We start from the raw sequence: 115,343 nt of genomic DNA, 5'->3' as shown, positions 1-115,343 counted from the left end.
GCCGATACCGGCAACGGATCGCGCCTGACCTATCTGCAGGCACAGGACGTCAGCCTCGATATCCAAGTGTCGCTGACACGACTGAGCGGGCAATACGACGCCGCCGAGCAGCAACTCGATCAGACGCGCGCCGAGCGGCAGAACTATATCGCGGACTATCGCCGCGTGCTGTTCGAAGCCCTGGTTGACCTGCAGGACAAGCAGGCCGGCGCGGGCGAGGAACTGCGCAAGGTCAGCCTGCGAGAAGCGATGTCCCACATCACCGCGCCAGCCGATGCGGCGGTGTTGGAAGTGGCGCAGCGCTCGGTGGCTTCTGTCGTGCAGCCCGCCGAACCGCTGATTACCCTGGTGCCGCTGAATGTGCCGCTCGAGGCAGAGGTCACCGTGGCGAGCAACGATATCGGCCATCTGAGCACCGGCGATCTTGCCCGCATCAAATTCGATGCCTTCCCGTTCCAGGAGCACGGCACCATCGAGGGCAAGGTCATCTCGATCAGCGAGAATTCCTTCGCCAAGCAGGCCGGCGACAACCCGCAAGGCGGCGCGGCATTCTACAAGGTGCACATTGCCTTAGGGCAGGACGCGTTACGGCAGGTGCCGGCCTCGTTCCGGATGCTGCCGGGGATGACGGTCTCGGCCGAAATCCATGCCGGCGATCGCACCGTGATTTCCTATTTCCTCTATCCGCTGATCCGTGGGCTCGACGAAAGCCTGCGTGAACCCTAGGTCAAGGTTTGGGGCCCGGCGATTACTCCGGGCCCCAATCTCAATCCCCAAATCTCAGTATCGGGGCGTCTGGTGGCGAAGCGCCTGCACCACGCCACGCGATCGCCAGGCATAGAGCATCCAGCCGAACTCATAGGGCCGGCATTCGCGATCGACCTTAACCGGCGGAAACACGGTATCGAGGCCCGGCAAGTGCCAGCCGGCGCTGACCGCCGTGGTCACGGCAGCGACCGAGCGAACCAGCTTGGGCGGCTCGTTGCGACCAATTTTGCGCCAGATCACGCCATCTTCGGCAGAGATCATCGGCTCGTCGGTTTCGGGGCGTCGGTCGAGCCAGCCCAGGCCCTTGGCCAAGGCCGCGCGATGGTCGGTGCCGCCGGCCTCGTGCAGATCGAGCAGCGCCATCGGCGCCATGGCATGCTGATGCACACTATAGACCGGATAGCCTTCCACCACGCTGCCGTCGCGGGTGTCGTAATGCCACCACCACTGGCCGGCCTCGCCCTGCAGCGCCACGATCCGCGCCGCACAGGCTTCCGCAGCGCGCAACGCCACCCGGTCGCCATCCATGTAGCCCAGCCGCGCCAGCGCCTGGATCGGGTAGACCTGATCGGCAAAACAACCCACATGGCCGCGCGCAAAGCCAGCCGCATTCGCTGGCGTGAAATGGCGGAACAGGCCGCTATCCGACTGGGCATGAAGCAGGAGCAGTCGGCTGGCCAGCCGCTGCACCTCGGCCGTCGGGCCGAGATGGCGAGCGGCAAGGGCTGCGGTCAGCGCCCATGCGCAGGAGACCGTTTGAATTGACTTGTCATGGCTCAGGCTGGTTTCGAGTAACGCGAACAGCTCGCCGGCAAATACCCCGGCCGTCTCCGCCGCGGCCCAGGCTGCCAGCGCTATAGCGCCAGGCTCGCCCGACTTTGCCGCCCGCTCGATGCAGGCAAGCGCCAGATCGATGGCTGTCTTGCCATCCAGCACGGAGCGCTGCTGGGCCTCTGTGGTCCAGGCCAGCCCTTGCGCCACGTTGATGGTGTAGCGCAGGTTATCGCCTTCGGGGATCACGCCCGAGCCGTTCCGGCTGCCGACGCCCCGCATGGTATGGGGGAAGTGCAGATCAGGCAGCGCCATGCGCCGCAACCCATTGACGGCCAAGTCGCACAGTTCGGGCAACCGCTCGCGGGCCGAGGCAAGCTTGGGGTCCAAAGCTTCGATCCGGTCGACCCCCTCGCCGGCGGAGTCGTCATACTTGGAGCGCCCAATCAGATCCTGCAGCATTCTGCTTCCTCGCCTTGATGCCAAACTTGCAGATCGCCTGCCCACCAACAGTTGCATGAGCCCGCATGAGGCACACTTCGCCCATGCGATGGAGGTTGGGCAGATCGGAGGAGTGCCGAACCGCGTGATCTAGCTCGATCGATGCAGCGGCCGCGGTTCAGCGGTTTTCCCGGTTCCACATGTCCACCATGCCGGCGGCGTTGTCGCGCCAGACCAGCCCCACCATCCGGCGCGCACGGTAGAGCCGGACGCGGGTAACGCAGCGCAGCGCCAGCCAGCGCTCGCGCCAGTTGGTGACGCGGTCCGACTTGCAGATGCGCAGCAGTTCAAGCGGGGGCGACGCCGCCATGACGGCGCTCTTGGCCAGCCAGCGCAGCTTTCCCCACTTCGCGCCGCCGATTTCGCGGAATTCATGGGCGACGTGACGATCCCAGCGCCGCGCTAGCTCGGGAAATGAACTGCATGAGGGCGTATAGACGCGAGCATCCGGCAGGTAGGTGATGAGGTAGCCCATGGATGTGGCGCGCTGGCCCCATTCGGTATCTTCCATAGTGCCGATGCCGCCAAACGGGCCCACGGAACGGAAGACGTCGGTGCGGACCGCCATGTTGCCGGTGGCGGCGAAGCCGTGCTGCTCCACATAAAGTCGCGTGCGATAGCTGTAGATGTTCTCATAGGCCTCGACCGCGGTCAGGCGGTCAACTGCCGCGGGCCGGATGCGAATATCGCCGCCGGCGAAGTCCACCTCAGGACGCTCGTCGAAGCCGCGCACGATTGCCCCCAGCCAGCCCTTGGCCGCGACGCAATCCGCATCGATGAAGGCCAGGATTGGTGCCGCGGCCATCGCCGCGCCCAGATTGCGCGCCGGGCCCGGTCCGGGGGTGGTTTCGCGCAGCAGCCGCACGCCAGGAATGAAGGTCGCCGCAAAGTCGGGCATGACGCGCGAACCGTTGTCGACCACGATGATCTCGAAGGGCAGGTCAGGCGTCCGCTGCGCATCGAGCGATTGCAGGCATTTCCGCAAATCGTCGGGCTCGTTCAGGTGCGGGATGATGACGCTAACTCTGGGCGGCCGAACCATAGGTCCAATTCTCCCGCAATCGGCGCTCGGACAAGGTCACGCGCCGTTGCATTGGTGCTGTTTTCGCCTGTCAGAGTGTGGCGGTGGGCCGTGGGCGGCAATAACCCCATCATGGCTGGGCGATAGCTCGAATTGATGCTGCCACCGTCCCATAATGTGCAGAACACCTCGCCGTGATGTCGGCCTAGGGTCTGCGGGTAGCGTGGCACGGGGGACCTGATGGCCATTCTTGATTTGTCGTTAGCTGGCCCTGACCTGAAGGAAACGGCTTCGTTTTGCGTGGTTGGGGCGGGCATAGCGGGATTGCTGCTGGCCACCAGGTTAGCCCGGCGCAAGCGCAAGGTCGTCGTGCTCGAGAGCGGCAGCCTGCGGTTCGATCCGCAAATTCATGCCCTCAATGAAATTGACGACCCAGCCCGGCGCTACTCGCGGGCATTGACCGGACGCTATCGCGGGTTGGGCGGCTCGTCCTCGCGCTGGGGCGGCCGGATGATCCCGATCAGCCCGGCCGATAGCGGTGATCGCCACCATATCGCCCAGCACGAATGGCCCATCAACCCAGACGTGCTTGATGGCTATGAGCCGGAACTGGAGACGCTCTTTTCAGTGGGGCACGACTCCTTCGACGAGATCGATTCCGTCACCCCAGGCCTGTCGGGACTGCTGCGGGCCGACGAGGAAGACTTCAAGGCTCGCTGGGCCAAGTGCCCGACCTTCAAGCGCTGCAATATCGTCACCATGCTGGGGGATGAACTCAGGTCAAGCCCGTATGTTACGGTTTGGCTCAATGCGACGGTTGGAGGTTTCGGTCTCGACCGGGACGCCGGGCGGCTGCTGGCGCTCAAGGCGCAGAGCCTGGCGGAGCGCCGGATCGAGGTGACGGCGGATCAGTTTGTCATCGCGGCAGGCACCATAGAATCCACGCGCCTGCTGCTCTTGCTCGATGAAGCCAGCGACCGGCATGCCTTTGCGTGCACGGATGCGCTGGGGCGCTACTTCCAGGACCACCTCAAGGCCGAAGTGGCGCAGGTCGATCGTCACCGCTCCGCGCTCACCAATCATTTACTGAGCTATCGGTTCGTCAAGGGGACGCGGCGGGACCTGCATCTGGAGCTGTCGCACGACGCCCAGGAAACCGAGGCCGTTTCCAGTGCGTTCGTCTACGTTTCGATGGACCTGGCCAATAGTGGCCTCGCGGCAATCAAAAGCATTGCCCATGGGCTGCAACAGCGAAAGGTGGAGATGAGGCAGGTCGGCTTGGCCATGAGGGACTTCAAGCTGGTCGCCAAAGGCGCTTTCTGGCGGTTGTGGCACAAGCAGCTCTATGTGCCCCCAGGCATAGCTTTTCGGCTGATGACGTCGATCGAGCAACTTCCCCATGCGCAAAACCGCATCACCCTGTCGGACAAAAAGGATCGCCTTGGCATGCCCAAGGCCCGGTTTGACTGGAAGCCCCGCGCCGCCGACGAGCGGACCTTTCGCGCCACCGCGCAGCACTTGAAGCACTATTGGCAGCGCTCCGGCTTCGATAACCTGTGTCCGTTGGTGTGGGATCCGTCGGTCACCGATCCCTACGGCCATATCACCGACAAGGCGGAGGCCTGCGCCCATCCTTCGGGTTCGGCCCGCATGGGGACCAATCCTGCAACGTCGGTCGTCGGCCCCGACCTGCGCTGCCATGCCCTGCCCAATGTCGCCGTTGCCAGCGCAGCGGTGTTTCCCACCGCTGGCAGCGCCAACCCCACCTTCACCATCATGAAGCTGGCGCTATGGCTGGCGGACTCCTACCAGCAATTGCCCTTGCAGCTATTGTAAGGGCAATTGCCTGCGGAGCCGGTTTTCACGTCACTGAGGTCATCGTCCTCGGATCTATCCTTCTCGCCCAATGAGTGGCGCGGGGCCCGAGGCGGCGCTTTGCCATGGGGTGTCATAGTTGGGGGCGTTGGCGAAGCGGCACATGCCAAGCTCCAGTTGCGCTGTTGCGCCGGGGGCAAGGGTGACGAGGAGCCAGCGGCCGGCGGCATCGAAGCGCTCGCCATCAAGCGAGCCGCCATCGAACACATGCTCGCCGAAGACGCCGGCTTGGATCACGACGCGCCTGGCCGCGAGGGCATCGGTGTTGACCAGGGTAAGGGCGGCGCTCGCATCGGCCAATCGGTCCACCAGTGCGGCCACGCCCGGCGGCAGGCCGGGACGTTGCGCATCGGCGTCGAAATAGCGGAAACGCGCCAGCTGCAATCCGCCGTGATAGACGTGCATGGGTCCGCCTAGCGTGAGCTGCGCCAGGCCTTCGAGCACCATGGGCGTCAACTGCTGCCACATGTGGATGGTCATGGACTCGCGGAAATGATCCATGGTTTCGGGATCGTTCTCGGGCGCCCGGAAGTTGGCGATCTGGTTTGAAATGGTCGTCAGGTTGGCTTCGAGCAGAGCCTCGGGATAGTTCGGGTAGCCCCCGCGAATGAACTTGAACCACTGCGCCGTGTTGCCGTTGAAGCCCATATGGCCGCCATTGGAAGCGCCATAGCCGTGATAGGCCGGATTGACTTCGTCGAAGAGATGACCGGTCCAGCCCCGTTCGGCCCGCTCGGCATCTTCTTCGGCCATCGAGACGTTCCACAGATAGGTGCCGTACATCGGATGCATCGGGCGGAAGTCGCGCCAGCCGGCGTCGTAGTGCCGGTTCGGCACCACTTGGATGCCGTTTTCCTCGCGCCGCAGGTCCCACAGCATGTCGAGTTGCGAACGGGGCAGGTCGAGGTGAGCCATGTCGCCGGTGAGCAGCGCCGCGTTGACGCCGGCAATGCAGAGCGGCTCCAGCAATGAGAACGAGCCGTGCGGCCAGCGCCAGCCGTAATAGCCGCCCCACCATTTGCCATCATTGTATTCGCCGATGTCGCCAGACAGCCCGATATTGTCCGGCGTAATACCGCCATTGCGCGCCGTACGCTCGGTCCAAGCGCCGAGATAGTCGATGACCCATGCTCGGTATTTTTCGTCGCCCGTATAGGCGAAGGCATGGGTCATGAGCGATGTGGCGCCGAGATTGAGCGGCACGTCCCCGCGCGATTGCCGGCTATTGATGCGCTCCAGAATGTCCGCATAGGTGGCGTCGTTCGACCACGGGGTCGCCGTGGCGTAGCGATCGATGCCGGGGATATCCTCGAAGGGCGGCAGGTAATTGTCGAGGATTTCGCGATGGGTCGACCAGTCCTCGCCCGTCTGCTCGAAGCGCGGCCCCCTGCTGCCGCTGATCGGCGAGCGGATGAGATGCTTGTCCGCATCGTAGTTGAGCGCCTCCTTGTCCTCGCCATTGTAGAAGCCCGCAAAGCGGCGCGCGCGTTGCCGGTCCTTGGGCACGCCGGGGTCGGCCAAGCCGAAAAAGTAGAAGAACAGGTTGCTCTCGCCGTGGTGCATCCAGTCGTAATAGGCGTCGTATTCGCGGTGAACCTGGCCATATTCCGTCCACTGCCAGGTGATGCCATCCCAGATGGTGCGCGAGCGCAGGTAAACTTCTTCGCTGCCGCCCAGCGCGTAGAACAGGGGCATGTTCATGAATCCCTCATAGGGATCGTCCGAACCGTCCATGCCCGGCCAGCGATCGCGCCAGATCAGCGTTCCATCGGCGCGCGTATAGCGATCGGCGAACTCGATCGCGGCTCGGTCGAGGACGCTGAAAATCTGCCGTTGCAACAGCGCCCATTTGGGAATGGTGGCGATGCGCGTGGCGATGATTTGGGGCAGTTTGGAAAGATCAGTCATGATGCCTACTTGCGGGATGGCGGTGCCGGCGGTCAGATCCGGTTGCCGGTATCGGGATCGAAAAGATTGATGGCGGCGCTATCCACCGCAAGGGTCAGCGGTTGGCCTGACACGGGGCGAGCCTTTGGGCCCAGCCGGGCGGTGATCAATTGCCCACCCACGTTGACGATCACCATGGTGTCGGGTCCGGTCGGCTCGATGATGTCGACAGCGCCGGTCAGCGTCGCGGCGCCGGGTCCTGCATGCAGGGTCTCCGGCCGGATGCCGGCCACCACCGAGCGACCCACGAAACCCGCAACGTCCTGCGTCAGGTCCGGCAGCGCCAGCGTGCCGCCGTCGTAGCGCAGCTGGAGGCCGCCTGAAGCCGATTCCAGCGTGCCCTTGAGGAAGTTCATCGTCGGCGAGCCGATGAAACTGGCGACGAACATATTGGCGGGCCGCTCGTAGATGGTCTCGGGATCGGCGAGCTGCTGGATCACGCCATCCTTCATCACCGCGACCTTGGTGCCGAGCGTCAGCGCCTCGACCTGATCGTGGGTGACATAGACCGTGGTGGTGCCCAGCCGTTCGTGCAGCCGCTTGATTTCGGTACGCATCTCGACGCGCAGCTTGGCATCGAGATTGCTGAGCGGCTCGTCGAACAGGAAGAGGTCCGGATTGCGCACGATGGCCCGGCCCATGGCAACGCGCTGGCGCTGCCCACCGGACAATTGGCCCGGCTTACGGTCCAGCAGGTGCTCGATCTGCAGTAGCTCGGCAGCGCGGTTCACCGCGGCATCGCGGTCCTTGGCATCGACCTTGCGCATCTCCAGCCCAAAGCCGATGTTCCGGCGCACCGGCATGGTCGGATAGAGCGCGTAGGACTGGAACACCATGGCGATGTTACGGTCCTTGGGATGCACGTCGTTGACATTGCGGTCGCCGATCAGGATGTCGCCGCCCGAGCTGGTTTCGAGGCCGGCGATGATCGCCAGCAGCGTGGACTTGCCGCATCCCGAGGGCCCGAGCAGCACGAGGAAGCCGCCGTCCTCGACGTCGATATCGATATTGCTGAGCACCTCGACGGCGCCGAAGCTTTTGCGGACAGAGTTGATGGACAGAGTTGCCATGGGTCTAGCCTTTGACTGCGCCGGCGGTGAGGCCGGCCACCATCGCCCGCTGCACCAGGGCGAACAGGACGATAACGGGAAGAATGGAAATCATGCCGCCGGCGGCCAGCATGCCCCAGGGAAGCTGGAACTCGCCGACCATCAATTGCAGCCCGACCGGCCAGGTGCGCGAGCCGGTGCTGGTGGTCAGCATCAACGCGAACAGATATTCGTTCCACGCTGCGATGGCGACGAAGACGCAGGTGGCCAGCAGGCCATTGCGGGCGATCGGGATCACCACCATGAACATAGCGCCCAGCCGGGTGGTGCCATCGATGCGCGCCGCGCTTTCGAGCTCCTTGGGCGCCGCGTCGAAGAAGCCTTTCAGCATCCACACGAAGAGCGGCAACAGAAAGCTGGTATAGGCCACGGCCAGCCCGAAGGTGGAGTCGAGCAGGCCCACCTGTCGCATCACGATGAACAGGGGTATGATCATCAGCACCGCCGGAAACATGCGCACCACCAGATACCCCAGCATCAACTGGGTGCGCCCCTTGAACTGGAAGCGCGAGAACGCATAGGCGGCGATGGTGCCGGTGAGCAGGCAGATCAGTACGGTCGTCGACGTGACGATCAGGCTATTGATCACCAGCGTCGGATAGCTCGACTGGTTCCACAGCTTGACGTAGTTCTCGAACGTGATGCTCGGGGGAATGTAGTGCATCGTCCGGGTGACGATATCGCTCTCTACCTTCAGCGACGTCAGGAAAGTCCAGACGATCGGCGCGATGCAGATGAAGGCCAGGCCAATCAGCACGATATAGCTGATGATATCCCAGACCAGTTTGGAGCGCGAGCGGGTGGCGGCCATGGCGTCAGTCCTCATTCACTTTGGAGAGCCGCACATAGGCCCAGGCAAACACCATCAGCAGCACGAACATCACCACCGACAGCGCGCCCGCATAACCGAAGTTGAAATCCTTGTAGGCGGTCTGGAACGCATAGAGCGACAGCACCTGGGTCGAGCGGCCCGGCCCGCCGCTGGTCAGGATCAGCAGCAGGTCCGGTGAGTTCACGAGGCCGATGACGCGCAGGATGACCGCGGCGGCGATGATGGTTTTCAGCATGGGCAAAGTAATCAGCCGGAGCTGGGCGAATGCGCCCGCGCCATCGATATCGGCGGCTTTGTAGACATCGGTCGGGATGCCCTTGAGCCCGGCCAAGAGCAGCAGCGTGAAAAACGGAAAGCTGTGCCAGGCCTCGACCACGATGGCAGCCGCCATGGCGGTGGTAGGGTCGGCGAACCAGGCCTTGTAGCCCTGCAACAGGCCGATCTTGACCAGCAGGTCGTTGATCACGCCCAGGCGCGGATCGAGCATCAGCGCCCACATATGCCCCGCCACCACATTGGGCAGGAAATAGGGGAGCAGGATCAACACCGCCAGCACCTTGCTGCCGGGCAGGTTGCGGTTCAGCGCCAGCGCGGCGATAAGCCCGACCAGGAATTCCAGCGCGATCGCCGAGGTCACCCAGACCGCCGTATTGCGCAGCGATACCCAGAAGATCGGGTCGCTCACCATGCGCTGATAATGCTTCAGCCCGACCCAGCCATTGCCGAGGCCGGGGCGATTGAGCCGCATCTCGTGGAAACTCATTTGCATGCCGTAAAGCGTGGGGTAGATCACCACGGCACAGATCAGCAGCGCACTCGGCAGCAGCAGCAGGTACATCCAGTACCGCGTTTCGCTGAGTTCGCCGATCCAGCGCAATGGATTGTAGCGATCAAATGCCGACCGCTGGCGCGGTGAATAGGCAGGGCCTGTATTCGAGATCATCTGGCCTCGCTTTTGTTCGGAAAGGGGAGGCGGCCGGGTGTCCGGCCGCCAGATGCGAGTTAGCCAATGGCCTGGGCAAGGCCGTCGATCATCTCGTCGACCGCCTGTTCGGGGGTCGCTTCCTTGATCAGCACGCGTTGGAAGGCGGGCAGCACGACGCCCTCGGCCCAGCCGGCAGAACCCGGAAAGCTCGGCGCCGGAATGCCGAAGCCCAGCGTATCGGCCGCCGGCTTGTAGAGCGGGTTGCCCGAAATGCGCTCGTCCTTGGCCGCCGCGGTGGAGGCGGGGAAGTAGCCGGTCTTTTCGAGGAAGGCGATTGCGGCATCAGGCTCGCCCCAGAACTTGAGCCACTCCCAGCCGGCATCGATCGTGTCCGGGTTGGTCACGGTGTTATAGGCATAGCCCAGCCGCGATATCTTGTTCACCGGACCTGCTGGGATCACTGCAGTGGCGAACTCAACGCCCGGCTTGAGCAGCTTGGCATTGTCCTGGAACGAGCCGGTGTGATGCCACACCATCGCCGTCTGGCCGGTCTGGAACGCTTCCATGATCTGGCGGAAGCCATCATTGGGCGCGCTGGGCGGCACCGCGCCATCCCGGGTCAACAGGCCCGCCCACCAGTCCACGGCTTCGATGGCCTTGTCCCGGTCGAGCCCGATCGTGCCATCGTCCTGCACCAGCTTGGCGCCGAACCCTTCCATGACGTTGATCACATAGGCCTGCCCGCCGGCACCGGCGCGCATGCCGAAGCCGAAGCGGCCCTTGGCCGGGTCGGTCAGCTTGATGGCCGCGTCGCGGAATTCCGCAAAAGTGGTGGGCGGCGCCAGGCCCGCCTCGTCGAACCAGTCCTTGCGGTAATACATCCAGTCCACAAAGGTAAAGGCGGGAACGCCATAGACCTTGCCGTCCACGGTGATCGATTTGAAGCGAGCGTCGTCGAAATCTGACCGGCGGTCCCAACTTGCGATCCGGTCGGTCAGGTCGGTGAGGCCGTTCATGGCGACCAGGTCGGCCACTCGTTCAGACGCCACCATGGTCGTATCCGGACGGCTCCCCGAGACCACCGCCGCGGTGACCTTAGCCATGAATTCGGGATTGGGGATATTCTCCTGCGTGACGGTGATATCCGGATGCGCTGCGGCGAACAGCTTCATCACCTCGTCTAGGCCGGCAAACTCGGACTGGCTGGTGAAGGTGTGCCAGTAGTTGATCGCCGTCGATTGGCCGAACGCATACGCCGGTAGCAAGGCCGAAGCGGCCAGCGCCCCTCCGCCCATCTTCAGGACTGAACGTCTATCGAAACCCGTCATGATAACTCCTCCATTTTGTTGGTTTCAGTGATGCATTGCTTGCTTTTTTGCTCTTGGGGTCAAGCCAGCCTCTCGGTGACCTCGATCTTGGTCAGGGCCGCCTTGTCGAGCGCGTCCCAGTCATAGTGATAGCCAAGACCCGGCTCGTCGGTGACGGTGAGATTGCCGCCCACGATCGAGAGCGGACCGAGCTTGTCGAGGCCCTTGATCTGCTCCTCGTTCATGATCAACTGCTCGTAATAGTCGTTGTTGGAAATGGCCGCGCAAAGCTGTGCATTTTCCAGCCCCATGCCGTGCACCTGCGCCCGCATGCCAAAGCTTTCCGACATATGCGCGATCTTCATCGCGCCGGTGAAACCGCCCTTATAGAAGGTCGAGACGCGGGTCATGTCGAGCGCCTTGCCCTCGATCCAGCTCGCCATGTTCCAATGCACGCCATCCGAGGTTTCGGCCGCGAGCACGGGAATATCGAGCTTGTCGCAGAGCTTGGCATAGGCGCCGAGATAGAACTCGCGCATCGGCTCCTCGTACCAGAGGAAGCCGAGATCCTGGATCGCCTTGCCGAACTCCAGCGCCTGCACATAATCCCAGCCCGCCGAACCATCGAACATCAGGTCGGCGTCGGGGCCAACCCATTTGCGCAGGTTGGTGGAGAGCGCGATATCGCGCTTCACGTCGCCCCAGGCATGCAGCTTGAACGCGGTGAAACCCAGGTCGCGGCTCATCTTGATGTAGCGCTCGTACTCGTCCATCGTCGGCCAGGTAACCGTCGACGCATAGGCCGGCACCACGCGGTCATGGCCGCCCAGCAACTGGTAGATCGGCATTTTCGCCTGCTGCGATTTGACGTCCCAGCACAGCATGTCGAGCATGCCGAGCGAGCGCATATGGACCTCTTCGATGCGGTCGATTTCCCACATCAGGTTCCATATCCGCTCGGTCAGCAGCGGATTTTCGCCGATGAACCAGTTGTAACGGCGACGCACCAGGTCGATCACGGCGTCGCCGCGGCCCATTTCGATGGCACCGACCAGCCCACTATCGGTCTCCATGCGGATCACCGCCTTGCGCGGCTTGGTGCCCCGCGGAATATCGCCATGCGAGCCGGGCAGGCCATCGCGCCAGATGAATTTCGGCCCCGGCTCGGTTTCAACCAGCCAACCCGTGAACCCCGTGATCTTCATTACATCCTCCGTCAGTATGATAATTGCGGCCCTGGGCCGCTAACCCTTTTCCGCGCCCGACAGCATGCCGGAGCGCACGAAGCGTTGCGCCGCCATGAAGATCAACAGCACCGGCAGCACCACCAGAATGGCGGCCAGCACCACTTCGGGCTTCTTGATCGGAACGTCATTGGACGGCAGGTTGCTGAGTGCCCCCGAACCGCTCACCAGCGCCGTCAGCCCAACCGGCAGGTTGTAGAGCTTGTCGTCGCTGAGCAGCACGAAGGCCAAAAAGTAGTTCGACCAGATGGCGAGGAAGCTGAAGAACGCCACGAGCGCAATGATCGGCCGCGCCAAGGGCAGGGCGATGCGGGTGAACAACTGGAAGCGATTGCAGCCATCGACCCGGGCGGAATCCATAACGCCCTTGGGCAGCGAGCTCGAGAAATACACGTAGGTCAGGTAGACGCCGAAGGGGAAAAACCCCGACGCCAGGATCATGCCCGCATAGGTGTTGCTGAGCCCCAGCAGGTTCATCTCGAGGAAGATGGGCAGCACCACTGCCGTGCTCGGCGTGATCATGGCGATCAGCGTCAGCAGCAGGATCAGCTTGCGACCGCGAAATTCCGACAGCGCCAGCGCGTAGCCGCCGGGGATGCAGGCCACCAGCGACAGCAAGACCCCGCCGACCGAATAGATCAGCGAATTGGTTGCCCAGCTGACGATCTGAAAATTGTTATAGCTGGTGAGGTTACTCCAGGTGCGGCTGAACGCCTCCCAGGTGCCCAGCGCAAACGGCGGATCGCTGAGCAGGGACGACTCCGAACGGGTGCCAGCGATGAAGAGCCACAGCAGCGGAATGCCGTAAAAGCACACGGCGAAGGCCAGCGTCGCATAGACGACGAGGCGGCCAAGGTTGAGGCGGATGGGGGCGGTTCTGGTGCTCATACTGCCCTCAATCGATCTTGTAGAACTTGGTGGCGAAAACGATCACCAGGGCGATGGCAATCGAGGCGCCGACCAGCAGCGTGCTCAGCGCCGCCGAGGCGCCGAAATCGCCCATGCGAAAGGCATATTGGAACGCCATCTGATTGAGCGACCAGTCGTTCTGGGCGAATTGTGGACCGGCCAGTCCCATCAATTGTGGTTCCACGAAGAGCTGCAATCCACCGGCCAGCGACAGGATCGCCATCAGCACCAGCGAGCGCCAGATCAGGGGCAGCTTGATGCGCAGCGCCAGTTGGAACCGGTTGGCCCCATCGATCCGTGCGGCCTCCATCACTTCGACCGGCAGGCTCGACAGCGCCCCGCCGAAGACGACGATCCAGCCGCCGGAACTCGAGAAATACGCCATGATGGCGAAAATCCCGGCCAGACCGACGCCGGAAATGACCTGGGCCCGCGTGCCCCAGCCGAGCCCGTGCAGCACCGGCTGGAACGGGCTGACCGATGGGTCGAGCACGAACAGCCACAGCACGACAATGGCCGATGAGGTCACCGCGCCGGGCAGGAAATACACCGTCCGCAAGGCATTGGCGGTCCGCCTTCCGACGCTGTCGAGCATCAGCGACAACGTCGCGACCCCGATCACCGTCATGGCGACCCAGATGCCGACGAAGCCGAGCACGTTGATCACGCTGGCCGGCACGCGGAAATCATTGAAGACGAACTGGTAGTTGGTCACTCCCCAGAACACCATTTCGATGGTGTCGAAGAAGCTCAGGCCGAACGCATAGGCGATCGGGAAAATCCCGAACATCACGAGCAGCAGCAGATAGGGCGCCAGCAGCAGATAGGACATACGGGCGTCGCGCCGCGCCTTCTGCTTTTCCTTGTGGGCGCGCTCGCTCGCCGCAAGCCGTCCGTCCGATGTCATTGCCGTTGCGCTCATGAATACCTACTGCCGTCGCGACCGGACACGCCATAAGCGCGTCCGGCCCCGTGGTTGGCTTATTCGACGGTGTAGCCGTTGAGCTTGGCGAGGTTGATCAGCTCGGCCTGCAGCGCGGGCAGGGAGCCCTCCACCGTGCCGCCGCTGCTCATGCCCTGCACCACCACCTTGGCGATGGCGTCGGCGACGACGAAACGCAGGCTGGTGTAACCGGGATGGCTGAACGCTGCGGCCGCCACCTCGACGTCGAACACGTCGGCGCTGGCATAGTAGGAGTCGGCCTTGAGCCGGGCGCCCCAAGCCTCGGCCGATGGACGATGGGCCGGCAGTGTCACCGCCGCGGTCTGGTTGGCGACGTCGGTGGCCATCCAGGTGATGAGATCGACGACCTCGGCGGGATGGGCAGTGTCCTTCCAGCCGCCATAAGTGCCGCCGCCCCAGCTCCAGGTCAGGGGCTGGCTCTGGTCGTCCCATTTGAGCGGGAGCGCAGCCACAAGCTTGCCGGCAGGCAGCTCATAGGTCGGCTTGATGACATATTCGCCGAACCAGGTCGGCCCGACCAATAGCGGCACCTTGCCGGTCTTGGCGAGGTTGACGAAATCGGGCTCGAATGTGCCCACCTTGGACAGGCTGCCATTGGTAATCATGGCGTCGACCATGCGCGCCGGCTTCAGGCATTTGTCGGTCGTCAGATCGATCTTGAGCGTATCCGGCTTGCCCTCGACCGGCATCACCAGGTCGCATCCGTCAGACACGAGGTAGCTTTGCAGAACCGCCGACTCGACGCCGCTGCCCAGCACATAGCCCTGCGGACCAAGCTCGGCGCCCAGCGTCTGGAACTCCTCCCATGTAGTGGGAATGGGCTTGCCCAGCGCCTCCATGGCGCCCTTGTCGTACCAGACGATCATGTGGGCGAGGTCGTTGCGCAGGCAGAGCAGCTTGCCATTGACGTGGCAGGGTGAATTGCCATTGGGGTAGAACTCGTCCTGCAGCGCCTGCGGCACCTTGTCGGTCAGGTCGAGCAGGTAGTTGGACCGGCGGGTGGAGAGCTGGGCCGTGTAGCCGATATCGGACATGAAGATCACGTCGGGAATTTCGCTCTTGGCCTGCAGCGCCAGCTGGATTTTGGCGATCAGGTCGGCCGGCGCCACCGTGGTGACGTTGAGCGTGACGGCGTCGTGCGTCTTGTCATAGAGATCGAACATCGTCAGGCGCGGCGTGTCCGACCAGACATTGAGCGTCACCGCATCCTGCGCGGTCGCAACGCCCACCGTCGCCCCCAGCATCATCCCGCCCATAAGTGCGGCGGCCCTAAAACCATGCATCAGTCTCTCCTCCTCATGTCCGGACTTTGCCGGTTATCGCTGTGTTGCCGACACCATGACGGCGCCGGTGGCGTTAAAAACGTGGACGTCCTGCGGCCAGATCCCGACGCGAACCGGGTGTCCGGGCTGGAGATCGGAGTGCCCCATCACCTGGATGGTCAGCAGCTCGGACGTTCCTGCATCGAGATAGGCAAAGGTGATATTGCCGAGCCGTTCGATGGACTCGACCTTGGCCGGCAGCGCGGTCATTCCGTCCGGAACGGCGGCGTCCGCGGCAATGATCGCCAGCACTTCGGGCCGCACGCCCAGCGTGAGGGCATCACCCATGGCCGCGTCGGCCAAGGCGAGTTCGAGCCGGGGTGCAGCATTGGCGGCCAACTCCACCACCGCCTTGCCGGCGGTTGTCTGTAAAACCTTTCCACCCATCAGGTTCATCTTGGGCGAGCCGATGAAGCCGGCGACGAACAGATTGTTGGGCCGTGCATAGAGTTCGAGCGGTGGCCCGACCTGCTGAATGCGGCCGCTGTCGAGTGCCACGATCCGGTCGGCCAGCGTCATGGCTTCGACCTGGTCGTGGGTCACGTAAATCATGGTCGTGCCCAGCTCGCGGTGCAGCCGCTCGATTTCAAGCCGCATCTGCACTCGCAGCGCCGCATCAAGGTTGGACAGCGGCTCGTCGAACAGGAACACCTTTGGATTGCGCACAATGGCGCGGCCGATAGCGACGCGCTGGCGCTGACCGCCGGACAATTGCGCAGGCGACCGGCTCAGCAGCGGCTCGAGCCGCAGGATGCGCGCTGCCTCCTTGACCCGTTTGTCGATCTCCTCGCGGCCAACCCGCGCCAGCTTCAGGTTGAAGGCGATGTTGTCGTAGACATTCATGTGCGGGTAGAGCGCGTAGGACTGGAACACCATGGCGATGCCACGATCCGCCGGCTCATCGAACGTCACGTCCTTGCCGTCGATCCTGATGTCGCCGCCGCTGACCGTTTCGAGTCCCGCGATCATGCGCAACAGCGTCGACTTGCCGGAACCCGAGGCGCCGACAAACACGACGAACTCGCCCTTTTCGATGGTCAGATCGACACCCTCGATGACGCTGACCGGGCCGAACGACTTGCTGACATTGTTGAGTTCGACTTCGGCCATCTAGAGGCCCCGAACGGCGCAGCGCGCTATCGATCGCATAGGCTTTCCTCCATTGAGATATCATTGCGGTCTAATAATATCTCACGTCAAGCGGGTCTGTGGATAATTGCCCGGACGGGATGGCGGATTGCGCTTCTCGCGCTGTCGCCGAGTTTCAAAATTCCTTTGTATGCTAGGATTTTCGTGAGATTTCTAAATTGCCATCAGATATACCAAAGGCTGAGACCGCAACATTGACTGCAGGTAAAATGTCCGACGCCCGCCAAGACAATGATGGATACCGCCGCTTCCGCAAGGCGATGCAGGCCGGCACCCTGCAGGCCGGCATGGTGGTAACGCAGAACGAACTGTGCGACCTGCTCGGCCTGTCGCTATCGCCGCTGCGCGAAACGCTGGTCCTGCTCGAGGAATTCGGGCTGGTTGAGATCAAGCCGCGCACAGGTATTCGGATCGTCTATCCGGAGGTGGCGTTCATTCGTGAAAACTACCAGTTCCGCATTATGATCGAGGTATTCGCACTGCGCAGCTTCGGCGACACCGTCACCGAAGAGTGGCTCGCCAATATGCGCGAAAGCCACGAGGAAGCCCGCCTCAACCTCACCGAGGGTGGCCCGTTCGAGGAATCGCTGCTCCGCTTCACCCGGCTGGACATGCGCATGCATCGCGAGATCGTCGAAGCCTTGGGCAACCGCGCCATTCTTGATACCCACGACCGGGTACAGGAGAATATTCGCATGGCCCAGCAGGTGCATCGCCGCCCGGGCTTTCGCAGCGCCCTACTCAAGACCATCGACGAGCATCTTGAAGTGATCAAGTGTCTTGAGACCCGTGACGTTGAGGGCGCCGTCGCGGCGATCGAAGCCCATTTCCGCGCCTCCACCCATCGCACTTTTGCCGCCTGAGCGCATTCGGCTAGCCGTGTCAGCGGCGGCGGTGCCTCTTTCGAGCTATCCGTATAGCCCAATTGTTGCAAATTTACCCTTTGGTGGATAGAAGCGTGTCATGCTGACGGCTCTACTTGTATGCTGCGTGGGTTGTCAGTAAAAAGCGGCGCTGGTTATTGTTGGGGGGAGCATAGACGGCAGGATCGATTCTGAACGAGTCCGAGGCGCTGGGGGACAGTGACCGACATGTTCAGGGTGCGTATTTCCGGCAGTCTTTTTGTCCTTAAGATTATAAACTAGACTGGTTTTGCATGCGGGATGCCGTGCAAAATTTGGGGCGACGTCGCTGAAGCTAAGGTGGCATTGGGTGCAGAATGCGCTCCTTCGCCGCCGTTGTTTCGGCAACGAGCGAGACGTGCCTGTCCGCAGTATTTTGCGGGTACTCTTCGTGTAGATTTTGGATAGGCTTGGGGGCCATATGTTTTCGAATTTCTTGCGCCTGTTGGCGTTGGGGACTGCTCTGTCCACCGCGTTTATTGTGCCGGTGTCAGCCATGTCGCTGCGAGACGCGACGCAGCTTGCTCTCGAATCCAATCCTGAAATCGGGCAGGCAATTCAGAACCGGGAGGCAACCGAATTCGAGTTGCGCCAGGCCCTCGGTTTGTACGCGCCGCGCGTTGATCTTGAAGCCTCGACCGGCGCTCAATTGCTGAGCAGCCCGTCGCGTCGCGCCGCAGGGATCGATGACAGCGCGCTGTATCCCTCCCAGGTCGCGCTTGTGGCGACTTTTGATCTTTTGGACGGTGGGTTCCGCGACGCCGAAGTGTCGCGCCAAGCGGCCCGTATTGATGGGGCATCGTTCCGCGTGCTCGAGCGCAGCGAATTCATCGCATTGCAGATCGCCCGCGTTTATTATCAGGTCCTGCTGCAGCAGCGCATTGTCGCGCTCAATCAGCAGAATGTGGGCTTCCACGAATCCATGCTGCAGGACGTTTCCAGCAGCATCGAAAGCGGCCAGTTGACTGAGGCCGATCGGTTCCAGGTTATCGAGCGCATGGCTGCGGCCCGCGCCCGCTTGACTGAAGCGGCCGTCGAGCTTGAAGCTGCCCGCATCGAGTTTGATCTGTTTGTCGGCACGCGTCCGGACACCGTTGCGATGCCGCCACGCGTTGGTGGCTCGCTGCCAAAAACGCTTGTGGCCGCGATCGAAAGCGCGCGCGTCAACAATCCGATGGTTCGTATCGCCAATGCCGATATCGACGCGTCGGCGGCCTTGGTCTCCCAGGCGGAAGGCGCCTTCGGTCCCAAGCTGCAGTTTGAGGCGCGCGCCTCGACCGGATTTGACATCGGTGGCACCGAAGAAGTCACCCAGGACCTGAGTGGGCGTTTGTCGCTGCGCTGGAATATCTTTGATGGTGGCGTTAAGGACGCCCAGGTGCAGGAGCAGGTGCGCCGCCAGTCTGAAGCGATCTATGCTCAGGATCAGGCTTTCCGCGAAGTCGAAGAGGCCGTGCGGACGTCCTGGCTGCGTTTGCAGACCCAGGGAACGCTCTATGCGACCTATCGCGATCAGCTCGATGCCTCGGCCAAGCTGATTTCTGCATATCGCGAGCAGTTCGGTGTCGGTGACCGTTCGCTCCTCGATGTGCTGGATGCGCAGAACACCCGCGTGAACGTTCAGATTTTGCAGGAAACGTCGGCCTTCGGCGTCAATTTTGCCGAATACCGGCTGATGGCCGCGACGGGCCATCTGCTCAGCTTTATGGGTCTGGAAGCGCCCAAGCAGGCCGGTGCCTATGCGCGCGATGCGCTCAAGGTTGAAACCTGGGATGGCACCGAGCCCGAGCGCAAGCCGCTCGATCTGACGTCTTTCGTCAATTGAGCGGAAGCTACGGCCCGAAGCCGTAGCGCCGTTCGATATTGCGATGCGATGATGGGCCGCAAGCTGCGAATGACCGTCGCGAATTGGCTCGGCACTGGTGCCGGGCTCAATTGTTGATTGGCGCTCCAGTAGTTTACCGTAACGCAATATTATCCGCGATTGGCTTGCTGCCAGGTGCTAATGCCGTAGCGCGTCAACATCCTAAATCCCGCGTTGTTTGCCCAGCGGCGTGGGGCGTGGGGCGGCCCGGGGGCTCGTGTTTTTGAGATGAAGTTTGACGACAGTTTGGAGGGCGACGCAGGATTGCCGCAAGCCCAATTGGGCATGCCGGGCGCCGAGGCGCCGGAAGCCTCACCCCAGGGCAGCGATCAAATCCTCGCGGCGATACAGTATCTTGCCCGCCTCTGGCGCAAGCCGGACTCGCGTTCATTCCTGACGGCCGGCCTACCCCTCGACAATGACCGGATGACGCCGGAACTGATCGCCCCCGCCATGGCGCGGATTGGCGTGGTCACCGCGAGTGTGACCCGCTCGCTGCATGGACTGGCCGATTATGAGATGCCCGCCATCATGCAGGGCGCCGATGGCCGTTTCCTGATCTGCCTGGGGCGCGAAGGGCGCAAGGCCTACCGCTGCTATGACGCCTCGCGCGGCGAGGAGCGGATTGTCGACGCCAAGACCCTTCGCAGCAAGGAGCCGAGGGCCCTGCTGGTCCTGACGCCCAATTACGAAATGGTGCAGGAAAATTCCGGCATGCGCTTTGCCCGTTCCGGGCATTGGCTGTGGTCCGCGTTCAAGGGCCATGGGCGCAGCATTGCCTATGTGCTGGCCGCCGCGACATTCATCAATATCTTCGCCATCGCGTTCCCGATCTTCACGCTCAACGTCTATGATCGCGTGTTGCCGAACGCGGCGATCTCCACCCTCTGGGTACTGGCGCTGGGCCTGCTGCTGGTGCTGATCTTTGATATCGCGCTGAAATTGGCGCGCGGGGCGATCATCGACCATGTCGGCCGCAGCATCGATTTCCGGCTGTCCTCGCTATTGTTCGATCGCGTGCTCAACACCACGATGGACGCTCGCCCGGCCTCGACCGGCGCCTTCGTCAATCGCATCGCCCAATATGAAATCCTGCGCGATTTTCTAGCCTCGAGCACGCTGGTCATGTTCGTCGACCTGCTGTTTCTGGGAATTTTCGCCTATGTGATTACCTTGCTGGTGGGATGGCTGGTGTTGTTCCCCCTGATTGCCGGCGTTATTTCCATCGCGTTTACGCTGGCTATCGGCTGGCTGTCCGGCCGTGCCGTATCGTCGGCGCTCAAGGAGTCTTCGGCCCGCAATTCAATTCTGGTCGAGGCACTAACGGGGTCGCAATCGGTCAAGGCCTCGCGCGCCGAAGGTCAAATGCTGCGCCGCTGGGAGGCGACGGTGCTGGCCTCGTCCGACACCCAAAACACCATCAAATGGCTGCAGTCGATCTCGACCAACGTCACCTCCACGCTCACTCAACTATCGATGACCGGCATCATCATCGGCGGCACCTTCATGGCCGCCGCCGGCAATATCACTATGGGCGCCATCGTGGCCGCGATGATGTTGTCGAACCGGTTGATCGCGCCCATTTCCATGATTTCCTCGATGCTGCTGCGCACGCGCAGCACCATGGAAGCCTATCGCACCATCGACGCCATCATGAAGATGCCCGACGAGCGCAGCGCCAGGGACGGGTTCTCCGCCCGCAGCGTCAACCAGGGCCGCATTGTCCTCAACAAGGTGCGCTTCGCCTATCCCGGCACCAAAAGCTATGTGCTGGACGGCATCAGCTTTACCGCCGCCGCCGGCGAGAAAATTGGCATTATCGGCCGTATCGGCTCGGGCAAGACGACTTTGGGACGCCTGCTTGTCGGCTTCCACACCCCCAGCGAAGGCGAAATCCTGATCGACGGCGCCGATATCGCCCAATACCACCCTGCCGACCTGCGGCGCGGCGTCGGGCTGGTGCTGCAGGATCCAGAACTGTTCAACGGCAGTGTGCGCGAGAACATCCTGATGGCCGACCCCAGCGCCAGCGAGCAGCGCATGCTGCAGGCGGCGCAGCGGGCGGGCGTCGAAGACTTCGTCTCGCGCCATCCGCAGGGCTATGACATGCAGGTCGGCGAACGGGGCATCCTGCTCTCCGGCGGCCAGCGGCAAGCGGTCGCCCTGGCCCGCACTATGTTGGTCGAACCCAAGATCCTGTTCCTCGATGAGCCATCCAGTTCCATGGACCTGGCGACGGAACGCCAACTCATCGCCAATCTCGAGGCCAGCCTGACGCCGGACCAGACCGTGCTGGTGGCAACCCATCGCTATAGCGTGCTGTCGCTCGTCAGCCGCCTGATCGTGCTCGATAACGGTCGTATCGTCGCGGATGGTCCGCGCGATGAGGTGCTGAACCATCTCAAGGCGCGTGGGGGCACGGCATGAACGCTCCATTTTCCACCACTGCGCGGCATCAGGGCCACAATCTGCTCAGCACCCAGCCGCCCCCCAAGGGTTGGCTTTATGTCGTCGTCATCATCGGCGTGTTCTTCATCGTTGCACTGACCTGGGCCTCCTGGGCCGAAATCGACGAGATCAGCCGGGCCGAGGGCCGCGTCATTCCGTCGGGCAAGTCGCAGATCATCCAGAGCGCGGAGGCCGGCGTCGTCACCGATATTCTGGTGCGCTCGGGCGAGCGGGTGAGCAAGGGTCAGCAACTGATCCAGCTCGACGACACCAATACCGCATCGAGCGCGGGCGAAGTGCAAGCCCGAGTCTTGGCCCTGCTCGCGCAAACCACCCGCCTGGCGGTGGAAAGCCAGGCCCAGGATGTTGGCGCGTTTATCTGCCCGGCGGAAATCGTCTCGTCGGCGCCGCAAATTTGCGACAGCGAAATCCAGTTGCTGACCACCCGCGCCGCCAGCCTGGCGCAGGGCAAGGACGTGCTGATCCAGCGCGTCGAGCAACGCAGCCGCGAACTTGGCGAGGTCAACGCCAATCAGAACCGGCTCAGCGGAAACCTCGCTTTGGCGCAGCAGCGCCTCGACCTGATGGGGCCGCTTGCCCAGAAGGGTCTCGTTGCGCAAACCACCTATCTGAGCATGCAGAGCGAAGTCAGCGATCTGTCCGGCCAGATCGCCGGAGCCAACGAATCCAAGGCACGGCTTGATGCCGCGCTGAAGGAAGCTCAACTCCAGGTCGACCAGGTGACGCTGCAGTTCCGTCAGGATGCCCTGGCGGAATTGACCGTGCGCCGCGCCGAACTCGCCAGTGCCCAGCAGCAGTTGCGCGGTGCCGAGGACCGGGTAATGCGCACCGATATTCGCTCTCCGGTGGATGGCGTGGTCAACAGTATCGAGGTCAACACCATTGGTGGCGTCGTGGCCGCGGGCACCCGCCTGCTCGATATCGTGCCGATATCCGACACCTTGCTGGTCGAAGCACATCTCAAGCCATCCGACGTCGCCTTCATCCTTCCGGGGCAGCAGGCGCGCATCAAGCTGACGGCCTACGACTTTTCCATCTTTGGCGGACTGACCGGCGAAGTCACCAATGTGTCGGCCGACAGCATCGTCGATCCCAACACCCGCGAAACCTATTACCTCGTCCAAATCCGTGCCGATAAGGCCGTGCTGCAATATCGGGGCCGCGAACTTCCGGTGCTGCCCGGCATGGTCACCAGCGTCGATATCCTGACTGGCAAGCGGACGATTTTGCAGTACCTGCTCAAGCCCATCAACAAGACCCGGCAGGAGGCACTGAGTGAGCGATAGCGCGCGCTTGGTCGCCGAGGATGAAGACACTGCCCAGAGCAGCAGCAGGCTTGCTCAACTGACCCGCCCCGAATTTCGCACCCTCACCACGCCCGGCGGCCGCAAGGGCGTTCGGCTGGAGCAGGTATTCTGGAATGCCCTGAGCATGCTGAGTGCCGGGGCCGGCCAAAAGCGTTCGCGCTTCGTCGCCAAAATCCTCGAAGAAGCCAACGAGCAGGACATCAACGCCACCGGCGCCATCCGCAGCGCCACCGTGGACCTGTTGATGGAAGAGCTGCAGCGTCTGCTGCCTTTGGCCAATGCCGGCACCATGATCAGCCTGTTGCAGGCTGGCCCTGCGCCTTCCTTTGCGCTCGACCGGCGCAAGCGGCTGGTTCAGGCCAATGCCGAATTTCTGCGGTATCTGCGCTCGGTCGGAGGCGCCGTCAGCGGCGCAACGCCAGTCGATGCGGCGCAACTGTCATTGGAGCGTCCGCTCGAAACGCTATTTGACGAACTGGTTTCAGGGGGGACGACCGAGTGCGGCATTTCCATTCGCTTCGGCAATCGCGATCGGCGCACGACGGCACGATTACTGCTGATTCCGCCAGCGCCGGCCAGCGTCATCCTCGGCTATATCCTGGCGTGAAGTCCGCCTCGCTGCTGCGCCCCCTCGCGATTTTGGTTCAGATCGTGAGCGTGGCGGCGCTGCTTACCGCCTGCTCCACCATGCAGCAGGTCGGGCTGGCGCCGGCGCCGACCGTTCAGCCGCCGATGGTTGCCGAAACCGTCGGCACGGGCCAACTGGTCATCGGCGTACTGAGTTTTGCCGAGCCGCTAAACCGGTCCGGCGGCGCTGCAGATGCGACCGCGCTGGCCGCCAAGCTTGCGGCCCAGTCCGTTACCAAACATCCCGTCAGCGTGGTCATTCGTCCGCAGTCGGACGGGGGGAGCAAGGATGCCACCGCGTTCGAGGCGGCCAATGCTCGCCTGATTGTCGGCGGCAACGACGCTCGTGCGCTGGCGGGCCTGGCCAAGGCAATGGCGCCCCGCAAGGTTCCTACGATCGCCCTCGCTTCCCTCAGCGACACAGCCAGCCTGCTCTATGGCGCGGGCCTTGCGCCACGCGAAGAGGCTGCCGCCCTCGTCGCCGAAGCCAAAAGACTCGGCTATGCCAAGCTCGGTATTGTGGCTGGCGCCGAGTGGGACAGCGCCAGTTTCGCCACAGCCGTCGCCGACATTGCCTCCACGCAAACTATTGCGGTTGTCCGCATCGACGCAGCCAGGCCCGGAGCATTCCAGGCAGAGCTTGCGGCCGCCCTTGCCGCGGGCAAGGTCGATGCGCTGGTTTTCGCCGTTGACCCACAACGGGCTGCGGAACTGATCGCCCTCGCCGATCCCCCCACGATGGCGAGCATCGCCATCGTCGGCAATGCCGGCTGGACCCTGGCCGAACCTCTCCCTTCTGCTGTGCGCACGTCCTGGTATCCCTCGCTGCCGCGCGCCGGCATCACCGCCTTCGTCACGCGTTTCCGGGCCGCGTATAACGCGACGCCGACCCTGGCCAGTGCCGTGGTCTATGATCTGGTCGTGATGGCGGCAGTGCTGGACCAGATGGCGGGCGCTGAAGCGTTCAGCACCAAGACACTGCAAAGCGATCTCGGATTTACCGGCTTTACTGGTCCCTTTACTTTTGGCCCCCTGGGACTCGTGCAGTCACGCAGCTACGAGATCCTTGCTGGCCGCTGACCTCCGTGATGCGTACCGCATATGCCGTTATGCTTCTGAATTAAGGTTAAGTGAAGCTTACCCCTAAATGCCATATAGGGTTATGCTTTGGTTGTATTTGGAATTTGCTGCCGGTTTGGCGTCCCCGTATAAGTCTCGGTTAATTAAGCTTTAATCAGATTGCCGGGGGCCTCCATGATCGAACGTTCCGACTCAAACTCCGATTTCGTCGTCGATACTGCATTGGATAGCAATTCGCTGCCGATCGCCGAAATCCTGGTGGCTCAGGCGGATACGGGCGCGACCAACGCGACCGACGCAACGCCCCCGGACGCCGCGCCGGCGCAAAACCAGGCAAGCCTGGTGGTCGAAGTTGGCGAAGGCTCGGTACTGACTTTGCCCGAGGGCACAAGTATTGATGCGCCCCGGATGAATGGCGCCAATCTTGAATTCGTGCAGCCCGATGGATCGGTTGTGGTGGTGCCGAACGGCGCTATCGAAGGCTTGACCATCGTGCTGGGCAGCGTGGAAATCCCGCCGCTCACCGTGGCAGCATTGTTCGCCGCAAGTGACATCCAGACCGCGGCCGGCCCCGCCGGGAATGGTCCGCCAAGCTCCGGCGGTAATTTCGAAGTGCAGCCGGCTGGCGATATCGGCTCGGCCTTCACCTATGGCGGCCTGCTTGATGGTACTGACCTGCCGACGACCGAGACCACCGACGAGGAAGCTTACGACAACAATCTGGCGCCGCGGTTTGCCTTTTCGATCACCGAAGCGCGCCTCTCCGAGGAAGGGCTGGCCGGTGGCAATGCCGACTCCGACGGCAACGCCGATACCACCAATAACTTTGTTTATTCGGGCAACCTGAACGCCTCCGATCCCAATGGCGATCCGCTGACATTCCGCTTCGGCCAGCCCACTTCGCCCGTCACCTCGCAGGGCGTCACCGTGACCTGGACCGGCGTCGGCACGACGACACTGTCCGGCTGGGCCGGCGACACCCTGGTGATCCAGGCCGTTGTCACCGATGGTTCAGGCGCATTCACCGTTACCCTTTCGGGCCCCGTCGATCACCCTGCTGGCGGTGGAGAAAACGAACTCCGCTTTGATCTGCCCATCACCGCCAGCGACGGCCGCGGTGGCAGCGCTTCGACGGCCATCAGCATTATCGTGGAAGATGACAGCCCGACCGTTGGCGTGTCCGCCAACACCGGCGAGGGCGCTCCCGCCCTGGTGATTTCCCTGGACGAGACTGTCGGTAACGACGTGCGCGATGGCACTGGCGAGTCTGGCAATACCGGCAACGGCAATACCGACGATGTCGAGGGTGCCTTGGGTCAGGTCAGGACGTCGTTCGAAGGCGGCCTGGCTGCGCTTTTCAACGTGTCCGGCGGCTATGGTGCTGATGGCGCCGGTTCGAGCACGGCCGTCTTCAGCTTCACCGGCATTCCTGCAGGCGGTTTGGCCACAACGCTGTCCGCCACTCATGGTGGCCTGATCACGCTCTTCCTGGAAGATGGCGTGATCGTGGGTCGCGATGCAGCCAACGATGCCGTCTTCAAGATCGAGATCGTCGGCGGCCCCGGTGCCGAACAGTTGCAGACCACGCTGTTCGAAGCCATCTCGCATAACGGCGAAGGCAATCTCTTCGACGAGAAGGCACTTCTGCAGCTTCTCGGCGACGGTGCCGCCCAGCTCAAGTTCGACGTTACCCGTACGGACTTCGATGGCGACACCACCACCAATTCGGCAACCATCGATCTGGTCACGCGAGACTCAACGGTCATCTCCTTCGAAGATGACGGCCCGCGACTGGCTGCCGTGGCAACCCAAACGGTAGCAGAGCAGACCGCGAACGGCGCGTCTAACGCGTTCACTTCCACTACGCTCTCCAATGTGTCGCTCAACGTGACTTGGGGTTCGGATGGCCCAAACGCCCAGAATCTTGCCTTTACCACTGCAGCCGGCGATAGCGGCCTGACCTCGAACGGCCAGGCCGTCAATTACTCGATCACTGGCACATTGCTGACGGCAGCGACGGCTGACGGCCGCGAAATCTTCACGGTAAAGTTGAACAGCGATGGCTCGTACACCTTTACCCTGAAGGACAATATCGACCACACGCTGGGCAGCGACACTAAGGAGCTCACATTTGGCTTCAAGGCGACCGATGGCGACGGTGATTCCGTCAACGGGAGTTTCCAGGTCAATGTGACCGACTCGGTCCCAACGATCGGCACTACCGAAACCGAAACCGTTTCCGAGCAGAACCTGCCCTTCTTCCTTGACGACTTCTTCCCGGACGGGAGCAACTCGCTGGTGCAGCCGGGCAAGCTCAACATCGACTGGAATGCTGATGACAACAACAGCGGCACTGCCAATCGCAGCGTCGGCTTCGCCAACCTTGTTGCCCCAACCGATCTGACGTCGGACGGCAAGGCCGTCGTCTATAGCTATAATTCCGACCATTCCGTGCTGACTGCAACGGCTGGCGGCCAGACCGTCTTCACCGTATCGCTGAGCGATACCGGCACCGGCACTTATACGTTCCGCCTCTACGGCAATATCGACCACGCCGTTGGCACCGACACCAAGGCGCTGGACTTCGGCTTCGTCGCTACCGACGCCGATGGCGATACCGCTACGTCCAGTTTCACCGTCAATGTGCTCGACGATCACCTGAGCCTGGGCTCGGTAGGCGTGCGCTATGTCGAGGAAGAGGCATTGCCGCATGGCAATAATGATGCGAGCCCGCTTGGCGTAGAAGTGGATGGCGTGCTCGCCAATCTCGCCAGCGGTGTTATCGGCATCAGCAGCCAGATCGGCGCCTCGCTCAATATTGCCTGGGGCAATGACAACGGCAACAGTGCCGTCAACGGTGGATACAATGGCACCCAGGTCATGGGCGACCGCTCGGTCGTCTTCGGTTCTGGCAGCGGCGCCGCACGCGTTCTGACTGCGCCTGAAGTTGCTGGCCTTGTCAGCGCAACCGGCGGCAATGGTTCGGCCACGCTCACCTCGCACGGCCAGCCGCTGGTTTACACCCTGTCGGCCAACGGCGCCGTGATCACTGCTTCGGCTGGTGGTCACGACGTGTTCAGCGTCACGCTCTCCGATCAGTCGAACGGCTCCTACACCTTCAAGTTGCTGGGTACGCTCGATCATCCCGTTGCCGCAAGCGGTGCGAATAATGAAGACGTGCTGTCGCTGAAATTCAACTTCACCGCTCGTGATGGCGATGGCGATCAGGGCGTCGGCAATTTTGTCGTCCGCGTTATCGATGACAGCCCGGTGATTGGCCCGGTCGCCCAACTGAGCGTCAGCGAACTAACTTCGGATAGCGTCCAGAACGCATTTCTCACGCAAATGCCCGCCAACGTGTCGCTGAACATCCAATGGGGTGCCGACGGCGCCAAGACCGATGGTCTGGTGTTCACCAACACAAGCGGTGCGGTCAACGGGCTGACGTCCAACGGCACGCAGATCGCCTATACGGTTGCTGGGAATGTGCTGACCGCTTCGGCCGGTGCGCGTGAAGTCTTTACCGTCACCCTCAATAGCGACGGCACATATTCCTTCGTCCTCAAGGACAATATCGACCACGCACTGGGCAGCAATACCAAGGAACTCTCGTTCGGCTTCACGGCGACCGATGGCGACGGCGATACTGCTACCGGAACCTTCAAGGTCAATGTGATCGATTCGGTGCCGACGATTGGCGCCACCGAAACCGAAACCGTTTCCGAGCAGAACCTGCCCTTTTTCTTTGACGGATTGTTCCCGGACGGCAGCGATTCGCTGGTGCAGCCGGGCAAGCTCAACATCGACTGGAACGCCGATGACAACAATAGCGGCACTGCCAATCGCAGCGTCGTATTTGCCGATCTTGTGGCGCCGGCCGATCTGACATCGGACGGCAAGGCCATCGTTTACACCTACAACACCGCCCACACCATGCTTACGGCTGCGGCCGGTGGCGAGACCGTGTTCACCGTGTCGCTGAGCGATACCGGTACCGGCACCTACACCTTCAGCCTCTATGGCAATATCGACCACGCCGTCGGCACCGACACCAAGGCGCTCGACTTCGGCTTCGTCGCCAAGGATGCCGATGGCGATACCGCTTCGTCCTCCTTTACCGTCAACGTGCTCGACGATCACTTGAGCCTGGGCTCGGTAGGCGTTCGCTATGTCGAGGAAGAAGCATTGCCGCATGGCAATAATGATGCCAGCCCGCTTGATGTAGAAGTGGACGGCGTCATCGCCAATCTCGGCCCGATCGGTAGCGAGATCGGCGCCTCGCTCAATATTGCCTGGGGCAATGACAACGGCAACAGCGCCGTGAACGGCGGCTACAACGGCACCCAAGTTATGGGCGACCGCTCGGTCGTCTTCGCTTCGGGCAACGGTGCTGCACGCGTTTTGACTGCGCCTGAAGTTGCTGGCCTTGTCAGCGCATCGAACACCAACGGTGCGATCACGCTCACCTCGCATGGCCAGCCTCTGGTTTATACTCTGTCAGCCAATGGCACCGTGATCACCGCTTCGGCTGGCGGCCAGCCCGTCTTCAGCGTCACCCTATCGGATCAGTCCAGCCTGTTCTCCAGCGGCTCCTACACCTTCAAGCTGCTGGGCACGCTCGATCATCCCATCGCGGCCAGCGGCGCGAATAACGAAGACGTCCTGTCGCTGAAATTCAACTTCACGGCCCGCGATGGCGATGGCGATCAGGGCGCCGGCAACTTCACCGTCCGCGTCATCGATGACAGCCCGGTAATCGGGTCGGTTGCCCAACTGAATGTCAGCGAAGTTACTTCGGACGCCTTCGCGAACACCTTCATCACGCAGACGCCAGCCAACGCATCGCTGAACATCCATTGGGGTGCCGACGGCGCCAAGACCGACGGCTTGGTGTTCACGACCCAGAGCGGCACCGTAGACGGCCTGACGTCCAACGGCATGCAAATCGCCTACACCGTCGCCGGCAATGTGCTGACCGCTTCGGCCGGCGCCCGCGAGGTTTTCTCCGTCACCCTCAATAGCGACGGTACCTACTCCTTCGTCCTCAAGGACAATATCGATCATGCCTCCGGCCGCAACGACAAGCTGCTGAGCTTCGGCTTCCAGGCCACCGACGCGGACAATGACACCGCTACCGGTACCTTCTCGGTCAATATCAAGGACAGCGTTCCGCTATTGCTGGCCGGCGCAGCCGATGCTGGCACGATTACCGAAAGCGTACTGCCCCAGGTCAGCTACACGTCGGGTAGCCTCAACGTCGATATCAATGCTGACGACAAGAACACCCACGTCGAAATTGCCAAGGACGCCCAGGGCCACTACATCTTGCCGCCGGGACTGACCTCAGATGGCATCGCGCTCGACTATATTGTGCGCACCACCAACGGCGTCGATCAGGAAATCGTCGCCTTCAAGCAAGGTGAAGGCGACGACCGGCCGGTGTTCATCGTTGCCGTTCTCCACCCCGGCAGCTTCGCGGCGACGCTGTTCCAGAACCTGGATCATGCACAGGGCAGCGACACGCTGGCGATCAACTTGACGGCGCGCGTCTATGACGGCGACGGTGACTATGTGGACCGCGCGTTCACCGTCAACGTGGCTGATGACGCACCGAAGCTGACCGACCCCAAAGTGCACGTCAACCTGCTGACCAACGGCGATTTCGCCCATGGTACCTGGACTGATGGGAACTGGGGCGGTGGCTTTGCGACCGAAGCGGTCGGTTGGAAGATCACCGGCACCGAGCCCGCTCAGGGCAATGTGCAACTGGAATTTGTCCAGAATGGCTATCTCGGCATGCACGCTCCTGCTGGCGGCCGCATGGTCGATCTGGGCTCTTCCCCAGGCAATACCGCCATCTCGCAGGCCCTGTCGGGCCTGACGGTTGGGCAGCCCTATACCCTGACATTCGCTATGGGCTCGCCAGACCCGGCATCGTCCAAGCTTGAAGTGTATTGGAACGGCCAGCTTGTTCAGACCTCTTCCGTGGCGGTGACCGGCACGATGAGCGCCGTCACGATTGGCGGCCTGCTGCCTGACGCGCATGGCAACGGCGTGCTGACCTTCAAGGAAGTAGGTACCGCCGATGCCACCGGCACCTACCTCGCAGATATCGGCCTTGCGCCGACCGGCGCTGTTGATCTGCCCTTCATCGGCGGTTCGATCGACGAAAACGGCACGGCGACCATCAACCTGGGCGATCACTTCAGCTTTGGCGCAGACGGTCCCGGCAGCGTGAGCGTCAACCCTGCCAAGGTTGTCATCACCACGCCGACCGGCACCATTCTCGGGCAGCCCACCATCACGGTCGACCCCGTGACCGGTCAGCTCCACGTCAACCCGGGTTGGGGCTTCGACGGCCTCAGCCAGGGCGAAATCGCCACCATCACCATTCCCTATACGGTCACCGACCAGGACGGCGACAGCAAGACGGGCCTCTATCAGTTGACCATCAATGGTCAGAACGATCAGGTCCGCACGTCCCCGGGTTTCCCCGATAGCGGCACGATCACCGAATATGCCGAAGGCCTGCCGCATGCCGGCTCTTCGGATGTGCGCACCGAGTTCGACGCGCCTGCCGGCTATGCTGGCCACAATGGCGGCGGCTTCTGGATTTATGACGACCAGGGCGACACCCACAGCGTGACCGTCACTCCGGGCGCCAATGCGGGCTATCTGGGGAGCCTCGTGGCCAATGTCAGCGAGGAAACCGCCGGAGACGGCAATGGCTTCGTCACCTGGCTCTATAGCGTCACCGACGCGGCCCTGAACCCGCTCCAGGCGGGTGAGACCAAGGTCGAGACCTTTAACGTTCGCGTCAGCGACGGGCATGGCACCTTTGCCGATCGGGTCATCACCGTGACGCTGGTTGGCACCAATGACACACCGGTCGTCAGCGTCGACGCTGGCGACGTGGACCATGTCGTTCTCAACGAGACCAATGCCGGCCTCGAGGCCCATGGCACGCTCAGCGTGATCGACGTCGACGTCAAGGACGTGGTGACCGCAACCGTGACCGGCGCGACCGCGACCGGGCTCGGCACCAACTTCACCGACGCTCAGTTGAAGGCCTTCTTCAGCATCGGTGCCGGTCCCGTCATCGATGGCACCCACACGTCTGGCGATATCGCCTGGAACTTCAACTCCGCCAGCGAAGCATTCAATTTCCTCTCCGCCGGCGCCCAGGCGGTGATCAAGTACACCATCCAGGTCTCCGACGGGCATGGTGGCAATGTCAGCCACGATGTCGAAATCAAGCTGATCGGCACCAACGACCTGCCGGTCGTGGACCTGAACGGCGCTGGTGCCGGCAATGATGCCAGCGCAACCTCTGTGGAACAGTTGCCGCAATATATCCTGACTGCCGCGACGCTTTCGGATGTCGACTCGTCGCAAATGGCCTCGATGACCGTCAGGTTCGTTGGCCGTCCTGATGGGACATTCGAGGTGCTTTCGCTAAACCCGGCTCAGGCCGTCGCTGCCGGCCTCACGGTGGCCTACAATCCCGCTCTGGGTTCTTTGACGATCACTGGCGCTGCATCCGCCAGCACCTACCAGACGATCCTGCAAGGCGTGAGCTATATCAACAACAGCAACAATCCAGCCGCGACCGGCCACAGCGTTGAAGTCATCGTCAATGATGGCCTCGATAACAGTGTCGCGCACACCGTCGACATCAATGTCATTCCCTTGAACGACGCGCCCGTGCTCGGCGGCTCGCTGCATGGCACCGTCGTCGAAGGTGGCATTGTTACTCTGACGGCAGCCGAGCTGGGCTACACCGAGCCGGACAATACGCCGTCTGGGGTCGTGTTCCGCATCACGGCACTCAATGGCGGCGAAATCCGCAACAATGGTGCGCTAGCTAACTCGTTCACGGCAGCCGAACTGGCCAGTGGCATCATCACCTTCGTGCACAACGGTTCTGAAGCCAGCAAGGCCGGCTTCACGGTGGCGGTGGAAGACGGCAACCAGGATGGCTCGACGCCCGTCCCGCAGCCCTTCGTCATCGACGTGACCCCGGTGAATGATGCCCCAGTCGTTGACCTGAACGGAGCGGGCGCTGGCAACAATGGCAGCGCTACGGCGGTGGAGCAGACCCCGCAATATATCCTAAATGCTACCGCGCTTACTGCCGCCACTATTTCGGATGTCGACTCTTCCGCATTGAAGTCGATGATGATCAGCTTGGTCGGTCGCCCCGATGGTGCGTTCGAGGTGCTTTCGCTGAACTCCTCTGCTCAAGCGGCGGCGGACGGACTCTCGGTGACTTACAATGCCGACTTCAGTGTGTTGACGATCACGGGCTCCGCCTCCGTGGCCACCTATCAGACGATCCTGCAGGGCTTGAGCTACATCAATAACAGCGATATTCCGACCGCGACCGGCCATAGCGTCGAAGTCATAGTCAATGATGGGACTGACAGCAGCACCGCGCAAATCGTTGACATCAAGGTCATTCCGCTCAACGACGCGCCCACTCTGGCTGGCTCGCTCAGCAGCACGGTTGTTGAAGGTGGTGTGATCACTCTGACGACTGCCGCCTTGGGCTTCACCGATCCGGACAATACTGCGGCGGACATCGTGTTCCGGGTCTCGGCACTCAATGGTGGCGAAATCCGCAACAACGGTGCGCTGGCGACCTCCTTCACCGCAACCGAATTGGCCAGTGGCTTCATCACCTTCGTGCACAACGGCTCCGAGGGCAACGCCGGCTTCTCCGTAGCGGTGGAAGATGGCAACCAGGATGGCTCGGTGCCCATCCCGCAGCCATTCATTGTCAATGTGACCCCGGTCAACGATGCGCCAATCGCCTTTGCCGACAGTTACACTGTCAACGAAGATCAGGTGTTGACGGTGAACGCCGCCGGCGGCGTTTTAGCCAACGACACGGACGTGGACAGTACTCTGTCGGCGATCCTCGTCTCTGGTCCTGCGCATGGCTCCTTGACGCTCAACGCGAACGGCACGTTCACCTACACGCCATCAGCGAACTACAATGGCCCCGATAGCTTCACCTACCAGGCGAACGACGGGGCGATTTCGACCGCTGTAACGACCGTCAATCTGACCGTCACGCCAGTTAACGACGCGCCAACTGCGCCCGTCGATACCAATAACGCCCTCAATGAAGTGGCTGAAAACGCTACCGCAGAGACAGTTGTTGGCCTGACGGCCCATGCGACCGACGTTGACGGCGAGACAGTAACCTACAGCCTCACCAATGATGCCAACGGCCGGTTCACGATCGACCAGAACACCGGTGTCGTCACCGTCAAGGCTGGTGCCGTTCTCGACTATGAGACGGTGAGCCAGCACACGATCACTGTCCAGGCCTCGGATGGTCACGGTGGCCTCAACGCTTCCAATTTCACCATCGCGGTGAAGGATATCCAGGAAGGCCCCGTCGGTGTGGCGAATTCGAGTGCATTCTATGCATTCTCGAACAACGCCACGGCGCCGGCTGGAAAGCCGACCTCCATCACCCTCGACATGACGTCGCTGTTCGTTGGTACTGCTGCGGGCACGACCTACTCGTTCGAGACCGTGCGTGCAGGTGACGGAAATTCCGAAGATTCTACCATCAGTAACAATTTGAATGCTTCGAAGTGGAGCTGGCTGACCAGAACTGGGGATGTGCTGCAGGGCGTCAATCCGGAGCCTGTCAATGCCGGGGTTTACATTCTCAAAATTATCGCCACGGCGCCAAATGGCGGCGGCAGCGCATTCACCTACGTCGCATTGACGGTGCTTGATGGGTCTGCGACCTCTGAAAGCGCCAACAATGTTGTTACCCACTGGGTCGGCAATGAGATCATACTTCCTGCCGGACAAGCCGATGGCAACGATGTCCATGGCAAAACTGGCTCAGACGTCCTGATCGGCAATGGCGGCAATAACAACCTGTTTGGCGATGACATGAGCGATGCGCTCTATGGCGGTGCAGGTGTTGACTATCTTGATGGCGGTTCGCAAAGCGATTTCATTGCTGGCGGAGCCGGCAATGACGTAATTTACGGTCGAGATGGCGCCGATACGATCTTGGGTGAAGACGGCGACGATGCGATCGATTCGGGAGCGGGAAATGACATCGTTGTTGGCGGAGCCGGCAATGACATCATCTTCGGATCAGACGGCAATGACATCCTCTATGGCAACGATGGCGATGATCGACTCTATGCCAATTCGGGCGATGATAAGATGTATGGCGGTGCCGGCGACGATTTGCTCACCGATGACAGTGGCAACGACACTTATTATTTCGGCCTGAAGGACGGTCAGGACGTCATTGATGAAGGCAGCGGTGACAGTGACAGGATCGTCATTACCGCGGCCGGCGCAAAACTCGACGCGCTTAACGCCTATGACACTGTCGAGGGCAAGAACCTGGGTAACCTGGTCATCGAGTTCAATGGCCAGTCCATCAGGGTCGAGAACCACTTCGTTGGCGTCAACGACCGCGTCGAGCTCATCAACTTCGACGGGGCGACCTACAAGGGATACCATCTCGGGTCCGGTGACTATGCTGTGGGCCGCGACTCTGACAGCTCCAATATTCGCCTTCCGCTCAGCACCAACGGCAATGATTTCCTTGTCGGTGAGGCGGGCGCCACCAACGCCTTCTCCGGCGATGGCGGCAATGACTTGATGTTTGGCGGCAATCTCGCCGACAACCTGTCGGGCGGCCAGGGCAATGACTTGCTCATTGGCGGTGGCGGCAACGACATACTGACTGGCAACGAGGGAGACGACATCCTGTGGGGTGGTCTTGGTCACGACACGCTGACCGGCGGTACTGGTAACGACACCTTCGTCTTCAGCGAAGCTGGTGTCGACAACTCCGACACCATCAGCGACTATGTCGTTGGAGATGTGGTCGATTTGTCTGACTTGCTGAGCGGCATCGCCAACGACCAGAAGGCCAGCCATGTTCAGGTCGATGCCGCTGCCAACACGATCTCGGTCGATAAGGGCAACGGTTGGGAGCTAGTCGCAACAATCCAGCCGAGCTATGTCGGCAGTGTCGACATCAAGATTGCGGACGATCTGGCCCATATCCAGCCGATCATCTAACGCCGACCACCCATAAGGCGGCCCGCTCACGAGCGGGCCGTTTTGCTTTCACAGGGCCATGCCGGGCGCAACCACAGACAGGTCCTTGGGCATGGCTGCCATTGCGGTATTGGTGCCGCTGAAGCCGTGGATGTAGTTGTGGCTACCCGAAAAGCTCATGATGGGCTGGTATTGGGCATAGGCCGTGTCGAGGTTCAGCCGGCTCGTGACATTGTCGAGTACATAACTGCCCGCGCCGATATGGGCGACCAGAACCGCGTGGAACAACTGCCGGCGCGTGTCCTGCAGAACGACGAGTTGCAACTGCTCCGCCGGCACACCCAGGCTGCGCAGCAGCCAGAATTTGGCAATGGCGAAGTCCTCGCAATCACCCGCACCCTTGCGGGCGATCTCGGAGGGCGTGGCCCAATAGTCGCCGACGCCCCAAAGCGCGGTGTCCTCACGGTATTTCATCGCCCCATTGACCGAGCGGTTGACCAGACCAAGCATCGCCAGGTCAGACAGTCCATCGGCCTGACCGGCGACGCCCCGTAGGGTGTTGGCAAATCGGGTGTTGCAACCCGCAAGACCGCTGCTCGCACAGTCAGGCCCGAACATCGCCCGGAAGTCTACCTGGGTTACCTGCCGCCATTTTTCTGCTGCCGGAAGGCGGGCGGCAGAGATGGCAACCGAGCCGAATACGCCCAGATCTATTGCGGGTGCGGAAACCGGCGAAGTCGTCGCAAAGCCGGTCGCGGGCTGGAAGGCGCTGGCAACGGACATGCCGCTGCTGATGACCGTACGCGAAATTTTGATCAGCTGAGGGCGGCCCATATCGGGATTGTGGGCGAAGCTCGAGGTAACGGGCGCAATAGAGAAAAGCCCCATGGCGGTCGTCAAAACAAATACTGCTCTTCTGAGCATCGTTGCCTCCTGATTACTTACAGGAAGCTATCCGAAATGCCATAAAACTTCATAAAATGACGTAGTATATTATGGATATACAAATTCGATAAAATTTTACGAGATTTTATGTCGCTATGCCGCATCCTGTTTTCGACGTGATCGATAAAATTGCACACAGCCTCATCAACGAAGATTGAGACCTGCATGGCATCCTGGCGGCATAACAATTAGGGGCACATGATGGGCACATTGAAAGATTGGCTGGCGGGATTGACAGGTGGGCCGAACGATCGCGCTGACCGGCGCCAGAATGAGCGCCCCGCGCCCATCGCCATTCAGCCTGGCGATCTTGATCCGCTCACCGGCGCCCTGCGCGGCGAACGTTTCATGGCCATGATGGCGGCCGAGCAGGCGTTGCAACCCGGCGCCCTGTTGTTGATAGACATGACGGACCGCGCCGATGGTCTCACCTCTGGCAATCCCGACACATCCGATGAGGCATTGATGCTCCTGGCTCAGGCGATCCGCCAGGCCGTGCGGTACGACGATCTGGTGGGGCATGTCGAAGGCTACCGCTTTGCGGTCCTGTTGCGCGGGGCTCCACAGCCCTTGGCGGACGCGATCGCCCAGCGCATTTGCGATTCCGTGGATGATACGGTGTTCTTGACGCATGAAGGCATAACTCAGCTTGAGGTCGCCGTGGGCGGGGCCGTGTTTAAGCAGGGAAACGGGCGGGATTTGTACACAGATGCCCAGAAGGCCCTGGACGCGGCGCGCCACGCCGATGGCCAGCGCTTTTGGATAGTCGAACGGAAATAGGCACTGCCCCACGGATGGCGCGAAGGACCCCGGCCGTGTGCATGGGCCACGGTCGTCGCTCAATACAAGTTGGAGGTCGCAGGGGCAAACCTGCATCGTCTTAACGAATTGGAAGGAAAGCGGTTCCACAACCGAAAGGATCGCATTTGCCGCTAACTGTTCCGATACGGTCCGGTCGCCGCCTAGTGCAGCGAGTCGCGCTGTGTAAACACCACGAGGCGCTGGCCGGGATCGACCAGCAGCAGCACGCCGCGCCCGAAGCTGTAATAGGCGCCCGGCTCTGTGCCGATGTGGGCGCTCCTGGCCTGCCACTCCGCACTCAGCCCACAGGCGAGGCCACCCCAGACATAGCCGTCAACGCTCCAGTCTGCCTGCGCATCCGAATCCACCGGCGTCTGCTGCCATGGCGCATAGCGCCATTCGCCGCTCTCGATCGGCCCGCTCATGGTGGTAAAAGCGCTGAGCCCGTCCTTTTCGATCGCGAGGGCGGTGGCCTCGTCAAGGGCAAAGACCTGGGACGTGCAGTCCTTGAAGATATCCCAGCCCCAGCCCAGGCTGTCGCCGACCTTGAGGCCTGCGGGCAGTTTCTCTTGTCCGTTCGATGCCTGCGCCCATAAGGGCAGGCTCAACACTAGCAACGATAACGTGATCAGGCCCGCTCTGCGCATTTCGGCTCCTTCGTTGGGAGCCGCACTAGCATTGCGCCGATGAACGCAGACCGACAGTTCCAAGGCACCGCCAGTACCAAAAATGATCGGCACCCCTCGTCCGATCGACCCCGCACCGACCGCCGTCGTCAACCCGGTACAATTAGCATGTAATACGACACCTTTACCGCTCGCTGTCGGACCCATATGGTGCGCGCAGGAGCCGGGGGGCTTTGCTAGGGGTTGGATATGCAGCGTCTATTCGCGTTCGCCGTGTGGCTTTGTGCGGCCTTTTTCTTCGCCTTGGCCCTGACGGCCCCCGCTGCTGCTCAAAAAATATCGCTGATGAAGGGCACTGATCTGCCCGGCTTCGACTATTCCATCCTCAAGGACGTCGACCTCGATGCCTGCCAGAGCGCGTGCAAGGATGATCGCATCTGCCGCGCCTTCACCTTCAACGAACAAACCAATTGGTGCTTCCTCAAGGGCGACGTCGGTCCCGAGACGGCGTTTGCCAAGGCCACGTCCGGCCGGGTCGACCGATCGCCGATCCCCGCTGTTACCGCCGCGGCGCGCCAGTCCGAATTGCCGTTTCCCGCGCAGAGCGTGATCGACAGCGCGCGCAGCTTCGCCCAGGCGCTGCCGCAGTCCGACCCGGCGCCCCCCAAGACCACCTACGCCGATCTGCTGGCCGCCGGTGATCAGGCAGCCGAGCAGGCCAACACCGCCGCGGCCCTGCTGGCCTATCGCCAGGCGCTCGGCCTCAACGACAACGACCCGGCAGTGTGGCTGAAGCTGGCCACTGTCGCCCTCAACCAGGCCGATGCCGTTGCCGGCCAGCCCGAAGGCGACAACAGCGCCGATCTCGGCCAGCTTGGCCTGTCGGCGGCGCTCAACGCGTTCCTGCAGTCCCAGACCCTCGAGGAGCGCACGCCCGCTCTCGCCGCCGTCGCGCATGGCCTCGAATATGCGCAGATGTGGCGCGAAGCCATCGCCACCTATCGCGCGCGCCTGGCCCTGGCCCCAGATGCTGAACTCGACGCTCATCTCGATAAGGTCGTGGCCGAACACGGCTTCCGAATCACCTCCAACGAGGTCGATGCCGAAGCCACCACGCCGCGCGTCTGCGTTGTGTTCTCCGATCCGCTGCCCACCAGCAACACGGACCTGTCGAGCTATATCACCGTCGAGAACGCTCCCAAGATCGCGGTGGAAACCGAAGAAAGCCAGATCTGTATCCAGGGCCTGGAACATGGCGGTCGCTATAATATCAAGGTCCGTGCCGGCCTGCCTTCGGCCGATAATGAGAGCCTGCGTAAGGACGTGGTGCTCAATGTCTACATCCCCGACCGCTCGCCCTTCGTGGCCTTCGCCAACAATGCCTATGTGATGCCTGCCGGTCTCGGCGGCGGCCTGCCGATCACCTCGGTCAATGCCGCAAGCGCTGATATCACCATCTACCGCATCGGCGATCGCTCGATCGCCACTGCCGTGCGCAACGGCATTTTCGCCGGCACGCTCAGCGGCTATTCGGCCAGCGACGTTGCCAACCAATATGGCGAGCAAATCTGGACCGGCCAGGTCGACCTTGCTCAGGGCAAGCCCAACGAGTTGACCACCACCGCCATCCCCGTCAGCGAAGCTCTGACCGATATCGCCCCGGGCGCCTATGTGGTGACCGGCAAGGTCACCAAGGCCGCTACCCCCAATGATGACGGCGATTATGATGATCTCGCCACCCAGTGGTTCATCGTCACCGATATGGGCCTGACCACCATTTCGGGCGATGACGGCGTGCATGCCTTCGTGCGCTCGCTGAGCACGGCCGAGCCGATCGTTGGCTCCAAGGTCCGCCTCGTGGCGGTCAATAACGAAATCCTGGGCGAAGCCACCACCGATGCCGATGGCCAGGCTGTGTTCGCGCCCGGCCTCGCCCGTGGCACCGGCGGTCGCGCCCCGCAATTGCTGGTCGCCGAAACCACCGAGGGCGATTACGCCTTCCTCGACATGTCGAAAACCGCGTTCGACCTGACCGATCGCGGCGTCGAGGGTCGCCCGTCGCCAGGTCCGCTCGATGCCTTCGCCAGCACCGAACGCGGCGTCTATCGTCCCGGCGAAACCGTGTTCCTCACTGCGCTGCTGCGTGATGTGCACGCCAAGGCCGTGCTCGATCTGCCGCTGACGCTGCAAGTCGAACGTCCCGATGGCGTCCTCGCCTCCACCGAGCTGCTCAAGGACAGCGGTGCCGGCGGCTACTTCGCCGCCCTGCCCATGGTGGCCGATGCCATGCGCGGCGCCTGGACCCTGCGCCTTTACGCCGATCCAAAAGCCGAGGCGCTGACCAGTACCACCTTCCTCGTCGAAGACTTCGAGCCCGAACGCCTGGCCTTCGAAATCTCCGCGCCCGACGCGCCGATGCAGATCGGCGAGCCGAACCCGATCAATGTCGCCGCTAAATATCTCTACGGCGCCACCGCTCCCAACCTGTCCGTCGAAGCCGATGCCGTGCTGCGTCCGGTCACTACGCTCAAGGACTATCCCGGCTATACCTTCGGCCGCCTCGACGACACTATCGAAACCAGCCGCGAGCCCCTGGGCGAAGTTGGCGTCACCGATGAAAGCGGCAACGTCGTCGCCAACGTCACCTTGCCTGATCCCGGCGTCACCACGCGTCCGCTGGAAGCCCAGGTCATCATGCGCCTGGTCGACACCAACGGCCGCACGGTCGAGCGCACACTGTCTCGTCCCGTCCTCGCCACCGTCAACCGCATTGGCGTCAAGCCGCAGTTCTCCGATGGCAACGGCATTGCCGATGGCAGCCAGGCCAGCTTCGACGTCATCTCCGTGGGTCCGGGCGGCGAAACCATCGACAACACCGACCTCAACTGGACCCTGTCGCGCGTCGACAGCAACTACCAGTGGTATCGCGACGGCAGCACCTGGAAGTGGGAATCCATCACCACCACGCGTGAAGTGGCCAACGGCTCGGTCGATACTTCGGCCACCGGTCCCGTCACTGTCGGCGCCGCCGTCAATTACGGCCTCTATCGCCTTGAAATCACGAGCACGGGCGAAAACCCGACCTCGACCAGCTACGAATTCTATGCCGGCTACTATTATCCCGAGGCCGGTTCGGACACGCCAGACACCCTCAAGGTCGCGCTCGACAAGCCGAGCTACAAGGCCGGCGACACCGCCGTGCTGCGCCTCGATCCGCAATTCGCCGGCACCGCTCTGGTCATGGTGGTCGATGACCGCATCATCGACATGAAGGCCGTCCCGGTTCCCGCCGAAGGCGCCTCCATCGACCTCCCCGTCACCGCTGACTGGGGTCCGGGTGCTTACGTGACCGCCATTCTCTATCGCCCCGCCAGCGTCGCCGAGAAGCGCATGCCGGCTCGTGCGCTGGGTCTGGCCTATGCGGACGTCGATCCCGGCGATGCCAAGCTGACCGTCAATCTCGACGTTCCAAAAGTGTCGCTGCCGCGTCAGCCCTTTACCGTCAAGGTTGCGCTCCCCAATGCCACTGCCGGCCAGAAGGCCTATGTGGCCGTGGCCGCCGTCGACCTGGGTATTCTCAACCTGACCAATTTCCAGACTCCCGATCCGGATGGCTGGTATTTCGGCCAGCGCCAGCTCGGCATGGATGTCCGCGACCTCTACGGCTCGCTGATCGATCCGACCCAGGGCCTGCCAGGCGCCTTGCGCTCCGGCGGTGACGGCGCTGCCGCTCGCCTCGGCACGCCCCCGCCAACTTCGGTCCTCGTCGCCCTCCATTCGGGCATCGTGGAAGTCGGCGCCGATGGCACCGCCACCGTGACCTTCGACATGCCGGACTTCTCGGGCACCGTGCGGGTCATGGCCATGGCCTGGTCCGCCGATGCGGTGGGCCACAGCTCCGCCGACGTCATCGTGCGCGATCCGGTCGTGATCAACATGAGCCCGCCGCGCTTCCTGCGGCTGGACGATACCTCGCGCTTGCTGGTCGAGATCAACAATATCTCGGGCCCCGCCGGCGCCTATAAGGTCGCTCTCACCACCGGTGAAGGCCTCTCCACCGACGCCGCGCAAACCAGTGTCGATCTCGCCGCTGGCGCCCGCACGTCCCTTAATCTGGGATTGACCGGCACCGCCATCGGCGACCAGAAGCTGACGCTGACCGTCACCGATCCAACCGGCAAGGCCACCGTCAAGGCCCTGACCCTGGGTGTGCGTGCCGCCAGCGGCCCGCAGACCACCAGCAAGCTACTGACCATCGAGCCGGGCGCCACCGTCACCATCGACGGCAGCTATTTCGCCGGCCTCGTCGATCATTCGGCATCCATGACCCTCGGGATCGGGCCGGTCGCCCGCCTCGATATCCCCGAACTGCTGCTGGCACTCGATCGCTACCCCTATGGCTGCTCCGAGCAGATCACCAGCCGCGCCATGCCGCTGCTCTACCTCAACGAGGTGGCGCAGATGATCCAGATGGGCACCGATGCCGAGCTGGATCAGCGCCTCAAGGATGCCATCACCTCGCTCCTGTCCAACCAGACTTCGACCGGCGGCTTCGGCCTCTGGGGTCCGCTGAGCACCTCCGATCTGTGGCTTGACTCCTATGTCACCGACTTCCTGCTGCGCGCCAAGGCGGCGGGCTATGTGGTGCCGGACCTCGCCATGAACATGGCGCTGGATAATCTGGGCAATCAGGTTTCCTACGCCGCCGACTTCGATAATGGCGGCCAGGACGTGGCCTACGCGCTCTACGACATGGCCCGTGCCGGTCGTGCCGCCATTGGCGATCTGCGCTACTATCTTGAAGCGCGCCTCGATGCCTTCGGCTCACCCTTGGCCAAGGCCCAGCTCGGCGCTGCCTTGGCTCTCTATGGCGACGGCACCCGCGCGGCGACCGCCTTCCAGGCCGCCGTCGAGGCCCTGAAAGAACCCGAAGCCAAGAACGTCTACCGCACCGACTACGGCAGCCGCATGCGCGACACTGCCGCCGTTCTGGCACTGGCGTCGGAGTTCAAGCCGGAGGGCGTCGATATCGCCACCCTGACGGCGAGCCTCGCCAAGGCGCGAGACTTGGCCCGTTACACCTCGACCCAGGAAGACGCCTGGACCCTGGTTGCCGCCGCGGCCGTCGCCCAGAATACTGCCGATAGCGCCATCACCGTCGATGGCAAGGACCTGACCGGCTCTGTCTATCAGCGCTTTGATCAGGAGCACTTTGACGGCGGCACCGCCGTGACCATCGTCAACAACGGCGCCGCGGCCACGCAGGCTAAGGTCTCCGTAACCGGCATCCCGGCGGTTCCGCCGGAAGCCAGCAGCGAGGGCTTCACCATCAGCCGCGAATTCTTCCAGCCTGATGGCACCGCCTTCGATATGGGGACCAGCCCGGTCAGCCAGAACGATCGCTTCGTTGTGCTGCTGACCATGCGGGCCTCGACCACCGGCTCCGGCCAATATGTGGTCGCCGATCCGCTGCCGGCCGGTTTCGAAATCGAAAACCCCGACCTGTCTGCGGCCGGCGTTGCCGATCTGTCTTGGCTCCCGGCGCTGGATCAACCCAGCCACGTGGAATCGCGGACCGATCAATATGTCGCCGCCTTCCAGTACGGCACCGATCAGGCGCCCTTCAAGGTGGCCTACATGGTGCGGGCCACCGCGCCGGGAACCTTCGTGCTCCCTGGCGCCACCGTCGAGGACATGTACCGTCCTGAACTGCGCGCCAATACCGCGGCGGGCAGCATCGAGATCTCCGCGACCGGCCCATGACCGACGCGGCGACCGCCTCCGAACCAACGCCGGAGCTCATCCCTGAGCCCCGGCGTAAACTGCCGATCTGGCGCCTCCTCGCCGCCGGCCTGGTCGTATTACTGTGCCTGGGGGCCGGTGGCGCCTGGTACGGCTTCGGCGTCATTCGCGACATCCGTGCCACCCTGCCGGCTACGCCCGATATCGCCACCATCCCCGTCTCGACCGCCGTGGTGGATCGCCAGGGCGATCTGCTGCGGCCCTTCACCACCGCTGATGGACGCTGGCGCCTGCCGGTCACGGTGGGGCAGGTGGACCGGCATTTCGTCGACATGCTGATCGCCTATGAGGACCAGAATTTCGAGACCAATAATGGCATCGAATGGTCCGCCATGCTGCGCGCGGTCGGCCAGTTCGTCGGCGCCGGCGGCCATGTGGTGTCCGGCGGCTCCACCCTCACCATGCAGGTGGCGCGGCTGATCGAGGGCGAACCCACGCGCAATCTCTGGGGCAAGGTGCGCCAACTGGTGCACGCCGACGCGCTGGCCCATCGCCTGACCAAGGAACAGATCCTCACGCTCTACCTGACGCTGGCCCCCTATGGCGGCAATATCGAGGGCATCCGCGCCGCCAGCCTCACCTATTTCGGCAAGGAGCCGACGCGGCTGACCACCGCTGAATCCGCCCTCTTGGTGGCGCTGCCGCAATCTCCCGAAGCGCGCCGTCCCGATCGCGATCCCAAGGCCGCCGAAGCCGGCCGCAACAGCGTGCTCGATCGCCTGGTCAGTCAAGGCGCCATCGCCCAGGAAGAAGCCGACGCCGCCAAGCGCGAGCCTATCCCAACCGCGCGCAAACCCTTCCCCATGCTCGCCGCCCACATGGCGCAACAGGCGGTCAAGGCCCAGCCCACCGCGCGGCGCATCGAACTCACCGTCGACCGCCGCCTGCAATCCGCGCTGGAGCGGCTGGGGACGGGCAGGGCCACCCAGCTTGGCCCAAAAGTCTCCGTAGCCATCGTCGTTGCCGATCAGGCCAGTGGCAATATCCTGGCCTCGGTCGGCTCCGCCGGTCTCTTCGCCGAACAAAGCCAGGGCTATGTCGATATGACCTCGGCGGTGCGCTCGCCTGGCTCGACACTAAAACCCCTGATCTACGGCCTCGCCTTCGAGCTGGGCCTCGCCCACCCCGAAAGCCTGATCGAGGATCGCCCCACCGCCTTCGGTGGCTACGTCCCGGTCAATTTCGACGGCTTCAGCCGCGGCACCGTCACCATCCGCCAAGCACTGAGCGAGTCCCTCAATATCCCCGCCATCGTCGTGCTCGACGCCGTCGGCACCGCCCGGCTGGTGTCGCGCATCAAGCGCGCCAATGCCAATCCGCTATTGCCCGACAATACCGCACCCGGCCTCGCCATCGGCCTCGGCGGCGTCGGCGTCACCCTCCGCGACCTAGTCTCCATCTATGCTGCCATCGCCCGTGGCGGCTCCCCGGTCATGCTCAATGACGGCGTCAAGCCGCGCGCTACCGAGCCCGCCAATGCGGCGCTGGTGCTCGATCCGGCAGCGGCCTGGTATGTCTCCGATATCCTCGCCGACGTGCCGCCGCCCCTTAATGGCTCACCCGGCCGCATCGCCTACAAGACCGGCACCTCCTACGGCTACCGCGACGCCTGGGCGATCGGTTATGACGGCAAGACCGTCATCGGCGTCTGGGTCGGTCGGCCGGATGGTGAGCCGGTGCCCGGCATTTCCGGCATCACCGCCGCCGCCCCGGTGCTGTTCGAAGCCTTCGATCGCCTCGGCACCCCGGCAGTGCCACTACGCGCCGCCCCGCCCGGCGTGCTGGTCGCTTCCAATTCGCAATTGCCCGCCCCGCTCAAGCGCTTCCGCCACCCCGATGACAATATGGTCAATCGCGACGCCGCCCCCGAAATCGCCTTCCCCACTGACGGCGTCGATGTCGATCTGGGCATCGCCTCGGGCGCCGACCTCCCCCTGATCGTCAAGGTGCGCAACGGCGTGCCGCCCTTCACCTTCTTCGCCAATGGCGCCCCGTTCGGCCGCTCCGCATTCGCCCGCCAGAATGCCTGGAAGCCCGACGGGCCGGGCTATGTGACCCTGTCGGTGGTCGATTCCGAAGGCCGTTCCGACGACGTCACGGTCTTCCTCGACTGACCGCCTGCGGCCGTTTCACCGTTTCGGCATTGTCATCGTTCTGTCATCCCGACGTCATCCCCCGGTTTTCTTGGGTCCGTATTCGGGGCCGGTTCATACCGACCCTGGGGGCCTTACCATGCACATTAAAAACCTGTCCGTCGTCCTGACGGCTGCATTGCTCACCTCGACCGCCATCCCGGCCATTGCCGCGCCGGTGTTCAATCGTATTGCCAGCTTCCCCGTCGAGCTCAACGCGCCCGACGCCGATGCCACTTCCTCCGAAATCATCACTGCGACCGATGACGGCATGATGCTGATCTATTCCGATAGCCCCAATGGTGGCATCGGCTTCCTCGACGTGACCGACGCCAAGGCGCCAAAGCCCGCCGGTTACCTGGATATGGGCGGCGAGCCCACTTCGGTCACCGTGATCGGCGCCAAGGCCTATGTGGCCGTCAACACCCGTAAGGATTTCATCGAGCAAACCGGCAAGCTGGTCGTGGTCGATATCGCCAGCAAGAGCGTCGATGGCGAATTCCAGCTCGGCGGCCAGCCCGACTCGATCGCCCACAACAAGGCCGGCACGATCCTCGCGATCGCCATCGAGAACGAGCGCGATGAAGAGGTCAATGACGGCGCCATCCCGCAGATGCCCTCGGGCTTCCTGGTTGTGGTCAATCTGGTCGACGGCAAGGTCACCGAAGACGGCATCAAGCGTGTCGAAGTGACCGGCCTGTCCGATATCGCCCCCGAGGATGCCGAGCCCGAATTCGTCGCCTTCAACGACAATGACGAAATTGCCCTCACGATGCAGGAAAACAACTGGATCGTCATCGTCGACGCCAAGACCGCCACGGTCACCGGCGGCTTTACCGCTGGCTCGACCTCGGTCGAAGGCGTCGATACCAAGAATGACGGCCAGATCGTCTTCACCGGCAAGAAGGACGACCTGCTGCGCGAACCTGACGCGGTCAAATGGCTCGATGCCGACCGCATCGTCGTCGCCAATGAAGGCGACTGGAACGGTGGCTCGCGCGGTTTCACCATCTTCAATCGCGATGGCTCGGTGAACTGGGACTCGGGCAATACGCTCGACGTCATGGCTGCCCAGATGGGTCACTATCCCGACAAGCGCAACAAGAAGGGTGTCGAGCCCGAGGGCCTGGAAGTCGCCACCATCGGCGATACCCAGTTCATTTTCGTGGCCGAGGAACGCTCGTCCCTGATCGCAGTCTATAAGGATACCGGCGCTGCGCCGGAATATCTGCAGTCGTTGCCCTCGGGCATGTCGCCTGAAGGTCTCGTGGCCATTCCCGGCCGCAACCTGCTGGCCACCGCCAATGAAACCGACCTGCGCGCCGATGGCCTCGCCGGTTCGCACGTCATGCTCTATGAACTGGCCGAAGGCACCGCCGCCTATCCCCAGCTCGTTTCCGATCTCGACGCAGACGGTCACCCCATCGGCTGGGCTGCTATCTCCGGCGCCGTTGCCGATGCCGAAAAGCCCGGCATGCTCTACGCCGTGTCCGATAGCGTCCTGACCAACGCCCCGGCGATCTACGAGATCGACGCCACTGCCAAGCCGGCCCATATCGTCGGCAAGACTATCATCACCCGTGGTGGGAATCCCGCCCAGAAGCTCGATCTCGAAGGCATCACGCTAGACGGTGAAGGCGGCTTCTGGTTGGCGTCCGAGGGCGACGCTGCCAAGCTGGTCCCCCAGGCCCTGTACCATGTCGATGCCGATGGCGCGATCGTTGCGGAAGTGCCGTTCCCGCCCGCGCTGATGGCTGGTGCGGTCCGCTTCGGTTCTGAAGGCGTTGCCCTGGTTGGCACCGGCGACGACGCCACCCTGTGGGTTGCGATGCAGCGCGAATGGGCTGACGACGCCGCCGGCATGGTCAAGCTGATCGGCTACAACATCGCCTCTAAGGAGTTCTCGGCAGTCCACTACCCGCTCGAAACTCCGGTCGAAGGCACCTGGAATGGCCTGTCGGAAATCACCGTCCACGGCGACTACGCCTATATCGTCGAGCGCGACAACCAAGCTTCGCTCAAGGCCAAGCTCAAGGCGATCTACCGCGTCAAGCTGGCCGACCTGAAGGGCGCTCCGCTCGATGGCGAACTGCCGGTCGTCGCCAAGGAACTGGTGCGTGACCTGGTTCCGGATCTCGCCACCAACAATGGCTACATCGCCGACAAGGTCGAGAGCTTTGCCATCGACGCTGCCGGCACCGGCTTCGTCATCACCGACAATGACGGTGTCGATGACAGCTCGGGCGAGACCTTCTTCTGGTCGATCGGCGACGTGAAGTAAGCTTCACCCACCCTTTGAAATGCGATCGGCCGGGCACAAGCCCGGCCGATTTGTTTTGTGCGGCGCTGTGGCTCAGGCGACGGCGCGCTGGCTCAGCGCGTCATAGGGGCGGCGGTCCACCCAGGCGTTGAGATCGAAGTTCTGCTCGAGGAAGCCCCATTCATAGAGGAAATCCTTATAGTGGCCGATCGCCGCCACCAGCTCGGGCTCAAGCCCGATGCCCAGGTGGTGGTGCAGGTCCGGCCCATTGGCCGAAGCCACCACTTCCTCCGACGCGCCTACTTCCTTGGCGACGAAACGGCGCACGTCATCGGGATGCGCCACCGCCCAGTCGCTCGCGCGCTGCAGCGTCGCGATCAGCTTGCTGACCAGGTCCGGGCGATCTTCGGCCAGCCGCTCGTCGACGGTCAGCACCCGCGGCGAGCCCGAATTGATGCGGATTTTCGGATCGGGGTGAAATCCGAACTCGGCCACGGTATGCGTCGCGAACAGGTTGGCGACGTTGATCCCCGCCGTGCCCTTGACGAAGATGGCGTCGACCGTGCCGGCCAGCAGCGCCGCGATTTCGGGTCCATAGGCCTGCCGGTTGCGCAGCCCATAAAGCTGCGGCCCCTCGCGCCCGTCGAGCACGCTATCGGTCAGCGCAATATCGACGATCTCGACCTGGTTGTGGCTGAGCCCCTCCAGCGACAGCGCCGAGGTCAGGCCCTTGAGCGCCGTCGCCGCCATGAAATCGACGATCCCGGATGGGCGGCGGGCGATGCCGAAGCGGCGGCCGACCAGGTCTTTGGTGGTCTTGATGCCGCTGCCGGGCAGGGTGATGATGGCCTGAAATTCGTCGGTCCAGGTGATGCCGACCAGCCGCGTGGTCTTGCCGTCCGAACGCGCCCGAATGGGCGGCACATTGCCGCCATGACGGAACGAATAGCTCAGGTGATGGTCGAAATGGCTGGTCCGGATCGCTCGGTCCTGGCTATCGATGATCGACTTGAGGGTGATGCCCTCCTTGGCGAAGGTCTCGTCCAGATAGCCGAGCTGCACCGCCAGCCCCACCGGGGTCGGCACCGGGCATCGCGTGTACCAGATTTCCGAAATGCTGTTCTGAAGCGTCATCGTCCCTCTCCTTGATTGCCAAAACCGTTTTCCAACCCGCATGCCGGCCTTGGAGCATTATTGCTCGGCGGCCTTCGGATTAGATAAAACTTGCTTTTGAACCGTATTTTAGGCCAGTTCTGGAATTGAAAATCCGGAAACAGCCGAATGACGGGATCAATTTGCTCTATCACGTTTGACAAACACTATAAACTTAGTCAACATTAATTTGCGAGATCACCCGGGCCTCTCGGCGCGTGTCCGGCGGATCGTGGCGGCGCCTTTTGGGCGCTCCGTTCAATCGAGAGACGACGTCATGTCCAGTCTGCCCAGGATTGCCCGAGCGCTACGGCGCACGCTGCTGCAGGCGATACCGACCGTGATCGGCATCGTCATTCTCAACTTCTTCCTGTTGCAACTGGCCCCCGGCGACGCCGCCGACGTGATGGCCGGCGAGGCGGGTTCGGCCACCGAGGAGACCATGGCGGCGATGCGCGAGCGCTTCGGCCTTAATTTGCCGATGCTCGATCAACTGCTGACCTATCTCAACAATCTCGCCCATTTCAGCCTCGGCTTTTCGCCGCGCTACAGCATGCCCGTGGCCGATCTGATCGGCCAACGCCTGCCCGGCACGCTGACCCTGATGGCCATGGCGCTGGCCATCGCCATCCTGATCGGCCTGACCCTAGGCTCGATCATGGCGGCCTTTGCGGGCCGCCTGCCAGATCGGCTGATCTCGATCTTTTCGCTGCTGTTCTATTCGGTGCCCGGCTTCTGGATCGGCCTGATGCTGATCGTCTTGTTCTCAGTCACCCTCGGCTGGCTGCCCAGCGGTGGCAATGGCACCATCGGCGCCGATCTCAGCGGCTGGGCCGGCATTGTCGACAAGGCGCGCTACATGGTGCTCCCCGCCACCTCGCTGGCGCTGTTCTATGTCGCCATCTACGCCCGCCTGACCCGCGCCGCCATGCTCGAAGTGCGCAACCAGGATTTCGTGCGCACCGCCTATGCCAAGGGCCTGTCGCCCGCCGTCGTGACCGTGCGTCACATCCTGCGCAATGCGCTGATCCCCATCACCACCATGGCGGGCATGCATGTCGGCGGCATGCTGGGCGGCGCTGTCGTGGTCGAGACTGTCTATAGCTGGCCCGGCCTCGGCCGGCTCGCCTTCGAGGCCGTGATGGGCCGCGATTATACCGTTCTGCTGGGCATTCTGCTGCTGTCCTCGCTGTTGGTCATCCTGGCCAATGCGGTCGTCGATATCGTGCAGACCTGGCTCGATCCCCGCATTGGAGAGCTCTGATGTCCACCACCGACCTTAACGCGCCGAGCATTGCCCTGGCGGGCGCCCGACAGGGTGCGTCGCGGCCCGAAGCCACCCAGCAACCCGAGTGGCACAATCTGCGCGCCCCCGATGCGCGCACCACCATGACGGCAGCGGTGACGGTTCCGCCCGGCCGGCGTGAACTGCGCATCTTCTTCAGCAATCCCAATGCGCTGTTCGGCGTCACCTTCCTGTCCACCATAGTACTGATCGCCATCTTCGCTCCGCTGATCTCGCCCGGCGATCCGCTGGGCATGGTGGCCACGCCCTTCCTGTGGCCGGGCCAGGATTGGGCCTATCCCCTCGGCACCGATGCCATGGGGCGCGATGTCCTGTCGGGCATCGTGCATGGCTCGCGCATTTCGCTGTTCGTCGGCCTCGCAGCGACCGCCCTCGGCCTGAGCGTCGGCGTGGTGGTCGGTGCGGTCGCGGGCTATTTCGGCGGCTGGGTCGATGACGTGCTGGTGCGCATCATCGAGATCTTCCAGACCCTGCCCAATTTCGTGCTGCTGGTGGTGCTGGTCGCCATCGCCCAGCCTTCGGCGCTCACCGTCACGGTGGCCATCTCCATCGTCTCCTGGCCCATGGTGGCGCGACTGACGCGTGCCGAATTCCGCGCCATTCGCGCCACGGACTACGTGATGGCCGCGCGCAGTCTCGGCTTCAGCCGCGCCCGCATCATTTTCTCCGAAATCCTGCCCAATGCGCTGCCGCCGCTGATCGTCACCGCCTCGGTCATGTTTGCCTCGGCCATCCTGATGGAATCGGCGCTGAGCTTCATGGGCCTGGGCGATCCCAACGTCGTCAGTTGGGGCTCGATGATCGGCACCGGCCGCGAACTGATCCGCACCGCCTGGTATCTGACCCTGCTGCCGGGCCTCGCCATCGTCTTCACCGTGCTGGCGCTGAACCTGATCGGCGATGGCCTCAACGACGCCCTCAATCCGCGCTTTTCCGAGGAACGGTCATGAGCCGCCTGCTCGAAGTCGAAGACCTCACCATCCGCTTCGGCACTGCCGAGCCGGTCCGGCATCTGAGCTTCTCCCTCGACCGCGGCGAGACGCTGGCGGTGGTGGGAGAATCGGGTTCCGGCAAGTCCCTCAGCGCCTTGGCGCTGATGCGCCTGCTGCCGCGAAATGCCCGCATTCCCAATGGCGCCATTCGCTTCGAAGGCACCAACCTGCTCGAGCTCAAGGATCGGCAGATGCGCGCCGTGCGCGGTCGCGACATCGCCATGATCTTCCAGGAGCCGATGACCTCGCTCAATCCGGTCGCCACTATCGGCGCCCAGATCGTCGAAGTGCTGCGCCTGCACGAAAAGCTGTCGCGCAAGGCCGCCCGCCAGCGCGCCATCGAACTGCTCGACCTGGTCAAGATTCCCGATCCGGCCCAGCGCATCGACGACTATCCGCACCAGCTTTCCGGCGGTCAGCGCCAGCGCGTCATGATTGCCATGGCGGTGGCGTGCAAGCCCAAGCTGCTGATCGCCGACGAGCCGACCACGGCGCTCGATGCCACCATTCAGGCGCAGATTCTCGAACTTCTCGATGAGCTGCGCCGCAAGCTCTCCATGGGCCTGCTGCTGATCACCCATGACCTGGGGCTGGTCTCGCGCTGGAGCGATCGCGTTGTCGTCATGTATCACGGCGACAAGCTCGAGGAGCTTGCAACCGGCGATCTCTATGCCGCCGACCGCCACCCCTATACCAGCGGCCTGACGCAGGCCTCGATCCGGCTCGATGAGGAGGTGCACTACACCGCCCAGACGCTGGCCGAGGTGAAAGTCGTCCGCACTCCGCAGGGGCAGAACATCTACGACGTCAGGCAGCCCGAGCGCCGTGCGTTGCCGAGCCCGGTCAACGACCGCGAGCAACTGCTCGTGGTCAATAACCTCTCGGTGACCTACCAGAGCGGCTCCAAGGCCGGCAAGGCGCTCGACGGCGCCTCGCTCACCCTGGCGAAGGGAGAAACGCTGGGCATCGTCGGCGAAAGCGGCAGCGGCAAATCCACTCTTTCCAAGGCCGTCATGCGGCTGGTCAACAGCCAGGAGGGCAGCATCGTCTTCCAGGGCCGCGACATTTCCCGGCTTGGCGCACAGCAACTGCAGCCCGTGCGCCGTGACCTGCAGATGATCTTCCAGGACCCGTTCGGCTCGCTCAATCCGCGCAAGACCATCCGCGAAATCCTCGAAGCGCCGCTGATCGTGCATGGCGTCTCCAACGCCGCCGAACGCCGCCAGCGGCTGGCCGAAACCTTCGAGCATGTGCGCCTGCCCAGCATGGTAGCCGATCGGTATCCGCATGAGTTCTCCGGCGGCCAGCGCCAGCGCATCGGCATCGCCCGCGCGCTGATCCTGCGCCCCTCGCTGGTGATCTGCGACGAGCCGGTTTCGGCACTCGATGTGTCGATCCAGGCGCAGATCCTCAACCTCCTGGTCGAGCTCAAGACCAGCCTCGGCCTATCTTATCTGTTCATTTCCCATGACCTGGCCGTGGTGCAATATATCTCTGACCGGGTGATCGTCATGAAGGATGCCCGCATCGTCGAAGAGAGCGATCACCGCACCATCTGGCGCTCGCCCAAGACCGATTACACCCGCGCGCTGATCGCCGCGGCCAATGACAAAGGCGGCCGCCCGCTGGCGCCGCGACCCCGGCTCCACGCTCCGGCACCCTAATTCCACGACCAACTTACGGAGAACAATAATGGTCGATTATCGCTATCTGGGGCGCAGCGCGCTCAAGGTGTCCCCCATCACGCTGGGCTCCATGATGTTCGGCAACCAGACGCTCGACGACGTGGCCTTCCGCATCATCGACAAGGCGCGCGAGCGCGGCATCAACTTCATCGATACCGCCGACGTCTATCACGACGGCAAGTCCGAGCAGGTCGTCGGCGCCGGCATCAAGGCCCACCGCGACGACTGGGTCGTGGCCACCAAGTTCGTCAATTCCCGCAGCGCGCTTCCCAACAAGGGCGGCTATTCGCGCAAGTGGGTCTACGAGACGGTCGAGAACAGCCTGCGCAATCTCGGAACAGACTATATCGACATCCTCTATTTCCATCGCGCCGTGTTCGATGCGTCGCTGGAAGAGCCGGTGCGCGCCATTGCCGATCTGATCAAGGCCGGTAAGCTGCGCTATTTCGGCGTCTCCAACTTCCGCGGCTGGCGCATTGCCGAGGTCGCGCACCTGGCCGACCAGCTCGGCATTGATCGTCCGGTCGCGAGCCAACCGCTCTACAATATCGTCAACCGCACCGCCGAGGCCGAGCAGCTTCCAGCCGCCGTCGCCAATGGCCTGGGCAATGTCTCCTATAGCCCGCTGGCTCGTGGCATCCTGACCGGCAAATACACTGTCGGCGAAACGCCCGCTGCCGATACCCGCGCCGGCCGCGGCGACAAGCGCATGCACGACGTGGAGTTCCGCGAGGAATCCATCGCCATCGCCAAGCAGGTCGCCACCCATGCCGAGGCCAAGGGCATCGCCCCCGGCGAGTTCGCGCTGGCCTGGGTGCTCAACAACAAGCTGATCACCTCCGCCATCGCCGGCCCGCGCACCGAAGAGCAGTGGGACAGCAACCTGCGCGCCCTCGACATCACGCTCGATGCCGATGACGAAGCGCTGGTCGATCGCCTCGTCGCCACCGGCCATCCCTCGACCCCCGGCTTCACCGATCCGGGCCATCCGGTCGAGGGCCGCGTCGCCCGTTCGAACGATGCCGCGATCATCCCGCTGACCCGTCCGCAGCGCGTCGCCTAATCGAGAATCTGGACCGGGCTCACCAGCCCGGTCCACCTCGCCTTGGAATGAATTTGCGCCAAGAAGCTTCCCTTCACGCCCCCTCAAGAATTTATGCTGCGATTGCCCAAAAGCGCGCATCGGCGTTTCAACAGCCGCTCCAGCTTTGCAATACAGTATCTCGATAAGATTAGTAGGGTTTCGTAGGGTGATGGCGAGGGTTGGTTTGGACCAGCTCGACATCCTTCAGCGGGCATCGGGACTTGGGCCCACGCGCCGCATTATCGGGGACTTTCGCATGACCACTCACCCTCGCGGCGTTCTGGCGCCGACGCGCCGAGCCTTCCTGCTGTCGACCGCCGCGATCGCGCTGGCCGGTGCCTTGCCCGGCTTCAGCTTCGGCGACGAGCCCAAGCAGGGCGGCACGCTCACCGTCAATATCGGCACCGAGCCGCCCGTCCTGGTGCTGATCGCCCACACCGCCGGCGCAGCGGTCTACCTGTCCAGCAAGACCAATGAGGGCCTGCTGACCTACGATTTTGATTTTACACCCAAGCCGCTGCTGGCCACCGAATGGAAGGTTGCAGAGGATGGCCTGCGCTATTGGTTCAAGCTGCGCGAAGGCGTCAAATTCCACGACGGCACCGATTTCACCGCCGAGGACGTGGCCTTCTCGATCCAGGCGCTCAAGGAAAACCATCCGCGCGGCCGAGCCACCTTCGCCCAGGTCAGCTCCATCAATGTGCTGGGCACCCACGAAATCGAGCTGCTGCTCGACAAGCCATCGCCCTATCTGCTGACCGCGCTGGCGAGTTCGGAATCCCCCATCGTGCCCAAGCACCTCTATGAGGGCACCAAGATCCCGGAAAATCCGCACAACGTCGCCCCCGTCGGCACTGGCCCCTTCGTGTTCAAGGAATGGGTACGCGGCAGCTACGTGCTCTATGAGCGCAACCCCAACTATTGGGAAGCGCCCAAGCCCTATCTCGACAAGCTGGTGGTCCGCTTCATCGGCGACCCGGCCGCCGCCGTCGCCAGCATCGAAACCGGCGAAGTGCTGCTCTCGGTGGGCGTTAATATTCCCTATACCGATTTCGATCGCCTGCAGGCCAATCCGGCCCTGGGCTTCGAAACGCGCGGCTTTACCTACACCAATTCCATCACCCGCGCCGAATTCAACCTCGAAAACAAGTACCTGGCCAATGCCAAGGTCCGTCAGGCCATCGCCTATGCGATCGATCGCAACTTCATCGTCAGCACCATCTATCTGGGTCACGCCACCGCGCTGAACGGTCCGGTCTCTCCGGGTCTGGCCGCCTTCTTCAGCGATGATCTGCCGAAATACGCGTTCGATCCGGCCAAGGCCGAAGCCCTGCTCGACGAAGCCGGCTTCCCGCGCGGCGATGGCGGCGTCCGCTTCGAGCTCAATATCGATCCTACCCAGCCCACCGGCGCCTACAAGCAATCGGCCGAATACATCGCCCAGGCGCTCAACAAGGTCGGCATCAAGACCACGGTGCGCACGCAGGATTTCGCCACCTTCGTCAAGCGCGTCTATACCGACCGCGATTTCGATATCGCGCTCGAAGGCATGAGCAACCTGTTCGATCCCACCGTGGGCATCCAGCGCCTCTACTGGTCCAAGAACTTCAAGCCCGGTGTGCCCTTCTCCAATGGTGCGCACTACGCAAGCGCCGAGACCGATCGCCTGCTCGAAGCCGCCGCGGTCGAGCCCGATCCCAAGAAGCGCTTCGAGCTGTTCGTCGATTTCCAGAAGCAGGTGGTCACCGACCTGCCGGCGCTCGACCTGGTCGCTCCCGACAGCTTCGTCATCTTCGACAAGCGCGTGGTCAACCACACGCTGGGCGCCGAGGGCTTTGGCTATAACGGCGCCGATATTTACCTGGCGTCCTAATACACCCCTGCCGGCCGCGTTTCCTTCCTGGGCGCGGCCGGCTCCTCTTTCAGCAGCGATGAGTGCCATGACCGCAACTGCCACCAAGCTCGTTCCCGAACCGCAGCGCTCGCCCGATCTGGCCACGCTTCTCGCCCGCGTGCCGGCCCTCGCCGCCGAAATCGCCAAGGGTGCATCGCAGCGCGACCTCGATCGCGAACTGCCGTTCGAGGCATTCCGGTTGTTCAAGGAGTCGGGCCTCGGCGCGCTGCGTGTTCCCGTTTCCATGGGCGGTCCCGGCGGCTCCGTCGCCGACTATATCGAGCTGATCGCTACCCTCGGCGCCGCCGATTGCAACGTCGCCCACGCGCTACGCTCGCATTTCAACTATGTCGAAGCCTTGGTGCTCAATGGCCCGTCCGAGCGCGACGAAGGCTCGCTCGAGCGCGTTCTCGAGGGCAAGCTGTTCGCCGGCGCCCATACCGAGCAGGGCACCGCCAAGCCGGGGCAGGTGACCACGACGCTCACCCGCGATGGCGACGTCTACCGCCTCAACGGCCGCAAATGGTACGCCACCGGCAGCGCCTTTGCCGATTTCGTCTCCTTCAGCGCCATGGACGAGGCCGGCGACTTCACCCACGTGCTGCTGCCCGTCGACCGCAAGGGCATCACCATCTTGGATGACTGGGACGGCATGGGCCAGCGCCTGACCGCCAGCGGCGGCGTCATCCTCGACAATGTCGAAGTGTTCCCCCGCGAAGTGGGCAAGCGCAGCATGGAGAACCTCGTCGGCCGCCACACCTCCACCCTGCGCCAGCTCCACCTCGCCGCTGCGGCCGCTGGCGCTGTGCGCAATGTCCTCTCCGACGCCATCGACTACGTCCGCAAACAGGGTCGCGCCGCCGCCCACAGCCCCGCCGCCACCGCCCGCGAAGACCATTTCGTCCAGCAGATCATCGGCGAAATCGCCGCCAATTCCCTCGCCATCGATGCGCTGCTGATCGAAAGCGCCAAGGCGCTCGACCACACCGTGGCCACCTTCGCCATCGGCGACGAGGCTGCCATCGAAGCCTCGCTGGTCGCCAGCGCGCTAACCACCGCCCGCACGCAACTGGTGCTGGGCCAGCTCGGGCCGCGCAGCGCCGAACGCATGTTCGAAATCGGCGGCGGCTCGGCCACCTCGCGCAAGTACAATTTCGACCGCCACTGGCGCAATATCCGCACCGTGCTCAACCACAATCCGCTGCTGCACAAGGCCCGCGTCGTCGGCGACTACTACCTCAACGGCACCACCACCCACCTCAAGGAAGGCAAGGTGTTTTAGGCAGGCTCGCCTGGTTTAGCGCCACACCAGCCCCCCACCCTTAATCCCTCCCCACGAGGGGGAAGGAGACGAAGGAACCGAGGGTCGCGCTGGCGCCTCCCTCCCCTTGATGGGGAGGGAATGAGGGTGGGGTGATGGGAGCCACGGCACTGGCGGGATCTCTGAACCTCTTACCGATACCCAGCCGCCTGCAACTCAAACAGCTCCGCGTACCGCCCGCCCAGCGCCAGCAACTCCTCGTGGCTCCCGGCCTCCAATATCTTCCCATTCTCCAGCACCAATATCCGATCCGCCATCCGCACCGTCGAGAACCGGTGCGAGATGATCACCGCCGTCTTGGCCGTGGCCAGGCTCTTGAACCGTGCAAACACTTCCGCCTCCGCCTTGGCATCCAGCGCCGCCGTCGGCTCATCCAGAATGATCAGGTCCGCATCACGCATATAGGCGCGCCCGATCGCCACCTTCTGCCACTCACCCCCGGATAAATCCCGCCCCTTGTTGAACAACCGCCCCAGCGGTTGCTCATACTTCAGCGGCAGCCGGGCGATGACCGCATCGGCAAGGCTCCGCTCAGCGGAGTCTTCGATCCGCGGCATATCGGTGCTGTCCTCGATCCGGCCGACGCCGATATTCTCCGCGGCGGTCAGGCTATAGCGAATGAAATCCTGGAAAATCACCCCAATATGAGCGTGAATATCTTCGATCAGCATGTCCCGCAGATCGATCCCATCGATGGTGATACGCCCCTCGTCAGGGTCGTAAAGCCGGGTCAGCAGCTTGACGATGGTCGTCTTGCCCGCCCCATTTTCACCCACCAGCGCCAGTGTCTCATTGGCCCGCAGCGTAAAACTCAGCCCGCGAATGGCCCAGGTGTCGGTCTCGGGATAACGGAAGCCGACATTGTCGAACACGATGCCCTGCGCGATCGGCTTGGGAAACGGCTTGGGATGCTCCGGCGGCAAGATCGTCGGCTGGATTTCAAAGAACGAGAACAGGTCGTCCAGATACAGCGACTGCCCCGCAATCTGGGTAAAGCCCAACAGGATTTTCTGGAACAGCCCATTCAGTCGCAGGAAGGACCCCGACAGAAACGCCAAGTCACCGATGGTGAACTCCCCCGCAATCGTCCTCCAGACGATGAACCCATAGGCCCCATAATAGGTCAGCGTCGAAATCGATGAGAACAGCGCTCCCCAGACCGAGCGGTCGATGGCGAGCTTCCGGTTTTCGAGGAAGATCGTCTGCGCCAGTGTCCGAAACCGCTCGACCAGGAACGCGCCCAGCCCGAACAGCTTGATTTCCTTGGCGGTCTCGGCGCTCGCCCCGATCTGGCGGATATATTCGAGCTGGCGCCGCTCCGGCGTGCGCCCGCGCGACAGATAATAGGAAAGCGTATTGAACCGCGTCTCGCCCCAGATCGCCGGCACGAACGACAGCGGCAACAACAGGATCAGCCACGGCGCATAAAAGAACAGCCCCGCCGCCAGCGTCACCACGGTGATCATGTCCTGCGCCTGGCCCAGCAATTGCGCCAGCAGCCCACTGCGCCCCGCCGCCTGCCGCCGCGCCCGCTCCAGCCGGTCCTGGTATTCGGCGGACTCGAAATGGCGCAGGTCTAGCCGGGCGGCATGCTGCATCAGCTCCACGCTGACCGTGTTGGAATGCAGTTCTCCCAGGATCGAATCCACCAGCGACGTGAAGCGGTTGAGCAGATCGGTGCCGATCACCAGGGCGAATTCGATCGCCAGCAGTTCGGCAATGCGGGTCAGCTCTCCGCTGGCCCACCACTGCGCGAAATCGCTGCCCGCCGCCGGCTGCCCGGTCAGCCGCACCACCTCGTCGATGATCAGCTTGCCCACAAAGAGCATCACCACCGGCTGCAGCGCCCGGATCAGGCGCAGCCCGATGCTTAGCCCCGTCAGCCAGCGGCTCGTGCGCCAGATTTGCGCCACCAGCCGGCCCAGATGCCGCAGATTGTCCAACTGCTCGCGAAAGCTGCCGCTGGGTTCGGAGGAGGGTGGCGAACCACGGCGGGAAGGGGAGTCGGTGGAGGTCATTGGGGGGAATATAGTTGTGGTCGACGGCGAGTGCCACTGTGGTTCGAGTGAACCCCGAGCGAACCACCGCCACTATTCTTCCCGCGGACTTGATCCGCGGGCCTTCCGCCGCTAGTGCCGGTTTGAGAGTGGCCCGCGGGTCACGCCCGCGGGACGACGATGGGTGGGGTGTTGCGAGCCACGATCTAAGACCAAGCCTGAACATCCCCCACCCTTGATCCCTCCCCGCGAGGGGGAGGGAGTCGACTGCGGTTCAGCGGTCCTAAAACCGCGACGGATTAGTAGCGCTGTGGCGCCGCAGGCTTGTTGTCCACGATCGCCTCGATCGCCGCGATCACTTCGGGCGTCAGCTTGTCCTTGGACTTGAGTGCATCCAGGTTGTCTTCCAGCTGGCTCTTCTTGGACGCCCCCAGGATTACCGTCGACACATGCGGGTTCTTGAGGCACCACAGCAGCGCCAGGTGATGGATCGGCAGGCCGACGTCCTTGGCCAGCTTGGCCAGGGCCTTGACCTTTTCGAGCTTCGCCTTGCCGGCGTCGCTTTCCCATTCCTTCTTCAGCCATTCGTAGCCAGGCAGGTTCATGCGGCTATCTTCGGGGATGCCGTCATTGTACTTGCCGGTCAAAACGCCCGAGGCGAGCGGCGACCAGATGGTGGTGCCCAGGCCCATTTCATACAGCGGCAAATAGTCGGCCTCGACCTTTTCGCGCACGAACAGGTTGTATTGTGGCTGCTCCATGGTCGGCGGCGTCAGGTGCTCGCGGCGCGCCACGGCCCAGGCTTCGGTCAACTGCTGCGCCGTCCATTCCGACGTGCCCCAGTAGAGCACCTTGCCCTGCGTAATCAGGTTGTGCATCGCCCAAACGGTCTCTTCGATCGGGGTGTCGATGTCCGGCCGGTGGCAGAAATAGAGATCGAGATAATCCACCCGCAGACGCTTCAAAGCGGCATGCGCCGCCTCGGTCACGTGCTTGCGGCTGAGGCCCTTCTGCGTCGGCTTCTCGCCGCCCCAGAACACTTTTGAGGACACCGCATAGCTGTCGCGCGAAAAGCCCAGCTTTTCCAGCGCCGCGCCCATCAGCGCCTCGGAAGCGCCGGCCTCATAGCCCTCGGCATTGTCGAAGAAGTTGACGCCCGCATCATAGGCGGTGGTCATCAGCTTGAGCGCCTTGCTCTCGTCGACCTGCTTTGAAAACGTGACCCACGAACCGAGCGAAACTTCGCTGACCTTGAGGCCCGATTTGCCCAAACGGCGATATTCCATGATTGGTATCCTTGGTAGAGGCGGCCAGAGGGCCGCGGTTTAGAAACGACTACGCGCCCAGCCGTGTGCTGTCGCGAATGATGAGGTCCGGGTCGATCAGGCTGACCCGGGCCTGGGGCAGTGCGTCCTTGGCGGCGATCAATTCCATCAAGCGCTCCACCGCCATTTCGGAGACCTCGCGCGTCGCATAGCGCACGCTGGACAGGGGCACCCCGGCAAAGGCCGCATACTCGATATCGTCAAAGCCCATGATCGCCATGTCCCGCGGCACCGCCACACCGTGCCGGCGACACCAGTCCAGCGCGCCGATGGCCAAGGAGTCATTGGTGCAAAACACCGCCGTCGCGCCGGTCTTGCGGCTCATCAGTTCATCCATCCCCGCGCTGCCATGCTTTGAGGTGTGGCCGGAGGGATCGGCGGCTAGTTTGCTGTCATAATCAAGGCCGGCCTCGGTCAGTGCCTTGAGATAGCCCTCGCGCTTTTCGCTATTGCCATGCCGGGCGGCACTATCGACGAGCCCGATGCGCCGATGACCCATTTCGATCAGGTGGCGCACCGCTTTCCACGCCCCGCGCCGTTCGTCGACACACACGGCGTCAATCCCCGCGTCGGGATCGGCCACCAGCAGCACCACCGGATAATTGGCCCGCCGCAGCGGGCGGATATGGTCGAGCTGGCGATGGCTGGTCGGATAGATCAGCATGCCGTCGACCTGGCGGGAGCGGAACATCTCGACGGTGCGGATTTCCTCTTCCAGCGTATTGTTGGAGGTGGCGAACAGCGTGCCATATCCGCGCGCGGCCAGCGCCAGTTCGATCGCCTGGGCCGCATGGGTCAGCGTCGGGTTGGTGATATCGGTCAGCACCAGGCCAATGGTCATGGTCTGCCGGCTGACCAGGGATTTGGCAATCTGGTTGGGCAGGTAATTCAGCGCCGCCGCCGCCTGCTGGATCAGCACTCGCGTTGGCTCGGGAATGCGCGGACTCTCTCGTAGGGCAAGCGACACCGTATTGGTCGAAAACCCGGTCTTGTCGGCGATATCCTTGAGCCTTACGATCGCTTTGCCCATGCTGTTTCCGATCGTCTACCCGTGCGCGAGTTTAGCGCTCATACGTGCTGGGTCAAACCCTGTAAAGCCGCCGGCCTGAACTTTGGCGGCGCCCCGGCGTTTGTCTTGTCTCGTCAACGCAAAGGAACGATCATGCTCAAGGACAAAGCTTCCTCCGCCATCGTCGCGGTGACCGATATGGACCGGGCGCGCCATTTCTATGAAAGCGTGCTGGGCCTGGCCAGGATCAGTGGCGACGACAACGTCATGCAGTTCAAGACCGGCGCTACCACGCTCGTGGTCTACAAATCCGATTTCGCCGGCACCAACCAGGCCAACGCCGTGGTCTGGGGCGTCGGCGACGAAGTCGAAGCCATCACCGCCGATCTCAAGGCCAAGGGCGTCACCTTCGAGCACTATCCCGGCATGGAGCTGAAGGGCGATATCCACGTCGCCGGCGACTTCAAGATGGTGTGGCTCAAGGACCCTGACGGGAACATTTTGCATTACAACAGTATGTGAGGCGCCTACGGCAACGCCCGCAAAAACTGCGCCAAATCTTCCGTCACATGATGCACATGCGGCGCCGTCGTGCGCCCCAGCTCCCACGCATCCACCTGCTCATGGGCAAAGTCCTCGCCCGCCACCACCTGCACCGTGCTCATGCCCACTTCATGGGGCACCAGCAGGTTCTTTTCCAGGTCGTCGAACATCACCGCAAAATTGGGGTCGATGTCATGCGCCTTGAAAAACCCGTCATAGGCCTCGCGATGCGGCTTGGGCACATAGGTCATGGCGCGGATATCGTAGACATGCTCGAACAGCTCGTTGCCGCCCAGGCGCTTGAGCACCGCGCGGGCATGGCTGACATCGCCGTTGGTCAGGATGAACTTGCGGCCGGGCAGGGCGCGGATCGCCTCCACCAGGTCCGGATGCGCATCGACCGGCGAATAGTCGATGGCGTGGACGGTATTGAGGAAGTGGTCGGGATCGACCTTGTGCGCCTGCATCAGCCCGTTCAGCGTGGTGCCGAAATCGCGGTAATAGATCTTCTGCAGCGCGCGAGCTTCGGCGAAGTCCAGTTGCGTCAGGTCCATCACGTAATTGGTGATGCGCACGTCGATCTGTGCGAACAGGTTGCAGCTGCGTGGATAGAGGGTGTTGTCGAGATCGAACACCCAGTCGGTCACATGGCGCAGGCTACGGGGAAGCGGTGGCGTGAGGTCATTCATGGCGTGAGTCTAGCAGAAAACGTGCGTCGTTTCATCTGACAAGTACGGCAAGGCAAAAGAGGGAGGCGGCGCGCCGGAGCACGCCGCCAAGTCGGTTAATCGTTGTTTTCGTCTTCGTTGGCCGTAACCGTCACGCCCAGCGCGGTGATCAGGCTGGCTGGGTTCGAGGCGGCCGCCATCAGCACGAGGAGGCTCGTCGGCGAGGCCGGAGCGACGTCGACTTCGAGGCTCTTCGGATCGTCGAGGAAGGTCGAGACCGGCGGCGCCACCAGGTCGACCAGCTCGGGAATGCCCATGCCGGCGATCATCTGCGGCACCATGGCCTTGAGACCTTCAACCATCTGGGCCTTGTCGATGCCCTGCGCCTTGGCGAAGAATTCGAGTGCCTTGCCGGCCAGCGAGGCATCGTCATAGCGCAGATTGGCGCCACCGATCGACAGGCCCTGCAGCAGTTCCATGCCCATCATGGCCTGGGCCGCCTGCGCGGCTTCGCTTGTGGGGTCGCCGGCGGCCTCGACGGCCTTGTTGGCTTCCTGCAGCTTGGTCAGCAGCGCGGGGGTCAGGCCGGTCAGGTCGAACGTCAGGTCCACAGCGCCCACATCGGCGAAATCGAACAGGAATTGATCGACGCTCATATGGCCATCGGCCATCGACCAGTTGAACGAGCCGGTGATGTCACCCGCGATATTGGTCAGGCCGAGGCCCTCGATGACGGCGCCCGCCTGTGCGTCTTCGTCCTTGACGGTGGACAGGTCCGCGGTGATGCCGTTGATCGCCAGCGTCGAGCTCAGGCTGGTCAGGTCGGCGCTGCCCTGGGCAGGCTCGAACGTCGAGCCCGATTCCATCGATTCGATGCCGATGACTTCTTCGCCATCGCGGGTGACCGAAAGCGGGCCGGTCGAGATGGCGCCAACCAGCTGCAGCAACTGGACCGGGGTCACGGTATCGCCGCCCGGCAGATAGAAGCCGGTCAACTTGATATCGCTCAGCGACACATGGCCCTTGACGCCTGCATCTTCCATGTCGGATTCGACGTCAGGCAGCGCCACGCTATCGGCAGTGTAGCCGCCATCGCCGGTTTCCTTGACGCCGCTGAAGGTCAGCGAGGTGGTGAAGCTGGTCGGCTCGGTGGCGCCGGCAGCCCCCTTGATGCCGATCGTGGCGTTTTGCACCGTGATGGTGTCGCCGTCGAGCTGGGGATCGTTGAGGGTGAATTCATAGCCGAGCGGGCCCCAGACGGCCTGGATACGATCGACGAAGGCCTTGGCGTCAAGCGCGAAGGCTGGCTGCAGTAGGGCGACGCTCGCGACGCTGGCGAGCAGGGCAAGGCGGGTAATCTTGAAGGACTTCATCGTCGTCTCCGGCATTCTTGTGTTGTTGTTGTCGGGGGCAGGCAATTTATAAAACGGTCGCGTTGCGGCGAACTGATGACCAGTCGGTGAGACCGATGCAATAAGGTGACGCTCGATTATCTATGGCGTCCTGAACGGAACATGAATTGCTTCGGTTTCAGCAATACATCGGAATTAGGACGCATTTTTAAACGTCGTCGCTGTCAAGAAACAGCCGGTAGGCGGGGTTTTGCGTTTCGTCCCAATAGGGGTAGCCCAGGGCCTCCAGATAGTCGTGAAACTGCGCTCGATTAGCCTCCGGCACCTGAATTCCGGCCAGAACGCGGCCATAGTCTGCCCCGTGGTTGCGATAGTGAAACAGCGAGATGTTCCAGTCGTTCCGCAGCCCCTCAAGGAATTTGAGCAGTGCCCCCGGCCGCTCGGGAAACTGGAAGCGATAGACCAGCTCATCCCCCAGATGGCTGGCGCGGCCGCCCACCATGTAGCGCACATGCAGCTTGGCCAGTTCGTTATCGCTCATGTCGAGTACCGCATGGCCATTGGCCTGCAGCATGGCGATGATGGCCTGCTTTTCGGCCTCGCCCTGCCGCAGTTTGACACCGACGAAAATCTGCGCCGCCGCGCCCCGTGCATAGCGGTAATTGAACTCGGTGATTGCCCGGTCACCCAGGAGGCGAATGAACGCGCGATAGCTGCCCGGCGCCTCGGGAATGGTGACGGCCAGCAAAGCCTCGCCGCGTTCACCGATCTCGGCGCGTTCGGCCACATGGCGCAATCGGTCGAAATTGATATTGGCGCCAGAATTGATGGCGATCAGCGGCCCGGCCGGGGCGGCGCCCAGTTCCACATGCTTGCGCAGTCCAGCCAGCGCTAGCGCGCCCGCAGGCTCGGAAATGGCGCGGGTATCGTCGAACACATCCTTGATGGCGGCGCAGATTTCGTCGGTGCTCACCGTGACGATGCCATCCAGCAATTGGTTGCAGATGCGGAAGGTTTCCGCGCCCACCTGGCGCACCGCCACACCATCCGCGAACAGGCCGACCTGCTCGAGATTAACCGGATAGCCGGCCGCAATCGCCGCCTGCATGCTGGCGGCTTCTTCGGGCTCGACGCCGATCACCTTGACCTCAGGCCGCAGGAATTTGACGATCGTCGCAATGCCGGCTGCCAAACCACCACCGCCGATCGGCACATAAATGGCCCCGATCGGCCCCGGATGCTGCTGCAACAACTCCATGCCGATAGTGCCTTGCCCGGCGATGACCGCCGGGTCGTCAAACGGATGCACGAAGACCAGCCCATCCCTGGCCGCCAGCTCATTGGCGTGGTCCCGCGCCGCGTCGAACGCATCGCCAAACAGCACCACTTCACCGCCCATGCGACGGACGGAATTGACCTTGATCGACGGTGTCGTCGTCGGCATCACGATGACGGCACGAATGCCCAACCGCGACGCCGACAGCGCTACGCCCTGCGCGTGATTGCCCGCTGAAGCGCAAATCACCCCGCGCGCGCGTTCTTCGGCAGTAAGGCTGGCGATCTTGTTATGGGCACCGCGAATCTTGAACGAGAACACCGGCTGCAGGTCTTCGCGCTTCAACAGCACCGGAATACCGAGCCGCGCCGAGAGCAGCGCCATGGGCTCCAGCGGCGTTTCCTCGGCCAGGTCATAGACCGAAGAGGTGAGGATGCGGCGGACATAGTCTTGCATAGGCGTCTTCCTGCGCGGCCGATGCCGCGCCACAGCACTGGGCAAAACCGCATCGCCGTGTCAATCGTCATTCGGCCGCCGCATACCTGCTTCGCGCCAGCAATCAATCAGTTGATTGAGAGGATTGGATGGCGTAGAACCTTGGCCGTAGCGTGGCTGCTGCTGACAGGATCTGACTGCTTCATGGCAGAGATTGCTGTGGCAGTCGCAATCCCCACCGCCCCACCACAACAGACATTGCAAATGCGGAGTACCTCCCGATGACGTTGCCGATTGCCCCCGTCAAACGCGAAAGCGGAGACGACCGTAAGGTCGCCATCGCCATCGCCGCACGGGCGCTGATCGTCGAAAAGGGCATGGAAGGCCTGCGCACCCGCGACATCGCCGATCGCGTTGGCATCAATATCGCCACGCTGCATTACCACGTGCCCAGTAAGGAGGCGCTGATCTCGCTGGTTGCCAGCAGCATCCGCGCCGATTTTCAGGGCCAGTCGCAGCGGCGCCAGCGGCAGGGCAAGTCGGGCCTGCAATTGCTCCATATGGAGTTCGAGGATTTCCGCGAGATCATCGCCGATATGCCCGACCTCATCATCGTGCTGACCGAGCTGGTCGAGCGGGCTCGCCGCGATCCGGCGATCAGCACCATTATCAGCCCGCTCTACGATTACTGGCGCAACCAGTTCGTCGAGATTTTCCGCAAGGGTATCGCCGAGGGCTCGTTCCGCCCCGATATCGATCCCTTTGCCGCGGCGTTGATCGTCACCGGCGCCCTGTCCGATTACTGGCGCGGCTGGACCGAATTCCAGAACAGCATCGACGCCATTTTCACTGAACTCGAGCGCGCTTTCGTGCTCACGCCATCACTAAAAGGATAATCCAAATGCCTGCTCACGCTTTTGTCCAGGTGACCAAGGAAAACGCCGATCCACGCCGCTGGCTGGCTCTGTTCGTCCTGCTCATTGCCAATTTCATGAATCTCATCGACGTCACCATCGTCAATGTCGCCCTGCCCAGCATGCGCGAGGGCCTGGGCGCGACCGATAGCCAGATCGAATGGGTGATCGCCGCCTATATCATGGCCTTCGCACTCGGCTTGCTGCCGTTCGGCCGCCTCGGCGATATCGTTGGCCGCACCAAGCTGTTCCTGTGGGGCGTCGCTGCGTTTACCACGGCCTCGGCGCTCTGCGGCATGTCGCCCAATATCGAATTCCTCATCGGCGCCCGCGTCATCCAGGGCCTCGCCGGCGCCATGATGACGCCGCAGGTGCTGGCCATCGCCACCGTTACCTTCCCGCCCGAAGAACGCGGCCAGGCCTTCTCACTGTTCGGCCTCTCCGCCGGCCTCGCTTCGGTCTGCGGCCCCATCCTGGGCGGCATGCTGATTTCGGGCCACCTGTTCGGCCTCGATTGGCAGCCGATTTTCCTCGTCAACGTGCCGATCGGTATCGCGGCCGTGGTCGCCGGCTGGTTCCTCATCCCGCGCCTGCCCGGCCATCCCACGCTCAAGAATGACTATATGGGTATCGTGCTGTTCGGCCTCGGCATTGTCGCGGTGGTGTTCCCTATCGTCGAAGGCCGCACCTATGGCTGGCCGCTCTGGGCCTTCGCCATGATTGCCGCCGGCCTCGTGCTGCTCGTGCTGTTCGTCTTCTGGACCCGCGCCCGCGCTGCCGCCGACAAGCCGCAATTGCTCAACTATGACCTGATCACCAACAAGCAGTTCATGTTCGGCGCCTTCGTCATGACCGTCTTCGCCTCGGGCATTCCGGGCATGTTCATGGTGATTTCGCTGCTGCTGCAGGGCGGCTTCGATTTCACTCCGCTTGAATCGGGCCTTGCCAATACGCCGTTCTCGATCGGCGTGCTGGCGGCCTCCTTCATCGCCGGCCGTTTCGGCTCGACCTATCTGCGCGCCCGCCTCGCCACCTCGGCCAGCATGCTGGTCATCGGCATCGGCTGGCTGCACTTCTATATCGCCGGCGTTGGCGACAGCATCGACCACTGGCAGTTCCTGCTGCCGCTGCTGATCGCCGGCACGGGCCTGGGCCTGGGCTTCTCGGCCCTGTTCCAGCTGGTCCTTGCCAATGTGCCGCCGCGCGATGCCGGTGCCGGCTCCGGCTCGCTGCAGGCCTTCCAGCAGGTCGGTGGTGCGTTGGGAGTGGCGCTGATCGGACAAATCTTCTTCTCCAATCTCGGCAATACCTTCGCCACCGGCGCCAGCCAGCACGCCGCCTTCGCCAGCGCCTCGAGCCTGGCGCTCTGGTACGTCATCTGCTCGTTCGGCCTGGTGCTGCTGCTGGTGCCCCTGTTCAAGCGCGGCGGGCAACAGGGCCGCGGCGCGCCGGTCACCCCGGTACTGGTCGAAGCCTGAGCCAAACTGCCAGGGCCGCTCTTCGGGGCGGCCTTTTTCGTGGGCGCTAAGGTTTCCTCAACCGTACCGGAGAAGGCCACATTTTCGCCCCTCTGCCGGCCAGATCGGCGGTCACCAAGCGGCACCGCTCACAATATGGCCCACCGATGAACCGCTTCACCGCCCTTGCCGCAATCCTGCTCGCCAGCACCGCCGCCGCCACTGCTGCGCCCGCCAATTTTGTCTACACGAGCGCCGGCGAACTGGCCGCGGCCCAGACCATCCTCGAGCGTGCCGACATCGCGGGCGCCCAAGTCGTCTATAACTGGAAGCGGCTGGAGCCCACCGAGGGCATCTATGACTTTTCTGCCATCGAGGAGGACCTGGCCCGCACCGACGCCCTGGGCAAGAAGCTTTTCATCCAGGTCCAGGATCGCTTCTTCAGCCCCGATGCCCGCAACATCCCCGCCTACCTGCTGGAGGACCCCAAATATGGCGGCGGCCTCGTCGAGCAGATCGAGGACGGCAAGACCGAGGGCTATGGCTGGACCACCATGCAATGGCGGCCCGAAGTGCGCGCCCGATACCAGGCCCTGCTCACGGCCCTCGCGGCACGCTTCGATGGCAAGGTCTATGGCGTCAACCTGCCCGAAACCGCCATCGACGTCACCGAGGACCGCCCAGATGCCGGCTTCTCCTGCGATGCCTACTTCGCCGCCGAGCTGGACAACCTGACCGCCGCCCGCGCCGCCTTCCAGCATTCCGTGGTGGTGCAATACGTCAATTTCTGGCCCTGCGAATGGGACAACGACCACGCCTATATGAGCCGCCTGTTCGAATTCGCCCAGGCCCACGACATTGGCCTCGGCGGCCCCGATATCGTTCCCTGGCGCAAGGGCCAGATGAAAAATTCCTACCCCTTCTTCAACCAGTACAAGGGCAAGCTGCCCTTCGTCGGCATGGCGGTGCAGGAGCCCACGCTCGACTATATCAACGACAAGACCGGCAAGCCCTTCACCAAGGACGAGTTCGTCGACTTTGCCACCGACTATCTGGGCGTCGACGCCGTGTTCTGGAGCACCGAGACGCCCTGGCTGAACCAGTAGGGCAAACAGCACCACCGATCACAATTCCAGCGCATTTACCGCCCGGCAACCATACGGGTCCACCCTGCAGGCATCGTAGTAAGGAGTGCCACATGGAAGACCCGATCCGTCATCGTGCCTATGAGCTTTGGGAAGCCGCCGGCAAGCCCGAAGGCGCCGACCAGCATTTCTGGTTCGTCGCGGCCAGCGAAATGGCCGCATCGGCCGCCAAAACCATCAAGCCCGCGCGCAAGCGCGCCAAGCCGGCTGTCAAAAAGGCCGCCTGATCTATGGCGTCAAAGGCCCGTACAGATAGCGCTGCAAGGTCGGGCCGATGCTGGCGATAATCTGCTCGCGCGACATGGCCGCCACCGGGCCGAGGCTCAGAACGTAGCGGGTCAGCGCCAGGCCCAGAACCTGGCTGGCGATCAGCCCGGCCCGCTGCGGCGCCTCCCCTGGCCCCACCAGCGCCACCACCGCGGGCAGCAGTTGCTCGCTGAGCACTGCCGCGATCCGGGCCGCGGCCACCGGATTGGACGCCGCCGACCGCAGCAGCACCGCAAAGCCGCTGTCATCCTGTTCCCAGACCGCGATGAAGTGGGCGGCCATGCGTTCGCCCGCTCGGTCCGGCGCATCGCCGAGGTCCGTCGGCAGGTCGAGATCGAAATTAGCGGTGTCGGCGAACAAGCCGTCCTTTGAGCCGAAATAGCGCATCACCATGGCGGGATCGATATTGGCCACCCCTGCGATGTCTCGAATGGTGGCGCGCTCATATCCAACCGACGCAAAAACCTGCCGCGCGGCCGTCCTGATCGCGCTCTTGGTCCGGTCGGACTTCCGTTCAGTCATGATCCCTCGTCACAATTTGCCAACGACTGTTGACAAATTCAGCGGGGAGAGACATTTTGTCAACATGCGTTGATAAATGGAGAGGTCCGATGCTTCCTGTCAAGACCGATGTGGTGATCGTGGGTGCCGGTCCGACCGGGCTGGCGCTGGCCATCACCCTGCGCAAGGCCGGTGTGGACTGCGTCGTCATCGAAAAGCTGGCCGCCCCGCAGGCCAATTCGCGCGCCGCGGTGATCCATGCCCATACCCTCGACGTGCTCGACCGCATCGGCGCCGCCGCCCCGCTCGCCGCTGCGGGGCTTCGACTGCGCCAATTCTCCATCCGCGATCGCGATCGGGCCATGCTGCAGATGGATTTCACCGCCGCGCCCTCGCCACATAATTACCTGCTGATGCTGCCGCAGAATGACACCGAGCGCCTGCTGGCCGAGGCGCTTGTCGCCGCCGGCGGCCAGGTCTGGCGCAATTGTGCCGCCGATGCCGTCACGATGCAGCCAGGTGGCGCCAGCGTGGCAGTCACAGCGCCCGATGGCCGTCGCGATGTTGCGGCGCGTTTCGTGGTCGGCGCCGATGGCATGCACAGTGTCGTACGGCAGGCCGCCGGCATCGGCTATGCGGGCGCCGCCAATGCCGAATCCTTCATCCTGGCCGATGTCGACATGCATTGGGGCCTGCCGACCGACGACGTGATGATTTTCTTTTCCCCCGATGGCGTCATGGTGGTGGCCCCTTTGCCTGATGGCCGCTTCCGCATCGTGGCGACGCTGGCCGATGCGCCCGAACATCCTGACGCCGCCCTGGCCCAATCCATCCTGCGCCAGCGTGGCCCGCGCCAAGGGCAGGCCGAGGTCACCGATCTGGCCTGGAGTTCACGCTTCCGCGTGCAGCATCGCCTGGCCGATGCCTATCGCAAGGGACCACTGTTGCTGGTCGGCGATGCCGCCCATGTCCATAGCCCGGCAGGCGGGCAGGGGATGAATACCGGGCTGGTCGATGCGGTCGTGCTCGGCCAATTGCTGGCCCGGGTCGTGGCCGAGGGTCGGCCTGACACCTCCCTCGATGCCTACGAGCGCCTGCGCCGGCCGGCCGCCGCCGAAGTGCTTAAACTCGCTGGCGGTTTGACGACACTCGCAACCATGCGCAATCCGCTGGCGCGCGGCCTGCGCAATCTTGGCCTCGGTGTTGTCAACGCACTGCCGCCCGCGCGTCGGCGGCTGCTGCTCGGCCTGTCCGGCCTCGGCCGTGCGGAAGCCGCCCAATTGCCCGATTAGAGCCGAACCATCCCTCCGTGGATGGAGAGTTCCGTGCTGCATAAAAAGTGGTGCAATGCGACAAACAAAAAGGCCGCCCATTGGGCGGCCTTCGCATTTCGGTGGTGGCGGCTCTTACCGCACGATCAGCGTGCCGGCGCCGAACTCAGTGAACAGCTCCACCAGCACCACATGCGGCGACTTGCCGTTAAGAATGACGACGCCCTCGACGCCGTTTTCCAGTGCTTCGAGGCACGTTTCCACCTTGGGAATCATGCCGCCCGAAATGGTGCCGTCGGCAATCAGTTCCTTGGCTTCACGCACGCTGAGCTCGGGGATCAGCTTGCCGTCCTTGTTGAGCACGCCGGGCACGTCGGTCAGGAACAGCAGTCGCTTGGCGCCGAGCGAGCCCGCAATAGCGCCCGCAAAGGTATCGGCATTGATATTGTAGGTGGCGCCATCACGGCCCGGAGCGACCGGAGCGATCACCGGGATCATCTCGGAACGCGCCAACAGGTCGAGCAGCGTGCGGTCGACTTCCACCGGCTCGCCGACAAAGCCCAGGTCGAGCACGCGCTCGATATTGGACGTCGGGTCCTTGACGGTCTTGATCGCCTTCTTGGCGAAGACCATGTTGCCGTCCTTGCCGCACAGGCCAATGGCCCATTCGCCCTCGGCATTGATCAGCGCCACGATTTCCTTGTTGATCGAGCCGGCCAGAACCATCTCGACGACTTCCATCGTGCGCGCGTCGGTGACGCGCAGGCCGCCCTCGAACTTGGATTCGATGCCCAGCTTGGCCAGCATGGAGGCGATTTGCGGGCCGCCGCCATGCACCACAATCGGATTGACCTTGGATTGCTTCAAGAGGGCGATATCGCGCGCGAAAGCGGCGCCCAGCTTGGCGTCGCCCATGGCATGGCCGCCGTATTTCACGACGACAGTCTTGCCCTCATAGCGCTGCATATAGGGCAGCGCTTGCGCCAGAATGCCGGCATCGTGCGAGAACCGGTCGGTGGAGTTGTCTTGCTCAGTCATGGGCGAACCCAATCTCCTTCGAAAGCGGCGCAAAAAAGTCCGTAATGGCTCTAATCGATTTTGTCTCGGAGCGAAACGAACTTGTCGGATAAAATGATGACGGTTGATCCATTTGCCGTCATAGTCCGTAATACAGGCGTCCTATTCCATCGCACCGGGCAAGGGCGGGGTGTTCAGGATGGAGGAGGCACGCTATGAGTTTGGCCATGCAGCCGCAGAGCCAGGATATCGCCGATCTGATCGCCCGCTGTGCGTTGCGTGATCGTGTTGCGTTCAAGACATTATATGAGCGGACCAGCGCGAAACTATTCGGCGTAGTACTGCGTATCTTGAAAGACCGCTCGGAAGCCGAAGAGGCAATCCAGGAGGTCTATATCAAGATCTGGCAGCGCGCCGATCGCTACGTCGCCGGGGGCTATAGCCCCATTTCCTGGCTCGTGGCCGTGGCGCGCAATCATTCCCTTGATATTCTGCGGGCCCGACGCCCGGTTTCGGCCGATATCGACGCGGCCCTCGAAGTACCTGACTCCGGTCCCTCCCCGGAGCGGGCGGCCGAGGATAGCGACGAGCGCGGCCGGATCGAACACTGCCTCGGCACGCTCGACCCCGAGCGTGCCGACGCAGTCCGCGGCGCCTATCTGGATGGCTATAGCTATGACGAGCTGGCCGCCAGATATGAAGTGCCGTTGAATACGATGCGTACCTGGCTGCGCCGCAGCCTGCTAAGATTGAGAGAGTGTCTGACCCAATGAGCACGAGCGACCATACCGGTGAAGACGAAGGCGGGCGCAATGCACTCGTCGCCGAGTATGTGCTTGGCCTGCTGGACACCAATGAACATAAGCGCGTCGGTCGTCTGATCGAGGACGATCCGGCTTTGCGCGGCGAGCGCGATTTCTGGATTTCGCGCTTTGGCGCCCTCAATCGCGAATATGAAGACACCCCGGTTCCCGCCCACCTGTTCAATGCCATCGAGGCGCGAGCCTTTGGCGATGTGATCAAGGCGCGCGGCGCCACCAGTTTCTGGGATAGTTTGATGGTATGGCGCGGCATTGCCGCCGGAGCGCTGGCCGTAGCGGTCATCGCCGTCGGCTTCCACGTGTTCCAGCCCGCTCCTAATGCTTCCACGCTCACCACTCAGCTGGTCGCGGCGCTGGAAGAAGAGGGCAGCAATGTCAAATTCGTCGCGCTCTATGATGGTGCCGGCAATGTGCGGCTGACCGCGCTGTCGGGCGAAGCGGTGCCGGAAAAGGATTTCGAACTCTGGGCGATCCAGGGCGGCAACAATCCGGTGTCGATGGGCGTCATCCCCGTCAACGAGCGGAGCGCCGTAACCGTGCCTGCCGACGTGATGAAGGGGCTGGGCGAAGGCTCGGTTCTCGCCATTACGCTCGAAGCCAAGGGTGGCTCCACCGATGGCGCACCCCATGGTCCGATCGTCGCCAAGGGCGCCGTTACCAGGATCTGACGCGTCAGATCACCGCCGCTCAAATATGATTCAAATATTGTCGCCGTCCGGAAAATCTCCGGGCGGCGTTGCTATTTATTGCCCCTGGCTTGCGTCAGAATTGTCTACCAATCTCATAGAGAGAAGAATTATTTTGCGGAATTTTTATATTTCCTGAAACTTCGCCAAAAACGCTCCGTTCCTCCGCATGTCCCCACCGATCAAGGGGAAAGAAACACAGGAAGGAACTCACAATGAACATCTCTCTCCGCGCTTTTGCCGTTGCCGCCGTCATGACCGTTGGCTCGCTCTCTGGCGCTGCCGTCTACGCTCAGGAAAACCCGATGGTTGGCGGCGCTGCCATGTTCGCTGACAAGAACATCATCGAGAACGCCGTCAATTCGGCTGACCACACCACGCTGGTCGCCGCCGTCAAGGCCGCTGGCCTGGTTGATGCGCTTTCCGGCCCCGGCCCGTTCACTGTGCTGGCTCCCACCAACGAAGCTTTCGCGGCTCTCCCAGCCGGCACCGTTGACACTCTGCTGAAGCCAGAAAACAAGGAAATGCTGGCAACCATCCTGAAGTGCCACGTCATCGCCGCCAAGGCGCTCTCCACCGACATCATGTCGATGGCCAAGGCCGATGGCGGCAAGCATGTCGTTGATACCCTGGGCGGCTGCAAGCTGACGCTCGAAGCCACCGACAAGGGCGTGACCGTTACCGATGAAAACGGCACCGTCGCTCACGTGACCATCGCCGACGTGCTGCAGTCGAACGGCGTCATCCACGTTATCGATGCCGTCCTGACCCCGAAGGCTGCCAAGTAACCAAACGCCGCGCTATAACGAATAGCGCTAAAGAAGAGGGTTCGCGGGTTGCGAACTCTCACCAAATCTTGACGTGCCATTGCCTTGCCCAAGGACTTACACTGGCCGTCAACAGCCCCGCGATTGGTCCGTCTCCCTCCGGCGGCCCAGCGCGGGGCATCTTCTCTAAGGGAGTTGATCGATGGACGCCAACCGCCGCACATTCCTTCTGGCCGGCACCGCTGCCGCAGCGCTCGGTGCCTATGCGCTATTCCGCCCCATGGGCGTGACCCAGGTCGCCGCCGCCGAAGGCGATTTTCCATACAAGCTGACCGATGCCGAGTGGAAGGCCAAGCTTTCGCCCGAAGCCTATGACGTGCTGCGCAATGAAGGCACCGAAATGCCCGGCTCCTCGCCGCTGCTCGAAGAGCACCGCGTCGGCACCTTCTCCTGCGCCGGCTGCGATCAGCTCCTGTTCGACAGCAAGACCAAGTTCGACAGCGGCACCGGCTGGCCCAGCTTTTACGATCACCTTCCCGGCGGCATCGCCACCACCACCGATAGCACTTTGGGCATGACCCGCACCGAAGTGCATTGCGCCAATTGCGGTGGTCATCTCGGCCACGTCTTCGATGACGGCCCGCAGCCGACCGGCCTGCGCTATTGCATGGACGGCGTCGCGCTCAAGTTCACCGCCGCATAATTGCCGCTAAGCCCTTGTTGATCTGCGATGCCCTTTGCTATGCGAAGGGCATTGTCGTTTGCGCGGGGCGATTTCGATGAAACTGACCATCATCCAGACCGGTGGCGTGCCGGCACCGCTCGCCGATCGCTTCGTACCCTATCCGCGCATGTTCGAGACCATGTTCGACGCGACCGGGCAGGGGTTCACCTACGAGACCGTCCCGGTGTTCGAAGGCGCTCCGCTCCCCGATCCGCAATCGCTGCAAGCCATCCTGATCACCGGGTCGGCGGCGGGTGTTTACGACGACTATTTCTGGCTCGATCCGCTCCGCGCTTTTATCCGCGATGCCTACAGCAAGAAAACCAGCATGCTGGGGATTTGCTTCGGTCATCAGATCATGGCGGACGCCCTCGGTGGGGACGTGCGCAAGTCCGAAAAGGGCTGGGGCCTGGGCCGTCATACCTACACCGTCCAGCAGCGGCCGGGCTTCATGAACAGCGCCCCGCCGAGCCTGTCGGTAGCCTGCTCGCACCAGGACCAGGTGATCGTGCCGCCGGCTGAAGCCGAAGTTATCCTCGCGTCGCAATTCACCCCAAACGCCGGGCTGGCCTACAAAAACGGCGCGGCCCTGAGCTTGCAACCCCACCCCGAATTTGCCGACGACTATACCACCGCCCTGGTCGAGCTCCGCCGCGGCAAAGCCCCGGAGGAAGTGGTGGAAACGGCGTTGAAGTCAGTTGCCAATCCGTCCAATAGTGCCGAGGTTGCAGTCTATCTGGGCCAGTTCTTCAAGGGACGCTGACATGGCTGTCGCCGAAATGCTGTCTTTGATCGACAGTTACCTGCAAACCCTCACCCACAGCCGCAAGGCCGAAGTCGAAACGCTGCGCCGCCTGATCCTCGACGCCGTCCCTGGCCTCGTCGAGCGCATCAAGTGGAACGCCCCCAGTTTCGGCCTGACTGACGATCGCATCACCATGCGCCTGCACCCCGGCGACCGGGTACAACTCATCCTGCACCGCGGCGCCAAGGCCGGCGCCGACGATCTGTTCCGATTCGAAGATCCCGACAAGCTGATCGCCTGGGCTGCTCCCGATCGCGGTGTCATAACCTTCGTCGATGCCGGTGACCTGGCGCAGAAGTCCGAAGCGCTGGTCCCGGTGCTGCGGCGCTGGGTGGCAATGACCACGCGATAGCGCAGCGAAAAATGATGCGATAGCAAGAGATTAGGCCCTGCTGACAACTTCTGTCGCAGCGCAATCCTAACCTTCTGCTATCAACCAGCGAGGGCGCGCGCGATGGATATTGCCGGCAAGGGCCAGGTCACCGATTTCGATTTTCTGCTCGGCAATTGGACGGTCGAAAACCGCCGCCTCAAGCAACGCCACGTCGGCAGCGACGAATGGGATATCTTTCCCGCCACCCAGCAATTCTGGAAAATGCTGGGCGGGGTAATGAATGTGGACGAGTTCAACTGCCCGGCCCGCGGCTTCTCCGGCGCCAGCATCCGCACGCTCGACCAGACCACAAGGCGCTGGTCGATCTGCTGGGTCAACAGCGCCAGCGGCATCATGTTTCCACCCGTACACGGCCAGTTCTGCAGCGGCCAAGGCATCTTCTACGGCACCGACGAGGACAACGGCACCCATGTAGACGTCCGGTTCACCTGGAGCTTCCAGCCCGACGGCCGACCCCTCTGGAGCCAGGCGTATTCGACCGATGTCGGGGCGAATTGGGAGACGAACTGGACGATGGATTTTACGCGGGTGAGCTAGCTCGCCATCAAAAGGGCAATCTCGGCCCGCAGATCGCGAAGACCTTCGCCTTTAACGCTCGAGGTCAGGATGACGTGGGGATGCGCCGCCGGGCGTTTGGCGATGGCGGCCCTGGTCATGGTGATGACGGCGTCAAGCTCCTCCCTCGATGGCTTGTCGGCCTTAGTGAGCACGACCTGATAGCTGACGGCGGACTTGTCGAGCTCGTTCATCACCGTCAGGTCATTGTCCTTGGGCCCATGGCGGCCATCGACCAGCACATAGACCCGGCGCAGCGTCTGCCGGCCTGTGAGATATTGATGGATCAGCTTGGTCCAGGCGCGTACCTTGGGCTCGGGCGCCCTGGCGTAGCCATAGCCGGGCATGTCGACGATGCGCAGTTCGGCGCTGGTGCTCTCGAAAATGTTGAGCTCCTGCGTCCGGCCAGGCGTGTTCGACGTACGGGCAAGGCCCGAAACGCCGCACAGCGCGTTGATCAGGCTGGACTTGCCCACATTGGAGCGGCCCGCAAAGGCAATCTCGACCTTATCCATGGGTGGCAGGTCGGCGAGCTTGACGCAGCCTTTGACGAACACGAAGGGGCGCGCGAACAGCAGGCGGCCAGTTTCGACAATGTCGGGCGAGTAGTCGACGGCATCAGGCTGCATGAGATTGGCATTCCAAATTGGTGGGCGACTGTGCGCAAGATAACGCCCGCGATCGCCTGAAGTCGTTGAAGCTGGGTTTGGAGTTCGCATACACCACTCCCCCCTCAAGTCCAAGCTTTCGAATTTGGCGGGAGGAGGGGGATAGAGTGGGATTTGCACAATCCGGGGCGCTTTCCCACAATCTTGGTTGCCTTCCCGCAATATAGCCCACCCGCCGATCTTCCCCCGGACTTGATCCGGGGGCCTTTCGCCGTTTGTGCTGGATTGGAGAGGCCCGCGGATCAAGTCCGCGGGAAGGAATAGAGAAGTGAGTGGAGTACAAAGACAAGCCTAAGCAAACAGAAAGGGCGCCCCGTGGGACGCCCTTTCGAATTCTAGGCCTTGGGTGTTTCCACCGGTTTGGGCTTGCGCTTGAAGCTGTCGATGATGTTGCCGAACAGGTTCACCTCCGCGCCGTGGCGCTTCATGATGAACCACTGCTGGGTCACCGAGAGCGTATTGTTCCAGGCCCAGTAGATCACCAGACCGGCCGGGAAGGTGCCCAGCATGAAGGTGAAGATGATCGGCATCAGGCCGAAGATCATCGCCTGGGTCGGATCCGGTGGCGGCGGATTGAGCTTCATCTGGACCCACATGGTGATGCCCATGATGACGGGCCAGACGCCCAGATGCAGGTAGCCGCCGATGATCGGCAGGAAGGTCGGGTCCCAGGGCACCAAGCCAAACAGGGTGAAGATATTGGTCGGATCGGGCGCGGCCAGATCCTGAATCCAGCCGAAGAACGGCGCGTGGCGCATTTCGAGGCTGATGAAAATGACGGTGTAAAGCGAATAGAACACCGGGATCTGGATCAGCATCGGCCAGCAACCTGAAAGCGGATTGATCTTCTCGCGCTTGTACAGCTCCATCATCGCCTGCTGCTGGGCGGGCTTGTCGTCCTTGAAGCGCTCCTGCATCGCCTTCATTTCAGGCTGCACGCGGCGCATCGCGGCCATCGACTTGTAGGAGCGGTTGGCCAGCGGGAAGAACACCGCCTTGACCAGAACGGTCACGCACAGCACGGCGACGCCGAAATTGCCGATCACGCCATAAAGGATAGTGAGCAGCTTGAACATCGGGTAGGTCAGGAAATGCAGCCAACCCCAGTCGATCATCAGATCGAGGCGGTCGAAGCCGTACTTTTCCTTGTAACCATCGACGACGGCCACTTCCTTGGCGCCGGCAAAGATATAGCTCTCATTGCTGGCAGTGGCGCCGGGCGCCACGGTGACCGGGGTCGTTTCCACATAGCTGGACTGGTAAATGTCCATGGTGCCGGTCGGGTTGGACCACGAGAAGCGCGCATTGAGCGGAACGCCCGGCTTGGCCAGCACGGCAGTGGCCCAGTATTTATCGGTAAAGCCAAGCCAGCCCGACGTGTTCTGCAGATCGATCACCTGATCCTTCTGCATATCGGAATATTTCTTGGCGACGAGGTTATTGGACGCCAGAACGCCGGTCGGGCCTTCATGCTGGATGAAGAAGTTCTGCACTTTGGGCGTATCGTGGCGAGCCACGCGCGCATAGGGGAACAGCGAGACAGCGGCGGCGCCCGTGTTCTCCACGCTCTGGGTGACGGTGAACAGGTAATGCTCATCGACCGCGAAGGTGCGGCGGAAGATCAGGCCCGCGCCATTGTCGAACTTGAGGGTGACGGGGGTCGCCACGGTCAGCGACGTGTTGGCGCCGTCCACGGTCCAGACCGACGCATTGGTGGGCAAGGCGACAGCGGCGCCATTCGCCGGCGCCCAGCCCTGCTCGATGTAATAGGCATTGTGCACGCCCGACGGCGTCAGCAGCGTGATGATCGGCGAGGCCGGATCGACAGTCTCCTGGTACTGCTTGAGTTCCAGATCATCGAGCCGGGCGCCCGTCAGGTTGATCGAGCCGTGCAGGTCTTCGGTATCGATGGTGACGCGCTGCGTCGCGGCAATGGCGGCAGCGCGATCGGGATAGACCGTGTTGCTGACAGCGGCCTCGGCCGGGCCGGGAGTAGCGGCGACCGTCGTTGCCGGCGTGGCCACGGGGGTGGCAGCCGCAGCCTGGGCAGCGGCGATTTCCTGCTGCTGCTGGGCGCGCTGCAATTGCGGCCCCGCAACGAAGAATTGCCAGCCGAACAGCACGAGCATGCTGAGCACGATGGCGATAATCACATTGCGATTGTCTGTCATGGTCGAATGTTCCGATGGCCGGCGCGGCCGGAAGGATGGGGCTTGTCGGCGGATTTGGGGCCATGCACGCGAGCGATGCAAAAGGCCAGATCCGCGACCAGCCGGTCAAAGGGTTGGCTCAGCGCTTCGCGCCGGCCTACCAGCACATAATCATGCGACGCCATAAAGTCATCGGCGCATGCTGTCACAGCTGCGCGAAGGCGACGCTTGATGCGGTTGCGCTCGGGCGAATTGCCCGATTTCTTGGTCACCGTAAACCCGATGCCGGGCGCGTCTTCACGCGCAGAAATTGCCTGCAGCCCAAACGCAGAGCGCCCGGCGCGATTGCCCCGGGCGGCCCGAACGAATTGGGAGCGCTTTTTCAAGCGGCGCAGAGCGCTACTCGCTTGATCCATGGCCGTCATCCGGCCACAGGGCCTTAGGCCGAGAGCTTCTTGCGGCCGTCGCGACGGCGCTTGTTCAGAATCGCACGGCCGTCCTTGGTGGCCATACGGGCACGGAAACCGTGACGGCGGGCACGCACGAGCTGACTTGGCTGGTATGTACGTTTCATGACATCAGACCGCGCTTGCGCCCGGTTCCTCTTATTGGCTCTGCTTGCGCAAGACTGTGTGGCATCCGTCGAGCGGGCTCGGACGGTGCGGGTTGAGGGGGTCTATAGGGAAAAGGTCGCCCCAAGTCAACGCATCCCAAGCGCCAAAACACAGGCTCGCACGCGTCACATCGCCTTCTCTATGGACAAAGCGTTTGGCCCGATTGTCATTATTGCCGTCTTTGCCCATAAGAGCGCAGTCGCTCCTCTTTCCAGCCTTGGCGGACATGGCGGATATCCTCAAGCCCGATCTGTGCATTCTCGGCGCCGGCGCCCCCGGCATTGCCCTGGCCATAGCCGCGCGCGAACACGGCGCCTCGGTGGTGCTGATCGATCTCGGCATGCCCGGCGATAGCCTCAAGAGCGGCCCCGTGCCGGCAGCAGCTTTGGCCGCTGCCGCGGCGACGGCCCACAATTTGCGCAATGCCGCAGCGTTCGGCATGACCAATGGCGATCCCAAGGTCAATTTTCGCGGCGTGCACGAATTTATCCGATCCACGATTGCCGCCATCGCCCCGCGCGATGCTGCCGAACGGCTGCGGGCCTTGGGTATCGAGATGATCGTGGCGCCCGCCGCCTTCATCGACAAACGTACGATCAAGACCGGCGAAACGCTGATCCGCGCCCGCCGCTTTGTCATAGCCAGCGGCTCCAGTCCTGTGGTGCCAGCTATCAAAAATCTGGGCGACGTGCCGTTTTTCACCACCGACACCATTTTCGCCAATGCCTACAAGCTGTCCCATCTGGTGATTCTGGGAGGTGGGGCACTGGGGTTGGAATTTGCCCAGTCCTATCGCCGGCTCGGCTGCGACGTGACCGTGCTTGAGGCCGGTTCCACGCTGGCCGAAGTGGACGCCGAGGCCGCCGACATCGCCCTGCGCCGGCTGCGCGAGGAGGGCGTCATCATCCACGAGCGCAGCCAGGTCACTGAAATGGTGCCACGTAGCCAGGGTATCGGCGTGATGATCCGCCACGAGGACGGCACCGAAGCGACACTCGACGCCTCCCATATTCTCCTCGCGCTGGGCCGAACGCCCAATTTCGGCGGGCTGGCGCTCGACAAAGCCGGTATCCGCTTCGACAAAATTCGCGACGACCGCCTGCTGCTGCGCCCGAAATTGCTGACCTCCAATGGTCGCGTCCATGTCATCGGGGAAGCCGCGGGATCGCCGCCCTCGCTGCCGGCCGCCCAGCACGATGCCAGCGTGGTGCTGGAAAGCGCGCTGTTCAATCGCACCATCAAGCGGGCACAAACCGATATTCCGGTGACGGTGTTCACCGATCCGCAACTTGCCCAGATTGGGCTAACCGAGGCGGCGGCCAAACTGCGCCTCAAGAGCGCCTATAAGGTGATCCGCGCCAGCTTTGCCGAAAACGATCGCGCCGTCGCCACGCGGCGCAGTGCTGGCATTGCCAAGATCATTACCGATCGCCATGGCGCCATTTTGGGCGCCGCCATTGCCGGCCCCGAAGCGGGCGAGCTGATCGCATTTTTCGGCCTGGCCATGCGCCATGGCATCAAGCTGCCCGACCTTGCCGACGCCGTGGCGCCATATCCCAGCTTTGCGGGTATCGTCGCCCAATTGGTGCAAGCTTGGCGCCAGCAAGCCGGCGCCGAACCCTGGCGGCAGCGGCGATTGGCCCTGGTGCGGCGACTACCCTAGGCGTCGCGCTCAGGCCGGTCGGTAAATCTGCGCCACGGCGCCGCCCGGAAAGGCTTTCGAGCTGACCAGCTTGAGACGCATCGGTGCGGACAGGTCGGCGAACAGCGGCAAGCCCTTGCCCAGCGCCACGGGAGCCACGACAAGGGCCAACTGATCGACCAGTCCCTGCGCGATGAGACTGCGGGCGAAGCTGACCCCGCCATGGGCGATGATCGGCTTGCCGTCCTGGGCTTTCAGTCTGGCGATTTCCGTCGTTAGTTCGCCTGTCGCCACATAGGCTTCCGCCCAGCTGCCAGCGCCTTTTTGCAATTCCGCAGGCTGTCCGTTCCCCGCCTTGGCGCGGGCGGCATCGAGCGCCGCCGTCGTGGTCACGTTCGCCAGGATCGCCTGCCCCTGTCGTGAGAAGACGGCCTTGGGGATCTGGTTCATCGGCGGCGCGAACGGGTCTGTGGAGGTTTGCCAATAAGTGGCCATACCCTCAAAGCTGCGACTGCCCATGATATGCAGGCTGGCATTCCATACATACTCTACGCCCCAGGCCTTCGCCTCCTGATCGGCGCCGAACATCCAGGTGTTGGTGCCCTCAAGGTCGCTGACGAAGCCGTCGACCGATATGGCCATCCTCAAGATCAGGTCGCGCACGGTCTTCTCCTCAAGCCGGTTCTGGCTCAAGGACGGTCTAGCCTGATTGGTTCCGACACCACTCACTTGCCAAGCTGAAATAATCACGACCGATGTAGTGAAATTGCATGCGGCGCCAGCCGCGCGGGGGCTTACGCAAATTTGCGCTTGCCTTATAATGGCTTGTAATGACAGCCGAACGCAGCGTCTTGCCCGGCCGGTTCTCCGGCCTATCGATCAAGCTGATCGCCACCATTGTCATGGTGATCTTTGCGGTCGAAATCGTCGTTTATTTGCCCTCCATCGCCAATTATCGCGCCAGCTGGCTCGATGATCGCCTGCGCGTCGGCGTGGTGGCGGCGCGGGTGCTGGACGCCGTGCCCGACGTGATGGCCCTGCCGCGCGCCCTGACCGATCGCCTGCTCAATTCGGCCGGCGCCGATGCCATCGTCTATCGGCGCGAAGGCCAGAGCCAACTGATCGAGCTGGACAATGCGGTGACGCCTACCGTTGCGGTGACCGCCGACATGCGCCTGCGCGACCCGATGACGCTGATCATGGGCGCCGTCGATACCCTGGTGGGTGGCGGCGGCCGCACCCTGCGTATCGTGGGGGAGGGCGATCGCGACGAGAGCCTGGTCGAGCTGCTGATGCCCGAACGCCCGCTGCGCTATGACCTGTTCACCTATTCGCGCGACTTCTTCCTGCTTTCGCTAATTATCGCCTTCATCACCGCCGCCGTGCTGTACCTGGTGGTGCGCTGGGTCTTCATCATGCCGGTGCGACGGCTGACCGAGAACATGCTGGCCTATCGGCAGGCCCCCGAAAATGCCAGCCTCATCATCGCCCCCTCGCAACGCCGCGACGAAATCGGCATTGCCGAACGCGAACTGGCGGCCATGGAGCAGGATCTGTTCTCGATGCTGCGCCAGCGACGGCACCTGGCCGATCTGGGCCTGGCTGTCGCCAAGATCAACCACGACCTGCGCAATACCCTGACCTCGGCGCAATTGCTGTCGGATCAGGTGGCGACGCTGGATGATCCAAAGGTGCAGCGGCTGGCGCCGCGCCTCGTCACCACCCTGGACAAGGCCATCGGCTTTGCCCAGTCGGTGCTCGACTATGGCCGCGAAAGCGCCGCCCCGCCGGTGCCTGGCCCGGTCGATCTCCGCACGCTCATTGAGGACGCCGCTTTCGATGCGCGGCTGGTGGGCCATCCCGGCATTGCCTTCAACAACGGCGCGCCCGAAGGCCTCAGCATCAACGTCGACGCTGGCCAATTGGCGCGCGTCTTCGTCAACCTGCTCAAGAACGCGCGTGAGGCCCTCGAATCGGTCACTGCATTTCCCACGCCGCCCGAAGTGCGTGTCGAGGTGACGCAAAGCGAGGACGGGCTGGTCATCGCCGTGACCGACAATGGCCCCGGCCTGTTGCCCCGGGCCCGCGCCAATCTTTTCGTCGCCTTTGAAGGCTCGGCCCGCGCTGGTGGCACCGGCCTCGGCCTCGCCATCGCCCGCGAACTGGTGGAAGCCCATGGCGGGCACCTGCAATGGGTTGAACAAGGCAGGGGCACGCGCTTCGAAGTGAGCCTGCCAACCAGTGCCATTTTGCGCTGATCGCACCGCTCTCCTGTATAACCGACATTTCTACCTCCCCGCGCTTGCAAACCGCAAAAACCCGCTGTATGGGTTGCCCCGCTTCACGAGGAAGCTGGCGCAAGCCGCTCCCGCACCGTGATTGCTTTCCGAACTTAGGTTCGGACGTGCGCGCCCTTAGCTCAGCTGGATAGAGCACCAGACTACGAATCTGGGGGTCAGGAGTTCGAATCTCTTAGGGCGCGCCATTCCATCTCATTGATGGGCCATAACAATCTGGGTTTGCTGGACTTTGGTCCAATTCTTGAGAGCTACCGCCGGCCTACATTCGCACTCGAGAGGCTTAGGATAACTCTTGATATCGCTGCGAACCGGATTGTCCAACTTCGCGCACTTACACAGAGATCGATGAGTGCCGGGCCGCTGGGAGGAAATGTTCCGCCAACGCTGAACGCTCGAGGTTCTGTTTACAATGTGAAGGGCGGACGGAAATTTGGCAGATGACGTTACGCCCTGGCTACGTCTGAGGCTGAGATAGTCTAGCCTTTGGACAGTTGCGCTGTGTCGTAGACTGAAGAATGTCTTGCTCGGTACGTTCCCTCGCCAGCATCTCAATAGAACATTTCTCTGAGTTAGCCTGCCTCCAGCTCAGGCGCGCGATATGGTTGGATTTTTGCCAACAAGCTTTGAAGTGGCCAAAGGAGCTAAACCTCCGGGCATTTCTCTGAGGCGGCCGTTTTCTCCGAGGCTCTGAAGTGGACGCCTTCGCTTCAAAGCTAGAAGCAGGCGAATTGTGCCTCGGCGTTTTAAGTCGGCTTTGCGCCCATTCCGGCCGTTCAAGTATCTGCGGTGGCCTTAGAGAGAATTGCAATCATAGCTGGCTTCATTTTGAGACTTGGCGGACGCGGGATACGGCCATTGTGCGGTCCATGAACGAAAAGAGAACCCCGAAGACGACCAGCGACAAGGCTGTTCCCAAAAGCCAAAGACGCTGCCAGCCGTTCATCTGGTGAACTAAGGCTCGCGTCTTCCCCAGACGCCCAAGCGACCCTGGCCCCTGCCGCAGGCACGCTGCCTGAGCTTGCGGCATCGTCCAAGAAACGCCCGTAGAGCCTTTCGGGGTAATTCCAGAAGGATCGCTCCGCCGATACGCCATTTTGGCTAACGTGTTTATCTTCTGAAATCGCTACACTTCAGCCTCACCTCGGGGGAGTGAACGACGTTGCATAGAAAAATGGCCCGCGCTTTATCCATGGACCTAATTCGCACTTTTGCTTTGCGAGTGAAGTATCGAAATGGCCCCAGCTTTCGTGTCTTTCATAACTCCAAAATTTATATACAACCATCGGCAGCCTTGATCGGCTCAGGCTCCCTCGATATTGGACTCCGCTGGCCGGCATATTGCACCTACCGAACACTTTTATCCGTTTGGGATAAAGCGACGCTGGAAGTAAGCGGGGACTTCTCCATGGCGACAGGCTCGCGCATCGTCGTCGACAAAGGCGCGACCCTGAGAATCGGAAGCGGCTTTGCAAACAACTTCAGTTCAATCGCCTGTTTTGAAAGCATCACTATCGGAAATAATGTGGCAATAGCAGAAGGCGTCGTCATTCGCGACAGCGACAGTCATGAAATTTTGGGGGGAAGTCGTGGGCAGACACTTCCGATAATCATAGGCGACAACGTTTGGATTGGAACCAACGCAATTGTCTTGAAGGGAGTTAATATCGGCGACGGCGCTATTGTTGCGGCCGGGTCCGTGGTCACGAAAAACGTGGCTCCGCGGACTCTTGTCGCTGGCGTGCCCGCCAAAGCCATACGGCAAAATGTTGAGTGGCGGTAGCGCGCATACAGATGCACCACGTTATAGCCGATGCGCTGGCCACGGTTCAATGAGCCGTTCATCGCAACAAACGCGTCACCCTTATGGTCGGCGCCCCAGGCTTCATTGTCATAGAAGGCGATGTTCAACTGCGCCGAGTGCGCCCGGAACTGCACGTCGCCGACAGTGACCTGCAGCATCGGCCTTAGCGGCGTCGTGTGCGGCAACGCCTAGGATCGCACGGAAGAGGGCACCACGATGGCGCAATTTATCAAATCCCCTAGCGGCGAAGAAATGGTCGTGCTGTCAAAGACAGAATATGAGGTCATGCTTGAGGCGATGGAGGATGCGGCAGACGCGCCGTCCAAATAGCTGGCAATGGTCTGCATATCTGGCGTGTATAACAATGACCCGTCGTGCCGCCGCTTCCCCCCATGGGTCGCCATCAAGCGAACAAGTGACCGGTCTGGCTCATCAGCAGGCAGCACTTTAGCCTGCTCATGCCTTGTACGCTGGCTCGCAACGCTTCGCTTCTTTGATGATGTACGAGGCCACTGAAGTCTTGCTCAGGGGACTTCCCCCGATATTGGCCAGTTGGCCGTTGAAGTGATCTGCCATTGCTACGATCAACCGCCGTACGTCGCTGCGCTTCCAGGTCATGCCCGGACGTTTCAAGCCAAGCATTTCCTCTGCAGGTGGGGCCTCAAGATCAAGTATGCACCGGGTCAATGCGTCCGCGATGCTGGCCGCGTCTTCATGATTAACTGTACGAATTAGAGTAGCAAAACCAAGCAGATCGTTGTCATCACGGAATTTTCCCAAACAAAGGGGGCAGGGGGCGATTTGGGGCGCTTTAGAAAGTGTCATCTGACAGTTTTCCGCGTTCGGTCCAAAGTGACCCGCTCGACCCCCCTTACTCGCAAGCCCACGAGATCATGGTCGTGGGGCCGGCATCCAAGAATGCCTATCTTGCCAGCACGGGCTTGACGTCAGCACAGCTACCCATCACCAAGTTTGCTAGCCAGTGGTGCCGCGTGATGGTCAGATCGACTGATGGAAAGCTGGCCTGGAGCAGCCCGATCGATCTCTAGTCGGCGCTCGATTAGCGCAAGCCCGTGACCGGGCCTCAGGGAGTTAAAATGAAGCCGAGCCGGATTAGCAATGATGAGCGAGTTGGCCGGCTTGGCCTGCTGCGTACTGCGATGGACGGGCAGGGCGTTGACGCCCTGCTGTTGGGCTCGACTGAAAACTTGCGGTATTTCACCGGACTGGACTGGCATCCGAGCGAACGCTTCTGCGGCGCCCTGGTGACGCGAGACGCCCTGACCTATGTGGTTCCCGGCTTCGAGCGGTCACGGGTGGAAGGCCTCGCCAAGGTCGATGCGGAGATCGAGGCTTGGGAGGAGCACGAGGACAGCGCGCGGTTGATCGCCTCGCTGCTAGGATCGACCGGCCGAATGGCGCTCGACGAGGCCCTTCCCCTGTCCCAGTTTTATCGCCTGCAGCGCGTGTTGGGTGCCGAGCGTTTGGTCGATGGCGGCCAACTCGTGCGCGAACAGCGCGTATGCAAGTCCGCCGCCGAGATCGCACTCATCCAGTATGCGATGAACCTGACGCTGAATGTTCAGAAGTCTGCACACGCGATGATGCAGCCGGGCATCAGGGCTTCTGACGTCGTCGCCTTCATCGATCAGGAGCACAGACGGCTCGGATCGGACGGCGGTTCGGTCTTCTGCGCCGTGTCATTCGGCGCGACGACGGCGCTCCCCCATGGCGGAGACCAGGAACGCACTCTGTCGCGGGGCGACGTCATCCTTGTCGATACGGGTTGTCGTGTCGACGGCTACCATTCCGATATCACCCGAACCTACGTGCTGGATGAGCCGGACCGGCAGTTCGCCCAACGTTGGGCCATTGAGCGAGAAGCCCAGCAGGCCGTATTCGACGCCGCCAGCATCGGCGCCACATGCGGCAGTCTGGACGACGCCGCGCGAAACGTTCTCGCCCGTCACGAGCTGGGCCCGGACTATCGCCTGCCGGGCCTGCCCCACCGCGCCGGCCATGGCCTCGGGCTGGACATTCACGAAGAACCCTTCATCGTTCGCGGCAACCAGGCACGGTTGCGGCAAGGCATGTGTTTCTCCAACGAGCCGATGATCGTTTTTCCCGGGCAATATGGCATCCGCCTCGAGGATCATATCTACATGACGGCGGAAGGACCCCAGTGGTTCACCCGTCCGTCTCACAGTCCGACGGACCCATTCGGGTCTTGAGATCAAAAGGAATGCGGTGCCGCCTGGGTGGACGCATTTTGGGCGACCTCTGAACTAGGCCTTGAAATCGCGCTGTCCCAGCGCTAGCGCGGCGTCACTTCACCAAGTCTGCCCCAAGCCACTTGAACATGTATGCGTCGTTCGCTCATCGCATGTCGGCGGATTGTGCCGCAAGGGTCGCCCCGACGATCGTTGTGTCCGGCGTCACAATCACGAGCGCCGCTGGCCAATCAGATACGAAAGAAGGTTCGCCTGGCCAACAACCGCTCCCGCTCCCCCGCTGCCAGCGCAACATAGAAATGGGATGGTAGAAACGGTTGACGTCGGGCCCCAGGCCAGCCGCGGCCAGGCCTGGCGCGCCCGCCGGGGCAAAGATTCAAGATGACGCGAGCACAGCGTCGCCGCTGCGAGATCATCTTTCAGAGCCCGTTCGGAGCGTCGCTTCCCGGCAAGGCCGGGAGCATGGGCTGCCCGGCGAGAGCAATGACAACCCTCTCGCCTGATGACGCCGAGCCATAAAATTGGCGCATACGACCGTTGCTTTGTATTTCATAGGCAAATAATTTGTATACAATACGAGTCAGCCAGTTCGATCTTTCCCCAAATCGGAGTCAGATCGCCTGATATGAGAGGACCCCCATGGCCAATGACGCACTCGTACCCACCATCGACGCCTTTCGGGTTCCGCTGGACAACACGACCGATATCGCCGGCCTCGAACGGCTGGTGAAGGAGGGTGCTCTGCGCACCGACGACGTCATCGCGGTGACTGGGAAGACGGAGGGCTGGCAGCCCGGTGAGACCAGCCGGCTCGACGCCGACCAGGCGATCCGCCGCTTTTTGCTCGACCGTGGATCGCGCCCGGCAAGCACCATCGACCAGGTTCCCATGGTGTTCACGACCGGCGGCATCGGTATATTGACGCCGCACGTCGTGGTGTACACACGCACCTATGCGGAGCCGTCGAACGATAGTGCCGGCCGGCTGGCCATGGGCGTCGCGCGGTCCGAGCTGATCCGTCCCGAGTGGATGGCGACCACGAGGATCGTCGAGGCCAATGCCGGTGCTGTCCGGCGGGCGGCGAGCGATGCCGGGATTGACCCCAGCGCGATCGAGTACGTCGTGGGTAAGGCATATTACCCATCGCGGCAGGATTTCGCCGACGCCCGGGCGGCTGGTCACTTCATTCCTGAAAACGACGATCGGGCACTGTTCCGCAAGGCAAGCGGTGCTGCGGGCCTTGGCGTGGCGGTCGCAGCCGATGGTTTGCCCATGCCCGCGGCCGAGGAGGTGGGCACCCGGTTCGACCTATGGTCCGCCAAGGTTGCTGTATCGGCCAACGAATGGGAGCCGGTGGGTGGCGCCGGCCCGCAGACCCAATTGATGGCATTTGGCAACAAGGTCGGCGCCGGCGGGCGGCTCCGGGTTGGCCACGCCGCCATGACCGACACGCTCGACGTGGACGCACTCACCCGCGCGCTGCAGCGGGCGGGGCTCGATGTCGGGCCGGGCCCGCTATCGCCGGAGCATCGCGCCCGCGTCGTGGCGGTTTACGTCAAGTTCGGCTTTCCCGTCGAAGGCCGGCTGCGCGGACGTCGCCAGATCACCGAGAACCCGCAATACGGCAATCAGGTGAAAGCGGCGCTCGGGGGCATGTTCGCGTCGGTACTGCAGGACAATCTGGTGTGGATTTCCGCCTCGGCCACCCACCAGGGCCCCGCTGGAGGCGGCACCGTAGCGGCGGTCGTGGACGTCACCTAATTTTCGAAGAGGCGCGGTGGCGATCCGTAAGGGTCGCGCATTGCCTACCGGTTCAAGCTTCCGGGTAACTGCCTACGGGTGGCTGCCCAATTGGCGTTTGCGTCTGTCCAACCGAAGCGGGGAGCGCCCGCATTTGCAGGGCAGAAACCAATGTCAGGACGGCGAGGACAGCGAAGCTGAGTTGGAAATCGATAGGGGCCAGGCCGGTTGCGCCCCGAACGGCCTGGAAGAAGCTGAGGCTAAGGCTTCCCACCACGACGCCCAACAAGATGGTGATCTGCATCAGCATGGTCGATAGGGTCGAGGCTGAACTGCGCTGTTCGGGAGTGATATCGATGAAGGCCAGCACATTGAGCGCAGTATACTGCATCGAGCGCGTGGCACCGCCAAACACCATGAGCGCTATCACCAGATAAACCGGCGTATCCGCCCGCAGCGCGATGCAAAGCGCGATCGCCACGGCGCTCAGGATGCCGTTGATCACCATTGTCTGGCGAAAACCGAAGCGTTCGAGCACGGGCGTGGTGATCAGCCGGACCGCAAGATTGCCTGCGAAATAGGCCACCATCAGGCTTCCGGCCTGAAACGGATCGAGACCGAATCCGAGTTGGAACAGCAAGGGCAACAGGAACGGCATGGTATTGAGCGCAATGCGATAGTAGCTGCCGGCCAGCAGGTTGGAGAGCGCGAAGGTCGGCACCCGCATGGTAGAAAAGTCGAGCAGCGGATGCTTGGCGCGCCGCATGTGGAGCGCAGCCAACCCGGAGAGCACCGCGCCGCCGATCACCATGGCAATCGTGAGCGCCATATTGGCCGCGTGGTGCACCAGCCCGTCGAGCCCCGCCAGCAGCAGGCCGAGCCAAAGCGAGGTCATGACGAGGCCCCGCCAATCCAGCGGCGTTTTGCTGCGATAGCCGTCATCGGGGATGAACCAGGCCGCCAGAGCCAGACTGCACAGACCCAGCGGGATGTTGATCAGGAAGGTCCAGCGCCAGGAGAAGTAGGTGGTGATAAACCCGCCGATGGTTGGCCCGATCACTGGGGCAAAGAGGGCTGGCCAGGTGAGTAGCGATATGGCGCGTACCAGTTCGGACCGGTGGGCGAGGCGCAGGACGATGATCTGTCCGACCGGAACCATGAAAGCCCCACCTGCGCCCTGGATAGCGCGGGCGGCGACGAATTGCGGCAAGGTCTGTGCCAGGCCGCAAAGGATCGAGCCCAGCGTGAAGACCACTATGGCGCCCAGGAAGACGCTACGCGCCCCGACACGGTCGGCAAGCCAGCCGGCCGCCGGAATGAGGATCGCCACCGTCAGCATATAGACCGTGATGCCGATGCTCATGCTCAGCGGTTCAACGCCGAACGACTGGCCCATGCTGGGAAGGGCTGTGACGATGATGGTGGCATCCAGCATCTGCATGAATAGTGCGCCAGCCACGATCAGGGCGATGGTGTGGACAGATGGCTGCGCCTTCATAACGACAACTCTTGGTTCGTTCGCATGCATGCGAGATGGATAAAAGAAGGCCCGCGCTGAGCGGGCCTTCCAGTTCGCGCCTCGACGAGGGTCAGTCCGCGACGCGTTTGATGACGGTGAAGACTTCGTCCGGCGTGGCCCAGCGCGGATAGGCCGGGTGCGCCGCGAGCTGGTCCTCGAGGATTTTTACCGCTTCGCAGACCTGCTTATCGGTGAGCACGAGGCCAAGCGACTTGGCCGCCGACGCCACCACCTTGCCATTGCCCTGCTGCGAATAGACCCAGTGGAACTCGGCGCCGACCAAGGCGGGATTATAGCTGCCGCCCATGTTGGCGAAATCGGCAGGCGCTCGGCCATCGAGCACCTTGTCGATATCGTGCGGCCCCTCGCGCAGGAATTGGTGGAAACCCACCACCGGCTTCAGCGGCGGCACCGGGAAACGCATGATGCGGGCCAGCTCGTCGGAGGCCCATTGCAGGCGATCGAGGCGGATGCCGGTTTCGGCCCCATAGAGCACGTCGAGGGCCACCACGACTTCTTCCATCGCCGCAAAGCCCGAGCGGTAGGAAACGCCATTGAGCGCGACATCCGGCGAGGCGCCGGCAAGCACCGCCGCTATGGTGCCGGCGGTATCCATGCCGAAATCGTCATGGGTGTGCATGGTCAGCGGGGTCGGGCTCTTGAGTCGGCTGCGGAAGGTCTTGACGTAATGGGTCATGGCCTGGGGCGAGAGCGCGCTGGTGGAATCCATCAGGTCGAACCGGCGCACGCCATTGTCGACGGCAGTGTCACACAGTGCCATGAACTGGTCGAAATCGCGCCGGGCGCAATTGGCGACCGTGGCGTTCCACTCCATGCCGGCCGCCTTGATGTATTCATTCATCACCGCCATCTCTTCGGCCTGGCGCTTGCGAGCGTCCTCGTTTGGCGCCTGCAACAGACCGGGATTGAGCAGTTTGATACCCGCCTCGGCGAACATGTCGACGGTCTGCTTCATCAGCGGCATCGGTGTGTCGCCATTGCCCAGCAGGGTATCGGTGAACACATTCAGCTTGAACTTCGGCTTGGCCTTGGCGATGGCGAGAGCCGCCCCCAGTTCCTGCGGATCGGCTTCGCCACCGCGCCACCAGACGTTGAGGCTTTCCTCCTCGACGCCCAGCTCTTCCAGCAGGCCGCAAATCTCGATGAGTTCGCCTTCGGTCGGCCGCACGCCCACAGTGTAGATGACCTTGCGGATCGTGCTGTCGATCAGCCCCAACGGGGTGGGGATTTCGTAGCCGGATGTGACTTCGGGCATGAAGTTGAAGGGGCTGACGGAATGCCGCCCCTCGGCATAGGCTTGGCCGCGACCAGCATTGCCGAGTGGCCCATTGGGCTTGGGTGAGGTCACGTCAGGAACTCCTCTTGTCGTCACGCAATGCGCGGATTTTGAAGCAGGCCCAGCAGGGCAGGGGAAAGACCGGCGAAGTGCGAGTTGGAGGCCGGCTTGCGCTGTTCGGCCTCGGGAGCACCGGCAGTGGCGCGGATCGCGTCGTGCAGCGTCGATCGGTGAGGGTCGATAACCGTTACGCCTATCTGGTCGGCAATCGCATCGAGAATGGGGATCAGGCCGGTGCCGCCCACGATCACGCGCGACACGCCCAGTGTTTTTGCTGCTGCCGTGATCTGTGGTCCGGCAATTTCGGGTAAGCGCCCGTTCTCGTCGATCAGGATGACGCCCGCCAGTCGGTCCGCCAAGCCGCGTCGCAATGCCAGCTCGACTAGCATGTCGCGCCAGGGCTCGCCGATCGTCGCAATGGCAAAGGAGCCAGGCTCGGCAGCCGCCGCGATCAATCCGCCATCGGCAAAGCCGAGGACCGGCACGGCCGTGATTTCTTTGAGAGCATCCACGCCGGGGTCGCCGAAACAGGCGACAACCACCGCGTCATACTGGCGGCCTTCGGCGGTCGCCTGCGCATAGGCATCAACGACGGCGTGCGCCGCAATGGTCACGGCGGTACGGGTCGCGATGTAGCGCGCCCCAAAAGGCGCGGTGACAGCCGTCAGCACCGCCTGGTCGCCGATCTCCGCCAGTGCCAATTGACGGATCGCCTCGGTGATTTCGGCCGAAGTGTTTGGATTGATAAGCAGAATATGCGGTTTGACCATGCGTCGAGAATCCATGCGGAACCACATCCAATGATGCATGATATGGTTTTGTATACAAGAAATTTGTTGTTTCCAGGCGGTCTGTTGGCGACGGTTTGCCCAGCACAGCGCCTGCTCAGCCGAATTAAATAGCTGTTATAAATGATAAAATGGTATTCTATGTGCGAAAAACCTGGCCATTGCGGACTTGGCTAGCAAGAAAAGCATGGCTAACCGTGTTGACGGCGCATTCAAGATGTGTTCGTTTTAATTTCGTTATGTATACGAAACGCAATCGGACCACGAAATCAGGCAAGCGGGCTCGGGCCGGATGTTCCGGGAGCGTCGCGGCAGGAACCGGAAACACCGTGCACTGGAGCACTCACATGCAATACGCCCATCGCCCAATGGCAAGGCTCAGAATAGCCGGACTTGCCGGCGTGGTAGCGCTCAGTGCGCTACTGGCCGGCAGTTCGGTTTTTGCCGCCGATCGCGTCAATACCGTCATCGTGTCGGGCGCAGGCTCGGTCAATACGCTCGACCCGATCGCGTCTAACTACTTCCAGACCAACGACCTGACGAGCCGCACCTATAGCCCGCTCATCACCTATGACGTCGACCTCAACGTGGTGGGCGATCTGGCTTCTGAGTACAAGGTCGCCGACGATGCCCAGTCGATCGCCTTTACGCTGCGCGACGGCGCCAAGTTCCATGATGGCACGCCCGTCACCTCCAAGGATGTCGCCTATACGCTGGATCGCATCAAGCGGCTGGCGACCGGTGTCGCCGCCTATGTGGACATCTACGACAGCACCGAGGTTACCGACGACAGGCATTTCACCGTCAAGCTGACCAAGCCATCTGCCCTTTTCCTGACCTCGCTCAGCCGCATCTACATCATCAATTCGGGGCTGGCCGAAGCCAATGTCGGCAGCGATGACGCGCAGGCCTGGCTGGCCGCCAACGATGCGGGGAGCGGCCCCTACAAGCTGACCTCGATCAACGGCAACGACGTTATCATCGACTGGGCGGATACCTATTGGCTGGATCGTGGCGATCGCCCGATGTCCCTGGTGTTCCGGCGCGTCGATGAAAGCGCCCCCAAGCGCGACGAGTTGCGGATCGGCAATATCGATGTCGGCAAGAACATCCAGCAGCGCGATCTGGACTCCATTGCCAACGAACCGGGTGTCACCGTGGTCTATGGCTCCGCGCCGACGGTGCATGGCATCTATTTCAATGCCAGCACCGGCCCCACAGCTGATCCGCGCGTTCGCAAGGCCATCCGCCTGGCTTATGACTACGAGGGCGCTCTGGCCGGTATCCATCGCGGCAAGGGTGCGCTGCCGTCCGGTCCGATGCCGGACGCGCTGCCGTGCAAGCCTGATTTCCCCATTGTCGCGCGTGACCTCGACGGCGCCAAGGCGCTGCTGAGCGACGCTGGCCGGAGCAATCTGACATTGACACTGAGGTTCCAGCCGGCCTTCGAGGAGCAGGTGCAGCAGGCAACGTTGCTACAGTCCAACCTCAAGGACATCGGCGTGACGCTGAACCTCGAGCCCATCGCCTTCCCGAACTACCTGCAGATGCTGCAGGATCCAGCACAGATTCCACAGATGATGCTGCTGGGCGAGAACTCGCTGTTCCCCGATCCGGGCGTGTTCCTCACCAAGACCTTCATGACCGGCGCCACCGGCACCAATCGCTCGGGCTATAGCAATCCCAAGGTCGATGAGATTCTCAACACCGCCATTGGCACCGCCGATGCGGACGCCCGCTGCGAGCTCTACAAGCAGGCCGAGACCATCATCGAGGACGACTCGCCGTTCATGCCGATCTGGTATGCCGGCAGCTACGCCGCCTATCGCTCCGACCGGCTGGCGAACCCGATCGAGGGTCAGGTCAACGGCAACTTCAAGCCGCTCGACTACGTCTTGCTCAAGAAGGAATAGCGCGAAAATGGCCTACCTGCGCCTCATCTCTCAGCGCTTGGTGATGACGGTCCTGACGCTCTGGGGCCTCGCGACCCTGGTGTTCGTCATGATCAAGCTCATCCCCGGAGATGAGGCGCAGGTGGCCGCCGGCCCCGGCGCTAGCCCCGAGCAGGTGGCTTCGGTCGCCAAGCGGCTCGGTCTCGACATGCCCGTGGTGCAGCAATATCTGAACTTTCTGCTACGCCTGTTGCGGGGCGATTTGGGCACGTCGGTCGTCTCGTCCAAGCCGGTGCTGACCGAACTGGCCGCCGTGCTGCCCAGCACGATCGAACTGATGATCCTCGCCAGCATTATCGGCACGCTCGTCGCCTTTCCCATGGCGCTGGTTGCGGCCACTTATCGCGGCAAGGCGTTCGACGGGATCACCCGTATTATCGCGGTCACCGGCGGCGCAATGCCTGCCTTTTGGTTGGCGCTGATGCTGCAATTCTTCTTTGGGAACGTGTGGCGGATCACGCCGATTTCGGGCCAGCACTCGTTCGGGATTTCGTCCCCCAACCTGACTGGCATGCCCACACTCGATGCATTGCTGGCCGGTGATATGGTGGGGTTCCTCGACGCCATGGCCTACCTCATTCTGCCCGCCTTTGTGTTTGCCATTCCCTTCGCCGCCCAGGTGTTTCGCCTGCTGCGCGCGTCACTGCTTGGCGTGCTTGCTTCCGACATGATGCTGCCGGTCCGCGCAAAAGGCGCGTCGACTTCGCGCATGGTGCTGCGCCACGCATTGCCCAATTCGTTGCTGCCGACCGTTAGCCTCATGGGCGTACTGATTGGTGGCATGGTAGGCGGCGCCATCTTGGTCGAAACCGTGTTTGCCCGCCGCGGGGTCGGCAGCTTTCTAGCCAATTCGGTGGCGCTCAAGGACACCTATGCGGTGCTCGGCGCTGTGATGTTCGTCGGCATCGCGGTGTGTTTGGTCAATCTGGTGGCCGACGTCATCACGCTGATGCTCGATCCCCGCATCCGTGGCGCGCAATTCCGGGTAGGTGCGAAATGACGCTGGTTTTGCCGACTGCCGCGCCACGCCGCAAAGCCAACTTCACCGCCTATGAACTCACCGTGTTCGGCGTGGTCGCTGCGCTGTTCCTGCTGGCACTGATCGGGCCGATGATCGCGCCGGCCGACATCTACACCTCCAACATGCTGGAGACGCTGTTTCCGCCAAGTGCCGAGCATTGGTTGGGCACCGACGACCAGGGCCGCGATATTTTCTGGCGGCTGGTTGCGGGTTCCCGGCTTTCGCTGTTTGCGACCGTGCTGGTGGTGATCCTCTACTCAATCATCGGCATGATCGTGGCCACACTAGCAACCGTGGGGCCTCGGTGGGTCGATGAACTATTGATGCGCATCACCGATATTGGGCTGTCGCTGCCGGGCCTCGTCGTCTCGCTCGGCATCGCCACTGTGCTCGGACCCAGCCTGCAGTCGGGCATTATCGCGCTGGCCCTGACGGGCTGGCCGATGACGGCGCGCATTTTGCGAACCACCATGCGCCGGACCATGGAGCAACCTTTCGTCGAGGGCGCGCGCATCCTAGGAGTGTCGCGGACACGACTGATGCTCAAGCATGTGCTGCCCAATTCGCTCGACGTGCTGATTGTCAAATGGGCCGGGGACATCAGCTTCACCATGCTCATCCTGGCGGGCCTGTCTTTCATCGGCGTTGGCGCCCAGCCACCCAGTCCCGAATGGGGCGCCATGATTTCGGGCGCGCGCGGCTATATGTCGATCGCCTGGTGGGCGGTTGCTGCCCCCGGCGCCGCCATCGTCATCAATGCGGTCGCCTTCGCCCTGCTGGCCGATATCCTGCAGGTGCGGCGCGACCCGTCGTTGCAGGCCTGAACCATGGGAGTGGATACGATCCTGACCGATGGCATAGTACCGGCGCAACTCCGACAACGACCCGAAGCCCTGCTGCAGGTCGATCAACTCTCGATCGATATCGCGACCCGCGATGCCAATGTGCGGCTGGTCGACAATGTCAGCTTCGGCATCGGCCGGGGCGAACGCGTCGCCCTGGTGGGGGAAAGCGGTTCAGGCAAGTCGGTCACCGCGCAGGCGCTCATGCGGCTCAATAGCCGCGTGAAGCTTTCAGGTCGCGTTCAATTTGACGGCAAGGACCTGCTGTCGCTGTCGAACTCGCAAATGGCGGCAATGCGCGGCCAGCGCATGGGCATGGTGTTCCAGGACCCGATGAGTTCGCTCGATCCGCTGATGACGATTGGTGATCAGGTGGCCGAGACGCTGCGTATTCGCGGGGTCTCCAAACGTGAGGCGCGCCAGCGGGCGCTTGATGTACTCGATGAGCTCAAGGTCGAACGTGCCGCCGAGCGGCTGGACAGCTTTCCGCATGAATTTTCCGGCGGCATGCGCCAGCGCGTGGTGCTGGCCATGGCGCTGGTGGGTGAGCCGGACCTGTTGATCGCCGATGAGCCGACCACTGCGCTCGACGTACGCGTGCAGGAACGCGTGCTCGACCTGCTCGACGAAATCTCGCGCCGTCGAAGCTTGGCCGTGCTTCTCATCACACACGACCTGGGTATCGTGGCGGGCTTTGCCGACCGGGTGATGGTCATGTATTCGGGCCGCATCGTCGAGGAAAACGAGGCGACCTTGCTGTTTGCCGAGCCTCAGCATCCGTATACACGCGGCCTGCTCGAAGCGGTGCCGCGCGCCGATATTACGGTGGATCGTCTGCGCTCCATAGCCGGCGCGCCCCCGGCCCCCGGCGCGCGACCAAGCGGCTGCACCTTCCACCCGCGCTGTGATCACGCCATGGCCATGTGTTCGAGCGTCGAGCCCGGTGAAACCATCACGCCGCTGGGCGCGCGCGTCCGCTGTCATCTCTATGGGGCAGGGTGATGCTGCAGATCGATCATATTTCGAAGTCGTTCCCCGCCGGGCGTGGCCGGCGCACCATGGTGCTCGACGACATCGTCCTCAATGTCGACGAAGGCCAATCGGTTGGCCTTGTGGGCGAAAGCGGCTCGGGTAAATCGACGATCATTCGTTGCGCGCTGGGGCTAACACGACCCGATAGCGGCCGGGTGAGTTACAGTGGCATCGATGTGCAGCGCTCCAGCCGCTTCGACACGCTGCGCTTCCGCCGCGACGTTCAATTGGTGTTCCAGGACCCCTATGCCAGCCTCAATCCGCGCATGACGGTGGAAGAACTGGTGGGCGAGGGCCTGCTGGTCCACAAGCTTGAAACCACCGCCGCGGGAAGGCGCGCTCGAGTGGTCGAAATGCTGGCCATGGTTGGCCTCGGCGAGGAAGCACTGGCGCGCTACCCGCGCTCGTTTTCGGGCGGCCAGCGCCAGCGCATCGCCATCGCCCGGGCCGTGGTGATCCGGCCCAAGCTGCTGATCTGCGACGAGCCTGTTTCGGCGCTCGACGTCTCGGTGCAGGCGCAGGTGATCAACCTGTTGCAGGATATGCAAAAGCAACTGAGCCTCGGCATCCTGTTCGTGGCGCATGATCTGGCAGTAGTCCGGCATTTGTGCACCACGGTCGCGGTGCTGGAGCGCGGCAGAATTGTCGAGCACGGGACGCGCGAGCAGGTGTTTGACACCCCGCAACACGCCTATACCCGGGCACTGCTCAAAGCGGTTCCCATCCCCGATCCGGTGGTGGGCCGGGCGCGCCGGGCAGAGCGGCAGGCGGCGCCATGAAATCGTTCGGAACCATCACGCCGTCCTCCAATATCATCGTGGAACGGGTGACGCTGGCGATGACGCGCGATATCGCGGACGTGTCGCCGCATTTCGCCCGCTTCGGTTTTGCGGGTCCCAGTGACACGGTCGTCGAGGATTATCATTGGGCCTCGATGATGGGGGCGGCGCAATTGTTGGCCGATGCGCATGTCGATCTGATCTGCTGGAACGGCAGCAAAGGCGGCGAGCTGGGATTCGATCGCGACCGGGTGCTGTGCAAGCGCATCGAGGATGAGTTCGGCATTCCGGCCGTTACTTCGGTGCTGGCGCTCGACAGCCTGCTGTCCTCGAACGGCATCAAGCGCATCGCTTTTGTCACGCCCTTCCGCCAGGAGGCGAACGACAATATCATGCGCGGCTGGAGCGCGGCGGGCTACGACTGCGTGGCCAATCTCGGCGCTGGGCTGAGTGACAATTTCAGCTATTCGACCATGGCACCGGAAACGCTCGCCGCCATGGCCCGCCGTGTTGCGGCGGCGAAGCCAGACGCAATTCTGTTCTATTGCACCAACCTGCCCGGAGCAGGGCTCTGCGCCGCGCTTGAGGAAGAATTGGACCTGCCCGTCCTCGATTCCGTATCTGCCGGCGTATGGGGCGCGCTCTCCGGATTAGGTCTGGGCAGCAGCCTGCCCGCAACATGGGGCAGGCTGCTGCGCTAGTCAGGCGTTCGCCTTTAGCCATTCGATGCTTGGTGCCAGCCGGGCAAATACATCCTTCTGGTCCGGCACCAGCGTATTGGCACGCTCATGCGTCACCGTGGCCGAGATCAGCGCGCGATATTCATCGATCGTCGCATCCGACTGTGCGGCGAGCCAGCCCTTATCGAAGACCGGCATGGCGAATTGGCCGCGATGAAACTCGATCCAGCGGGTGGCATTAGGTACCAGAGCCAGCAGTTCGATCCAATCGATATCGCCGGTGCCGAGCGGGGTCAGGTAGCGGCGCATCTGGTCGCCATCGAAGGTCGTATAGGAATCATCGATGTGGACCTGGGCCACATGTGGCGCGATGCGCCGGGTGCATTCCAACGCGTCCTCGAGCCGACACACCACGTTGACCGGATCGTGGGCGATGCCGAGCAGGTCCTCGCCGACCGCGTCGATGATGCGCAGGATTTCGAAAGTCGAAATCTCCTCGTGCGTCTTGATCAGCAGGCGCGTGCCGCTTTCGCGGATCGCCGGGGCCAAGGCTTTGACGCCGTCGATCACGCCCTGCAATTGAGCCGACCATGGCACGTTCGGATCGTCTCGATCTTCGATCATGCCGACGACGAAGAATACCGTCCTGGCGCCCAAAGCCGGCATGGCGCGCAGCACCTTGTCGAGGCCCTTGATCATGTCGCCATCGCCGGCGTCGATCAGTGACTTGCAACGCTCCGGCCGGGCGGGATTGAAGGTGCCGACGCCGGCATTGAGGATGAGGCCGCGGGCTTTGGCCGCCTGGCGCAGGTCTGCCAGCGTCGCCGGATCGAGCGTGGGTAGCACAGACAGGATATTGCCGAACAACACCCCTCCAAGGCCAAGCGCCTTGGCCTTGTCGAAGATTTCAATGGGGGACAGGGTCTCGTAGCCGGGCAGGCTGTTGTTGAATACGCCGATCAAGTCGGTCTCCATGGTTGGTGCTCGGCGTATCGCCGCTCGACAATTCTTGTATACAAAACATAACATATTGGCATGCAAAATATGGATGGCTGCAATGCGTTTTGTTGCTGCGCGGATGGCGCCTATCTATCCTCGGCAGAACCAAAACCTGCCTCACTACGGCCAAACCCTCCGTGCAACAGGCATTTTTCCTTTCCGCGGATAACAATTCCTCGCTGACAGGCTGATTGTGACGCAGGCGTCACGCGACCAATGTTGCAACATAGTGTTGGATGTTTTGTATCGGATTTGTTGACACGTAGAATACAAAACGGCAGGCTCATCTCATAGCGAGGACCGGGGGACAGCATGGCCAGCGTTCAGATGCGCAAGGTAATCAAAAACTTCGCTGGGGCGGAAGTGCTCAAGGGTGTCGATTTCGACATTGTCGATGGCGAATTCCTCAGCCTGGTCGGCCCATCGGGTTGCGGCAAGTCTACGCTGCTGCGGATGATCGCCGGGCTGGAAGATATCACCGGCGGCGAAATCCACATTGCCGGCCAAGTGGTGAACGGCCTCGCCGCCAAGGACCGGGACATTGCCATGGTGTTCCAGAACTATGCGCTCTATCCTCACATGACGGTGCGCGAGAATCTCAGCTTCGCGCTCGAAATGCGCGGTGAGTTCAAGGCGCATATCGAAAAGCAGGTTGCCCACGCGGCCGGCATTCTGGGGCTGGAGCAACTGCTCGATCGCTATCCGCGCCAGCTCTCGGGTGGCCAGCAGCAGCGCGTCGCCATGGGCCGCGCCATCGTGCGCAATCCGCAGGTGTTCCTGTTCGACGAGCCGCTCTCCAATCTCGATGCCAAGCTGCGCGTGCAGATGCGCACCGAAATCAAGGACCTGCACGAGCGGCTCAAGACCACCACCATCTATGTTACTCACGACCAGATCGAAGCCATGACCATGGCTGACCGCATCGTGGTGATGCGTCTTGGCGTCGTCGAACAGATCGGCACGCCGCTGGAGCTTTATGACCATCCGGCAAATGCCTTCGTCGGCACCTTTATTGGCTCACCCTCGATGAACCTGCTGCGGGGCAGGCTGGCCGGTGCCGGCAGTAGCCTCGTCTTCGAACATAGCGGTGGCCAGACGCTATCGCTCGATGGTGCCTTGAGCGGCGTCGCTCCGGGCACCGAAATCGACCTCGGCATTCGCCCCGAACACCTCAGCGTCGGCGATACCGGTTTTGCCGCCAAGGTCGTCGTGGTCGAACCGACCGGCGCCGAAACCCAGGTGGTCGCCGATATCGACGGCCAGCGCGTCACCGCCATCGTCAAGGACCGCGTCTCCATCGTGCGCGGCGATCTCATTCATCTCGCGCCCGATACGGCGCGGGTCCACTGCTTCGATGCCGGGACCGGTCATCGTCTCCCCTGACCGCCTGGCATCGCTGAACGGGGCGGCTCCGCCGCAAGGCAGCCGCCCCGCACCGCCACCCGATTTTGAACCGCTTTGCGGGTCGCGTTTGCTCGCGTCCGCATGATCCAACGCAACCCGAATTCCGAGGACTTCATGACCAAATCAAGTTACTTGCCGGGACTGAAATCGAGCCTCTCACGGCGCACGGTTCTGCGCGGCATCGCCGCCACTGCTGGTGTATTGGCGATGCCCGCTATCCTGCCGTCGCGTGCCTTTGCCGCCACGCCCGGCAGCAATCCGGGTAAATACAAGATCGATCTGGGCGGCTATACGGGCCCTGAACTGACCAACGCGCCGATCACGCTCAAGATCATGCGCCAGGAATTTCCGCCCGAAGTGAATGCCGTGCTGCAGGCCCAATACGATGCCTTTTCGGCGGCCTATCCGAACATCACCATCCAGGAAGAGCGGGTGCCTTACGGCGACCTGCCAACCAAGGTGCAGGTCTATGTAACTTCGGGCAGTGCCCCCGACATCATGATGGGCCGCAACGACTTCGCTTCGGCCTATGCGGCCGGTCAGCTCACTCTGCCGCTGCAGCAGTTCCTCTCCGCCGATTTCATCGAGGACGTCTATGCGCCGCTGCGCGAGTCGGCGACCATCGACGGCAACCTGGTTTGTTTGCCCTGGGAGACCAACCCCGTCTACATGGCGTTCAACCGCGACATCTATGACAAGCTCAAGATCACGCCGCCGCCCGAAGTCGGCGAGTTCGACGGCGGCTGGACCGTCGAACAATATATGCAGAACTTCGACGACGTCACCAAGGCGCTGCGCGCCTCAGGCGACACCCAGACCTTTGCGCTCGCCGCCTCCGGCTATGGCAATGGCGGGCCGGGCTCCAACTATACCCAGCTCGAAAGCATCTGGGTGCGCATGATGGGCGATCCCAAAGCGGCCAAGGACTCTTCGACCTACAACACCTTCATGGGTGTGTCCGAGGACGGCTTCACCGCCAGCGGCTATGTCAATACGCCCGAAGCCGCTGCCGGCCTCGCCAACTACCAGACGGTGTTCAAGAGCGGCTATACGCCCACCGGCGTCGTGCCCGACCAGTTCCGCGGCGGTGCTGCGGCCGTCACCTTCAGTGGCACCGGCACGGTCAAGCGCTTCCTCAAGACCGGCCAGCCCTTCAATTTCGGCATGTCCCCGGCGCCCAAGGGAACCATCGCCTACACCACCACGGTCGCCGACTCGCCGACCATCTATTCGGGCACGCCCTATCCGGCGGAGACTGCGGCCCTGCTCGCCTTCATCTGCAATGACGCCAACCGCTTCGCCTTCCACGATGCCTGGGGCTCGATGCCGGTGCGCAAGACCCTGGTCGATGCATTGCCCGAATACGCCTCCGACCAGCGCCTGGTGCTCGGCACCAATGTTGCCGACAATGCTTTCGGCCCGCCCAAGTCGGTTGGCTGGTTCGACTATTTCAGCGCCATCAATCCGGCGGTGAAAGACATCGCGCTCGGCACCGATCCGCAGACCCGTCTCAACGACGTGGCCACGCAGATCGACGGCCTCCTGGCTAAATACAAGTGACCCCCAGGCGCCCCGCCGCTCTGCACCAGCGGCCGGGCGTCGCTCCATTTGACGAGGGCCAGTGGCGGAACGCCACTTTGTTTGAAGAGGGACTGCGGCGATGAAGTTTCCAAGCTGGACAGGTAACCCGACGCGGCGCGGCGAGCTCGTCATCGGCCCGCTGATGATCCTGCCGGCGGCACTTGGCCTCTGCATTTTCCAGTTCTGGCCGCTCGGCGTCGCGATCCTCAACAGCTTTCGCGCCTTCAATCCGTTTAATCACCGGCCCAATGGCTGGGTCGGTTTCGGCAATTATCAGTCCGTGCTCGCCGATCCCTCGTTCCAGTCCTCGTTCTGGGTGTCGCTGATCTACATGGTGCTGATGATCGTCATCATCATCCCATCCGCCCTTGGCCTCGCGATCCTGCTCGACAAGCGCATGCCCGGCACTGCCCTCGCGCGTGGCGCCATTTTGGGCGCGCTGGCGTCGTCGGAGGCGGTGGCGGCGCTGATCTGGAACGCCATCTACCAACCCAATAGCGGTCTGCTCGACGTGATCTTCCAGACCTTCGGCCTGCCGTCACAGCCATTTTTGACCGATGGGCATCTGGCGGTGGTGTGCATCGTCATCATGACGGCGTGGAAGGATATCGGCCTGCCGATGCTGATCTTCCTCGGCGCGCTGCAGGCGATCCCGCCGCATCTGTTCGAGGCCGCCTCGATGGATGGCGCCAATCGGTGGAACAAGTTCTGGCGCATTACGCTGCCGCTGCTGCGGCCCAGCCTGGTGCTTGGCCTGTTCATGACCACGATTGCCGCGGCGCGGCTGTTTACCCCGATCCAGATTCTAACCGCGGGCGGGCCGAACGGGCAGACCTCCAACATCGCCTATTTCTCCTATGCGCAGGCCTTTCTGTTCAATTCGCCCGGACCGGCGGCGGCCAGTGTCGTCATGATGCTGCTCATGCTCGTCGTCATCACCATCATCCAGGCTCGCGCCTTGCGCAGCCGCTCGGGGATTTGATCCATGGCTACCGACTCTCTCTCTATTGCCGACAAGATCGTCGCCAAACCCGCGCCGATCACGCAAATCCGCAGGGGCACCGTATTCGGCGCCATCGGGCTGCTGCTGGTCGCCATCTTCTTCGCCTTCCCCATCGTCTGGTCGGCGCTGTCCTCGCTGAAATCGACCGACGACATCGTCAAGTTCCGCTACCCGCTGACCTGGTGGACGTTTTTCCCGCCGTTCCCGACGCTGGAAAACTACTACGCGCTGTTCTTTCAGCTGAACTTTCAGCGCGCTTTGCTCAACACGGTGATTGCCAGCGCTGGCCAAGTCATCATCGCCGTCGTCACCTCCACGCTGGCCGGTTACGCCTTCGCGCGGCTACGCTTTCCGCTGCGCAATGTGCTGTTCGGCCTGCTGCTGGTGACGGCATTCATTCCGCTCGAAGTGATCCTCGTACCGCTCTATGAGGTGGTCAAGGGCATGGGGCTGGTCTCGACCTACCCGGCGCTGTTCCTGCCCTTCGCCTGCAGCCCCTTCGGCATTTATTTGATGCGGCAGGCGTTCCAGTCGATCCCGGTCGAACTCGATGACGCGGCCCGCGTCGATGGCGCTTCGACGCTCAAGATTTTCTGGCGCATCGCGCTGCCCAATGTGAAGCCGGCGCTGGCCACCCTGGTGCTGATCCAGTTCATCTGGAGCTGGAACGCCTATCTGTGGCCGCTGGTGATCATCCAGGACCCCAGCATGCAAATCGCCCAGGTGGCCATTGCCGGCTACAAGAGTGTGCCGAACTTCCCGCTCGACGGGCCACTGTTTGCCGGCGTCACCGTCGTCACCATCCCCCTCGTCGCCATCGCCATCATCCTGCAGCGCTACTATGTGCGCGGCCTCATGAGTTCAGGAATTCGCTAATGACTTTGCTTGCTTCCATCGATCGCATCTCGGACACCCGTCTGCTCGAACGCATCGCCGCCGCTCGCCGGATTATGGCGGAGGCCCAGGTCGACGTGCTGATGGTCTATTCGCATCCGCGCCCCGGTGGCGGCGTGTTGCAGTATCTGTCCGGCTGGGCCACCAAGGCCGGCACGATCCTGCTGCTGCCGCGGGAAGGGCGCGGCGTCATCCTTTCCGCTGGGCCCAACAATACCCGCGTGTTCAACCAGCGCTGCGGCTTCTTCGCCGACGCCCGCGCCTATGGTCCAAATGCGTCGCTGCCCAAGCTGTTGGCCGATGGCTTGGCGGAGTTTGGCGTCGCCGGCGGCAAGATCGGCGTCTCGGGTACGCCCTATATGCCGGCGCCATTGAAGGCTTCGCTCGATGGCATGGTCAAGGAACAGGTCTTCCTCGGCGATGCGCTGGACGCGCTGCGACTGGTGCGGCATGCCGACGAGGTGGCGATGCACCAGCGCGCCGCCGATATTTCGGTGGCGATGATCGAGCGGGTGATGGAACTGGCGCGGCTGCCGGACACGACGCCTTCGGATTTGATGACCGAGTGTGAATTTACCGGCCGCAAGCTTGGGGCCGACAGTTCCGGCCTGTGGCTTGCCACCGGCGAGAAGCCGCCGACCACCTATTTCGAACTGTTCGAGCTTAACGAAACTCTGGGCCCTAAAGACCGCGTCCAGCTCGGCACCACGGTTACCTACGAGGGCCATTTCGGCCAGTGCCTGCGCACGGGTATACGCGGCGGCGTATCGCCAGCGATGCAGGATGCCAGGTCCCGCATGGTCGAGATGCAGGACAGAGCGCTGGCCACCCTCATCCCCGGTGCGCCCATGCAGAACCTTGTCGATCGGCTTGAAGCCGATATCGACGCGTTCTGCCCCTATACCCGCGCCACCGACCCGTTCCGCTTCCAGTCGTGCCACGCGCTCGGCATCAACTATTCGGACCCCAGCTACGGGCAGGCCGTCAATCCCGAGCGCGACCGCAGCAAGGACGGTGAACTGCCGTTGATCGCCGAGAACATGATCTTTGAAATCCACCCCAATTTCACGCTGCCCGAGCTTGGCCACGTCTGCATCGGCGACATGGCGCTGGTGACCGCGACCGGCGCAAAATGGATCACCAACCATCCGCGCGAAATCGTACGGCTCGACTGAGGAGAAGCGAAATGCGTCTTGGTATCGACGGACGGAAAATTCCCGAAGCGGCGAAGCGCGGCGGCGTCGCCAGCATGGATCACGGCAAGGAGCTCGGCATGGACGGGCTGTTCTTCCGCACCGTGCTCGACGTGGCGCCGACGCTCGACATGGGCGTGCTGAAAGCCGTCCGTCAGCGCGCGGACGAGCTTGGCATGTATATCGAGATGGGCCTGGGTAAGGTGAACCCCTATGCGCTGCCCGAAACGCCGGAAATGCGCGCCATCGGCGATGGGGACACGCTGCTGGGATTCCGTCGCATGATGGAGGCCTGCGCCGCCATCGATTGCCGCGAACTCTGGGTTGGCACCGCCAACCACAAGGACTATCCGGGCCGTTTTGGCACCGACCGTTTCCGCACAGACGTGACCTGGGCCGACCAGCTCGAAGGTATCCGCAAGCTGTTGCTCCTGCTTAAGCCGATCGCGCTGGACCTCGGCGTTCACATCAATATCGAAACCCATGAAGAGATCACCAGCTTTGAAGTGGTGCGGCTGGTGGAAGCCTGCGGACCCGAGGCGTTCGGCATCGTCTACGACACCAATAACGGGCTGCAGCGGCTGGAGCATCCGGTCTGGGTGGCCAAGCGCGTCGCGCCCTATACGCGGCAGACGCATTTCAAGGATTCGGGCGCCATTTTCACCGGCCGTACCGTCGGCATGCAAAGCCGGCCCTGCGGGCAGGGCGTGGTCGACTATGCAGCGATCCTCAAGCTTCTCGCCGAAGCGCAGCCTAAGCTGAATATCACCATCGAAAATTCGCCGCCCAATGACGGCCCGAAATTCATCAAATTCAACAAACTTGAACTGGCCGAGCCCGCCTTCATCGCGGCCCATCCCGATTGTTCTGTCGAGGAATATGCCGATTTCGTCGAAATGGTCCACGCTTACGAAAAGCGCATCGCCGATGGTGAAGTGCCGCCCATGCTCGAAGACGTCCGCGATTATGACTATGCCGCCGCAGTCCAGGACATCCTTTATAGCCGCGATCATCTGCGTGGCATTTGCGAAGATTTGAACCTGCCGCTGTGCAAGCTTGCCGCCTGAGGAGACAGCAATGACCGACCTGCTACTCGTCCATGGCACCGTGGTGACCATGGGCCCCGACCGCGCCATCATCGAGGATGGGGCGGTGGCCATCACCGGCGATCGCATCGCCGCCGTCGGCAAGACGGCCGACCTGTTGCCGTTCTACCCGCAGCACAAGCAGATCGATTGCGCGGGGCGGGCGGTCATTCCCGGGCTGGTGGATGCGCATGGCCATGCCGGGCACTCAATCATCAAGACGCTGGGCGTCGATACGCCATCGGTCTGGATGCGCATCGTCACGCCGATGTATTTCCACTATACCACGCCGGATTTCTGGCTCGCCGATGGCTATATCTCGGCGACCGATCGGCTGCGGATGGGCGTGACGACCTCGGTCAGCGTCGTCGGCTCTGCGCCGCGCAGTGACGATCCGACCTTCGCCATCAACCAGACCAAGGGCTATGCCGCTGTCGGCTTGCGTGACATCGTCTGCACCGGCCCGGCCGGCATGCCCTGGCCGCATCCGACAACGCGCTGGGCCGATGGAAAGCCAACGCGCTATTCGGTCAGCTTCGACGAGCTGATGGCGGGCGCCGAGGCGGTGATCGAAACCGTCAATGGCACCAGCGATGGCCGCATCAAGGCGTTCGTGACGCCCTTCACCATCATGCCCTCGATCGATCCGTCCAATCCGACCACACCCGACCGCGCCACGCGCTCGACCCCCCAAGACCGAATGCAGGGCCGCCGCGTCAAGGAACTGGCGGCCAAGCACAAGACGCGCATTCATTCCGATGCTTTTGCCGGCCATGTCCGCATGGCTTGGCAGGACCCCGAAAGTGCCATTCTCGGACCAAATGTGCATCTGCAGCATTGCATCGGCCTCAGCTTGGAAGAGGTGGATATCCTCGCCGAGACCGGCACCAGCATGACCCATTCGCCGGGGGGCAGGGCGCCGGTGATCGAAATGATGCAGCGCGGCGTCAATGTCGCCATCACGACCGACGGCGCTGCGCCATGGGCCACGTTCGACCTGCTGCAGGCCGCCAAGCTGGCGCAACTGGCCCATCGCTGGCGCAACCAGGATGCCTACCTGCTGCCGGCGGGCAAATTGTTCGAAATGATCACCGTCGACGCCGCCAAGGCGCTCGGCATGCAGGATGAAGTCGGCTCGCTCGAAGTGGGCAAGAAGGCCGATGTGACCATCGTCAACCTGCGCAAGCCGCATCTCACACCAAACTGGATGGTGATCCATCGCCTGGTATTGCAGGCCGTCGGCCAGGACGTTGAGACAGTGATCGTCGACGGCAAAATCCTGATGCAGGACAAGCGCATCCTCACCGTCGATCTCGATGCGGTTCTGGAGGAGGCCGAGGCGCAGGCCTGGGCCGTGGTGAAACGCGGCAAGCTCGAAAACCACCTGACCGATCCCGGCTGGGGCATGGTGCAGCGCACCTTCGACGCCCCGATCGAGCTGCCGCTGCCACCGGAGATCGAGGCGTGATCACGCTGGTCAAAGCCGCCTTCGTCGTCGGCTATGAGGACGGCGACCACGTCATTATCCGGAACGGCGAAGTGGCCTATGAGGGCGATACCATCATCTTTGTCGGCAAGGCTTTTCTCGGCACGCCTGACACGGTCATCGATGCCGGCGAAGCAATCCTTAGCCCCGGCTTTATCGACCTTGATGCACTTGCCGATATCGACCATGCCCTGATCGATAGCTGGCACGGACCCGAGACCGCCACCGGGCTCGACTGGTCCGAAGACTATTTCCTCAATCGCCGCCACGATGTGTTCGCCCCCGAGGACCGCGATTTCCGCCACGAGTTTGCCTTCACCCAGTTGATCCGCAACGGCATCACCACGGCCATGCCGATCGGCGGCGAGATGCATAATCTCTGGTGCGAAACCTACGACGAATGGGCCGTGGCCGCAGATATCGCTGGCCGGCTCGGCGTGCGCCTCTATGCCGGGCCAAGCTATCGCGCCGGGGTCAATGTCGTTCGCGCCGATGGCACCCGCGACGTGTTGTGGAACGAGGCGCTGGGCGAGGAGGGCCTCGCCGATGCCGTCCGTTTTATCGAGGATTTCGATGGCGCCCATGATGGCCTGATCCGCGGCGCGCTCCTGCCGTCCCGCATCGAGACCATGACGCCCGAACTGATGCGCAAGACGGCCGAAGCCTCGCGGCGCCTGGGCGTGAAGGTGCGTCTCCACTGCCTGCAAGGCCTCAAGGAATTGCGGCTGCTCGACGCCCGCTACGGCATGTCGCCGCTCGACCTGCTCGACGAGACCGGGCTGCTCGGGCCTGATCTACTCATTCCCCACGCGATCTTTCTCGATACCCACAGCCGCAACCCGAACAAAGGCCAGGGCGACCTGCAACGACTCGCCGCCAGCGGCGCCACGGTCATCCACTGCCCGATGACCTCCCTGCGCTACGGCACTGCGCTCGAAAGCTTTCCGAAATACCGCGCCGCCGGCGTCAAGTTCGCCATGGGCACTGATTCCTATCCGCCCGACATGATCCGCAATATCGACATCGGCGTGCATATGCCCAAGGTCATCGAGGGACGCACCGACGCCGGCAGTGCGGCCGAAATCTATCGTGCCGCCACGCTGGGTGGCGCAGCGGCGCTCGGCCGCGACGACCTCGGCCGCCTCGCGGCTGGCGCCAAGGCCGACATGATCATTGTCGACCTCACCAATCCGCGCGTCGGCATGATCGAAGACCCGATCCGCACCCTGCACATGAACTGCACCGGCGCTGACATCACCACCGTTATCATCAATGGCCGCATGGTCATGGAGAACCAAAATCTGCCTGGCGTCGATGCCAAGGCGATGTCGCAGCGACTCAAGGGCTACTATGCGACAATGAAATCAGGCTATTCCCAACGCGACTACAAGCGGCGATCAACCGACGAAATCTTTCCGCCAACCTTCCGGACGCGGGAATAATGTGTGCGAACCGCTGAGCAAATGAATCCAATCTTGCGCACGCATTGCGGACAACTTATGTAGTGCAAAGAGGATTCAGGCATGCTGAAAGCAAATGAAGACCGCACATCCGGAGTGGTGACAAGCGGTCGCTGGGGACAGATCTACGACGATCTGAAGTCCGCAATTCTGGCTCACAACATTGCGCCCGGCACCAAGCTTCCCGAGGATGAACTCGGCGAGGTTTATTCGGTCAGCCGAACGCTGGTGCGCGCTGCGCTGCAGGCATTGGCGCACGATCGGCTGGTCCAACTCGAGCCCAATCGTGGCGCCTTCGTCGCCAAACCCAGCAAGCGCGAGGCCCGCGAGGTCTTCGAGGCCCGCGCCATCATCGAACCCAAGGTCGCCGCCATGGCCGCGGCCATCGCCAAGCCGTCCGACATCAAGGTGTTGCGCCGGCATCTCGACGAGGAACACAAGGCCATCCACGACGGTCGCCAGGGCGATGCGGTGATGCTTTCGGCGCGGTTCCACGAGGGCATAGCCGAGATTGCCGGCCAGACCATATTGACCGAGTTCGTTCGGTCCCTGTGCTCGCGTTCGGCGCTGATCATCTCGCTTTATTCGCGGCGCACCGACACCTTCTGCGAAAGCCACGCCCACCACGCCCTGGTGGACGCCATCGCCGCCAATAGCGAACTGGACGCCTCAGAACTGATGACGAGCCATCTGGTCGACCTGCTGTCCGGCATTGATGTTTCCGAAAGCGCCGGGCCGCAGCGCAAACTGTCGGAAATTCTGCGCGGGGTTTGATGTCTCCCTAGGCGCTTGCATGCGGCTGTGGGACTTGAGCTATTCGCGATTTTCGGCCACGTCTGGGCGGTGTATCACTTGGCCACGGCCAGGCGATGATCCCCGGTCTCATCGTGGGCGTCCTCGCCACGGAGAATGCGATGAACCTGCTCAATAGTCCCGCTTTCTACCAGCATGGCGCGATCCTCGCGTTCGCAGGTCCGCTCGACACCACTTTGGGGCGCCGTTGATCCATGGGTGAGCGTCTTTCCGGCAAACGCATCTTCGTCACTGGCGCGGCCCAGGGGATTGGCCTCGCCATAGCCAAGGCGTGTCTCAGAGAGGGCGCCAAGCTGTTCCTCGTCGATCGCGACGGCGAGCTGCTGCGGACCAGCGTCGCGGGCCTCGGGGCACCTGCCGGCTGGGTGGGACATGCTGCGACCGACATCACCGATGCCGCGGCTATCCGCGCCGCGGTCGCCACGGCTTCAGTAGAGATTGGTCAGATCAACGCGCTGATCAATAATGCCGGCGTCAATGTCTTCTCGACGCCATTGGAGGCAAGCGAAGCCGAGTGGGACCGCAACTTCGACATCAACGTCAAGGGGGCGTGGAACTGCAGCAAGGCCTTGCTGCCGGCCATGCTGGCCGATGGCGGCGGCGCGATTCTCAACATCGCCTCGACCCACAGCTTCACCATCATTCCGCACACCTTCCCCTATCCGGTGGCCAAGCATGCCCTGCTGGGGCTGACAAAATCGCTGGCGCTCGAATATGCCGCGCAGGGGGTTCGGGTGAACGCACTGGCGCCCGGCTATGTCGAAACCCAGAAATCCACGGACTACTGGAACAGCTTCCCCGACCCGGAGGCGGCCAAGGCCCGCACCATGGCGTTGCAGCCCTGCGGCTACATTGCCACCGCCGACGAAATCGCCATGGCGGCAGTGTTCATGATTTCCGATGAATGCCGCTTCATGAATGCGGCGTGCCTCGTGGTCGATGGCGGCCTGAGCCAATTGCAGCACCCCGCCTGACGGGCGCTGCGAGCATGCCCTAATCTGGCATCGCACCGAACGCGTCCGCATAACGCTGTGCCAGCATCAACCCGAAGTCGCTGGTGGGTAGGCTCGGCGCGCGGTCGGCAATCTCAAGGCCGGCTCGGAGGCCGAAAATGCGCTTGCCATAGACCAGCAGATGCTCAAGCGAGCGCATGCCGAAAACGCTGGCCGGTAGCATTTGCTGGTAGAGCGCTTCGGCCAACCGTTCGTCGCCCGCCTGCATGGCACGCCAGATCAGCACGGCCTTGTCCACCACGTCGGGCGCCAGCACGAAGCCGTCGGCACCCGCGCGGATATTGTCCATCATCTCCAACCCACCCTGGCCGTTCAGAACCACTAGCCGACCCTCGCCGGCCGCCACGATGCGTTCGACTTCGAGGACCGGCATTTCGCCCTTGAGATGGGTGATGACCGGATGGCGCTGCACCAGCGTGGCGATATCGGCGCCGGTCAGACCGCGCCCCATGAGGGCCGGTGCGTTCTGGATAGCCACCGGAATCCGCGCCGCATCGGCGACACTGCCGAAGGTGCGGATGGTCTCGGCTGCCCCATAGGCGCCGAACACCGGCGGCTGCAGGATCAGCCAGCTCGCGCCGGCATCCTGGGCATGGCCGAGCAGCTCGATCTGTTCGATGACCGAATTGCCGTAGATGGTGACACCGAGCGGCGTACGGCCCGCGATATCCTCGACCGCCCAGTCGATGACCTGCCGGCGCTCGGCCTCGGTGAGCTTGGCCACTTCGGTGGCCAGACCCAGTACGACGATGCCATCCACCCCGCAGGCCAGGCACCGCTCGACCTGCTGGCGCATCCCCTCACGCCACAGGCGCCCGTCGGGCTGGTAGAGGGCATAGAGGACCGCGTGAATGCCGGTAAAGCGCTGGTTCATCATCATCTCGCTAGGCTGCGGCGCCGGGATGGGTTGGCGGCCGGACAGTTGTAGGCTGTAAAAGTCCATGCAGTTGCCGCCCAGAATGGCGTTCGAGGTCGGGTGGACCGAAGTTTTGCCGCAGGCTCGAACAGGCGCTGGCCATCCAGGCATATTGGCCGGGATCGGCATCATCTGCCAAGAAATGCTGTTGCGCATCCATCGCGGCGTCATGGTCAATGGCTATCGCGGGGGATGGCATGGCCACGGCAACCGACGAGGAAGTCCAGATCAGCCCCCTTGTCGGCTTGCAGGCTCTGGTAGCCGCCTTTCATCGCCGGCTTGGGTGCCACCCACTGCGTCCGCCTGGCGGCCAGTTCAGCATCGGATACGTCCAGATGCAGGCGCCTGGTGGGCACGTCCATCTCGATGATGTCCCCGGTGCGCACCAAGGCCAGAGGACCACCCGCGGCGGCCTCGGGCGCTACATGCAGCACGACGGTGCCAAAGGCGGGCCGCTTGTGCGCGCGTCCGAAATGCGCACCATGTCGCGTACGCCTTGCTTCAGC

General features: G+C 62.6%; 88 protein-coding genes, 1 tRNA gene and 1 pseudogene (2 of these 90 cut by a window edge). 55 read left to right on the top strand and 35 right to left on the bottom strand.

All coding sequences use genetic code 11. The annotated features are described in order from the left end of the window. Positions 1 to 726: the 3' portion of an HlyD family type I secretion periplasmic adaptor subunit gene (locus ABIB57_RS14515; protein WP_354041732.1), read on the top strand. The gene continues 669 nt to the left of window position 1, outside the view; the window shows 726 of its 1,395 coding nt (coding positions 670-1,395); the start codon falls outside the window, past its left edge; the stop codon is at positions 724 to 726. A gap of 54 nt (positions 727 to 780) precedes the next feature. Here the strand turns inward: ABIB57_RS14515 and ABIB57_RS14510 are convergent, their stop codons facing one another. Further along, positions 781 to 2,001, bottom strand: coding sequence for a hypothetical protein (locus ABIB57_RS14510; protein ID WP_354041731.1), 1,221 nt, complete (start codon positions 1,999 to 2,001; stop codon positions 781 to 783). Between the two features lie 157 nt (positions 2,002 to 2,158). After that, a complete protein-coding gene (locus ABIB57_RS14505) occupies positions 2,159 to 3,082 on the bottom strand; it encodes a glycosyltransferase family 2 protein (protein ID WP_354041729.1) in 924 nt (307 codons plus the stop codon). A gap of 219 nt (positions 3,083 to 3,301) precedes the next feature. Here ABIB57_RS14505 and ABIB57_RS14500 point away from each other — a divergent pair, with 219 nt between their 5' ends. Then, positions 3,302 to 4,897 carry a GMC oxidoreductase gene (locus ABIB57_RS14500; RefSeq protein ID WP_354041728.1) on the top strand — a complete coding sequence of 532 codons (1,596 nt, stop codon included), beginning with the start codon at positions 3,302 to 3,304 and terminating at the stop codon, positions 4,895 to 4,897. 54 nt (positions 4,898 to 4,951) lie between these two features. Here ABIB57_RS14500 and ABIB57_RS14495 read toward each other — a convergent pair whose 3' ends face one another. The 10 genes from ABIB57_RS14495 to ABIB57_RS14450 are packed head-to-tail and all read right to left on the bottom strand — an operon-like array spanning position 4,952 to position 16,605. Next, positions 4,952 to 6,844: a DUF8034 domain-containing protein gene (locus tag ABIB57_RS14495; RefSeq protein ID WP_354041727.1), complete on the bottom strand. Its 1,893-nt coding sequence runs from the start codon at positions 6,842 to 6,844 to the stop codon at positions 4,952 to 4,954. A 32-nt stretch (positions 6,845 to 6,876) separates the two neighbouring features. Further along, entirely contained in the window at positions 6,877 to 7,953 is a 1,077-nt protein-coding gene (locus ABIB57_RS14490) for an ABC transporter ATP-binding protein (protein ID WP_354041725.1), read from the bottom strand. Between the two features lie 4 nt (positions 7,954 to 7,957). Further along, a complete protein-coding gene (locus ABIB57_RS14485; RefSeq protein WP_354041724.1) occupies positions 7,958 to 8,803 on the bottom strand; it encodes a carbohydrate ABC transporter permease in 846 nt (281 codons plus the stop codon). 4 nt (positions 8,804 to 8,807) lie between these two features. Next, positions 8,808 to 9,767, bottom strand: coding sequence for a carbohydrate ABC transporter permease (locus ABIB57_RS14480; RefSeq protein WP_354041723.1), 960 nt, complete (start codon positions 9,765 to 9,767; stop codon positions 8,808 to 8,810). 59 nt (positions 9,768 to 9,826) lie between these two features. Then, positions 9,827 to 11,077 carry an extracellular solute-binding protein gene (locus ABIB57_RS14475; protein ID WP_354041721.1) on the bottom strand — a complete coding sequence of 417 codons (1,251 nt, stop codon included), beginning with the start codon at positions 11,075 to 11,077 and terminating at the stop codon, positions 9,827 to 9,829. 59 nt (positions 11,078 to 11,136) lie between these two features. After that, on the bottom strand, positions 11,137 to 12,261 hold the full coding sequence (locus tag ABIB57_RS14470) for an enolase C-terminal domain-like protein (RefSeq protein WP_354041720.1): 1,125 nt from the start codon (positions 12,259 to 12,261) through the stop codon (positions 11,137 to 11,139). A 39-nt stretch (positions 12,262 to 12,300) separates the two neighbouring features. Then, a complete protein-coding gene (locus ABIB57_RS14465) occupies positions 12,301 to 13,188 on the bottom strand; it encodes a carbohydrate ABC transporter permease (protein ID WP_354041719.1) in 888 nt (295 codons plus the stop codon). A 7-nt stretch (positions 13,189 to 13,195) separates the two neighbouring features. After that, a complete protein-coding gene (locus ABIB57_RS14460; protein ID WP_354041718.1) occupies positions 13,196 to 14,131 on the bottom strand; it encodes a carbohydrate ABC transporter permease in 936 nt (311 codons plus the stop codon). 59 nt (positions 14,132 to 14,190) lie between these two features. Further along, complete coding sequence (locus tag ABIB57_RS14455) at positions 14,191 to 15,456, bottom strand: ABC transporter substrate-binding protein (protein WP_354041716.1); 1,266 nt, start codon at positions 15,454 to 15,456, stop codon at positions 14,191 to 14,193. Positions 15,457 to 15,489: 33 nt separating this feature from the next. Continuing rightward, on the bottom strand, positions 15,490 to 16,605 hold the full coding sequence (locus ABIB57_RS14450) for an ABC transporter ATP-binding protein (protein WP_354041715.1): 1,116 nt from the start codon (positions 16,603 to 16,605) through the stop codon (positions 15,490 to 15,492). A 248-nt stretch (positions 16,606 to 16,853) separates the two neighbouring features. Here ABIB57_RS14450 and ABIB57_RS14445 point away from each other — a divergent pair, with 248 nt between their 5' ends. From ABIB57_RS14445 to ABIB57_RS14415, 7 genes are all read left to right on the top strand, one after another. Continuing rightward, entirely contained in the window at positions 16,854 to 17,507 is a 654-nt protein-coding gene (locus tag ABIB57_RS14445; RefSeq protein WP_354041714.1) for a GntR family transcriptional regulator, read from the top strand. A 535-nt stretch (positions 17,508 to 18,042) separates the two neighbouring features. Beyond that, a complete protein-coding gene (locus ABIB57_RS14440; RefSeq protein ID WP_354041712.1) occupies positions 18,043 to 19,371 on the top strand; it encodes a TolC family protein in 1,329 nt (442 codons plus the stop codon). A 267-nt stretch (positions 19,372 to 19,638) separates the two neighbouring features. Then, complete coding sequence (locus ABIB57_RS14435; protein WP_354041711.1) at positions 19,639 to 21,837, top strand: type I secretion system permease/ATPase; 2,199 nt, start codon at positions 19,639 to 19,641, stop codon at positions 21,835 to 21,837. After that, complete coding sequence (locus tag ABIB57_RS14430; RefSeq protein ID WP_354041709.1) at positions 21,834 to 23,165, top strand: HlyD family type I secretion periplasmic adaptor subunit; 1,332 nt, start codon at positions 21,834 to 21,836, stop codon at positions 23,163 to 23,165. The genes ABIB57_RS14435 and ABIB57_RS14430 overlap by 4 nt, the downstream gene beginning before the upstream one ends. Then, positions 23,155 to 23,793, top strand: coding sequence for a ribbon-helix-helix domain-containing protein (locus ABIB57_RS14425; protein WP_354041708.1), 639 nt, complete (start codon positions 23,155 to 23,157; stop codon positions 23,791 to 23,793). The genes ABIB57_RS14430 and ABIB57_RS14425 overlap by 11 nt, the downstream gene beginning before the upstream one ends. Next, complete coding sequence (locus ABIB57_RS14420) at positions 23,790 to 24,893, top strand: type 1 periplasmic-binding domain-containing protein (RefSeq protein WP_354041706.1); 1,104 nt, start codon at positions 23,790 to 23,792, stop codon at positions 24,891 to 24,893. The genes ABIB57_RS14425 and ABIB57_RS14420 overlap by 4 nt, the downstream gene beginning before the upstream one ends. A 174-nt stretch (positions 24,894 to 25,067) precedes the next feature. Then, the gene (locus tag ABIB57_RS14415) at positions 25,068 to 35,966 is read left to right on the top strand and encodes a T1SS-143 repeat domain-containing protein (protein WP_354041705.1); all 10,899 of its coding nucleotides are present in this window, start codon (positions 25,068 to 25,070) and stop codon (positions 35,964 to 35,966) included. Positions 35,967 to 36,014: 48 nt separating this feature from the next. On the opposite strand, the gene ABIB57_RS14410 is transcribed toward ABIB57_RS14415, so the two are convergent. Beyond that, positions 36,015 to 36,869, bottom strand: a complete 855-nt coding sequence (locus ABIB57_RS14410; protein ID WP_354041704.1) for a transglutaminase-like cysteine peptidase — start codon at positions 36,867 to 36,869, stop codon at positions 36,015 to 36,017. Between the two features lie 222 nt (positions 36,870 to 37,091). On the opposite strand from ABIB57_RS14410, the gene ABIB57_RS14405 reads away from it, so the two are divergent. Then, positions 37,092 to 37,670: a diguanylate cyclase domain-containing protein gene (locus ABIB57_RS14405; RefSeq protein WP_354041702.1), complete on the top strand. Its 579-nt coding sequence runs from the start codon at positions 37,092 to 37,094 to the stop codon at positions 37,668 to 37,670. 182 nt (positions 37,671 to 37,852) lie between these two features. On the opposite strand, the gene ABIB57_RS14400 is transcribed toward ABIB57_RS14405, so the two are convergent. Then, positions 37,853 to 38,338, bottom strand: a complete 486-nt coding sequence (locus ABIB57_RS14400) for a hypothetical protein (protein ID WP_354041701.1) — start codon at positions 38,336 to 38,338, stop codon at positions 37,853 to 37,855. 228 nt (positions 38,339 to 38,566) lie between these two features. On the opposite strand from ABIB57_RS14400, the gene ABIB57_RS14395 reads away from it, so the two are divergent. From ABIB57_RS14395 to ABIB57_RS14385, 3 genes are all read left to right on the top strand, one after another. Then, on the top strand, positions 38,567 to 44,080 hold the full coding sequence (locus tag ABIB57_RS14395) for an alpha-2-macroglobulin family protein (RefSeq protein ID WP_354041699.1): 5,514 nt from the start codon (positions 38,567 to 38,569) through the stop codon (positions 44,078 to 44,080). Further along, the gene (gene pbpC / locus ABIB57_RS14390; RefSeq protein ID WP_354041698.1) at positions 44,077 to 46,233 is read left to right on the top strand and encodes a penicillin-binding protein 1C; all 2,157 of its coding nucleotides are present in this window, start codon (positions 44,077 to 44,079) and stop codon (positions 46,231 to 46,233) included. The genes ABIB57_RS14395 and pbpC overlap by 4 nt, the downstream gene beginning before the upstream one ends. 118 nt (positions 46,234 to 46,351) lie before the next feature. Next, entirely contained in the window at positions 46,352 to 48,532 is a 2,181-nt protein-coding gene (locus ABIB57_RS14385) for an esterase-like activity of phytase family protein (RefSeq protein ID WP_354041697.1), read from the top strand. 72 nt (positions 48,533 to 48,604) lie between these two features. Here ABIB57_RS14385 and ABIB57_RS14380 read toward each other — a convergent pair whose 3' ends face one another. Further along, positions 48,605 to 49,645, bottom strand: coding sequence for an ABC transporter substrate-binding protein (locus ABIB57_RS14380; RefSeq protein ID WP_354041696.1), 1,041 nt, complete (start codon positions 49,643 to 49,645; stop codon positions 48,605 to 48,607). A gap of 295 nt (positions 49,646 to 49,940) precedes the next feature. On the opposite strand from ABIB57_RS14380, the gene ABIB57_RS14375 reads away from it, so the two are divergent. The 6 genes from ABIB57_RS14375 to ABIB57_RS14350 all read left to right on the top strand — a co-directional run bounded on the left by ABIB57_RS14375 (position 49,941) and on the right by ABIB57_RS14350 (position 57,906). Beyond that, positions 49,941 to 50,927, top strand: a complete 987-nt coding sequence (locus ABIB57_RS14375; protein WP_354041694.1) for an ABC transporter permease — start codon at positions 49,941 to 49,943, stop codon at positions 50,925 to 50,927. After that, positions 50,927 to 51,919: an ABC transporter permease gene (locus ABIB57_RS14370; RefSeq protein ID WP_354041693.1), complete on the top strand. Its 993-nt coding sequence runs from the start codon at positions 50,927 to 50,929 to the stop codon at positions 51,917 to 51,919. Before ABIB57_RS14375 ends, ABIB57_RS14370 begins: the two co-directional genes overlap by 1 nt. Further along, positions 51,916 to 53,625, top strand: coding sequence for an ABC transporter ATP-binding protein (locus ABIB57_RS14365; RefSeq protein WP_354041692.1), 1,710 nt, complete (start codon positions 51,916 to 51,918; stop codon positions 53,623 to 53,625). The genes ABIB57_RS14370 and ABIB57_RS14365 overlap by 4 nt, the downstream gene beginning before the upstream one ends. A 28-nt stretch (positions 53,626 to 53,653) precedes the next feature. Further along, positions 53,654 to 54,709: an aldo/keto reductase gene (locus tag ABIB57_RS14360; RefSeq protein ID WP_354041690.1), complete on the top strand. Its 1,056-nt coding sequence runs from the start codon at positions 53,654 to 53,656 to the stop codon at positions 54,707 to 54,709. A gap of 277 nt (positions 54,710 to 54,986) precedes the next feature. Next, on the top strand, positions 54,987 to 56,603 hold the full coding sequence (locus ABIB57_RS14355) for an ABC transporter substrate-binding protein (protein WP_354041689.1): 1,617 nt from the start codon (positions 54,987 to 54,989) through the stop codon (positions 56,601 to 56,603). 67 nt (positions 56,604 to 56,670) lie between these two features. After that, positions 56,671 to 57,906, top strand: coding sequence for an acyl-CoA dehydrogenase family protein (locus ABIB57_RS14350; protein ID WP_354041687.1), 1,236 nt, complete (start codon positions 56,671 to 56,673; stop codon positions 57,904 to 57,906). 170 nt (positions 57,907 to 58,076) lie between these two features. On the opposite strand, the gene ABIB57_RS14345 is transcribed toward ABIB57_RS14350, so the two are convergent. The 3 genes from ABIB57_RS14345 to ABIB57_RS14335 form a co-directional block, all read right to left on the bottom strand. After that, a complete protein-coding gene (locus tag ABIB57_RS14345) occupies positions 58,077 to 59,963 on the bottom strand; it encodes an ABC transporter ATP-binding protein (protein ID WP_354041686.1) in 1,887 nt (628 codons plus the stop codon). Between the two features lie 278 nt (positions 59,964 to 60,241). Beyond that, positions 60,242 to 61,228, bottom strand: a complete 987-nt coding sequence (locus ABIB57_RS14340) for a potassium channel beta subunit family protein (protein WP_354041684.1) — start codon at positions 61,226 to 61,228, stop codon at positions 60,242 to 60,244. Positions 61,229 to 61,277: 49 nt separating this feature from the next. Next, complete coding sequence (locus tag ABIB57_RS14335; RefSeq protein ID WP_354041683.1) at positions 61,278 to 62,297, bottom strand: LacI family DNA-binding transcriptional regulator; 1,020 nt, start codon at positions 62,295 to 62,297, stop codon at positions 61,278 to 61,280. Positions 62,298 to 62,429: 132 nt separating this feature from the next. On the opposite strand from ABIB57_RS14335, the gene ABIB57_RS14330 reads away from it, so the two are divergent. Then, positions 62,430 to 62,798 carry a VOC family protein gene (locus tag ABIB57_RS14330; protein ID WP_354041681.1) on the top strand — a complete coding sequence of 123 codons (369 nt, stop codon included), beginning with the start codon at positions 62,430 to 62,432 and terminating at the stop codon, positions 62,796 to 62,798. 5 nt (positions 62,799 to 62,803) lie between these two features. On the opposite strand, the gene ABIB57_RS14325 is transcribed toward ABIB57_RS14330, so the two are convergent. The 3 genes from ABIB57_RS14325 to ilvA form a co-directional block, all read right to left on the bottom strand. Further along, on the bottom strand, positions 62,804 to 63,508 hold the full coding sequence (locus ABIB57_RS14325; protein ID WP_354041680.1) for a pyrimidine 5'-nucleotidase: 705 nt from the start codon (positions 63,506 to 63,508) through the stop codon (positions 62,804 to 62,806). Between the two features lie 95 nt (positions 63,509 to 63,603). After that, positions 63,604 to 64,860 carry an aq_1923 C-terminal domain gene (locus ABIB57_RS14320; protein ID WP_354041678.1) on the bottom strand — a complete coding sequence of 419 codons (1,257 nt, stop codon included), beginning with the start codon at positions 64,858 to 64,860 and terminating at the stop codon, positions 63,604 to 63,606. Between the two features lie 187 nt (positions 64,861 to 65,047). Continuing rightward, complete coding sequence (ilvA, locus tag ABIB57_RS14315; protein WP_354041916.1) at positions 65,048 to 66,604, bottom strand: threonine ammonia-lyase, biosynthetic; 1,557 nt, start codon at positions 66,602 to 66,604, stop codon at positions 65,048 to 65,050. Between the two features lie 227 nt (positions 66,605 to 66,831). On the opposite strand from ilvA, the gene ABIB57_RS14310 reads away from it, so the two are divergent. From ABIB57_RS14310 to ABIB57_RS14295, 4 genes are all read left to right on the top strand, one after another. Continuing rightward, complete coding sequence (locus ABIB57_RS14310) at positions 66,832 to 67,446, top strand: TetR/AcrR family transcriptional regulator (protein ID WP_354041676.1); 615 nt, start codon at positions 66,832 to 66,834, stop codon at positions 67,444 to 67,446. Between the two features lie 5 nt (positions 67,447 to 67,451). Then, the gene (locus ABIB57_RS14305) at positions 67,452 to 68,942 is read left to right on the top strand and encodes a DHA2 family efflux MFS transporter permease subunit (RefSeq protein ID WP_354041675.1); all 1,491 of its coding nucleotides are present in this window, start codon (positions 67,452 to 67,454) and stop codon (positions 68,940 to 68,942) included. Positions 68,943 to 69,088: 146 nt separating this feature from the next. Further along, positions 69,089 to 70,027, top strand: coding sequence for a hypothetical protein (locus tag ABIB57_RS14300; RefSeq protein WP_354041674.1), 939 nt, complete (start codon positions 69,089 to 69,091; stop codon positions 70,025 to 70,027). Positions 70,028 to 70,119: 92 nt separating this feature from the next. Beyond that, positions 70,120 to 70,293: a DUF2934 domain-containing protein gene (locus ABIB57_RS14295; RefSeq protein WP_299731595.1), complete on the top strand. Its 174-nt coding sequence runs from the start codon at positions 70,120 to 70,122 to the stop codon at positions 70,291 to 70,293. A 1-nt stretch (position 70,294) separates the two neighbouring features. On the opposite strand, the gene ABIB57_RS14290 is transcribed toward ABIB57_RS14295, so the two are convergent. Next, complete coding sequence (locus ABIB57_RS14290; RefSeq protein ID WP_354041672.1) at positions 70,295 to 70,855, bottom strand: TetR/AcrR family transcriptional regulator; 561 nt, start codon at positions 70,853 to 70,855, stop codon at positions 70,295 to 70,297. An 89-nt stretch (positions 70,856 to 70,944) separates the two neighbouring features. Between ABIB57_RS14290 and ABIB57_RS14285 the strand changes: the two genes are divergently transcribed. Further along, a complete protein-coding gene (locus ABIB57_RS14285) occupies positions 70,945 to 72,126 on the top strand; it encodes an FAD-dependent oxidoreductase (protein WP_354041671.1) in 1,182 nt (393 codons plus the stop codon). Between the two features lie 114 nt (positions 72,127 to 72,240). Here ABIB57_RS14285 and argB read toward each other — a convergent pair whose 3' ends face one another. Continuing rightward, positions 72,241 to 73,143 carry an acetylglutamate kinase gene (gene argB, locus ABIB57_RS14280; RefSeq protein ID WP_299731604.1) on the bottom strand — a complete coding sequence of 301 codons (903 nt, stop codon included), beginning with the start codon at positions 73,141 to 73,143 and terminating at the stop codon, positions 72,241 to 72,243. 194 nt (positions 73,144 to 73,337) lie between these two features. Here argB and ABIB57_RS14275 point away from each other — a divergent pair, with 194 nt between their 5' ends. From ABIB57_RS14275 to ABIB57_RS14245, 7 genes are all read left to right on the top strand, one after another. Next, positions 73,338 to 73,895 (top strand): sigma-70 family RNA polymerase sigma factor, encoded by a 558-nt coding sequence (locus tag ABIB57_RS14275; RefSeq protein ID WP_502914397.1) that lies wholly within the window; start codon positions 73,338 to 73,340, stop codon positions 73,893 to 73,895. Continuing rightward, positions 73,892 to 74,611: an anti-sigma factor gene (locus tag ABIB57_RS14270; protein WP_354041669.1), complete on the top strand. Its 720-nt coding sequence runs from the start codon at positions 73,892 to 73,894 to the stop codon at positions 74,609 to 74,611. The genes ABIB57_RS14275 and ABIB57_RS14270 overlap by 4 nt, the downstream gene beginning before the upstream one ends. A 233-nt stretch (positions 74,612 to 74,844) precedes the next feature. Beyond that, complete coding sequence (locus ABIB57_RS14265) at positions 74,845 to 75,417, top strand: fasciclin domain-containing protein (protein ID WP_502914396.1); 573 nt, start codon at positions 74,845 to 74,847, stop codon at positions 75,415 to 75,417. 181 nt (positions 75,418 to 75,598) lie between these two features. Then, complete coding sequence (gene msrB, locus ABIB57_RS14260) at positions 75,599 to 76,099, top strand: peptide-methionine (R)-S-oxide reductase MsrB (RefSeq protein WP_502914395.1); 501 nt, start codon at positions 75,599 to 75,601, stop codon at positions 76,097 to 76,099. Positions 76,100 to 76,175: 76 nt separating this feature from the next. Continuing rightward, positions 76,176 to 76,883, top strand: coding sequence for a glutamine amidotransferase-related protein (locus ABIB57_RS14255; protein ID WP_354041668.1), 708 nt, complete (start codon positions 76,176 to 76,178; stop codon positions 76,881 to 76,883). Position 76,884: 1 nt separating this feature from the next. Continuing rightward, the gene (locus tag ABIB57_RS14250) at positions 76,885 to 77,277 is read left to right on the top strand and encodes a DUF1801 domain-containing protein (RefSeq protein WP_354041667.1); all 393 of its coding nucleotides are present in this window, start codon (positions 76,885 to 76,887) and stop codon (positions 77,275 to 77,277) included. 102 nt (positions 77,278 to 77,379) lie between these two features. After that, a complete protein-coding gene (locus ABIB57_RS14245) occupies positions 77,380 to 77,856 on the top strand; it encodes a hypothetical protein (RefSeq protein ID WP_354041665.1) in 477 nt (158 codons plus the stop codon). On the opposite strand, the gene yihA is transcribed toward ABIB57_RS14245, so the two are convergent. From yihA to rpmH, 4 genes are all read right to left on the bottom strand, one after another. Beyond that, entirely contained in the window at positions 77,853 to 78,503 is a 651-nt protein-coding gene (gene yihA / locus ABIB57_RS14240) for a ribosome biogenesis GTP-binding protein YihA/YsxC (protein WP_354041664.1), read from the bottom strand. The two genes, ABIB57_RS14245 and yihA, sit on opposite strands and share 4 nt — an antisense overlap. 374 nt (positions 78,504 to 78,877) lie before the next feature. Further along, entirely contained in the window at positions 78,878 to 80,713 is a 1,836-nt protein-coding gene (yidC, locus tag ABIB57_RS14235) for a membrane protein insertase YidC (RefSeq protein WP_354041663.1), read from the bottom strand. After that, on the bottom strand, positions 80,710 to 81,117 hold the full coding sequence (gene rnpA / locus ABIB57_RS14230; RefSeq protein ID WP_354041661.1) for a ribonuclease P protein component: 408 nt from the start codon (positions 81,115 to 81,117) through the stop codon (positions 80,710 to 80,712). The genes yidC and rnpA overlap by 4 nt, the downstream gene beginning before the upstream one ends. A gap of 14 nt (positions 81,118 to 81,131) precedes the next feature. Continuing rightward, positions 81,132 to 81,266: a 50S ribosomal protein L34 gene (gene rpmH, locus ABIB57_RS14225; protein WP_299731626.1), complete on the bottom strand. Its 135-nt coding sequence runs from the start codon at positions 81,264 to 81,266 to the stop codon at positions 81,132 to 81,134. A gap of 266 nt (positions 81,267 to 81,532) precedes the next feature. Here rpmH and ABIB57_RS14220 point away from each other — a divergent pair, with 266 nt between their 5' ends. Continuing rightward, the gene (locus ABIB57_RS14220; protein ID WP_354041660.1) at positions 81,533 to 82,969 is read left to right on the top strand and encodes a dihydrolipoyl dehydrogenase family protein; all 1,437 of its coding nucleotides are present in this window, start codon (positions 81,533 to 81,535) and stop codon (positions 82,967 to 82,969) included. A gap of 9 nt (positions 82,970 to 82,978) precedes the next feature. Here ABIB57_RS14220 and ABIB57_RS14215 read toward each other — a convergent pair whose 3' ends face one another. Continuing rightward, positions 82,979 to 83,611, bottom strand: coding sequence for a dihydrofolate reductase family protein (locus tag ABIB57_RS14215; RefSeq protein WP_354041659.1), 633 nt, complete (start codon positions 83,609 to 83,611; stop codon positions 82,979 to 82,981). Between the two features lie 167 nt (positions 83,612 to 83,778). Between ABIB57_RS14215 and ABIB57_RS14210 the strand changes: the two genes are divergently transcribed. The 3 genes from ABIB57_RS14210 to ABIB57_RS14200 all read left to right on the top strand — a co-directional run bounded on the left by ABIB57_RS14210 (position 83,779) and on the right by ABIB57_RS14200 (position 87,028). Continuing rightward, the gene (locus tag ABIB57_RS14210; protein WP_354041658.1) at positions 83,779 to 85,206 is read left to right on the top strand and encodes a sensor histidine kinase; all 1,428 of its coding nucleotides are present in this window, start codon (positions 83,779 to 83,781) and stop codon (positions 85,204 to 85,206) included. 150 nt (positions 85,207 to 85,356) lie between these two features. Beyond that, positions 85,357 to 85,433 (top strand) — tRNA-Arg (locus tag ABIB57_RS14205). Between the two features lie 986 nt (positions 85,434 to 86,419). Continuing rightward, positions 86,420 to 87,028 (top strand): acyltransferase, encoded by a 609-nt coding sequence (locus ABIB57_RS14200; RefSeq protein WP_354041657.1) that lies wholly within the window; start codon positions 86,420 to 86,422, stop codon positions 87,026 to 87,028. Positions 87,029 to 87,505: 477 nt separating this feature from the next. On the opposite strand, the gene ABIB57_RS14195 is transcribed toward ABIB57_RS14200, so the two are convergent. Beyond that, positions 87,506 to 87,874 (bottom strand): hypothetical protein, encoded by a 369-nt coding sequence (locus tag ABIB57_RS14195; RefSeq protein ID WP_354041656.1) that lies wholly within the window; start codon positions 87,872 to 87,874, stop codon positions 87,506 to 87,508. Positions 87,875 to 88,146: 272 nt separating this feature from the next. Here ABIB57_RS14195 and ABIB57_RS14190 point away from each other — a divergent pair, with 272 nt between their 5' ends. Both ABIB57_RS14190 and ABIB57_RS14185 read left to right on the top strand, forming a co-directional pair. Next, positions 88,147 to 89,280, top strand: a complete 1,134-nt coding sequence (locus tag ABIB57_RS14190; protein ID WP_354041655.1) for a M24 family metallopeptidase — start codon at positions 88,147 to 88,149, stop codon at positions 89,278 to 89,280. 639 nt (positions 89,281 to 89,919) lie between these two features. Then, positions 89,920 to 91,041: a ring-opening amidohydrolase gene (locus tag ABIB57_RS14185; protein ID WP_354041653.1), complete on the top strand. Its 1,122-nt coding sequence runs from the start codon at positions 89,920 to 89,922 to the stop codon at positions 91,039 to 91,041. Between the two features lie 52 nt (positions 91,042 to 91,093). Here the strand turns inward: ABIB57_RS14185 and ABIB57_RS14180 are convergent, their stop codons facing one another. The 3 genes from ABIB57_RS14180 to ABIB57_RS14170 form a co-directional block, all read right to left on the bottom strand. After that, positions 91,094 to 92,518, bottom strand: a complete 1,425-nt coding sequence (locus tag ABIB57_RS14180) for an MFS transporter (protein WP_354041652.1) — start codon at positions 92,516 to 92,518, stop codon at positions 91,094 to 91,096. A 91-nt stretch (positions 92,519 to 92,609) separates the two neighbouring features. Further along, positions 92,610 to 93,908 (bottom strand): hydroxymethylglutaryl-CoA lyase-like TIM-barrel protein, encoded by a 1,299-nt coding sequence (locus tag ABIB57_RS14175; protein WP_354041651.1) that lies wholly within the window; start codon positions 93,906 to 93,908, stop codon positions 92,610 to 92,612. Positions 93,909 to 93,928: 20 nt separating this feature from the next. Further along, complete coding sequence (locus ABIB57_RS14170; RefSeq protein ID WP_354041649.1) at positions 93,929 to 94,666, bottom strand: aspartate/glutamate racemase family protein; 738 nt, start codon at positions 94,664 to 94,666, stop codon at positions 93,929 to 93,931. Between the two features lie 365 nt (positions 94,667 to 95,031). Here ABIB57_RS14170 and ABIB57_RS14165 point away from each other — a divergent pair, with 365 nt between their 5' ends. The 6 genes from ABIB57_RS14165 to ABIB57_RS14140 are packed head-to-tail and all read left to right on the top strand — an operon-like array spanning position 95,032 to position 101,011. Continuing rightward, positions 95,032 to 96,597, top strand: a complete 1,566-nt coding sequence (locus tag ABIB57_RS14165; protein WP_354041648.1) for an ABC transporter substrate-binding protein — start codon at positions 95,032 to 95,034, stop codon at positions 96,595 to 96,597. 7 nt (positions 96,598 to 96,604) lie between these two features. Beyond that, on the top strand, positions 96,605 to 97,636 hold the full coding sequence (locus tag ABIB57_RS14160; protein ID WP_354041646.1) for an ABC transporter permease: 1,032 nt from the start codon (positions 96,605 to 96,607) through the stop codon (positions 97,634 to 97,636). After that, positions 97,633 to 98,481, top strand: coding sequence for an ABC transporter permease (locus tag ABIB57_RS14155; protein WP_354041645.1), 849 nt, complete (start codon positions 97,633 to 97,635; stop codon positions 98,479 to 98,481). The genes ABIB57_RS14160 and ABIB57_RS14155 overlap by 4 nt, the downstream gene beginning before the upstream one ends. A gap of 3 nt (positions 98,482 to 98,484) precedes the next feature. Further along, positions 98,485 to 99,501: an ABC transporter ATP-binding protein gene (locus tag ABIB57_RS14150; RefSeq protein WP_354041643.1), complete on the top strand. Its 1,017-nt coding sequence runs from the start codon at positions 98,485 to 98,487 to the stop codon at positions 99,499 to 99,501. Next, positions 99,501 to 100,310, top strand: coding sequence for an ATP-binding cassette domain-containing protein (locus ABIB57_RS14145; protein ID WP_354041642.1), 810 nt, complete (start codon positions 99,501 to 99,503; stop codon positions 100,308 to 100,310). Before ABIB57_RS14150 ends, ABIB57_RS14145 begins: the two co-directional genes overlap by 1 nt. Then, a complete protein-coding gene (locus tag ABIB57_RS14140) occupies positions 100,307 to 101,011 on the top strand; it encodes a maleate cis-trans isomerase family protein (protein WP_354041641.1) in 705 nt (234 codons plus the stop codon). The genes ABIB57_RS14145 and ABIB57_RS14140 overlap by 4 nt, the downstream gene beginning before the upstream one ends. Here the strand turns inward: ABIB57_RS14140 and ABIB57_RS14135 are convergent, their stop codons facing one another. Further along, positions 101,012 to 101,965 (bottom strand): sugar phosphate isomerase/epimerase family protein, encoded by a 954-nt coding sequence (locus ABIB57_RS14135; protein ID WP_354041639.1) that lies wholly within the window; start codon positions 101,963 to 101,965, stop codon positions 101,012 to 101,014. Between the two features lie 336 nt (positions 101,966 to 102,301). Here ABIB57_RS14135 and ABIB57_RS14130 point away from each other — a divergent pair, with 336 nt between their 5' ends. From ABIB57_RS14130 to ABIB57_RS14080, 11 genes are all read left to right on the top strand, one after another. Next, positions 102,302 to 103,372: an ABC transporter ATP-binding protein gene (locus ABIB57_RS14130; protein ID WP_354041638.1), complete on the top strand. Its 1,071-nt coding sequence runs from the start codon at positions 102,302 to 102,304 to the stop codon at positions 103,370 to 103,372. 135 nt (positions 103,373 to 103,507) lie between these two features. Further along, entirely contained in the window at positions 103,508 to 104,953 is a 1,446-nt protein-coding gene (locus ABIB57_RS14125; RefSeq protein WP_354041636.1) for an extracellular solute-binding protein, read from the top strand. 100 nt (positions 104,954 to 105,053) lie between these two features. Beyond that, positions 105,054 to 105,956, top strand: a complete 903-nt coding sequence (locus ABIB57_RS14120; RefSeq protein ID WP_354041635.1) for a carbohydrate ABC transporter permease — start codon at positions 105,054 to 105,056, stop codon at positions 105,954 to 105,956. A 3-nt stretch (positions 105,957 to 105,959) separates the two neighbouring features. Beyond that, on the top strand, positions 105,960 to 106,853 hold the full coding sequence (locus tag ABIB57_RS14115) for a carbohydrate ABC transporter permease (RefSeq protein WP_354041634.1): 894 nt from the start codon (positions 105,960 to 105,962) through the stop codon (positions 106,851 to 106,853). Beyond that, complete coding sequence (locus ABIB57_RS14110) at positions 106,853 to 108,046, top strand: M24 family metallopeptidase (protein WP_354041632.1); 1,194 nt, start codon at positions 106,853 to 106,855, stop codon at positions 108,044 to 108,046. Before ABIB57_RS14115 ends, ABIB57_RS14110 begins: the two co-directional genes overlap by 1 nt. Positions 108,047 to 108,057: 11 nt before the next feature. After that, positions 108,058 to 109,131, top strand: a complete 1,074-nt coding sequence (locus tag ABIB57_RS14105; RefSeq protein WP_354041631.1) for a sugar phosphate isomerase/epimerase family protein — start codon at positions 108,058 to 108,060, stop codon at positions 109,129 to 109,131. 10 nt (positions 109,132 to 109,141) lie between these two features. Next, positions 109,142 to 110,617, top strand: a complete 1,476-nt coding sequence (locus ABIB57_RS14100) for an amidohydrolase family protein (protein ID WP_354041629.1) — start codon at positions 109,142 to 109,144, stop codon at positions 110,615 to 110,617. Continuing rightward, the gene (locus tag ABIB57_RS14095; RefSeq protein WP_354041628.1) at positions 110,614 to 112,077 is read left to right on the top strand and encodes a chlorohydrolase family protein; all 1,464 of its coding nucleotides are present in this window, start codon (positions 110,614 to 110,616) and stop codon (positions 112,075 to 112,077) included. The genes ABIB57_RS14100 and ABIB57_RS14095 overlap by 4 nt, the downstream gene beginning before the upstream one ends. Before the next feature lie 81 nt (positions 112,078 to 112,158). Then, the gene (locus ABIB57_RS14090; protein WP_299731741.1) at positions 112,159 to 112,869 is read left to right on the top strand and encodes a GntR family transcriptional regulator; all 711 of its coding nucleotides are present in this window, start codon (positions 112,159 to 112,161) and stop codon (positions 112,867 to 112,869) included. A 95-nt stretch (positions 112,870 to 112,964) separates the two neighbouring features. After that, positions 112,965 to 113,099 (top strand): hypothetical protein, encoded by a 135-nt coding sequence (locus tag ABIB57_RS14085; RefSeq protein ID WP_502914393.1) that lies wholly within the window; start codon positions 112,965 to 112,967, stop codon positions 113,097 to 113,099. A 3-nt stretch (positions 113,100 to 113,102) separates the two neighbouring features. Beyond that, positions 113,103 to 113,882 carry an SDR family oxidoreductase gene (locus ABIB57_RS14080; protein WP_354041626.1) on the top strand — a complete coding sequence of 260 codons (780 nt, stop codon included), beginning with the start codon at positions 113,103 to 113,105 and terminating at the stop codon, positions 113,880 to 113,882. 19 nt (positions 113,883 to 113,901) lie between these two features. Here ABIB57_RS14080 and ABIB57_RS14075 read toward each other — a convergent pair whose 3' ends face one another. Together ABIB57_RS14075 and ABIB57_RS14070 are read right to left on the bottom strand one after the other, a co-directional pair. After that, the gene (locus tag ABIB57_RS14075) at positions 113,902 to 114,864 is read right to left on the bottom strand and encodes a dihydrodipicolinate synthase family protein (protein WP_354041625.1); all 963 of its coding nucleotides are present in this window, start codon (positions 114,862 to 114,864) and stop codon (positions 113,902 to 113,904) included. Positions 114,865 to 115,010: 146 nt separating this feature from the next. Then, positions 115,011 to 115,343 (bottom strand): annotated as a pseudogene (locus ABIB57_RS14070) (dihydroxy-acid dehydratase) (its annotated part continues 62 nt past the right edge of the window); the annotation flags it as partial.

Source organism: Devosia sp. UYZn731 (assembly GCF_040546795.1).
Lineage (GTDB): Bacteria > Pseudomonadota > Alphaproteobacteria > Rhizobiales > Devosiaceae > Devosia.
Note: the sequence above shows the minus strand (reverse complement) of the source record. Positions and strands in the feature narration are given on the sequence as shown.

Coding starts and splice junctions, on each gene's coding strand:
- ABIB57_RS14510 (WP_354041731.1), bottom strand. CDS start 2,001: ATGCTGCAGGATCTGATTGGGCGCTCCAAGTATGACGACTCCGCCGGC.
- ABIB57_RS14505 (WP_354041729.1), bottom strand. CDS start 3,082: ATGGTTCGGCCGCCCAGAGTTAGCGTCATCATCCCGCACCTGAACGAG.
- ABIB57_RS14500 (WP_354041728.1), top strand. CDS start 3,302: ATGGCCATTCTTGATTTGTCGTTAGCTGGCCCTGACCTGAAGGAAACG.
- ABIB57_RS14495 (WP_354041727.1), bottom strand. CDS start 6,844: ATGACTGATCTTTCCAAACTGCCCCAAATCATCGCCACGCGCATCGCC.
- ABIB57_RS14490 (WP_354041725.1), bottom strand. CDS start 7,953: ATGGCAACTCTGTCCATCAACTCTGTCCGCAAAAGCTTCGGCGCCGTC.
- ABIB57_RS14485 (WP_354041724.1), bottom strand. CDS start 8,803: ATGGCCGCCACCCGCTCGCGCTCCAAACTGGTCTGGGATATCATCAGC.
- ABIB57_RS14480 (WP_354041723.1), bottom strand. CDS start 9,767: ATGATCTCGAATACAGGCCCTGCCTATTCACCGCGCCAGCGGTCGGCA.
- ABIB57_RS14475 (WP_354041721.1), bottom strand. CDS start 11,077: ATGACGGGTTTCGATAGACGTTCAGTCCTGAAGATGGGCGGAGGGGCG.
- ABIB57_RS14470 (WP_354041720.1), bottom strand. CDS start 12,261: ATGAAGATCACGGGGTTCACGGGTTGGCTGGTTGAAACCGAGCCGGGG.
- ABIB57_RS14465 (WP_354041719.1), bottom strand. CDS start 13,188: ATGAGCACCAGAACCGCCCCCATCCGCCTCAACCTTGGCCGCCTCGTC.
- ABIB57_RS14460 (WP_354041718.1), bottom strand. CDS start 14,131: ATGAGCGCAACGGCAATGACATCGGACGGACGGCTTGCGGCGAGCGAG.
- ABIB57_RS14455 (WP_354041716.1), bottom strand. CDS start 15,456: ATGCATGGTTTTAGGGCCGCCGCACTTATGGGCGGGATGATGCTGGGG.
- ABIB57_RS14450 (WP_354041715.1), bottom strand. CDS start 16,605: ATGGCCGAAGTCGAACTCAACAATGTCAGCAAGTCGTTCGGCCCGGTC.
- ABIB57_RS14445 (WP_354041714.1), top strand. CDS start 16,854: ATGTCCGACGCCCGCCAAGACAATGATGGATACCGCCGCTTCCGCAAG.
- ABIB57_RS14440 (WP_354041712.1), top strand. CDS start 18,043: ATGTCGCTGCGAGACGCGACGCAGCTTGCTCTCGAATCCAATCCTGAA.
- ABIB57_RS14435 (WP_354041711.1), top strand. CDS start 19,639: ATGAAGTTTGACGACAGTTTGGAGGGCGACGCAGGATTGCCGCAAGCC.
- ABIB57_RS14430 (WP_354041709.1), top strand. CDS start 21,834: ATGAACGCTCCATTTTCCACCACTGCGCGGCATCAGGGCCACAATCTG.
- ABIB57_RS14415 (WP_354041705.1), top strand. CDS start 25,068: ATGATCGAACGTTCCGACTCAAACTCCGATTTCGTCGTCGATACTGCA.
- ABIB57_RS14410 (WP_354041704.1), bottom strand. CDS start 36,869: ATGCTCAGAAGAGCAGTATTTGTTTTGACGACCGCCATGGGGCTTTTC.
- ABIB57_RS14405 (WP_354041702.1), top strand. CDS start 37,092: ATGGGCACATTGAAAGATTGGCTGGCGGGATTGACAGGTGGGCCGAAC.
- ABIB57_RS14400 (WP_354041701.1), bottom strand. CDS start 38,338: ATGCGCAGAGCGGGCCTGATCACGTTATCGTTGCTAGTGTTGAGCCTG.
- ABIB57_RS14395 (WP_354041699.1), top strand. CDS start 38,567: ATGCAGCGTCTATTCGCGTTCGCCGTGTGGCTTTGTGCGGCCTTTTTC.
- pbpC (WP_354041698.1), top strand. CDS start 44,077: ATGACCGACGCGGCGACCGCCTCCGAACCAACGCCGGAGCTCATCCCT.
- ABIB57_RS14385 (WP_354041697.1), top strand. CDS start 46,352: ATGCACATTAAAAACCTGTCCGTCGTCCTGACGGCTGCATTGCTCACC.
- ABIB57_RS14380 (WP_354041696.1), bottom strand. CDS start 49,645: ATGACGCTTCAGAACAGCATTTCGGAAATCTGGTACACGCGATGCCCG.
- ABIB57_RS14375 (WP_354041694.1), top strand. CDS start 49,941: ATGTCCAGTCTGCCCAGGATTGCCCGAGCGCTACGGCGCACGCTGCTG.
- ABIB57_RS14370 (WP_354041693.1), top strand. CDS start 50,927: ATGTCCACCACCGACCTTAACGCGCCGAGCATTGCCCTGGCGGGCGCC.
- ABIB57_RS14365 (WP_354041692.1), top strand. CDS start 51,916: ATGAGCCGCCTGCTCGAAGTCGAAGACCTCACCATCCGCTTCGGCACT.
- ABIB57_RS14360 (WP_354041690.1), top strand. CDS start 53,654: ATGGTCGATTATCGCTATCTGGGGCGCAGCGCGCTCAAGGTGTCCCCC.
- ABIB57_RS14355 (WP_354041689.1), top strand. CDS start 54,987: ATGACCACTCACCCTCGCGGCGTTCTGGCGCCGACGCGCCGAGCCTTC.
- ABIB57_RS14350 (WP_354041687.1), top strand. CDS start 56,671: ATGACCGCAACTGCCACCAAGCTCGTTCCCGAACCGCAGCGCTCGCCC.
- ABIB57_RS14345 (WP_354041686.1), bottom strand. CDS start 59,963: ATGACCTCCACCGACTCCCCTTCCCGCCGTGGTTCGCCACCCTCCTCC.
- ABIB57_RS14340 (WP_354041684.1), bottom strand. CDS start 61,228: ATGGAATATCGCCGTTTGGGCAAATCGGGCCTCAAGGTCAGCGAAGTT.
- ABIB57_RS14335 (WP_354041683.1), bottom strand. CDS start 62,297: ATGGGCAAAGCGATCGTAAGGCTCAAGGATATCGCCGACAAGACCGGG.
- ABIB57_RS14330 (WP_354041681.1), top strand. CDS start 62,430: ATGCTCAAGGACAAAGCTTCCTCCGCCATCGTCGCGGTGACCGATATG.
- ABIB57_RS14325 (WP_354041680.1), bottom strand. CDS start 63,508: ATGAATGACCTCACGCCACCGCTTCCCCGTAGCCTGCGCCATGTGACC.
- ABIB57_RS14320 (WP_354041678.1), bottom strand. CDS start 64,860: ATGAAGTCCTTCAAGATTACCCGCCTTGCCCTGCTCGCCAGCGTCGCG.
- ABIB57_RS14310 (WP_354041676.1), top strand. CDS start 66,832: ATGACGTTGCCGATTGCCCCCGTCAAACGCGAAAGCGGAGACGACCGT.
- ABIB57_RS14305 (WP_354041675.1), top strand. CDS start 67,452: ATGCCTGCTCACGCTTTTGTCCAGGTGACCAAGGAAAACGCCGATCCA.
- ABIB57_RS14300 (WP_354041674.1), top strand. CDS start 69,089: ATGAACCGCTTCACCGCCCTTGCCGCAATCCTGCTCGCCAGCACCGCC.
- ABIB57_RS14295 (WP_299731595.1), top strand. CDS start 70,120: ATGGAAGACCCGATCCGTCATCGTGCCTATGAGCTTTGGGAAGCCGCC.
- ABIB57_RS14290 (WP_354041672.1), bottom strand. CDS start 70,855: ATGACTGAACGGAAGTCCGACCGGACCAAGAGCGCGATCAGGACGGCC.
- ABIB57_RS14285 (WP_354041671.1), top strand. CDS start 70,945: ATGCTTCCTGTCAAGACCGATGTGGTGATCGTGGGTGCCGGTCCGACC.
- argB (WP_299731604.1), bottom strand. CDS start 73,143: ATGACTGAGCAAGACAACTCCACCGACCGGTTCTCGCACGATGCCGGC.
- ABIB57_RS14275 (WP_502914397.1), top strand. CDS start 73,338: ATGAGTTTGGCCATGCAGCCGCAGAGCCAGGATATCGCCGATCTGATC.
- ABIB57_RS14270 (WP_354041669.1), top strand. CDS start 73,892: ATGAGCACGAGCGACCATACCGGTGAAGACGAAGGCGGGCGCAATGCA.
- ABIB57_RS14265 (WP_502914396.1), top strand. CDS start 74,845: ATGAACATCTCTCTCCGCGCTTTTGCCGTTGCCGCCGTCATGACCGTT.
- msrB (WP_502914395.1), top strand. CDS start 75,599: ATGGACGCCAACCGCCGCACATTCCTTCTGGCCGGCACCGCTGCCGCA.
- ABIB57_RS14255 (WP_354041668.1), top strand. CDS start 76,176: ATGAAACTGACCATCATCCAGACCGGTGGCGTGCCGGCACCGCTCGCC.
- ABIB57_RS14250 (WP_354041667.1), top strand. CDS start 76,885: ATGGCTGTCGCCGAAATGCTGTCTTTGATCGACAGTTACCTGCAAACC.
- ABIB57_RS14245 (WP_354041665.1), top strand. CDS start 77,380: ATGGATATTGCCGGCAAGGGCCAGGTCACCGATTTCGATTTTCTGCTC.
- yihA (WP_354041664.1), bottom strand. CDS start 78,503: ATGCAGCCTGATGCCGTCGACTACTCGCCCGACATTGTCGAAACTGGC.
- yidC (WP_354041663.1), bottom strand. CDS start 80,713: ATGACAGACAATCGCAATGTGATTATCGCCATCGTGCTCAGCATGCTC.
- rnpA (WP_354041661.1), bottom strand. CDS start 81,117: ATGACGGCCATGGATCAAGCGAGTAGCGCTCTGCGCCGCTTGAAAAAG.
- rpmH (WP_299731626.1), bottom strand. CDS start 81,266: ATGAAACGTACATACCAGCCAAGTCAGCTCGTGCGTGCCCGCCGTCAC.
- ABIB57_RS14220 (WP_354041660.1), top strand. CDS start 81,533: ATGGCGGATATCCTCAAGCCCGATCTGTGCATTCTCGGCGCCGGCGCC.
- ABIB57_RS14210 (WP_354041658.1), top strand. CDS start 83,779: ATGACAGCCGAACGCAGCGTCTTGCCCGGCCGGTTCTCCGGCCTATCG.
- ABIB57_RS14200 (WP_354041657.1), top strand. CDS start 86,420: ATGGCCCGCGCTTTATCCATGGACCTAATTCGCACTTTTGCTTTGCGA.
- ABIB57_RS14195 (WP_354041656.1), bottom strand. CDS start 87,874: ATGACACTTTCTAAAGCGCCCCAAATCGCCCCCTGCCCCCTTTGTTTG.
- ABIB57_RS14190 (WP_354041655.1), top strand. CDS start 88,147: ATGAAGCCGAGCCGGATTAGCAATGATGAGCGAGTTGGCCGGCTTGGC.
- ABIB57_RS14185 (WP_354041653.1), top strand. CDS start 89,920: ATGGCCAATGACGCACTCGTACCCACCATCGACGCCTTTCGGGTTCCG.
- ABIB57_RS14180 (WP_354041652.1), bottom strand. CDS start 92,518: ATGAAGGCGCAGCCATCTGTCCACACCATCGCCCTGATCGTGGCTGGC.
- ABIB57_RS14170 (WP_354041649.1), bottom strand. CDS start 94,666: ATGGTCAAACCGCATATTCTGCTTATCAATCCAAACACTTCGGCCGAA.
- ABIB57_RS14165 (WP_354041648.1), top strand. CDS start 95,032: ATGCAATACGCCCATCGCCCAATGGCAAGGCTCAGAATAGCCGGACTT.
- ABIB57_RS14160 (WP_354041646.1), top strand. CDS start 96,605: ATGGCCTACCTGCGCCTCATCTCTCAGCGCTTGGTGATGACGGTCCTG.
- ABIB57_RS14155 (WP_354041645.1), top strand. CDS start 97,633: ATGACGCTGGTTTTGCCGACTGCCGCGCCACGCCGCAAAGCCAACTTC.
- ABIB57_RS14150 (WP_354041643.1), top strand. CDS start 98,485: ATGGGAGTGGATACGATCCTGACCGATGGCATAGTACCGGCGCAACTC.
- ABIB57_RS14145 (WP_354041642.1), top strand. CDS start 99,501: ATGCTGCAGATCGATCATATTTCGAAGTCGTTCCCCGCCGGGCGTGGC.
- ABIB57_RS14140 (WP_354041641.1), top strand. CDS start 100,307: ATGAAATCGTTCGGAACCATCACGCCGTCCTCCAATATCATCGTGGAA.
- ABIB57_RS14135 (WP_354041639.1), bottom strand. CDS start 101,965: ATGGAGACCGACTTGATCGGCGTATTCAACAACAGCCTGCCCGGCTAC.
- ABIB57_RS14130 (WP_354041638.1), top strand. CDS start 102,302: ATGGCCAGCGTTCAGATGCGCAAGGTAATCAAAAACTTCGCTGGGGCG.
- ABIB57_RS14125 (WP_354041636.1), top strand. CDS start 103,508: ATGACCAAATCAAGTTACTTGCCGGGACTGAAATCGAGCCTCTCACGG.
- ABIB57_RS14120 (WP_354041635.1), top strand. CDS start 105,054: ATGAAGTTTCCAAGCTGGACAGGTAACCCGACGCGGCGCGGCGAGCTC.
- ABIB57_RS14115 (WP_354041634.1), top strand. CDS start 105,960: ATGGCTACCGACTCTCTCTCTATTGCCGACAAGATCGTCGCCAAACCC.
- ABIB57_RS14110 (WP_354041632.1), top strand. CDS start 106,853: ATGACTTTGCTTGCTTCCATCGATCGCATCTCGGACACCCGTCTGCTC.
- ABIB57_RS14105 (WP_354041631.1), top strand. CDS start 108,058: ATGCGTCTTGGTATCGACGGACGGAAAATTCCCGAAGCGGCGAAGCGC.
- ABIB57_RS14100 (WP_354041629.1), top strand. CDS start 109,142: ATGACCGACCTGCTACTCGTCCATGGCACCGTGGTGACCATGGGCCCC.
- ABIB57_RS14090 (WP_299731741.1), top strand. CDS start 112,159: ATGCTGAAAGCAAATGAAGACCGCACATCCGGAGTGGTGACAAGCGGT.
- ABIB57_RS14085 (WP_502914393.1), top strand. CDS start 112,965: ATGATCCCCGGTCTCATCGTGGGCGTCCTCGCCACGGAGAATGCGATG.
- ABIB57_RS14080 (WP_354041626.1), top strand. CDS start 113,103: ATGGGTGAGCGTCTTTCCGGCAAACGCATCTTCGTCACTGGCGCGGCC.
- ABIB57_RS14075 (WP_354041625.1), bottom strand. CDS start 114,864: ATGGACTTTTACAGCCTACAACTGTCCGGCCGCCAACCCATCCCGGCG.